Genomic DNA, 114608 nt, shown 5'->3' on the forward strand with positions numbered 1-114608 from the left:
GCGTCGCGCAGGGGCCGACGCTGCCCGCCGGTCGGCGTCATTGCGCCGCAACATGCCGCCCTCCGCCCAAGCCGTCCTGCTGCGGACGGCGCGGACAGTCTCTCGCGAAGTCGCTCCGCCTCCCGGAAGATGTGATGCGCGCAGTCCCAAGATCTGATCGAGACCGCGCAAGCATTCTTTGTGACGCACTTCTCTGCCGCCACGGTCTTCGGCGTCGGCTTGTACGACTATAGGTTTTGGGATACGCCCGCTGCCTGCGGGTTTTCTCCGCGCAGCGTCGCCGCCGAACGGGCGGCGAGACTGTCCGGCCAGACGGCCCGAACCGGGTCGCCGACGAAGGAGCGAAGGTCGACGATGGAGTTCATCGAGCACGAGATCTCCGGCGTGTTGGAGATTCGCCCGAGGAAGTTCGAGGACTCCAGGGGTTATTTCGCAGAGACCTACAAGCGCTCCGCGCTCAAGGAACGCGGCGTCGACCTCGAATTCGTGCAGGACAACAAGTCGCTGTCGCGCGAGGCCGGCACCATCCGCGGCCTGCATTTCCAGCTCCCGCCCTTCGAGCAGGCCAAGCTCGTCAGCGTGCTGCGCGGCTCGATCCTCGACGTCGCGGTCGACATCCGCCGCGCCTCGCCGACCTTCGGGCGCCACGTCGCCGTGACGCTGACCGCGAGCGACGGCAACCAGCTGCTCATCCCGGCGGGCTTCGCCCACGGCTTCTGCACGCTCGAGCCGGACTGCGAGATCGCCTACAAGGTGAGCAACCCCTATGCGCCCGCGCAAGACCGCGCGGTGCTGTGGAGCGACCCGGCGCTCGCCATCGCCTGGCCGATCGCGCTCGCGGAGGCCAAGCTGTCCGACAAGGACATGCGCGCGCCGCTCCTCGCAGACGCCCCCGACCTGTTCTGACCCCGCCCAGCCCGCAGATCGCCTTCGAGGTCCCGATGTCTTCCCGCTTCAAGGACGCGCGCATCATCGTCACGGGCGGCGCCGGCTTCATCGGCTCCGCGGTCGTGCGCCATCTGGTGCGCGACACCGAAGCCACGGTGATCAATCTCGACGCGCTCACCTACGCCGCCAACCTCTCCTCGCTCGACAGCGTCTCGAACTCGCCGCGCTACGTGTTCGAGAAGGCCGACATCCGCGATCCGGCGGCGCTGCGCGCCGTGTTCGAGCGCCACCAGCCGACCGCGGTCATGAACCTTGCGGCCGAAAGCCATGTCGACCGCTCGATCGACGCGCCGGGCGTCTTCGTCGAGACCAACGTGCTCGGCACGTTCAACGTGCTGCAGGAGGCGCTGCGCCATTGGCGCACGCTCGCCGGCGAGGCCAGGGACGCCTTCCGCATGCACCACATCTCGACCGACGAGGTGTTCGGCACGCTCGGCGACGAGGGCTTCTTCACCGAAGAGACCGCCTATCAGCCGAACTCGCCCTATTCGGCCTCCAAGGCCGGCTCCGACCATCTGGTCCGGGCCTGGCACGAGACCTTCGGGCTGCCGACGGTGCTGACCAACTGCTCGAACAATTACGGGCCGTTCCATTTCCCCGAGAAACTCATCCCGCTGATGATCCTGCGCGGCCTGTCGGGCGAGGATCTGCCGGTCTACGGCCAAGGCTCCAACATCCGCGACTGGCTCTATGTCGAGGACCACGCGCGCGCGCTCACGGTCGTGCTGGAGCGCGGCGTTCCGGGGCAGACCTACGCGATCGGCGGCAACAACGAGCGCAAGAACCTCGACGTGGTCGAGACCGTCTGCGAGCTGCTCGACAAGCTCGCGCCGGGCCCGACCAAGCGGCGCGACCAGATCCGCTTCGTGACGGACCGCCCGGGCCACGACCAGCGCTACGCGATCGACGCCTCGAAGATCAAGCGCGAGCTCGGCTGGGAGCCCCAGGAGACCTTCGAGAGCGGCATCGAGAAGACGGTGCGCTGGTATCTCGACAATCGCGCGTGGTGGGAGCCGCTCGTCGACGCCAAGTCCGGCGGCGGCGCGCTCCAGCGTCGGGGCCACGGATGAGGCGCATCCTCGTCACCGGCGGCGAAGGCCAGGTCGGCGGAGAGCTGGTCCGGCGCGCATGGCCGGACGACGTCGAGATCACTGCGCCCAAGCGCGCCGAGCTCGACCTGACCGACGCCTCCGCGATCGGAGCCTATGTGGCCGCCGGGGGCTTCGCGGCGATCGTCAATCCCGCCGCCTACACCGCGGTCGACAAGGCCGAGAGCGAGGTCGCGCAGGCCTTCGCGGTCAACGCGCTCGCCCCTGCGGCGCTCGCGGACGCGGCGCGCGCGGCCGACATCCCGCTGGTCCATGTCTCGACCGACTACGTGTTCCGCGGCGACGCGAGCGCGCCTTACGAGACCGACGCCGAGATCGACCCGATCGGGATCTACGGCGCGAGCAAGGCCGCGGGCGAGTTCGCCGTGCGGCTCGGGCACAAGCGCTCCGTCATCGTGCGCACCGCCTGGGTGGTGAGCGCGCGGCGCGCCAACTTCGTCAAGACGATGCTGCGCTACGGCGCCGAGCGCGACCTGATGCGCGTCGTCGCCGACCAGCACGGCGCCCCGACGTTTGCGGCCGATCTCGCCGAGGCGCTCGCGACGATCACGCTCAGGATGATCGACGACGCCCAAGCGCCCGCCGGCGTGTTCCACTTCTCGAACGCCGGGGCCACCACCTGGCACGGCTTCGCGCAGGCGATCTTCGAGGCCGCCGCCGCGCGCGGCGCGAAGACGCCGGCGACCCTCGAGGCGATCGCGACCGCGGATTTCCCCACGCCGGCGCGCCGTCCGGCCTATTCGGTGCTGTCGACCCGGCGGCTCGAGGACGCCTACGGGATCGCGCCGCGCCCCTGGCGCGACGGCCTTCCGGCGCTCGTCGCAGACATCATGGAGCAAGCGCAGTGAAGGGCATCATCCTCGCCGGCGGATCCGGCACGCGCCTGCATCCCGCGACGCTCGCGGTGAACAAGCAGCTGCTGCCGGTCTACGACAAGCCGATGATCTACTATCCGCTGTCGGTGCTGATGCTGGCCGGCATCCGCGAGATCCTGCTGATCTCCTCGCCCGAATATCTCGACAGCTACAAGCGCCTGCTGGGCGACGGCTCCGACTACGGGATCGAGCTCTCCTACGCGGTGCAGCCCAAGCCCGAAGGACTCGCGCAGGCCTTCATCATCGGGCGCGACTTCGTCGGAGACGACCAGGTGTCGCTCGTGCTCGGCGACAACATCTTCTTCAGCGCCAACCTCTCCGAGCAGCTCCGCGAGGTGGCGGCCCGCCGCGACGGCGCGACGGTGTTCGCCTATTACGTCGAGGACCCCGAGCGCTACGGCGTGGTCGAGATCGACGCCAGCGGACAGGCGATCGACATCGAGGAGAAGCCGACGCAGCCGCGCTCCAACTGGGCGGTGACGGGCCTCTATTTCTACGACAACGACGTGCTGGACATCGCCGCGGACCTCAAGCCCTCGGCGCGCGGCGAGCTCGAGATCACGGACGTCAACCGCGCCTATCTCGCCCGCGGAAAACTGTCGGTCGAGAAGCTCAGCCGCGGCGCAGCCTGGCTCGACACCGGCACCCATGACAGCCTGCTCGAAGCATCCGAGTTCGTGCGCACGCTCCAGCACCGGCAGGGCCTCGCGATCGCGTGCCTTGAAGAGATCGCCTATCAGAACGGCTTCATCACCTTGGAAGCGCTCAAAGTTCGCGGCGAGATGTTCAAGAAGACCTCGTATGGACGCCACCTGCTTCGCCTTGCCGAAACCGATGGCGTTATTTGACGCAACTGCCGCGCGGGCTGTTTCCGTAGGGTTGCGGATGGCGTAGGGTTCGGCTTCAAACGCCTGAACACATTCTCGGGCGCTGGTCGGCGGGCGGCGAGACCAGCGCGTCATCTGCGTCCAGGGGACGCGATTTGTTGGAGGCTCGTTGGCGATATGGACACCGCGAACAAGATTTTCGTCGGCTACGACAGCCGTGAGGACATCGCCTGGCAGGTGTGCCGCGGCTCGATCGAGCGCCACGCTTCGCAGGAGATCCCGGTCTATCCGCTCAAGCAGACCACGCTGCGCGAGCTCGGCCTCTACACCCGCCCCGCGGACAAGGGCGCCTCGACCGAATTCTCGCTGACGCGCTTCCTGACCCCCTATCTGGCCAACACCAGCGGCTGGTCGATCTTCGTCGACTGCGACTTCCTCTTCACGCGCGACGTCAACGAAGTCTTCCAGAACCTCGACCCGTCGAAGGCCGTCTACGTCGTCCAGCACGAATACACGCCCGCGATGGCGATCAAGATGGACGGCAAGTCGCAGTCGGTCTATCCGCGCAAGAACTGGTCGTCCTTCATCATCTTCAACGGCGCGAACGAGTACGTGAAGACGCTGACGCCCGACGTCGTCAACGCTTCCGGCCCGGCCCATCTCCACCGCTTCTCGTGGCTGCCGAGCGACGACCTGATCGGCTCGCTGCCGCTCGAGTGGAACTTCCTCGTCGGCGAATACGACAAGCCCGCGGCGACGCCGGCCGCGATCCACTACACCAATGGCGGCCCGTGGTTCGAGAACTGCGTCGACGTCGACTACGGCGACCTCTGGATCGCCGAGCGCGACAGCCTGCCGGCCCGCGCCGCGGCCGAGTAAGCGGCTCGACGCGCCACGAGCTGAAGAGCCGGACCCGTCAGCCGAGCGCGAGCAGGCGGGTCCACACGGCGGTCGCGTCGTCGAGACTGCGCGCCCGCGCGGCGGCCCCGCCCGCGGCCGCCAGCCGCCGCAGCCGCTTCGGCTGATCGGCGAGCGCGACGAGCGCCTTGCGCCAGGCGGGCGGGTCGTTCTCGAGCAGCAGGCCGTCGACGTCATGGCGGATCGCCTCGGCATAGGGCTCGACGCGCGAATAGACGCCTGCCGCCCCGAGCGAGGCGGCGTCCAGCATCTTGACCACGGACTTCGCGGCGTTGAACGGCGTCGCGAGCATCGGCGCGAGGCTGACATGGGCCGGCCGCGCCGCGGCGTAGGCCTTGTACTGCGCCCATTCCATCGGCTTGATCCGCTCGAAATTCGAAAGCTTCGCCAGCCGTCCCGGCGCCGGCAGGCCGCTGACGAGTTCGAGCCGGACCTGCGGGCGATCCTTCAAGAGCCGCTCGAGCGCCGGGACCAGGAAATCGAAGTCGTCCCGATGCACGTCGGTCGCATGATAGACGACGCGGATCTCCGACAGGTCGTCGAAATGCGCGAGCGACGGCGCGGGCCGGATGAAAGGCGGCTCCAGCAGCACGGTCTTGCGCGACGCGAAGGTCTCGGCGAGGCGTTTCGACGACGCCATCAGACGGTCGCAGCGGCGCAGGAGCGGCGCGAAGTCCGTCGCCGTGAGCTCGATCATCCGGCGCCGGTAGCGGTGCGGCACGCCTTCGGCGTCGATCGCGGCGAGCGGATCGTCGTCCATGAGGTAGACGACGAAGGGGCGCGGATCGGCGGCGAGACGCGCGACCCATCCGGCCCCCGCCCGTCGTGACACGACCACGACGGTCCTCTCGTCGAGCCTGGTCTCGCGCAGGGCCTCGGCCGCGCCCTCCGCCTCAAGCGAGACGATCTCGAGCGGGATCCCGCGCGCGGCGAGCTCGGGCGCGAGCGGCGCGAGAACATAGAGCTCGTCGGTCGCGAACGGCCCCGGCCGCACCAGCACCACGCGGTCGATCACGGCCGGCGGCGGCCTCAGCCGAAACGCCGGCAGAGCGACGCCGAAGGGCGCGAGATCGTCGCTCGCAAGCGTCTGGGCAGGCTCGGGGAAGCCCTGGAGATGGGTCTTCAGCGTCTCCCGGCCGGCTGCGTCCAGCGGTTCGAGCGGACTCCCGGACGCGCCGAACGTTTCGACGCCCGCGAGCGGCTCGGTGCGGAACCCGCCATTGTCCCGGATCGTCAGGCCCCAGTCGGCTCCGGCGGGCGTCAGCCGGTAGGCGGCCGCCTCCTCCCGGCTCCCGTCACGGCGCAGCAGCGACAGACGGCGCCCCGCCTCGAGCGCCGCGGTGAAGGTCTCGAGCGGCGCGAAGGACGGGTCGGCGCCGGGCGTCAGGTCCCGGCCGTCCTCGTCCAGCACGCCGAGCAGCGTCGGCGCGCGAGCCGGATCGGCGTGATGCGCCCAGAGCTCGACGGGGCCGACTGCGACCGCCTCGGCCTCGAAGACGCCGCCCTCGTCGAGCTCGACTTCGACGACGCGATCGCCGGATCGAAGCTCGATGCGCGTCAGCCCCTCGTCGGACCGCGCGACGCCGGAGACCGTCGCCCCCGTCCGCGCCGCCTCGACGCTCACCGGCGCGGCGCGTCGGACCGGCGGCCGCCACCCCGGCCGCCACGCCGCCGCCTCGCGAAGCGCCACCTCGCCGCCCTCGCGCACGGACGCGCGGATCACGATGCGAAGCCGGCAAGCAAGATGCGAAACGTTGATTTCCGCGCGGTAGCGCACGAGCGCGCCGTCGCGTTCGAGGGCCGCGTCGAGGCTCGCCTGCGCCACCGAAACGCGAACCGCCTCCGCCACCGCGCCGGCGTCGCGGAAAACGCCCTCGACGACCAGGATCGGGCCGTCGATCATCGCGCCCGGCCGCGGGGTAATCAGCTCATGATCGACGAACAGCATCGCACGCACACGGCACGGGACCTTGATTCTGTCAATGCGACCGCAAGGCTTCGCCGTCGCCAGACCGCGTCACAGACAATCGAATCAAGGATAAACGAACGCCGGGGGATCGGGAACGACACGAAAAAAGCGCCCGATTACAAAGCCTGTTCTGGCGCGACAACGTGGCTCACGCCTGCGTCATCTGTGACGCGCACGCTCGGCCATGCGCGCAAGACCGCTTGACGCCGACTTCCGTCGGATGGGATGACCTCATCTGACATTGCGTGACCCGGACCGTCGATGCCGTTCGCCTACCGACTCGCCGGACTGGACGATGAGCAGCCTCAGGCGCCTGACCGCCGCGCCACGCTCGTGATCTGCAATCTCGGCGAGAAACTGGCGGCCCAACGGGCGCTCAAGATCGCGTCCGAGCTCGGAACGACGAGCGGCCGCGACGTCGTCCTGCTGAGCGAGACCCGCGCCCAGAAGGGCGACGGGCTGCTGTCGACCATCGAGGCCGCGACGCTTGACCGCCTCGCCGCCTACGACGTTCTCATCGCCATCGACCGCAACGAGCGCGCGAGCCTTTCGGGCCGCATGATCAGCGTGATCTGCAGCCTCAAGGTCGTGAACATCCGGCGGATCAATCCGCGGGGCAAGACGCGGCAATATGTTCGCCCCCCGCGCGAAGGCGCCAAGCGGGCGCTGTTCGTGTTTCCGGGCGTTTTCGCGCCGCCGCGCATCGGTTCGCACCAGCGCGCCTTCTCGACCTGCCTCGACCTGATCGAGGCCGGCTTCGACGTCGACGTCGTGGTGAAGCGCCAGGGACTGAAGCGCATCGACCGGGTGCGGCACTATTTCCTGCTCTTCGCCAATCGGCTCGAGACCTACCAGGCGGAGGAGAGCGAGGCGGCGGCTGAGGCGGCAGGCGACGAGGAGGCCGCCGCGCCGGCGAAGCTCTCGGTCGCCACCTCGGCCTATTCGTTCGAGCGGCGCAGGGCCAACGACGTCAACGATCGCGCCAAGTCGCTGCTCGCCGCGATGGCGGCGGAGACCCGCTACGACGTGGTGGTGGTGTCGTTCCCCTGGATGCTGAGCGCCGTCGAGGACGTCGACCTCAACGGCGCGAAGCTCGTCTGCGACACCCATGACGTCATCTCGAACCGCCAGCGCCAGCTCGCCGACGCCGCCGAGGCGGCGCCCGAGGCCGAAGCCGCGCTCGAGCGCGACCTGCTCGCCCGCTGCGCCGCCGTGCTCGCGATCTCGCGCAGCGACGCCAAGATGTTCCGCGCCAAGCTCGGCCTCGACAACGTCGTGGTGCATCCGCTCAGCTACTATCCCACTGAGACGATCGCCCAGTGGCGCAGCATGGGCCGGCCGCTGGTGTTCGGCTTCATCGGCTCAGACATGGAGCCGAACCGCCGGGCGCTCCAGCATGTGATGTCGAATTGGTGGCCGGCCATCGAGGCGTTTTCGCCCGAAAGCCGCATCGTGATCGGCGGCGCGATCGCGCTGTCGCCGAGCCTGTCGCCCTACGTCCTCTTGCGCGAGAACGTCACTGTGGCGGGGCCCGTCGAGGAGGTCGGCCAGTTCTTCGACCAGATCGACGTCCTACTGTCGCCGACCGTCGTGCAGGGCGGCGTCAACGTGAAGAACGTCGAGGCGCTGCTGCGGCGCCGGCCCGTCATCGTCAACACGCTCGGCGCCCGGATGCTGCTGCCGCTGGTCGCGCCGACGCGCTGCGAGACCACCGACGGGCTGGTCGCCCTGCTGAAGAAGATCGATCGCGGCGATCCGGCCATGCTCGCGGCCATCGACCAGTTGTTCGAAGAGGCCGCAGCCTATCACGGCAAGCCGGGCCTGCTCGAATGGGCGTGAGCGCCGAAACCGGCGCAGGCGGACGCGCGCGCCCCGTCGTCGTGATCCAGTGCGGCGACGCGTTCGAGAACAGAACCCGGGTGCTGCCGCTCGCCGTCGCCTGCCGCGCGCAGGGCTGGGATCCGATCGTGATGGTGAACGACCGGGGCGCGGCTGCGCTGTTCGCGCTAGCAGGGCTCGCCTGCGTCGCCGTGAGCGAGGTCGCGCCCGCGCCGCGCTCGGAGGCGGACGTCGATCTCGACCTCGACCCCGACGACGTCTGCCCGCTGGAGCTGCGCATCCGCGCCCTTCAGGGTCGCGCTTTGTCGAGCACCGAATGGAGCGACATCCAGCGACGCACCCAGACGCTCTGGAGGCTGCTCGACACGCTCGCCCCCCAGGCCGTGTTCGTCTGGAACGGCTTCACGGGCCTCTGGGCGAACGCGCTGCGCGCCTACAAGGCCGAGCGCGAGCTGCCGGGCGGCTTCATGGAGCGCGGCCCGGCGCCCGGCGAATTGTTCGTCGACCCGTTCGGCGTCAACGGCGACGCCTCGCTCGCCCGTGAGAGCGCGGCGCTCGCCTATTCGGCTTCGCCGGTCGCCGCCGCGGCGCCGCCGCGCGAAAAGATCGTGTTCGTGCCGCTCCAGGTCCACACGGATTCGAACATCCTCCTGCACAGCCCTCGCGTGACGCGCATGCGCGACCTCGCGAATTTCGCGATCCGGTTCTGCGAGATCATCGGCGACGACTGGCGCGTCGTGGCGCGGCCGCATCCCGAGGAGGTTCCAGGCGCGCGTCTCAATCTTCCGATCGATCCGCGTTTCTCCGTCGACGCCGAGACGCCGCTCGAAACATGGCTCGACCGGGCCTCGATCTGCCTGACGGTCAACAGCAATGTCGGCCTGCTGGCGGCGCTGAAGGGGCTTGCGGTCGTCTGCCTCGGCGAAGGCCTCTATTGCCGCCGGGGGTTCGTCGTGGCGGGCCAGCGCTGCGAGCCGTCCAAGCTCGCCTCGACGGCGCTGGAGCGGCTCGGGCGCCGCGCCGAGATCGCGGCGGAGGCCGCGGCGTTCCGCGGCGAGCTCTACGCCCGGTCGCTGTTCTGGCCCGAGCAGCCGGCCGATCTTGCGGCCGCGAAGCTCTCGCGCCTCGGCCTGGCGCGCCTGGACGCGGGCGCGGACGCCGACACCGGCGGCGCGCCGGTCTACCGGCCCGGCGCCGCCTATCGCGCGATGCTGGAGCGGCTGAAGGCGCTGCGCGACGGCGACGGCCGCCTCGTCGCGAGCTTCGACTTCACCGTCGGCGACACACAGTTCCTGACCTATCGCCGCAACCGCGCGCCGCTGACGCGCGATCGCCTCGGGCTCGACCTCGAACGAACCTTCGGGCGCGGCGTGACGCTGAGCCCGGTCCATCGCGCGCTGGACGGGATCGGAGACGTCCTGCTCAGCCATTCCAAACGCGAGGCCGCGGACCCCGCTTCCTACGCGCTGGTGCTCGACGAGTTCGCGCTGCCGCACGCGCGGACCTATCTGCCCGCGCGCTGAGGTCTTCCGCCGCTACGACCGCGAAACGGCCGGCCCGGTCAGGCCGGCTTCAGCTCCGCGCCGCCCGGCTGCGGCGGCGTCCCGCCGCCCGCGGGGGACGCCCCCGCGGCCTCCCCGGCCTTGGCCGGAGTCTGGGCCGGCTCCTTGGCCGGCGCATGCGTAGCGCCGCCGCCTGAACCGCCATGAGGCGTGGTCGGACCCTTCGGGCCGTCCGGACCTTTCTTCTTGCCCGCCCGAAGAACGAGCTGGCGGATCGCCACATAGAACACCGGCGTCAGGAAAATGCCGAGGATCGTGACGCCCACCATGCCGGCGAGCACGGCGGTGCCGATCGCCTGCCGCAGTTCCGCCGCCGCGCCGGACGCGAAGGCGAGCGGAACCACGCCGAGCGAGAAGGCGAGGGACGTCATGATGATCGGACGCAGGCGGTCCCGACATGCGTCGATCGCGGCCTGGATCGGATCCTCGCCCTCGTCCTCGCGTTGGCGTGCGAATTCGACGATCAGGATCGCGTTCTTTGCCGCTAGGCCGATCAGCACGATGAAGCCGATCTGGGTCAGGATGTTGTTGTCCTGCCCCCTCGCCGCGACGCCGAGCAGCGCCGCGAGCACCGACAGCGGCGTGATCAGGATGATGGCGAGCGGCAGCGCCCAGCTTTCGTACTGCGCCGCGAGGAACAGGAACACGAACAGGATCGCAAGCGCGAACACGAAGATCGCCGTGTTGCCCGCGAGCTTCTCCTGATAGGCGAGATCGACCCATTCGAACTGGACGCCGGGAGGCGCGATCTCCTTGAACAGGTTCTCCATGTAGGCGATGGCCTGTCCGGTGGAGACGCCCGGCGCGGCGTTCCCCTGAAGCGCGATCGCGTTGTAGATGTTCAGGCGCTCGACCGTGTAGGGGCCGGTCTGGTTGCGGTCGGTGATCAGCGTCCCAAGCGGCACCAGCGCACCGGTCGTCGACCTGACCTTGAACTGGTAGACGTCCGACATCTTGTTGCGGAATTGCGCATCGGCTTGAGCGTTCACCTGAAACGTTCGCCCGAGCGCCGTGAAGTCGTTGACGTATGCCTGGCCGAGCAACGTCTGCAGCGCCGAGAAGACGCTCTCGATCGGAACGTTCAGCTGCTGCGCCTTGACCCGGTCGATGTCGAGAAAGACCTGCGGCGCGCGGGTGTTGAAGGCGGTGAAGGCGCCGGTCACCTGTCCACTGGCGTTGGCCTTGCCGATCATCTCGTTCACCGCGCTTTCAAGCGTGGGGAACCCGATGTTTGTGCGGTCCTGAATGTACATCTTGAAGCCGCCGCCCTGGCCAATGCCGCGCACGGTCGGCGGCAGGATGGCGAGCACGAAGGCTTCCTGGATGGCGAACAGGCGTTTCTGGGCTTCAGCAAGGATCGCCGGCGCCCGCTGCGACGCGCCGAACTCGTTCCGCTTCTCAAACGGATCGAAGATGATGAAGCTCGTGGCCGCGTTCGCCGCGGCCGAGAAGGTCGCGCCCGAGAAGCCCGCAATCGTCACTGCGTTCTTCACCCCCGGGACCGAGCGCGCAATCTCGCTCGCGCGCTTCGCCACCTCGTCGGTGCGCTGAAGGCTCGCGCCTTCTGGCAACTGCACGACGAGGATGGCGTAGCCCTGGTCGGCCTGCGGAATGAAGCCGCGCGGCACCGAGGTGAACATGTAGCCCGCGGCGCCGATCAGCACGGCGTAGATGATCAAGAAGATCGCCTTATGGCGCACCATCCAGCCGACCGAGCGGCTGTAGCCGTGCGCGCCGCGGTCGAAGTTGCGGTTGAACAGGTCAGCGGCGCGCTGGCCGAGGCCCCTCTTCTTGCCGTGGGCGTGCGCCTTCAGAAGGATCGCGCAAAGCGCCGGCGACAGCGTCAGCGACACAATCGCCGACAGGATCGTTGAGGCCGCGATGGTAAGCGCGAACTGTTGGTAGAAAATGCCCGAGATGCCCGGAATGAACGCGGTCGGTACGAACACCGCGCAGAGCACGAGCGCGATCGCGACGACCGCCGTGCCAACTTCGTCCATCGTGGCGTGGGCGGCTTCCTTCGGCGTCTTCCCGAGCGCGATGTTTCGCTCGACGTTCTCCACCACCACGATGGCGTCGTCGACCACGATGCCGATCGCGAGGATAAGGCCGAAGAGCGTCAGCATGTTCAGCGAGAAGCCGAAGGCCGACATGACCGCGAAGGTCGCGATCAGCGATACCGGGATCGCCGCTACCGGGATGATGGCCGCGCGCCACGACTGCAGGAAGATGAACACCACGAGAACGACGAGCGCGACCGCCTCGTAGATCGTGTGCTCGACCGCCACGATCGACTCGTTGATGAACTCGGTCGGGTTGTACTCGATGCGGTATTCAAGGTCCTGAGGGAACGCCGCCTTCAGCGTCTCCATCGTGGCCTTGATCTGCTCGGCGGCGTCGGTCGCGTTGGTGCCCGGGCGCTGGAACACGCCCATACCCACCGTCGGATCGGCACCAAGATAAGAGTTCGAAGAATACTGTCGCGCCGCGAGCTCAACGCGCGCGACGTCGCCGACGCGCAGCAGGCGCCCGTCCGAGGTCGCACGAACGATGATCTGCTTGAATTGCTCAGGGCTCTGGAAGCGCCCCTGCGTCGTCACGGTGATCTGGCTTACGGTTCCGGGCGGGGACGGCGGCGCACCGAGCGATCCGCCCGAGACCTGCACGTTCTGGGCCGAGATCGCGGACACGACGTCGCCTGACGCGAGCCCGTAGGCGGCGAGCCGATTGGGGTCGAGCCAGACGCGCAAGCTGAGCTCGCGCTCGCCGAAGATGCGGATGTCGCCGACGCCCTCGAGTCGCTTCAGCGCGTCGACGACGTTCACCGACGCGTAGTTCGACATGTAGACGGTGTCGAGCGTCTTCTTGGGCGAGATCAGGTTCACGACCATCAGGAAGTCCGACGACCGTTTGTTGACCTGCACGCCGTTGCGGCGCACCGCCTCGGGCAGGCGCGGCTCGGCCTGTCCGACGCGGTTCTGGACCTGGACCTGCGCGATGTCCTGATTGGTGCCCGGCGCGAAGGTCACGGTCAGCTGCAGCTGGCCGTCGCCGGTCGCCAGCGAGTTCATGTAGATCATGCCCTCGACGCCGTTGATCTGCTGCTCCAGGGGAGCGGCGACCGTTTCGGCGATCGTCTCGGCGTTGGCGCCGGGATATTGCGCCGTGACCGAAATGGTCGGCGGCGCGATCTCAGGATATTGAGCGATCGGCAGGTTCAGCAGCGCGACGCCGCCGATGATCATCAATACGATCGAGATGACCGACGCGAAAATCGGCCGGTCGACGAAGAAATGCCCGAAACCCATACTCGCGGCCCCTTACTTCTGAGGCGCGGCCGAAGCCTGCTTGTCGGCGGGTTTCAGGGGATCGACCATCTGGGGCTTCACCTGCGCGCCCGGGCGCGCGCGCATCAGGCCGTTGACGATCACCTTGTCTTCCGCCGTGAGGCCCGACTTGATGATGCGCAGCTGGCCCGTGGGGCCCTGGGCCTGGCCGAGCTCGACCACCTTCGGGATAACCTTGTCGTCCGGGCCAACCGTCATGACGACCTTACGGGTCTGGTCAGACATGACGGCCTCGTCCGGGATCAGCAGCGCCTCGAATTCCGGGCTTGACTGGATCCTCAAACGACCGAACACGCCCGACGTCAGGAAGCCGTCGTCGTTCGGGATGGTGGCGCGCAGGCGCAGCGTGCCGGTCTGCTGGTCAAGCTGGTTGTCGGCGAAGTCGATCCGCCCCTTGACCGAAAACTCTTTGGAGTTCGGCAGAGCGATCTCAACAGGTGCGCCGTTGTCCTCCTGCTTAAACTTGCCCTCGCGGACATAGCCCATGTAGCGGAGGTAGCTCTGCTCATCGACGTCGAAATAGAAGTAGATCGGCTTCACCTTCACGATGGTGGTGAGCACGTTCGAGGACGCGCCGGCGGCGATGAGGTTGCCTTCCGTCACCATCTTGCGGCCGATGCGGCCGTCGATCGGCGCGCGCACGTCGGTCCACTCCAGATTGAGCTTGGCGGTCAGAACCTGCGCCTCGGCCGACTTCAGCGTGGCGAGCGCCTCACCGTAAGCCTGCTGCCGCTGCTGGGCGACCTGGTCGGTGATGTTGCCGGTGCGCTGGAGGTCCTTTGCGCGGTCGACGTCAGACTTGGTGAGCGACACGCGGGTCTGCGCGGTGATGACCGAAGACTCGGCCTGCGTCAGCGCCGCCTCATAGGACCGAGGATCGATCTTGAAGAGCAGGTCGCCTTTCTTGACGTCGGCGCCGTCCTTGAAGGCGACCTGCACCAGCTGGCCGCTGACCTGAGCGCGGACCTCGACCAACTCGCTCGCCTCGAACCGCCCGGTGAACTCGGCGGTCTCCGTCACGTTGCGCTTGATCGGATTGGCGACCGAAACGGGAAGCGGCCCGGGAGCCGCGCCCTGCGCCGCGACCTCGCCGACGAGCGCAGCGCTCGCGAACACCGCCGCAGCGCCCGTCCGGAGCCACAGGGAGCGGCCAAACGCGACGTGTCCAAACATTCGAAATCACCTACACGGGAAAAGGCGCCCGCCGGACGCCGGCGCGCGCTGATCCAAAAGTCGATGTCCCCATCCGGGTGATAGGGTGCGATGCGGCATAGGGCAACCGGCGAAGGGGCGCGCCTGTCCGTTCAGTTAATCATCATCGCGTGTGCTTCCGCCACTCGCGGTTGCCGCCAGATCGGACAGCGCCCCCCGCCACCGAACGCGGCGCAGCCGGGCGGGCGCAGACAACCTACTGAAATATCGCTATAATCATTCCAGATCGCGCGTTCGAAGACAGTCTCTTCGCCTTCGTTTCGCGGCGCGTCCCCGGGGTCCGGCGCCGTTCTTGCGGGGCCGCAATGACGCGGCGCAAGCGACGCAACCGGGCGGGTCAGGGCTGAAGCCAGCATAACCGCCGGCGAATGCCCCCCTGGATCGGCATTAACACACGAGAACTTTGTAATACAATGAACTCTTGCATTTTGGGATGTGGAATATCATTGTCCCGGCAGATTGGAGCCCCTCCAGAATGGCCCGACTGACAGCATTTCCGGCCTTCTTCCGCGTGTCGCATAGGACCGTCGCCGTCGTCGGCGCGGGTCCGGCCGCGGCCGCGAAGCTGCGCCTGCTCGGCGAGACCGACGCGTCCTTGCGCGTGATCGCTTGTGAGCCGTCGGCCGAACTGCTCGCCGACGCCGCGCGTCTGAACGCCGAGATCGTGCGCGAGACGTTCGAGCCCCGCCACGTCGCCGGCGCGGCGCTCGTCTTCGCCGCGACTGAGATCGAGGCGCAGGACCGCGCCGTGGCCGAGGCCGCCCGCGCGGCTGGCGTTCCGGTCAACGTCGTCGACCGTCCCGAGCTTTGCGACTTCATCACCCCCGCCATCGTCAACCGCGCGCCGCTCGCCGTCGCGATCGGCACGGAGGGCGCGGCGCCCGTGCTCGCGCGACATGTGCGCGCCCGGATCGAGGCGATGCTCGCGCCCGAGACCGGGCGCCTCGCCTCGCTCGCCGAAAGCCTGCGCGGGGTCGTGGCGGACCTGCTGCCGGCCGCGGAATCCCGCCGCCGCTTCTGGGCCAAGCTGTTCGACGGCCCCGTGGCCGCCCGCGCGCTCGCCGGCGACGAGCCCGTCGCACGCGCGGAAGCCATGCGCATGATGGCGGCCGAGCCCGACGTCGCGGGCTTCGTCTGGCTCGTGGGAGCCGGCCCCGGCGCGACCGACCTCCTGACGCTGCGGGCCCAGCGCCTGCTCCAGGAAGCCGACGTCATCGTCCATGACGCGCTGGTGCCGCAGGAGGTCATCTCCATGGGCCGCCGCGACGCCGAGCGCGTCTCGGTCGGCAAGCGCAAGGGCGCGCATGAGGTGAGCCAGGCCGAGATCGGCGACATCCTCGTCCGCGAGGCGCGCGCCGGCCGCCGCGTCGTGCGGCTGAAGAGCGGCGACCCGCTGGTGTTCGGCCGCGCGGGCGAGGAAATGGCCGCGCTCGACGCCGCCGGCGTCTCCTACGAGATCGTCCCGGGCGTCACCGCCGCGTTCGCGTCGGCGGCCTCCGCCAAGGCCCCGCTGACGCTGCGCGGCGTCTCCTCGAGCCTCGTCTTCGCCACCGGCCACGACCTCGACGGCCGCACGCTTCCCGATTGGGCGGGCCTCGCGCTCGGCGGCGCGACGGTCGCGGTCTATATGGGCCGCTCGGTCGCGGGCGCGGTCGCCGAGCGCCTCGTCGAGGCCGGCCTCTCGCCTGACACGCCCGCCGCCGCGATCGAGAACGCCTCGCGCGCCGACGAGACCATCTTCATGGGCCGTCTTCGCGATCTGCCGGCGCTCGCCGAACGCGGCGACGTCACCGGCCCCGTCCTCATTCTCATCGGCCGCGCCCTTGGCGAGGCGGCCGAGCACGCCGGCGCCGAGCCGCTCGCCCCGCAAGACGGGCGCGCCATCGTCGCTGCCTGAAGGTTCGATCCATGACAGCCCCCATCCAGAAGTCGGCGGCCAAGACCAAGGCCGCCCAACAGGTCGTCACCGGCAACCGCCTGATCGACGGCGTCGTGGTGTATCTCGACGCCGCCGGCGGCTGGACCGAAAAGATTCAGGACGCCCGCGTGGCCGAGGGCGCGGACGACCTCGAGGACGCGGTCGCGACCGGCAAGGAAGGCGAGAAGAACCGGATCGTGGTCGAGGCCTATCCGATCGACGTGACGCGCGGCCCCGACGGCCTGCGCCCGGTCCGCATCCGCGAAAAGATCCGCGCCGAGGGTCCGACGGTCCGCATGGACCTCGCCCGCCCCGTCGGCGCGTGAAGGAGCCATCGATGTATCGTTACGACGAGTTCGACCATGACTTCGTCCAGGCCCGGACGGCGCAGTTCGCCGACCAGGTCGAGCGGCGCCTGTCGGGCGAACTGACCGAGGAGCAGTTCCGGCCCCTGCGGCTGATGAACGGCCTCTATCTCCAGCTTCACGCCTACATGCTTCGGATCGCGGTGCCCTACGGCACGCTGTCGTCCAAGCAGATGCGCATGCTCGCGCATGTCGGGCGCACCTACGACCGCAATTACGGCCACTTCACCACGCGCCAGAACCTGCAGTTCAACTGGCCGACGCTGAAAGACGTGCCGGCGATCCTGCGCGACCTCGCCTCGGTCGAGATGCACGCGCTGCAGACGTCCGGAAACTGCATCCGCAACGTCACCACCGATCATTTCGCCGGCGCCGCAGCCGACGAGGTGGCCGATCCCCGCCCCTATTGCGAGATCCTGCGGCAGTGGTCGTCGATCCACCCCGAGTTCTCGTATCTGCCGCGCAAGTTCAAGATCGCGGTGATCGCGTCTCCGAAGGACCGGGCCGCGATGCAGTTCCACGACATCGGCCTCGAGCTGAAGCGGAACGATGCGGGCGAGACCGGCTTCGCCGTCTTCGTCGGCGGCGGCCTCGGCCGCACCCCGATGATCGGTCATCGCGTGCGCGACTTCCTGCCGGAAGAGGATCTGCTCGCCTATGTCGAGGCGATCATGCGCGTCTACAATCTGCACGGACGGCGCGACAACAAGTACAAGGCGCGCATCAAGATCCTCGTGCACGAGACCGGCGCGGAGGAGATCGCCCGCCAGATCGAGGCAGAGTTCGCGGAGGTGCGGAAGACCGACCTCCTGCGGCTGCCCGAGGACGAGATCGCGCGCATCCAGGCCTATTTCCAGCCGCCGGCGCTGCCGGAGAAGCCGGCGCGGTCCTCCGCCTTCGAGGCCGCCAAGGCCGACAGCCGCGCCTTCGCGGCCTTCGCGCAGAACAACGTCTCGGCCCACAAGGCGGCGGGCTACGGCATCGTCACGGTCTCGCTGAAGCCCATCGGCGGCATTCCGGGCGACGCCACCGACGCGCAGATGGACGTCGTGGCCGACCTCGCGGACCGCTTCTCGCAGTCCGAGATCCGGGTGAGCCACGAGCAGAACCTCGTGCTGCCGCACGTGGCGCTCGACGACGTCCCGGCGCTCTACGCGGAGCTGAAGGCTCACGGCCTCGAAACCGGCAACGCCGGGCTCGTGACCGACATCATCGCCTGCCCCGGCCTCGATTATTGCGCGCTCGCCAACGCCCGCTCGATCAACATCGCGCAGGATCTTTCCAACCGCTTCGGCTCGGCCGAGAAACAGGCCGAGATCGGCGAGCTCAAGATCAAGATCTCGGGCTGCATCAACGCCTGCGGCCATCACCACGCCGGCCATATCGGCATTCTCGGCGTCGATAAGCGCGGCGAGGAGGTCTACCAGGTGACGCTCGGCGGCTCGGGCGACGAGACCGCCGCCGTCGGCGCGCTGGTCGGCCCGGGTTTCACCGGCGAGGAGATCGGCGGCGCGATCGAGACCGTGGTCGACACCTATCTGAAGCTGCGCGAGCGCCCGGACGAGACCTTCCTCGCCGCCGTCCGCCGCCTCGGCCAGAAACCATTCAAGGAGGCCCTCTATGGAGCGGCCTGATCTTCCGCTGCCGGAAGTCTCGAAGGCGCGCGCCGCAGAGCGCGCGACCTCGCTCGCGGCCCATCTTGACCGCCGCTTCCGCGGCGCAGGCGCCCATGAGGTGATCGAGGCCGCGGTCGAGACGCTGTTCCGCGGACGCGTGACCATGGTGTCGAGCTTCGGCGCCGACTCCGCCGTGCTGCTGCATCTCCTCTCCGAGGTCGACGCGTCGGTCCCCGTGACCTTCATCGACACCGGCCAGCTCTTCCAGGAGACGCTCGACTATCGCGACGCGCTCGTGGAGCGGCTGAAGCTTGCCGACGTGCGCACCGTGACGCCGGACGCCGAGCGCCTGAAGCGGCTCGATCCGGAGAACTTCCTCTGGCAGTCCGAGCCCAACCTTTGCTGCCGGATCCGCAAGGTCGCGCCGCTCGCCGAGGCGCTCGCCGACTTCCCGGCCTGGATCTCGGGCCGCAAGCGCTTCCAGAACGCGACGCGCGCCGAACTTCCGGTGTTCGAGGCCGACGGCGCGCGCATCAAGATCAATCCGCTGGCGGAGTGGTCCGCCAAGGACGTCAAGGACTACGCCACGGTCCACGGCCTGCCCGAGCATCCGCTCGTGCGCCACGGCTTCCTGTCGATCGGCTGCATGCCCTGCACCTCGCGGGTGAAGCCGGGCGAGGACGCCAGGGCCGGCCGCTGGCGCGGCCTTGAGAAGACCGAGTGCGGCATCCACACCGCCGCGCTCGAAAACGAGGGAAGCGGAATATGACCCCCCCGACCGCCGCCGCGCGCGTCGCGCGCACCGATGAGACCGCCGGCGAGATCCGGGTTCCGGAGGCCGCCCAGGTGACTTCTTCTCAGGCGAAGCCCGCCCAGGCGCCGCATCTGCGCGCCGTGCCCGAGGCCGACGCAGGCCCCGCGCTCTGGCGCGACGGCGCCTTCCAGGACGACGAGTGGACGCGCACCGGCGAGGACGAGGCCGTCGGCGAAGGCCCGGCGATCCTGCCGCTGAAGCGCTTCCTCGCCGAACGCGAGGCGCTCAGCCAGCGCAACTCCCCGCTCGGCGTGATCGTGGAGCCGGGCGAGAAGCTCGACGAGCTCGTGCCGCATCTGACGCGGGTGACGCTCGTCGTGCTGCCGTTCCCGAAATTCGCCGACGGCCGCTCGTCCTCGACCGCGCGTCTCCTGCGCGAGCGGCACGGCTTCGAGGGCGAGGTGCGCGCCGCCGGCGACGTGCTCATCGACCAGATGCCGCTGATGCGCCGCTGCGGCTTCGACGCGTTCGAGATCTCGGACCCGGTCACCCGCAAGCAGCTCGCGAACGGCCTGTGGCCCGACGTGCCGTTCTACATGCAGCCCGTCGGCTCCTCGCGGCAGCAGGAGGTTCCGGCCGGAACCCGCCCCTGGGCGCGCCGGCCGGCGTAACGGCTCACCCGCCCCAGACGCGCTCGAGCGCGCTGAGCCAGTTTCGCCAGGCGATCTTTTCGAGGATCGCCTGGTCGTAGCCGCGCTCGCTCAGGAACGCCAGAAGCCGCGGCATGCCGGCGACGTCGCCGATCCCGGCCGGCACGATCGCCCCGTCGAAATCCGAGCCGAAGCCGACGCGGTCCTCGCCCAGCCGGGCGATCAGCCGGTCGAGATGATGCGCGACCGCGTCGAGATCGGTGTCCGAGCGCATCCGGCCGTCCTCGCGCAAGAAACAGGTCGCGAGATTGAGCCCGACGAGGCCATCCCGCTCGGCGATCGCGTCGAGCTGGGCGTCGGTGAGATTGCGGGCGTGAGGCGTGATCGCGTGGACGTTGGAGTGCGTCGCGATCAGCGGCGCGCGGCTCGTCTTCGCCACGTCCCAGAAACCGGCCTCGTTGAGGTGGCTGAGATCGACCGCGATCCTCAGCGCGTCGCATTCGCGCACGAGCGCCTTGCCGGCCTCGGTGAGGCCGGGGCCGGTGTCGGGGCTTGCGGGAAAGCGGAACGGCGCGCCGTGGCCAAAGACGTTGGGACGGCTCCAGACCGGCCCGAGCGAGCGCAGCCCTGCGGCGTGAAGCGCGTGCAAGGCGTCGAGGTCCGGGCCGATCGCCTCCGCGCCCTCGATGTGGAGGACGCAGGCGAGCGCCCCACGGTCCTTCGCGGCGCGGATTTCGGCGACGCTTCGGCAGACCCCGACCGCCCCCGCCGAGGCGCGCTCGATGCGGAACAGCGTCGCGGCCATGCCGAGCGTCGCGGCCATCGCCTCGGAGACCGGCGGCGGCTCGGGGCACGGCACGTCGTAGGACGCCTCGCGCATCATCTTCATGTAGTCGACGCCAAGCTGGCGCGACGGCACGAAGATCGCGAACAGGCCGCCCATCATGGCGCCGGCGCGCGCCTTCGGCAGGTCGATGTGCCCCCCGACCCCGCCTTCGAGAAAGGCTTTCGCTCCGCCGTCCGCGTCGCGCCGCTGCCAGATGCGCAGCAGCGTGTCGTTGTGGCCGTCGAAGACGGGAATGGGCGTCATCAGGCGAAACCAGCGAAGACTGACATTGCGTTCTCGTCCCGGCTCAAGGCCGGGACACGAAAGGTTACGCCAGCCCCTTCTGCGCGACGAGATCCTTCAGGACCACCTGCGGGCGCGCGCCGACATGGGAGATGACTTCCGCGGCGCAGAGCGCGCCGATCTGGCCGGAGCGCTTGAGCTCGAAGCCGCGGGCGTGGCCGTAGAGGAAACCGGCGGCGAAGAGGTCGCCGGCGCCGGTCATATCGGTGAGCTTGCCCTCGATCGGCGCCGCCGGAACCTCGACCCGCTCCGATCCGCGCACGATCGCCGAGCCCCGGGCGCCGAGCGTCACCGCTGCGAGCTTGGCGTCGGCGGAGACCGCCTTCAGCGCCGCCTCGACGTCCGAGGTCTCGTAGAGCGACTTCAGCTCGCCTTCGTTGGCGAACAGGATGTCGACCTGGCCGGTGCGCACGAGCTCGAGGAACTCGGCGCGATAGCGGTCGACGCAGAAGGAGTCCGACAGCGACAGCGCGACCTGCCGGCCCGCGGCGTGCGCGATCTCGGCGGCTTTGCGGAACGCCTCCTTGGCGGCCGGCGGATCCCAGAGATAGCCCTCGAGATAGGTGACGCTCGCAGCTTTCACCGCGGCCTCGTCGACATCGGCGGGGGCGAGGCCCTGGCAGGCGCCGAGATAGGTCGACATCGTGCGCTCGCCGTCCGGCGTCACCAGGATGAAGCAGCGCGCGGTCGCGACGCCGTCGGTCGCGCCCGGAGTCGGGAAATCGACGCCGATCGCCGTGATGTCGTGGCGGAAGACGTCGCCCAGCAGATCCGCCTTGACCTTGCCGATGAAGGCCGCGCGGCCGCCGAGCGAGGCCAGGCCCGCGAGCGTGTTGGCGGCCGAGCCGCCCGAGGCCTCCACCGCCGGCCCCATCTTGCCGTAGAGCTCCTCGGCCCGCGCTTCGTCGATCAGCGCCATCGATCCCTTGGCGAGGCCTTCGCGGACGAGGAAGTCGTCGTCGGCGCTCGCGATCACGTCGACGATCGCATTGCCGATGCCGAGGACGTCGTACTTGGCTTCGCTCATCAGGGGCTGGCTCCGAAAGGCTGGTGGGGCGAGAGGCTCCGGACCCTTGCGCCGGCCCGACACGGACGCCATAACGCGCCGTCCTTCAGGGAGCAAACGGGTCCGATGGCGAACGCGCATGAGCGGGTGTTTTCCGGCGTCCAGCCGACCGGAAACCTGCATCTCGGCAATTATCTGGGCGCCATCAAGCGCTTCGTGGAGCTGCAGGACCGCTTCGAGTGCCTCTATTGCGTGGTCGACCTCCACGCCATCACCGTCTGGCAGGACCCGGCCGAGCTGAAGAAGTCGATCCGCGAGGTCGCGGCCGCGTTTCTTGCGGCCGGCGTCGACGGGACGAAGCACATCGTCTTCAACCAGTCCCAGGTCTCGGCCCACGCCGAGCTCGCCTGGATCTTCAACTGCGTGGCGCGGCTCGGCTGGCTGAACCGCATGACGCAGTTCAAGGAGAAGGCCGGCAAGGACCGCGAGAACGCGTCCGTCGGCCTCTACGCCTATCCGAACCTGATGGCGGCGGACATTCTCGCTTACCGCGCGACCCATGTGCCGGTCGGCGAGGACCAGAAGCAGCATCTCGAGCTCGCCCGCGACATCGCGCAGAAGTTCAACAACGACTTTTCGAAGTCGATCGCCGACCTCGGCCTCGCCGAGAAGTTCTTCCCGCAGCCCGAGCCCCTGATCGCGGGGCCGGCGACGCGCGTGATGAGCTTGCGGGACGGGGCGCGAAAGATGTCGAAGTCCGAGCCCTCGGACGCGAGCCGCATCAACCTGACCGACGACGCCGACCAGATCGCGGCCAAGATCCGCAAGGCCAAGACCGACCCGCTGCCGCTGCCCGAGACCGTCGAGGAGATGAAGACGCGGCCCGAGGCCGACAACCTCATCGGCATCTACGCAGCGCTCGCCGACAGCGACGCGGCCGCGGTGATCGCCCAGTTCGGCGGCCAGCAATTCTCGCAGTTCAAGCAGGCGCTCGTGGACCTCACCGTCTCGAAGCTCGCGCCGATCACCGCCGAGATGAAGCGGCTGGTGGCCGACCCGGGCCACATCGACCAGGTGCTGGGCTCGGGCGCCGAGCGCGCCGAGGCGATCGCCGGCGAGACGATGAACCACGTGAAGGACATCGTGGGGTTCGTGCGGCGCTGAGAGGAGCTGCGTGCTTCGAGACGCTTGGCTTTCGCCAAGCTCCTCAGCATGAGGGGCGGCTGAGTCTCTGCGACGCTCCTCATGCTGGGGAGCCCGCGGTCAGCGGGCGTCTCGAAGCGCGCAGTTCGTGTCCGCCACGATTGACCCCCGCTTCCAAAACCACCATCTCTCGGTGACTAGAGAGGTTTCCCGATGTTCATTCAGACCGAAGCGACCCCGAACCCCGCGACGCTGAAGTTCCTGCCCGGCCGCGACGTGCTGCCCGGCGGCGCGCTGGAGCTGAAATCGGCCGACGACGCAGCCCGCTCGCCGCTCGCCCAGAAACTGTTCGAGATCGACGGCGTCGCCGGCGTGTTTTACGGGGCCGACTTCGTCACCGTCACCAAGGCCGGCGGCGAGTGGCAGCACCTCAAGCCCGCCATCCTCGGCGCGATCATGGAGCACTACCTCTCGGGCGAGCCGCTGCTCACCGAGGCCGGCGCGCCGAAGCCGAACGACGACGGCGAGGAGTTCTTCGAGGAGAGCGACGCCGAGACCGTCGACACCATCAAGGAGCTGCTCGCGACGCGCGTTCGCCCCGCGGTCGCTATGGACGGCGGCGACATCACGTTCCGCGGCTTTCGCGAGGGCGTGGTCTATCTCAACATGAAGGGCTCGTGCGCGGGCTGCCCCTCCTCCACCGCGACGCTGAAGCAGGGCATCGAGAACCTGCTCCGCCACTTCGTGCCGGAGGTCGAGGAAGTCAGGCCGGTGGCCTGACTTCCGAGGTTTGGTCGAAACGCAGTCCTCATCCCCCGGCTTGTCCGGGGGATCCACGGTTCATCGTCGAACGCCGCGCCGCCGAAAGGTGGATGCCCCGGACAAGCCGGGGCATGACGAGGCGCTTCAGCCGCCCCTTACGCCCCCGCCATCTTCGACGTCAGCTCCACCATCGCGCCAACCAGCCGGTCGATGTCCTCGGTCGAGTGGAAGAGATGCGTGGAGATGCGCATCGGATGATGCGGCGCGGGCGAGCCGATCACCGGCACCGCCGTGTTGCGGATGACGATGCCGTACTCCTCCCGCATGCGCGTCACGAAGGTGGTCGACTGCGCCGTCTCGGCCTCGGACTGGCCGAGCCCCACCCGCGCGTTCGCCTTGTGGAACGGGCTGAAGGAGGTGAGCGCCGACAGGAGCTCCGGATCGTCCTTGGGCGAGTAGAGATACCCTGCGCCCCAGCGGTCGGCGATCTTGTTCTTGAGGTCGAGCGAGAGCGCCAGATCGTGCTTCTCGATGGCCCCGCGGCCGATCTCGTCCCAGAACGCGCAGGTGTCGGCGAAGGCCTTCAGCATCGGATAGTTCGGATTGCCGATGCTCTGCATCGCGGTGCCGACATTGTAGGTCGCGGCGTTGTCGTTGGTGCGCGGCCCGGTCAGCAGCGTGTTGTTGGTGTTGGTCGGCCAGAAGTTGAACAGCGGCAGCGGGTTGTGCTTGCTCACCCGGTTGCGGACGTAGATCACGCCGGTGCCGCCGGGGCCGCACTGCCACTTGTGGCCCGAGCAGCCCCAGAAATCGATGCCGGTTTTGTGGAAGTCGAGGTCGAACATGCCGGTCGCGTGCGCGCCGTCCACGATCGTCATGATCCCGTTCTTCTGGGCGAGCTTGGCGAGGCGCTTGTACGGCAGCATCACGCCGGTGAGGTAGGTCGGCGCCGAGAACACGAAGGCCTTCGTCTTCTTCGTCATGGCCTTGCGGAACAGGTCGACGTAGTCGCCCGCCTTCTGGTCGTTGCCGACCGGCAGCGCGACGCGAGTGATCTTCACGCCGTAGCGCTGGGCCAGGATGTTCATCGGGCCGTTGCCGCCCGGATGCTCATGATTGGTGGTGACGATCTCGTCGCCCTCGCGCAGCTCGACGCCGGCGAGGATTTTGTTCATGCCGTCTGTGGTGTTGTAGGAGATCACGAACTCTTCGAGCTCGGCCCCGAAGCCCGGCGCGATCGCCTCGCGGAACGGCGTGACGCCGCCGAAGGTCTCGAGCGGGTTGCGCGCCACCTCGCGATTGTCCTGGTTGAAGGACTTCAGCACGTGATTGGGCGTCGAGCCCGTGGTGCCGATGTTCATGTAGAGGACGTCGGGATCGAGGATAAAGCCGGGCTTCGGCTCGCCCAGCGTGAACTTCGGATCGGCCGCGAAGGCGCTCATCGGAACCAGCGGCAGCGTGGCCGCCGCCGCGGCGCCTGCGCCCGCAAGCTTGAACAGGTCTCGCCGGTTCGAACGGAACTCGAAATCGCTCATGAAACGTCTCCCCCGCCGGGTCGCTTGCGCGCGCGGCGGCCCGTTCGCCGCCGGGGGTCCGGCGGCGTCTCAAGCGCGCCGGAAACCGCCGGCGCCCGGAACGCCGGTCACTTGACCGCGATGGCGGAAATCTCGACGGCCACGTCGCGCGGCAGGCGGGCGACCTCGACGGTGGCGCGCGCCGGCGGCTTGTCCTTGAAATAGGTGGCGTAGACCTCGTTCATCTTCTTGAACTCGTTGAGGTCCTTCATGAACACGCTCGTCGAGACGACGTTGTCCATGGTCATGCCGGCGGCCGCCAGAACCGCCTTCAAGTTCTCGAGCACGAGCTTGGTCTGCTCCTCGATCGCGCCTTTGCTCAGTTCCTTGGTCTTCGGATCGATCGGGATCTGGCCCGCGAGATAGAGCGTGTCGCCGTGGCGGATCGCCTGGCTGTAGGGCCCGATCGCCTCGGGCGCGTCGGGGCTCGACACCACCTCCTTGCCGCTCTGGGCGAGCGTGGGCGTCGCGGCGGCGAAGCAGGTCGCGAGACAGAAGGCGAGCGTGGTCGCGAGTCGGCGGGCCATGGGACCTCGGCGGCTTCAGGGCGGCCGGAGGATCCGCCGCCACGATGTTTCAGGAAAAAGACAGACGCAACACGGCAGTTTCGGCCGAAATACATTCGGCCAAGCGGAAAACGCTTGGAACGCGGCGAAAGGTCGACGTCAGATCTGCGTCAGAATTTTAGATATTCTAGGCTTGGGGCCGGATTGATCACTGGCGTGTCACATGGATATCAGGCGGTCGTTTGATCAACAAGTCGCAAAACCGCCACAGAATACCGCTGTACACGGACTTGTGATTAAACGCTGTGCAGACCGCTTGTGATCCGCCAAATCGATCGCAAATGTCGACAGATGGCTGGCAAGCTTATTCATGGAACGCGGACATGCGCCAGCGTTCCATAAACAGTGTGATGGAAGTCTAGCGAACAGGCCGAAGTCGGCGCGTCAGCGGGGGAGCGCGATCATGCCCGGAGCGCCGAGGCGGAACGGCGGGATCTGCGATGCGATCCGCGCGCCGCTCGGCGGATCGGCCTGCGTCGCGCCCGGCGCAGGGGCCGCGACCTCGACCGGCGCCGCCGCGGGATTGGCGTAGGCGATCGGCCGCGGGTCGTTCGGGTCGGCCAGCACCATCGCCCAAAACACTTCGAAGCGCGATCCGGGCGCGTGCACGGCCGCGATGCCCATGCGCGAAGCGCCCGGCTGCATCATGTTCTTCATGTGCGGCGGCGAGGAGCGCCAGCCCGTGAAGGCGTCCGCCAGCGTGTCGTGGCCCGCGCCGACGTTCTCCCACACCCCGCCGTTGCGCGGATAGGAGCGTGCGATCCGGACCTTCAGCGGACCAGCGAGGCTGTCGTGGCTGATCTTGCCGACGCGCGACATCGCGAGCGCCTGCTCTTCGGCCATGCGGTTGAGCGCAGGATCGAGCATCACCGGCCCGAGTCCCCTGCCGCGGCGGAGCTCCGAGACCATCGAGGCCGCCGTCGCCTTGTCGAGGCTCGCGCCAGGCTTGCTCTGGCTCTGGTAGATGCCGCTTTCGACCGGCCGGGTCGGACGCTCGGCGGAGCAGCCTGCGAGAGCGAGCGCGGCGAGCGCCGCAAGGCCTGCGAATCGGCGGATCGGGAACGACATGGCGGCCTGCAGTCTAGCGTCTTGCGGATGGCGGGCGAAGGCCATTTCAGGCCCGCGCGCGGTTAAGGCCGGGTTTAGGGCCTGCGCACGTCAGGCGGGCTTCGGCGTCGCGGCGGCGCCCGGAGGCGCGTCGGAGGCGTCGTGCGGCTTCGGCGCGATCGCGGCCACGGCCCGGCCGCCGCCGCCCGACAGCGCTTCTGCGACCTGCGCGATTGCGACCGTGACGTCGGGGCCTGCGGGCCCCGCGAGCGCGACGCCTGCGTCCCCGAACGCCTTCACCAGCGCGAAATGCAGGTCGCTCTTGACGCTTGCGGCCTGCCGCGGGCTCGGCACGTTGCAGAACAGCGAAAAGCCGTAGTCGGCCTTGCCGAGCGAGGTGAAGAGCAGCTGCGGCTCCGGGAAGGCGAGCACGGAGCCGTGCGCCTTCGCGGTGTCGATCGCGATCCGCTTCACCTCCTGCGGATCGAGCGCGGAGGAGACCACGAGCTCGATCGCCACGCGCCCGTTCGGCGCGCCGTGCGTGACGTTCTTGACGCTCTTGGTGATGAAGTCCGAGTTCGGGACGATGAGCGTCGAGCGGTCGAACAGCTCGATCTCGGTGGAGCGCACGGAGATGCGCCGAACGTTGCCCTGGTCGGAGCCGATCACCACCCAGTCGCCGATCTTGATCGGGCGCTCGGCCAGCAGGATGACGCCCGAGACGAAGTTCGAGATCACCGCCTGCAGGCCGAAGCCGATGCCGACCGACAGCGCGCCGGCCACGATCGCGAGCCGGTCGAGGCTGAAGCCGAGATAGGCCAGCGCCAGCATGATCACCACGATCGAGCCGAGATAGCCGACGCCGGTGTTGATCGAGGCCTTGAGGCCGTCGTCCATGCGCGTCTTGGGAAGGAGATCGCGGTCGAGCCAGCGCTGCGCGCCGTGGGTCAGCGTGAAGCCGACGGCGACGAGCAGCACGGCGCTCAGAATGCCGGTGATCGAGATCGTGATGCCGCCGAGCTGGAAGCCCGTCACCGGCATCCGGAGCCAGCCGAACAGGTCGGTGGAGCCGACGCCCCAGGGGGCGGCGATCAAAAGCGCCGCGATCGCCAGGATGAACAGCCGCATGACGCCGGAAAGCAGCACGCCGACCTGCTCGAGCGTCGTGGTCCGGACGCCGAGCCCCTCGCTCAGATTGCGGCCGAAGCGGGTTTCGGCTGAGAGCGAGGAGGTGAAGAGGTCGTCGACCACCACGAGCAGGAGATAGGCCAGCCAGAGCACCGCGGTGATCCAGATGACCTGGTTGGCGAGGAACTGCGCCAGCGGCACGTAGCCGATCACCACCGAGACCACGACGACGGCGATCGCCGCAAGGCCGCAGAGACGCACCACGAACAGGATCGGGTTGCCTTCCTTCTCCGCGCCCGGCTCGTCGTTCGTCGCCTCGAGCTGCTGGGCGGTCCGCAGGCGCCGGACCGACAGCGCGAAGGTCGCCGCGTTGAGCGCCGCGAAAGTTCCCGAGGTCGCGATCGAGGCCGAGAGGCTCGCTCCGATCGTGGAGTTGAACACGTCGAGGATGCGGCCCAGCACGAACACCGAGGCGACGATCATCGGCTGGTTCTTGATCTGGGCGACGGCGGCGTCCGAGAGCTCGACGAGGCGCCAGGTCGGCCGTCCGGGCGCGAGCAGCGCCTTCATCATGCCGTGGGCGAAGCCAAGGAAGCCGGCCGAGCGCACCAGCACGAGCGCGAGCGGCTCCGCGCGCGCCGGCAGCCAGCCCACGGATTTCACCGCCAGAAAGACGCAGAGCGCCGCCAGCAAAGGCGCAAGCGTCGTGGCGACCAGCCGGAACAGCGCGGTGGCCGAACGCCGGAGGCGAGAACGCGGCGACTGATGGACGACCAGCCGCTCGCCGAAATTCGCAGTCCAGATCCGGATGGGGAAGAGCAAGAGGAGCGCCGCGGCCACCGCCGCCGCGACCGTCGCGATCGCGCCGGGCGTCAGGTTCCGCGACACCTGGCTGGCGATTTCGCCGCCGAGCGCGGCGACGCCCCCGACGTCCCGCGGCGCCTCTTCGGCGACGTCGAGCCACAGCGTCGGGTCGAGCAGCGAACGGGCGCGCTCGAACAGGCGGCTCGCAAGCAGGGAGCGGCGCAGCTCCGTGATCTGGTCGGCGACCTGGCTCGCCTCGACCTGAAGCAGCCGGCCGCGCTTGATCGCTTCGTCCACCTCCTGGCGCGCGGCGGTCTGGCTGTCGCGCTCCTTGGTGACGTCGGGGCTTTCGGCCGGCTCGCCGTCCGCGGGCTTGGCGCCGATCTGGGCGAGCCGCGCGTCGGCGGCCGCCAGCTTGGGCGCGAGCTGCGCGATCGCGGCCTCAAGCGAGGCCGACATCGGGTCGATCCGATCGCGCAGCCCCGCGAGCTCGTCGTCGCTGAGGTTGAGGTTCCGATCGCCGAGGCGGTTCTCGATGCGATCGAGCTCGGAGCGCGCAGAGTCGATGGCGGCGGTCGGATCCGGGGCCGGCGCCGCCTGCTGCGCCTGCGCCGCGGCCAGCGCGACGCCGAACACGATCGCCGTCATCAGGGCCTTCAGGAACAGGATCGCAGGTCGCATGAGGTTCAGCCGCATCGCTCAGTGGGTCGGGTCCCGATCGACGCCGGGCCGCCCCTCCTCATAGCGAGGAATGCGGCCATGCGCAGGCGAAGACGAAACTTCCTTCCGGTCGCGGTACCCAGATGGGCTTCTGCGCAGGACAAGGCGCAAAAGCGGTTGATTGATCGCCTCCCGCCCCTGTCGAAGCGCCCTCGCCGCCATAAACCGTCGCGGCGGAGACCGTGACGTGGCGCGAGCAGGCGCGGGACATTCGAGGATCGAAGCGCTGTTCAGAGGCGACGGGGAAATGGCTGCGCGCCTGCGCGCGTTCGACTGGCGGGGGCATGCGCTCGGCGAGCCCACGGCCTGGCCGGTCGAATTGCGGGTGGCGATCAGCCTCTGCATGCATTCGAGCCTGCCGACCGCGATCTATTGGGGACCGCAGCTCCGCCTGATCTACAACGACTCCTGGGCTCCAATCCCCGCCGAACGCCACCCCTGGGCGATCGGGCGTCCGGGCAAGGAGGTCTGGAGCGACATCTGGAACGTCGTCGGCCCCCAGTTCGAGGGCGTGGTCCGCATGGGCCGCGGCTTCTCGACGTTTCGCCAGCGCCTTCCCATGCGGCGCAACGGCGAGGTGATCGAAAGCTACTGGGACTACAGCTTCACGCCGATCTTCGGGGCCGAGGGCGAGGTCCTCGGCGTCATGAACCAGGGCCGCGAGGTCACCGACGAGGTTCTGGCGACCGAAGACCAGCGCTTTTTCCTCGAGATCGGAGATCGACTGCGCGATCTCGCGATCGAGAGCGCCGACGCCAGCAAGATCCTGAAAAGCGTGATGGAGCCGCTCGTCGCCCATCTCGGCCTTTCGCGGGCGGGCTACGCAGTGATCGAACCCGGCGAGGAGTTCTGCACGGCGCTCGGCGACTGGAGCATACCGGGCGAAATCTCGCTCGCGGGCGGCAGATACCGGCTGCCGGACTTCGGCGAGGACGTGCACCGCGCGGTGCGCGCCGGCCTCATGGTCTCGGTCGGATCGATCTCGCCGGACGACGGCCGGCACTCGGCGAAAGCCGCGGAAAGCTTCGCCGAGATTGGGGTGAAGTCCTACCTGCTCGCGCCGGTCGTGCGCGACGGCCGGGCGACCGCGGTCGTCTATCTCCACGACAACCGGCTGCGCCAATGGACCTCCCGGCAGGCCGAATTCGCCCGCGAGATCGCCGGCCGCGTCTGGCTGGCGCTGCGCAACGCGGACGCCTCGGTGCGGCTGAACGCCAGCGAACGGCGGTTCGCGGCGATCTTCGACAAGGCGGCGGTCGGCCTTTCGGAATCGGATTCCGCCGGCCGCTTCATCCGCTTCAACCCGACGATGGGGCGCCTGCTCGGCCGCCCGACCGAAAGCGCCCGCGAGCTGACGGTCGCGAGCGTCACCCATCCCGACGACATCGAGGAGACGCGCGCCCGCCTCGCGCAGGCGGCCGAGGCCGGCGGCTCGTTCGAAATCGAAAAACGCTATGTCCGTCCGGGCGGCGAGACGGTCTGGGCGGTGAGCAACGTCACGCGGCTGGTCGACGCCGACGGCGTGCCGAGCTTCTTCACGGTCACGGTCGACGTCACCGAACGCAAGGAGCAGGACCGCATCCGCGCCTGGCTGCTGGCGGAGCTGAACCATCGGGTGAAGAACAATCTTTCGACCGTCCAGGCGCTCGCGCACCAGTCGCTTGCTTCGACGTCGTCGCCGGAGGAGTTCCAGAAGACGTTCGACGCGCGGCTGATGGCGCTGTCGCGCGCTCACGACCTTCTGATGCGCGAGACCTGGACGTCGGCCGGCCTTGGCCAGCTGGTCGCCGAGACGCTCGCGCCCTTCAGCCTCGACGTGGACGGACGCATCGTGATAGGCGGGCCGGAGGTAAGATTGTCTCCGACCGCCGCCGTCACCATGACGCTGGCGTTTCACGAGCTCGCCACCAACGCCGCCCGCTTCGGCGCGCTGTCGCAGGCCGGCGGGCGCGTGACGGTGGAGTGGTCGGTGGACCAAAAGGGCGACGGCGACGTATTGGAACTGAGCTGGCGTGAAACCGGCGGGCCGGACGTGTCTCCGCCGGCGCGCCGCGGCTTCGGCTCGCGGCTGATCGAGCGCGGGGCGGCGCGCGAGCTTGGCGGCCGCGTGCGGCTGGACTTCGAACCGGAGGGCGTCGCCTGCGTCTTCCGCCTGCCCCTCTCGCAGAAAATCACCACCCCATGACGAATGAGAGCCTGAAGGGCCTGCGCATCCTCCTCGTCGAGGACGAAGCGATGATCGCCATGCTGGTCGAGGATATGCTGCTCGACGGCGGCGCCGAGGTCGTGGGTCCAGCGGGCGGCGTCAAGGCGGCTCTGGCGGTGATCGCCGAGACCGACGCCATCGACGGCGCGCTGCTCGACGTCAATCTCGGCGGCGAGCAGAGCTTCGAGGTCGCCGACGCGCTCGCCGCGCGCAACATCCCGTTCGTGTTCGTCACCGGCTATGGCGGCGCGGGCGTGCGCGACCGCTACCCGAACGCCCCCACGTTGCAGAAACCCTTCGTCACGAGCGACCTCGAACGCGCCATCGGGGCGCTCGCCGGGTCCGCCGGGCGGACCGGCGCGGCGACGAGCTGACCTCGCGCCGATGAGCGGCGCCGACGTTTCTCCGCCGCTCTCTCAGGCGTCTCTTCAATCTGCGGGGCCTAACGCCGACCACCGGGTCGGCGAGCGCGGACGCGCGCCCTATTTTTGGCGTCGGACGCTTGCGGCGCCGGTCGTCCGCAGCGATAGTGCATACACACAATAAGAACCGGGGGTGGATATGCCGAGCTACAAGGCGCCCGTCGCGGACACGCTTTTCCTGCTCTACGACGTGCTGGGCTTCGATCGGCACTCCAACCTTCCGGGCTTCGCCGACGCCGGCCGCGACACCGTCGAGACGATCCTCGAGGAAGGCGCCAAGCTCTGCGAAAAGAGCTTCCAGCCGCTCAATCGATCGGGCGACCTTCAGGGCTGCGTGCGGCTCGCCAACGGCGACGTGACGACGCCGAACGGCTTCAAGGAGGCGTTCAAGGCCTTCGCCGAGGGCGGCTGGATCGGTCTTGCGGCCGGTCCCGAATATGGCGGCCAGGGCCTTCCGCACACGGTCGCCGCCGCCATCAACGAGTACGCCTCAGCCGCCAACATGGCGCTCGCGATGTACGCCGGCCTGACGCAGGGCGCGATCGCGGCGCTCGTTCTGCACGGCTCGGACGAGCAGAAGAAGCTCTATCTGCCGAAGATGATCGAGGGCTCGTGGACCGGCACCATGAACCTCACCGAGCCGCATTGCGGCACGGATCTCGGCCTCATCAAGACCAAGGCCGTCCCGCAGGGCGACGGCTCCTACAAGATCACCGGCCAGAAGATCTTCATCTCGGCCGGCGAGCACGACATGACGGAGAACATCGTGCACCTCGTGCTCGCCCGCATCGAGGGCGCGCCGGAGGGAACGAAGGGCATCTCCCTGTTCGTCGCGCCGAAGGTTCTGCCGGGCGCCGACGGGTCGCTCGGGGAGCGCAACGCCGTCTCGTGCGGCGCGCTCGAGCACAAGATGGGCATCCACGGCAACTCGACCTGCGTCATGAATTATGACGGGGCGACCGCCTGGCTCGTGGGCGAGGAGAACCGCGGGCTCGCCGCCATGTTCACGATGATGAACGAGGCGCGGCTCGGCGTCGGCGTGCAGGGGCTCGCCCAATCCGACGTCGCCTACCAGAACGCCGCGGCCTACGCCAAGGACCGCCTGCAGGGCCGCTCGCTGACCGGCGCCAAGGAGGCGGCGAAGCCCGCCGACCCGATCATCGTGCATCCGGACGTCCGCCGCACGCTGCTCTCGATCAAGGCCTTCAACGAGGCCGCCCGCGCGCTCGTGCTCTGGACCGCGATCCGGGGCGACGTCGCGCATGTGTCGGAGGATCCGAAGGAACGCCAGGCCGGCGAGGACCACATGGGCCTCATGACGCCGATCATCAAAGGCGTCATCACCGACGTCGGCTTCGACAACGCCGTGAAGGCGCAGCAGATGTTCGGCGGCCACGGCTACATCGCCGAATGGGGCATGGAGCAGTTCGTCCGCGACGCCCGCATCGCCATGATCTACGAGGGCGCGAACGGGGTTCAGGCGATGGACCTCGTCGGCCGCAAGCTCCCGCGCGACGGCGGCCGCGCCATCATGGCGTTCTTCAAGGAGGTGGACGGCTTCCTAAAAGACAACGCCGAGACGCAAGGCCTCGAACCGTTCCTCAAGCCGCTGAAGAAGGCGCGCGAGGAGCTGCAGCAGGCGACGATGTGGTTCATGGCCAACGCCATGGGCAAGCCCGACAACGCCGGCGCCGGCGCGACCGATTACATGCACCTCTTCGGCCTCGTCGCGCTCGGCTACATGTGGGCGCGGATCGCCAAGACGGCGCTCGAGAAGCAGGCCGAGGGCGACGAGACGATGGCGACGAAGCTCGTCGCCGGACGCTTCTTCATGGAGCGGATGATCCCCGAGACCGCGACGCGCCTCGCCGCGATCACAGCCGGGGCCGAAGCCGTCATGGCGCTGCCGGCCGACGCGTTCTGAGCCGATGGCCGGCGACGCCCTCTCCTGCGGTCACGCCACGACGGGCGCGCGCCCTGATCGCTCCGCCTTCACGAAAAACGCCGCGCCCCCGAGGGACGCGGCGTTTCGAAAGGCGCGATCGGGCCGGGCTGCGCCGACGCTTAGCCGATCACTTCAGGACGACGTTCTGAAGCTCGTCCTTGTGGACGTCGAAGTAGTTGCCGTCGAGCGCGTCCCACCACAGGCCGTTGTCGTTGAGGCGCTTCTTCTCGGCCTCGTTCAGCGGCGTGTAGCCCTGCTTCAGCAGCGTGCGGTAGCTGTGGAAGCGGTGCGCGTGCGGGTTCCGCTCGGCGAACACGTAGGACAGCGTCAGCTTGTTCGAAGCGCGCTTGGAGAACTGCTCGGCGTTGAGGCCCTGGCCGCGATGGGTGGTGCGCAGGTCGAACATGACCGCGTCGCCCGGCTTGGGAATGAACTGCACCGGCTTCTCGATCTTGGAGAAGTCGGTCTTGGCGGCGTCCTCGACCGAGACGGTGAAGTAGTCGTCGAGGTCGTTGGCGAGCTTCTTGTGGTTGGTGCGCGGCTTGACGCAGAACGAGTAGTCGTCGCACTCGAGATAGATCATCAGCTTGTAGTTGCGGTACTTGTGCGCGGACTCATCCCAATCCTCGCCCTTGTTCAGGCCCTTGTTGGCGCAGTCGCGGTGCCAGTTGCCCTGAACGAACCCGTTGTGGATGTCGCAGGCCTGCAGGAACACGGGCTGCTTGTCGAACACGCGCTGATAGGCCTGGGTGACCGCGTCGTGATAGACGAAGTCGCGCACCGCCTGGATCTTGTTGAAGGCGTCGCCGAGACCGACCGCCTCGGGATTGTCGGTGACGGCGAGATCGGCCTTGATCTTTTCGGCCACGTCTTTGGCCACCGACGCGAATGCGCCCGGCAGCGGGTAGAAGCCTTGGGTCTCGAGCATTTGTGCTGGCGTCATCGCCGCAGCTCCTTTGAACTCTTCGAAGTTCCGAACTTCTTTGCGACACTCACTAGCATGAACGCCATGGTGAGAAAAAGGCGTTCGCGACCCCAGATTGTCGCCATCCCGACACAGCGCGGCGCCGCCGCAACGCCCGCCCGATTCCGCCGCCGCGACCTGAAAACGCCAAGGAGAGCCGTCAATGGCCGACGCCTATATCTATGACGCGGTCCGCACCCCTCGCGGGCGCGGAAAGCCGGACGGCGCGCTGCATGAGGTCTCGACGCTCCAGCTCGCCGTCACCGCGCTGAAGGCGCTGAGCGAGCGCAACGGCCTCGACCGGGCGACCGTCGACGACGTCGTGCTCGGCTGCGTCGATCCCGTGGGCGAGGCCGGCGGCGACGTCGCCCGCGCCGCGGCGCTTGCGGCCGACTACGGCGTCAAGGTCCCGGGCGTGCAGATCAACAGGTTCTGCGCCTCCGGGCTCGACGCGGTGAATTTCGCCGCCGCGCAGGTGATGTCCGGCCAGCACGACCTGGTGGTCGGCGGCGGCGTCGAATCGATGAGCCGCGTCGGGCTCGGCGCCTCGGGCGGCGCCTGGCCGATGGACCCGGCGATCGCGATCAAGTCCTACTTCATGCCCCAGGGCGTCTCTGCCGACCTTATCGCGACGAAATACGGTTTCACCCGCGACGACTGCGACGCCTATGCGGTGCAGAGCCAGCAGCGGGCCGGGGCCGCCTGGACCGAAGGCCGCTTCGGCAAGTCGGTCGTGCCGGTGCGCGACGTCAACGACATCATCCTGCTCGACCGTGACGAGCACATGCGCCCCGACGCCTCGATGCAGTCGCTCGGGAGCCTGAAGGCCTCGTTCGCCGAGATGGGCGAGATGGGCGGCTTCGACGCGGTGGCGACCTACGCTCATCCCGAGATCGAGCGCGTGAACCACGTGCACCACGCCGGCAACTCGTCCGGCATCGTGGACGGCGCGGCGGCCGTGCTCGTCGGCTCGAAGGAGGCCGGCGAGGCCTCGGGCCTCAAGCCCCGCGCGCGCATCAAGGCCTTCGCCAACATCGGCTCCGAGCCCGCGCTGATGCTGACCGGCCCGGTCGACGTGACCCGCAAGGTGCTGAAGCGCGCCGGGATGGAGATCGGCGACATCGACCTGTTCGAGGTCAACGAGGCCTTCGCCGCGGTCGTGCTGCGCTATCTGCAGGCCTTCGGGCTCGACGACGCGCGCGTCAACGTCAATGGCGGCGCGATCGCGCTCGGCCATCCGCTCGGCGCGACCGGCGCGATGATTCTCGGAGCCGCGATCGACGAGCTGGAGCGCTCCGGCAAGGAGACGGCGCTCGTGACGCTCTGCATCGGCGCCGGAATGGGCACCGCGACCATCATCGAGCGGGTGTGAGTTGAAGCAAGCCGCACCGAACCGCCTGCGTGCTTCGAGACGGCCCTCTGGGCCTCCTCAGCATGAGGGACGTTTGTTCGCTGCACCCACGTTCCTCATGCTGAGGAGCCTCGGCGTCAGCCGAGGCGTCTCGAAGCACGCACTCCCGGCGACCGGGGATGAAGGCTGAGACGACCATGACCGAGACCAACTTCAGGACCGACCTCGACGCCGACGGCGTGCTTTCGATCGTCTGGGACATGCCCGGCCGCTCGATGAACGTCCTCACCGAGGACGCCATCCGCGAACTCGCGAGCCTCGTCGAACGCGTCGCGAGCGACGAGGCTGTGAAGGGCGCAGTGATCTCGTCCGGCAAGCCCGGCTCGTTTTCGGGCGGCGCCGACCTCACCATGCTCGAAGGGCTGGCGCGCCTCTACGCGACCGAGATGGCGAAGAACGGCGAGGCCGCGGCCGCCAAGGCGCTGTTCGACGGCAGCCGCCAGCTCTCGCTGCTCTACCGCCGCATCGAGACCTGCGGGAAGCCCTGGGTCGCGGCGATCAACGGGGTCTGCCTCGGCGGCGCCTTCGAGCTCGCGCTCGCCTGCCACTGGCGCATCGCTTCGAACGATCCTTCGACCCGGGTCGGCTTGCCCGAGGTGAAGGTCGGCCTCTTCCCCGGCGCCGGCGGGACCCAGCGGGTCGCGCGGCTGCTGCCGCCCGGCGACGCGCTCCAGATGCTGATGAAGGGCGAGCAGATCCGCCCCGACAAGGCGCGCGGCATGCGGCTCGTCGACGAGGTCGCGCCCAAGGACGAGATGCTCGCCAAGGCCAAGGCCTGGATCGTCAACGGCGGCAAGGCCGTGAAGCCATGGGACGAGAAGGGCTTCAAGCTTCCTGGCGGCCCGGTCTGGTCGAAGCCCGGCTTCATGACCTTCCCGCCGGCCAACGCAATCTACCGCCGCGAGACGCAGGACAATTACCCGGCGATCCGCGCCATGCTGCAGAGCGTGTTCGACGGGCTGCAGCTGCCGATGGATCTCGCGCTCACCGTCGAGAGCCGGCAATTCGCCAAGGTGCTGCGCTCGCCCGAAGCCGCAGCGATGATCCGCACGCTGTTTGTTTCGATGCAGGAGCTCAACAAGGGCGCGCGGCGGCCGAAGTCGGTTCCGGAGACCAAGCTCACAAAGGTCGGCGTCGTCGGCGCAGGCTTCATGGGCGCGGGCGTGGCCTACGTCACCGCGCAGGCCGGGATCGAAGTCATTCTGGTCGATCGCGACCAGGACGCCGCCGACAAGGGCAAGGCCTTCGCCGAGAAGCTCATCTCGGGGCAGGTCGTGAAGGGCCGCGCGACCGGCGCCCAGCGCGACGCGCTTCTGTCCAAGATCACGCCGACGGCCGACTACGGCGCGCTCGCCGGCTGCGATCTCGTGGTCGAGGCGGTGTTCGAAGACCCGAAGGTCAAGGCCGAGGTGATCGCGAAGGTCGAGGCCGCCATCGGGCCCGACGCCATCTTCGCCTCCAACACCTCGACGCTGCCGATCTCGGGCCTCGCCAAGGCGAGCTCCAGGCCGGACCAGTTCGTCGGCATCCATTTCTTCTCGCCCGTCGAGAAGATGTTGCTGGTCGAGGTGATCGTTGGGGAAAAGACCGGCGACAAGGCGCTGGCGGTCGCGCTGGACTATGTCCGCGCCATCAAGAAGACGCCGATCGTGGTGCGGGATTCCCGCGGCTTCTACGCCAACCGCTGCGTCATCGCCTACATGCTGGAGGGCCACCTGATGCTCTCCGAGGGCGTGCCCGTGGCGATGATCGAGAACGTCGCCAAGCAGGCCGGCATGCCCGTCGGCCCGCTCTCGCTCAACGACGAGGTCGCGCTCGACCTCGGCCTCAAGATCATCGACGCCACGCGCGCGCAGCTCGGCGACGAGGCCGTCAATCCCGCGCAGGAGAAGCTTCTGCGCGCGCTCGTGGAGACCCACGGCCGGCTCGGGCGCAAGAACCGCAAGGGTTTTTACGATTATCCCGAGACCGGCAAGAAGAGCCTCTGGCCGGGCCTCGCTGACCTTCAGGACAAGAAACTTGATCCCGAGACGCTCGACGTGACGGAGCTGCGGCATCGTCTGCTCGTCGCGCAGGCGCTGGAGGCGGCGCGCACCGTCGAAGAGGGCGTCGTCACCGACATGCGCGAGGCCGACGTCGGCGCGATCCTGGGCTTCGGCTTCGCGCCCTATACCGGCGGCCCGCTAAGCTGGATCGACGGCATGGGCGCGAAGCGCTTCGTGAAGCTCGCGGCGGCGCTCGCCGAGATCCACGGACCGCGGTTCCGGCCCAACAAGCTGCTGCTCGACCTCGCGGAGAAAGGCGAGACGTTCTACGGCCGCTTCGGCGCGGGGGCGGAGGCGAAGGCGGCCTGACGCCACGGTCATCGCGCTCCTCATCCACATGCGGGAGAGGGGGCGACGGCGTCCGGCTCCGATGAAAGCCCTCTCGTCGCGCCTTCGTCACCCGGCGCCCGTTTGCGCCCGCCCCCATCCGCGGTAATCGTCTGACGCTTCTCATGTTCGTCGGACGATGACGCCGCTGCGGCTCACCAAGGCCCAACTGATCTCCGCCGCGCTCGCCGCCGTCCTTCTGGTCGCGGGCGTCGCGGCGACCGTGGCCGTGCGGCCCGACTGGCTCGCAGGATCCAAAGGGCTTCTCGCGAAGATGCGCGGCGCCGGGCTGAAACCGCTGCCCAAGCCCGGCCCTCCGCCCGCGCCAGACCCGCTCCATTTCCTGTCAGACAATCTCGTCGCCTGGCTCGTGGCGCCGCGTCCCGACGCGCCCTCGCCTTTCGTGCGGCTCACCCACGTCGAGCCGGAGCGCTTCTGCACCGCCTTGGCGAAGTCGGGCCTGCGCAACGCCGAGTTCCGGATGAGCGAGCCGCCCCTGCGCGGCTGGACCTGCGTCACCGATCTCGTGAAGCCGATCGAGGGCGACGAGTATGTCGTATCGAGCCTGTTCGTGGCCGCCCGCGGCCTCGAATCCGACCGCATCGACAACATCCGCATGAAGCTCAATCTGCTCGACGAGGCCACCTCCCCGGTCGCGCGGGCGATCGCGCGCGACACGCTGTTCCAGATCTGCCGGAGCCTCGGCTTCGAGCCGCCGCGCGAGGTCGTGGCCCAGCTCGACGAGTTGAAGGAGGGCCGGATCTTCGAGGGCGGCGTCTCCTGGGACCTGCGGCGGGAGTTCGGCCCGCAGGCCCGCTACAATCTCATCGCGATCTTCCCACGAACCCTCACGGCCGGAGGCGAAGATCGCTTCGTCACCGACATCCGCAGAAAGCCTGTGGCCCGCTAGCGAGCGGACTTCCAACCCGCTGACGCTCGACGCTGACCCGAAGCGGCTACGCCCAAAGGCGAGCCAAAAATGCATACATAATTATTGATCTTTGATCTTTGATGACGCAGTCTCGGCCTCAAGAACGGCGAAACGCCGGCTTGCTGGGGAGGCAAAACCGCATGAAGCTCCAAGGGACGATCGCGCTCGCCGCGATGTTTGCGACTGTCGCGCCGGTGTGGGCGCAGGAATTCAAACCGATCCGTCCGGTCGAGTTCGTCGTGGCGGCGGGCCCCGGCGGAGGCAGCGACACCTTCGCGCGCGTCGTCCAGGCGTCGCTCTCGAAGTCGGGCCTGCTCACGACCCCGATCATCGTGACCAACAAGGCCGGCGGCTCCGGCGCCGAGACCTTCATCTCCGCCAAGACGAGCCCCGGCGACCCCTACAAGCTCTATTTCGGCACCCAGGACGCCTACGTCCTGCCGCTCGCCAACAAGCTCTCCTACAGCCTCAACGACCTCACCCCGGTCGCCGCGATGGTGTTCGACCCCTTCCTGCTCTGGGTGAACCCGAAGGCGTCCGGCATCGAGGACGTGAAGGGCTTCATCGCCAAGGCCAAGGAGCAGCCGGGCGCGCTCAAGCTCGGCGGCGCCAAGGCCAAGGAGGCCGACGAGACGCTGATGACGCTGATCGAGCAGAAGGCCGGCGTCGACCTCACCTACGTGCCGTTCAAGAGCGGCAGCGAAGCCGCGATCCAGGTCGCCGGCGGCCACATCGCGGCCAACGTCAACAATCCGAGCGAAAGCGTCGAACAGTGGAAGGCGGGGCAGCAGAAGCCGCTCTGCGTGTTCGAGGAGACGCGGCTCGAGGACAAGACGGTGATCGCCGACGGCATGTCGTGGAACTCGATCCCGACCTGCGCCGAGGCCGGCATCGACGTGAAGAGCTTCGCCCAGCCGCGCACGGTGTGGATGTCGGCCAAGGCCCCGGCCGAGGCCGTCGCCTACTACACGCAGCTGCTGACGAAGGCCGCCGAAACCCCGGAGTTCACGGGCTACGTTCAGCGCGGCGCGCAGATCCCGCGCGTGCTGACCGGCGAGGCCCTGAAGGAGTTCGTCGACAAGCACAAGGCGACCTACACCGAGATGTACCGCACGAACGGCTGGCTCCGCGCCGAGAACTGACGCGCGCGCCGAGGGGCGTGGTCCGCCCGCGCCCCTCGCCTGTCCCTTCGGAGGCTTGTCCATGATCGTCTCGCGCAACGCCGCGGAGCTCGTCACCGCGTCCGCGACCGCCGCCGCCGGCGCCCTCGTCTGCTACGGCTCGCTCGAAAACGGCGTCTCCTGGGGCGCGTCGGGCCCAGAGCCTGGCTACTTCCCGTTCTATGTCGGCTGCCTGATCATCCTCGGCAGCGCCGGCGCCGCGGTTCAGGCGCTCTGGCGCGGCGGAACCGGCGAGATCTTCGCCGACGGCGAGAACATCCGCACCGTCGCGGCCTTTCTGCTGCCGCTCATCGCGCTCGCGGCGCTGTCGCAGTGGCTCGGCCTCTACATCGCGATGGCGCTCTACCTGTTCTTCGCCGTCTGGCTCGGCGCGAAGCGCACGGCGCTCAGCGCCTTCCTGATCGCCGCGATCACCACCGGCGTGAACTTCGTGATCTTCGAGATCCTCTTCACCGTGCCCCTGCTCAAGGGACCGGTGCTCGAATATTTCGGCATCTACTGAAGCGGCCGGGAGACAAGCCAAGATGGGCAATTTCGGCCAGTTGATGGACGGGTTCGCGGTCGCGCTGTCGACCCACCACGTCCTCATCATGATCATCGGCGTGCTGCTCGGCCTCGTGGTCGGCGTGCTGCCGGGCCTCGGCGCGCCGAACGGCGTGTCGCTGCTGCTGCCGCTGACCTTCGGGATGGATCCGATCTCGGCCATCATCCTGCTGACGTCGATGTATTGGGGCGCTCTGTTCGGCGGGTCGACGACCTCGATCCTGTTCAACATTCCGGGCGAACCATCTTCGGTGGCGACCACGTTCGACGGCTATCCGATGGCCCGGCAGGGCGAGGCGCTGCGCGCGCTCACCCTCGCCTTCGGCTCGGCCGGCATCGGCGCCATGACCGGCGTCGTGGTGATCACCCTGCTTTCCGGCTGGGTCGCCCAGTTCGCGCTCCGCTTCGGCGCGGCCGAATATTTCGCCGTCTACTTCATGGCGTTCGCGAGCTTCATCGGCATGTCGGGCGGCTCGCCCTTCAAGACGCTGGTCTCGATGATGCTGGGCTTCGCCTGCGCCACGATCGGCATGGACACGATCTCGGGCGAGAGCCGGCTGACCTTCGAGTGGGACGCCCTCATCGGCGGCGTCAGCTTCCTCATCGCGGTGATCGGCCTGTTCGGCCTCGGCGAGCTGCTGATCACCATGGAGGAAGGCGTCAAGTTCCAGGGCGTGAAGGCCAAGCTCAGCCTGTCGACGATCTTCCGCACCATCGCGGAGCTCCCGCGCTACTGGGCGACGCTGATCCGCAGCGCCCTGATCGGCTGCTGGATGGGCATCACGCCGGGCGGACCGACCGCCGCCTCCTTCATGAGCTACGCGCTCGGCCGCCGGTTCTCCAAGCGCGGCGCGAACTTCGGCAAGGGCGAGCCCGAGGGCGTCGTCGCGCCTGAGACCGCCGACCATTCGGCCGGCTCCTGCGCCCTGCTGCCGATGCTCGCGCTCGGCATCCCGGGCTCGGCGACCGCAGCCGTCATGATGGGCGGCCTGATGATCTGGGGCCTCTCGCCCGGACCGATGCTGTTCACGACGCGCCCGGACTTCGTCTGGGGTCTGATCGCCAGCATGTATCTCGGCAACGTCATCGCCGTGGTGCTGGTGCTCGCGACCGTGCCGCTGTTCGCCTATGTGCTGCGGGCGCCGTTCAAGGTCATCGGCCCGATCATCGCGGTGGTGTGCGTCATCGGCGCCTATACGGTGGCGAGCCACATGTTCGACGTCTGGCTCGCTCTCGCCTTCGGCGTCGTCGGCTACATGTTCAAGAAGCTCGGCTACCCGCTCGCGCCTTTCGTGCTCGCCATGGTGCTGGGCGACAAGGCCGAGGACGCCTTCCGGCAGGCGCTGCTGCTTTCGGACGGCTCGGCCTCGATCTTCTTCGCCAACGGCCTCGTGACCACGATGATGTGCCTCGGCCTGCTGCTGCTCTCGCTGCCGGCGATCTCTTTCGTCTACGGCAAGGTCACGGCCGGGAAGTCGAAGGGCGGGGCCGTTTCGGACGGCGCGTCCTCGCGCTACGATGGTCCTGACGCGCCCGCCGCCACCACAGGTCAGTGATGAAGCCCGAGAACCGGATCGTCCGCCACTCGCTCCACCAGTCGCTGGTCGCCCCGCTGCGTGAGATGATCATGCAGGGCGAGCTGCGGCCGGGCGAGAAGGTGCCCGAAGAGCAGCTCTGCGAACGCTTCGGCGTATCCCGCACGCCGATCCGCGAGGCGCTCAAAGTGCTGGCGGCCGAGGGCGCGCTCGAGATCCTGCCGCATCGCGGAGCGATCGTGGCGCGCATCACCGAGGAGCAGATCGCCGAGCTGTTCCCGATCATGGCCTCGCTCGAACGGCTCGCCGGCGCGCTCGCCTGCCGGCGCGCGGACGAGGCCGACGTCGCCCGCATCAAGGGCCTGCACGAGCAGATGATGGCGTGCTACCGGGCTGAAGACGAGCGCGGCTACCTGCGGTTCAACCGCCTGATTCACGAGACGTTTTTCGACATCGCAGGCAACGCCACGCTCGCGACGCTCTACCAGCAGATCCTCACCCGCATCAACGCGTGCCGCTTCGTGGTGCGCAAGAAGCCCGAGCACTGGCGCACCGCCGTCGCCGAGCACGAGGAGATGGTGCGCCTGCTCGAGGCGCGCGACGCGGACGCCCTGGCGGCGCTGCTCGAGCGCCACGTCACCGGAACCACTGTCGGGATCGCCCGGGATTTCGTCGCAGGAACGACGATCGGCTCCGACGCGCCGACAGAACCGAGAGCCGCCGCAGTGGCGTGACGACGGCCCCGACATGACGTCGGGGCATGCGCCGCCCGATCCGTAATTATTAATTTTCCGACGCCGCAGGCCAAGAAGGCGGCTCAGAGAAAAGGGAGACGACCCATATGAGCGACGTTCTGGAACAGGATCGCCCCGCCCCGGCGACCGAGCGCAAGTCCGAGACCGGCGCGGCCGCCCGCCCTCTTCCGCTCGCAGGCGTGCGCGTCCTCGACGTCAGCCAGGTCATGGCCGGTCCTTACGCCTGCATGCTGCTCGGCGATCTCGGCGCCGACGTCATCAAGATCGAACCCCCGGCCGGCGGAGACCAGACCCGCGGCGCCATGGGCTTCAAGATGAAGGGGCCCGACAGCATGGGCTTCCTGAACATGAACCGGAACAAGCGCAGCGTCGCCATCAACCTCAAGACCGACGCCGGCCGCGAAGTGCTCTACAAGCTCGTCGAGACCGCCGACATCCTGGTCGAGAACTACCGTCCGGGCGTCATGACCAAGCTCAAATGCGGCTACGACGTGCTGAGCAAGATCAACCCTAAGCTGGTCTACGCCTCGATTTCGGGCTTCGGCCAGACCGGCCCGTGGGCCGGCCGCCCCGGCTTCGACCTCATCGCGCAGGCGATGTCGGGCGTGATGAGCGTCACCGGCCATCCGGGCGGCGCGCCGGTGAAGGCGGGCGTTCCCGTCGCCGACATCGGCTGCGGCCTCTTCGCCACCTATGCGGCGCTCGCGGCCTATATCGGCGCCAAGCAGACCGGCCAGGGCCAGTACATCGACGCCTCGCTGTTCGAGGCCGCGCTCGCCTTCTCGATCTGGGACACCTCCGAATACTGGGGCACGGGCGTCGACCCGGTGCCGCTCGGCACCTCGAACCGCATGAGCGCGCCCTATCAGGCGGTCCGCTCCAGCGACGGCTATTTCGTGATGGGCGCCACCAACCAGAAGCTCTGGGCCAAGCTCTGCGAGACGCTTGACCGCAAGGAGCTGATGAGCGACGAGCGCTTCATCGACAATCCGGCGCGCCTCAGGAACCGTCTCGTGCTGATCGAAGAGCTTGAAAAGAGCTTCGTGGCGAAGACTTCGGAAGAGTGGGTCGAGGCGCTGCTCGCGGTCGGCATCCCGGCTGGTCCCATGCACACCTATCCGGAAGCCTTCGACAGCGAGCACAGCAAGCACCGGCAGATGCGGATGGAGATCGACCACCCGATCGAGGGGAAGGTGCCGAACATCGGTTTCCCCGTGAAGCTCTCGGGCACGCCGCAGCAGGTGCGGCTGCATCCGCCGCTGCTCGGCGAGCACACCGAGACGATCCTGAACGAGATCGGCCTCGACGCCGAAGCCCGCGGCGCGCTGGCCGAGCGGGGAGCATTCGCAGGATGAGCGTCGCCGAGGCTCCCGCCGCCGAGACCGCGCCGCCCCAGGGCGCGGTGCGGCTCACGGTCGACGGCGCGGTGGCGCGCGTCGTGTTCGACCGCCCCCATGCGCGCAACGCGATGACGTTCGCGATGTATGAGGAGCTTGCGGAGGCCTGCGGGCGGATCGCGGCGGACAGAAACGTGCGCGTCGCGGTCTTCCGCGGCGCCGGCGGCAAGGCGTTCGTCGCCGGCACCGACATCGAGCAGTTCCGCGCCTTCGCATCCGGAAAGGACGGCGTGGCCTACGAACACAAGGTCGACGGTTATGTCGGCGCGCTCGAGGCGCTTCCCGTTCCCTCGATAGCGGTGGTGGAGGGGTGGGCGGTGGGCGGCGGCATGGCGCTCGCCAACGCCTGCGACTTCCGGGTCGCCTCGCCTGGCGCGCGGTTCGGCGTGCCGATCGCCCGCACGCTCGGCAACTGCCTGTCGGTGGCGAGCCTTCGCCGCCTTTCCGACACGCTCGGGCCGGCGCTCGTGAAGCGGATGCTGCTGCTCGCCGAAATGCCGATCGCCGAAGACATGCCCGCCGGCTACGTGACGGTGGCCGAAGACGTCGACGCCGTGGTGGAGGCCATGACCGGCCGCCTCGTCGGCCACGCTCCGGTCACCATGCGGGCCACCAAGGAGCTGCTGCGCCGCCTCAGCCTCGACCCGAAGGCCGACGACGTCGACATCGTGTCCGAGGTCTACGGCAGCAACGACTTCCGCGAGGGCGTCGACGCGTTCCTGTCCAAGCGCCCGCCGCAGTGGTCCGGAAGCTGACCTGAAGAAAAGACGGCGGCCGGGCCGGTCTCGACCCGGCCGCCCTCGCCTTACTTCGCGAACAGCTTGCTCATGTCGGCGAAGGCCTTGAGCTCGATCGCGTTCTGGCTCGGATCGAGGAAGAACATGGTGGCCTGCTCGCCCGGCTGCCCGGCGAAGCGCACATAGGGCTCGATCACGAAGCCGACGCCCGCCGCCTTGAGCTTCTCGGCCATCGCCTTCCACTCCTCCATCGGCAGCACCGCGCCGAAATGACGGGTCGGCACGCCATGGCCGTCGACCTTGCTGGTCGCAGCGGAGCCGGTCTCCTCTGGCGAGAGATGCGCGACGATCTGGTGGCCGTAAAAGTTGAAGTCGATCCACTGGTCCGAGCTGCGGCCCTCCGGGCAGCCGAGCAGCTCGCCGTAGAACGCGCGGGCGAGCGCGAGGTCATGGACCGGAAAAGCGAGGTGGAAGGGCGGGATCGCGGCCTGCGGCTGGGACATCGTGGGTCTCCTTTGACGTCTCTCACCTATCAATCACGATCTGCGATGTTAAACTGAGATTGACGATGCTGAGCATCGCATTTCATTATTGATGTCATGATCGCAGAGCTGAGGACGCTTGTCGCCGTCGCACGCCATGGCACGTTCACCGGCGCGGGCGAGCGGATCGGCCTCACCCAGGCGGCGGTCAGCGGACACGTCAAGCGCCTCGAGGAGCGCCTCGGCTTCGAGCTCTTCGAGCGCACCGGCCGCTCGGCGCGCCTCAACGCCGCCGGGCTTCGAACGGTCGATCGCGCCCGCAGGATCATCGAGCTGGTGGACGGGCTTGGCGCGCCCGAAGGTTCGGAAGCCGAGGCCCGCCTGAGGGTGGGAGCGATCGCCTCCGTTCAGGCGACGCTGCTCGCGGCCGCGCTCGGCCGGTTTCGCGCGCTGCGGCCAAAAACCCATGTGCGCGTGGTGCCCGGGGTCTCGCTGCATCTGCTCGACCAGCTCGACGCAGGCGACCTCGACATGGCCGTGATCGTCCGACCGCCGTTTGATCTGCCGCCGCGCTTCGCCTGGCGCACGGCCGTGCGCGAACCCATCGCGCTGCTGGTCCCGCAAGCGGTGGAAGGGGATGACTGGCGCGCGCTGGTCCGGTCTCAGCCCTTCGTGCGCTACGATCGGACCTCCTTTGGCGGCCGTCAGGTCGACGCACTGCTCCGGGTCGAGGGGCTCGAACCGTCCGAAGCCGCGGAGCTCGACGAGCTGCCGGCCATCGCCGCCATGGTGGCGGTCGGCGTCGGGGTCGCGCTGGCGCCTGTCTCGCCCTTCGGTCCGCCGCCCCCGCCGGGCGTGCGCGTCGTCGCCGTCGGCCCTTCGCCCCGCCATCGCGAGCTCGGCGTCGTCTGCGACGCGCTGACGGACGGCGGGCCCGCCTCGACGCTCATCGAGCTGGTGGTCGAGGCGGCGGCGGACCGGGCGAGCGCGCCCGGCTAACGTCTCGCGCCGCCGCCTGGCGGCGCCGTCCCAGATCCGTTGCCCAGGACGGGCAGGGCTTTCAGGGCCGCGTCTTTCCCCGTCTGAGGGACGGGCGCCCGGGACCCGCTTTCGCGCCCGTCGACGAACTCAAGAAAGCGCAACGCCTCAGCGTGCCGCTCACTGGCGCGAAGCCCGGCGGTTTCGTCGTCGCGATCCTAAGCGACAAGCAGGTCCAGGCGGTCAACCTGCCGGACGGGTCGTCCGACGCCGGCCGATAGGGTCGGCGCGGCGCACGGCTGGGTCCCCGAAGCGCCAGCGCTCGCCGAAATTGTATCAAACTGTCGCGCCCGGCCCGCCTGATACAACTCGCGACGTTCGGGACGCTCTCCCGGGAGAGTCCTGCGACAGGCTTCGGCTAGACCAAGGACGTAGGCGCGCCGACGAGGGGCCGCTCCGCCGTCGATCGACGCCCGGCCCTCAGGCGTCGACGACATTGTGAGCGGCGCGGGCGGCGCAGCGCACTACCATGCTGCAATGCGGCAAAAACCGACGCCGCACGATGTAAGCCACGGTCGACGGGAGAAGCGCGACATGCGAGCCAGAGGCCCGATCGGCGTCTTCACAGCGGTCGCGCTCGTCGCGGGCGCCGGCGCGTTCTTCTACAGCCGCAACGTCGTCCCCTCCACCGCGCAGACGCCCGCCGCGCCGCCTCCGGCGGTGACGGTCGCGGCCCCGCTCGTGCAGAAGCTCGTCGACTACGACGAGTTCACCGGCCGGTTCGAGCCGACCGCGACCGTCGAGATCCGCCCGCGCGTCTCCGGCTACATCACCGAGATCAACTTCACCGACGGACAGGTGGTCGAGGCCGGCCAAACGCTGTTCGTCATCGACCAGCGGCCTTACGAGACGGCGCTCGCCCAGGCCGAGGCGACGCTCGCCGGCGCGCGGGCGCAGCTCACCTTCGCCGAAGCCGACGCCAAGCGCAGCCAGGAGCTCGTGCGCTCCTCCAACATCGCGGTCGCGACCCACGAACAGCGCGTGCAGCAGCGCCAGGCGGCGGACGCGAACCTGCGCGCCGCAGAGGCCGCGCTGAAGCGCGCCCGGCTCGACCTCGACTTCACCGAGGTGCGCTCGCCGCTGCGCGGGCGCGTCTCGAACCGCCGCATCGACCTCGGCAACCTCGTGACCGGCGACGGCGCCTCGACGGTGCTCACCAACGTCGTGGCGCAGGACAATCTCTACTTCACCTTCGACATCTCCGAGGGCGACCTCCGGGCGCGCCGCCGCGCGCCGGGCTCGGCGGCCCGCGACGGCCATGGCATGAAGGTCGACGCCCGCCAGGACGGCGAGGCCAGCTGGACGCAATCCGGCGTGCTCGACTTCCTCGACAACCGCCTGCGGCCCGGCTCCGGCACCATCCGGGCGCGCGCCACCTTCCCGAACCCCGACGGCGCGCTGACGCCCGGTCAGTTCGGCCGCATCCGCCTGCCGCGCGGCGACGCCTACGAGGCGGTGCTGATCCCCGAAAGCGCGGTGATGAACGACCAGTACAACAAGGTCGCGCTCGTGGTGGACGACGGCAACGTCGTGCGTCAGCGCCAGATCAAGCTCGGCCCCGCGCAGCGCGGCGGGCTGATCATCGTGCGCGAGGGCCTGAAGGCCAACGAGCGCGTCGTGATCAACGGGCTGATGCAGGCCAAGCCCAATCAGCCGGTCCGCCCGCAACCGGGATCGATCGAGCAAAACGACGTTCCGGCGAGCTGACGGGAGACATCCATGCGGCTCGCCCATTTCTGCATCGACCGGCCGATCTTCGCCGCGGTCATCTCGATCCTCATCACGCTGCTCGGAGCCGCGAGCTTCTTCTCGCTGCCGGTCGCGCAATATCCCGAGATCGTCCCGCCCACGGTGGTGATCCGCGCCAACTATCCCGGCGCTTCGGCGCAGGTGGTCAGCGACACGGTCGCGACGCCGATCGAACAGCAGATCAACGGCGTCGAGGACATGCTCTACATGTCCTCCCAGTCGACCGGCGACGGCCAGCTCACCACCACGGTCACGTTCCAGCTCGGGACCGACCTCGACAAGGCGCAGGTGCTGGTCCAGAACCGGCTCTCGCTCGCCCTGCCGCGGTTGCCGGAGAGCGTCTCCCGCCAGGGCGTGACGGTCCGCAAATCCTCGCCGGACCTGCTGCTCGCGGTGCATATGCGCTCGCCCGACAACAGCCGGGACCAGCTCTACATCTCGAACTACGTGAACCTCGCGATCCGCGACGTGCTCGCCCGCATCAACGGCGTCGGCGACGTGCGCATGCTCGGCGCGCAGGACCTTTCCATGGTGGTCTGGCTCGACCCCGACAAGGCGGCCGAGCGCAACCTCACGGCCGGCGAAATCGTCTCCGCGCTCAGGGCCCAGAACGTCCAGATCTCGGCCGGCGTCGTGAATCAGCCGCCGGTCGCCTCGAGCCGCGCCTTCCAGCTCAACGTCGAGGCGCTCGGACGTCTGACCGAGCCGCGTCAGTTCGAGGAGATCGTGCTCAAGACCGAAGAGGGCCGGGTGACGCGCGTGCGCGACATCGGCCGCGTCGAGGTCGCGAGCCAGACGGTCACCGACAAGACCTTCATCAACGAGTTCGCAGGCGTCGGCGTCGGCGTGTTCCAGCTGCCGGGCGGCAACGCGCTCGCCACCGCCGACGAGGTGCGCTCGACCATGGCGGAGCTCGCAAAGAGCTTCCCGCCGGGCGTCGAGCACCAGATCAACTTCGACCCGACCCGCTTCGTCGCCGCCTCGGTCAACGCGGTCTACACGACGATCATCGAGGCCGTGATCCTGGTCGCGCTGGTCGTCATCCTGTTCCTGCAGCGCTGGCGCGCCGCCATCGTGCCGATCGCCGCGATCCCGGTGTCGCTGGTCGGCACCTTCGCCGTGATGGCGATGCTCGGCTATTCGCTCAACACGCTGTCGCTGCTCGGCCTGGTGCTCGCGATCGGCATCGTGGTCGACGACGCCATCATCGTCGTGGAGAACGTCGAGCGGAACCTCGCCGAAGGCATGACGCCGCGCGAGGCCGCCCACGTCACCATGGACGAGGTCGGCGTCGCGCTGATCGCGATCGCGCTGGTGCTGATGGCGGTGTTCGTGCCGGCCGCGTTCCTGCCCGGCATTCCAGGGCGGTTCTTCGAGCAGTTCGCCGTGACGATCTCGGTCGCGACGCTGATCTCGGCCTTCGTGTCGCTGACGCTCAGTCCTGCGCTTTGCGCCATCCTGCTCAAGGCGCATGACCACCACGAAAAGCCCGCCCGGTTCTGGCCGATGCGCGCGCTCAACTGGTTCTTCGGCCTGTTCAACCGCGCCTTCGACCGGATGTCGGCGGCTTACGGCCGGATGACCGCCCGGATCCTGCGCGTCACGGGCCTCGCTTTGCTGGTCTATGTCGGGCTCGTGGGCCTTGCGGGCTTCCAGATCGCGCGCTCGCCCACCGGCTTCATCCCCGAGCAGGACCAGGCGCAGCTCGTCACGATCTTCCGCCTGCCGCCCGGCGCCTCGCTCGACCGCGCCGACGCCGTGGTGGCGCAGATCACCGAGAAGCTCAAAGGGGTCGAGGGCATCCAGGTGCTCGTCTCGTCGAGCGGCATCGACGGCGCGACCGGCACCAACGCCTCGAATGTCGGCCGCGTCTTCACCATCCTGAAGCCGCACGACCAGCGCGCCGGAAAGCCCGAGCAGTCGCTTCGGGCGATGGTCGAGACCGTGAACCAGCGCCTGTCGGAGATCCAGGACGCCCAGATCGTGACGGTGCTGCCGCCCTCGGTGCGCGGCATCGGCAACACCGGCGGCTTCAAGATGATGCTGACCAACCAGACGGGCGCGACTCCGGAAGAAATCGGCCGGGTCGCCAACCAGCTGGTCGCTGCGGCGAACCGCCAGCCCGAGCTTTCCCGCGTGTTCTCGCCCTTCAACACCGGCACGCCGAAGGTCTTCGCCGACATCGACCGCGTGAAGTCGGAGATGATCGGGGTGCCGGCCGACCGGGTGTTCGAGGCGCTCGAGGTCTATCTCGGTTCGGCCTACATCAACGACTTCAACATGCTCGGCCGCACCTACCGCGTCGCCGCGCAGGCCGACGGCCCCTACCGCCAGGACCTCGAGGCGATCGGCCGCTTCAAGACGCGCAGCGACTCCGGTGAAATGGTGCCGCTGTCCTCCGTCGCCTCGTTCCGCGAGATCACCGGCGCCTATCGCGTGCCGCGCTACAACCTCTTCCCCGCCGCCGAGATCCAGGGATCGGCCGCGGCCGGCGTCTCCTCCGGCCAGGCGATGGCGGCGATGGAGCGGGTCGCGGCCGAGACGCTTCCGCCCGGCTACGGCTTCCAGTGGACCGAGCTCAGCCTCCAGGAGAAGCTCGCGGGCAACGCCGGCATGCTGGTGTTCGGCGCCGCGGTTCTGCTCGTCTTCCTGCTGCTCGCCGGCCAGTATGAAAGCTGGACGCTGCCGCTCGCCATCATCCTGATCGTGCCGATGTGTCTGCTCGCGGCCGCCACAGGCCTGCAGATCCGCGGCATGCCGGTCGACATCCTGGCGCAGGCCGGCTTCGTGGCGCTGATCGGCCTTGCGGCCAAGAACGCGATCCTGATCGTCGAGTTCGCCAAGCAGAACGAGGAGCGCGGCCAGCCGCGCGCGCGGGCCGCCATCATGGCGGCCAAGCAGCGCCTTCGCCCGATCCTGATGACCTCGCTCGCCTTCATCCTCGGCGTGCTGCCGCTCGCCATCGCGACGGGCGCAGGCGCGGAGATGCGTCAGGCGCTCGGCACCTCGGTGTTCTACGGGATGATCGGGGTGACGTTCTTCGGCCTGATCTTCACGCCGGTGTTCTACGTCGTCTGCCGCCGGATGGCGGCGGGCAAGGAAGCGTCGAAGCCGGCCCCCGCGACCGGCGCGCTCGCCCCGGCGGAATGAGCCTTCGCGCGCGCCGGGACGGTCAGCGTCCCGCGCGCGCGATCGCGTCGCGATAGACCTCGTCGTAGCGTTCCGCGACGGCCGCCCAGGCGTAGCCCTGAGCCTCGGCCTGGAGCCTCGTCCTTAGAGCCTCATCGGCTTCGAGCGCGGCGTGGGCGGCCTCGATCGCGTCGGCGGCGGCTTCCGGATCGGCGAAATCGGCGAGGCGGATGTCGCGGTGGCGGCGGGCGAGCCCGGCGAAGGCGGCGTTCGGCTGGACGACCGGGGCGAGCCCCGCGCTCATCGCCTCCACGAGCGCGACGCCGAACCCCTCGAATTCCGAGGCGGATGCGAAGATCGAGGCGCCGCGCATCACCTCGGCGACCTGAACGTTCTCCAGGCCGACATGAATCGTGGCCGCCTCGCCAAGACCCGCGGCCTGCGCCATCCGGCGCACCTCTTCCTCCGACCAGTCGGAGGGCTGGCCGACGATGTCGAGCCGCCATCCGGCGTGGCGTTTTGCGAGGAGGCCCACCGCCGCCGCCAGCCGGTCGATTCGCTTGTTTTTCGAGAACCTTCCGAGCGTCACCACGCGGCGGACCGGCGCGGCGCTCGAGGCGGCGGCGAATTTCGCGACGTTCGCCCCGTTCTCCACCACGCTCGTCCGCGACGGCGCGATCGTGCGGAACGCCGCCGCGTCGCTTTCGCTGCAGGCCGCGATCGCGTCGTAGAGGTTCGCGGTCGCGCGCGTCGGCCCGTTGAACCACAGGCGCTTCAGCCCCGAAAAATCCGCCGTGTGGAAGAAGCCGCCATGGGTGGTGGCGACGAGCGGCAGCCGGTGGAGGGGCTTGGCCAACGCCAGCGCGTCGAAGAAGAAGTCGACGGCGTGGACATGGACGAGATCGGCGCCCGCGAGGTGGCGGAAGACGGCTGGCGCGAGCGGATAGCGCTTCGAGCCCCGCCAGGGAATGCGGCGGATCGGAATCCCGTCGAGCGCGTCGGTCTCGGGCAGCCGCGCGGCCGGATCGGAGAACAGCCGGTCGAGCGTCACGACCCGCGGGGCGTCTCCGCGGCGGATCTGCTCGCGGGCGAGGTTCGCCACGACGTCCTCGAGGCCGCCGCGGTTCGGGTGGAACTGCCGCACCACATGGACGATCGACAGCCGTTTCGCGCGCGCGTCCGCTTCGAAGCCGCCGGGACGGGGCGCGGCGTTCACGGCCGCCCCGCGAGGTCGCAGGCCGCGCCGTCGGCCAGCAGAGGTTTGAGCGCGGCCCATTGCGGCGCGTCGCCGGCGGCCGTCGGCTCGAGGTTGAACATGTAGTCGCGCGGCCACCAGGCGCCGGCGCTCCACGCGGTCCAGCCGATCCAGAGATCGGGCGCGTCGTTGAGCTTCTTGATCATGGTCTTGAACGCCGCGACGCATTGGGGCTGGGACGAAGCCGCGACCTCGCCCAGGAAGCCGCGCTTGCCGTTCGCCTTCAGCCAGGCGGAGACGTCGTCGATGGCGCGGATCGCGCGGTCGGCCGCGGGACAGTCGGGCGAGCGGCCGGAGAAGTCGGCGTCGAGATACTGGTGGAAATCGAAGGCGAAGCGGTCGAGCGGGTCGGAGACCGCCAGCATCTCGCGGTCGTTGCGGCCGGTCGCGAGGTCGCTCGCCCAGCTGTGGGCGCCGGTGTAGGCCGTGCCCGGCACGATCAGGAAATTGAGCGCGCCCGTCTTGCGGATCGCCTCGATGGCGGCGTTGGAGGCCTTGGCCCAGTCAGCCGCCGAAATGTCGTAGGGCTCGTTCATCAGCGAGAACACGACGGTCGGGCGCGTCTTGAAGCGGGCCGCGAGCCGCGCCCAGAAGTCGGCGAAGCCGGACACGCTCGCGCCCGACGTCCCGATCCGCGCCTTGTTGTAATAGGCGTAGTTGTGCGGATCGAGGATGACGATCAGGCCGACGCGACCGGCTGCGTCCACCGTTGCGGAAAGCCGCGCGAGCTCCGCCGTGTCGAAGGCGCGTCCGAGCTTCGGCTGCAGCCGCTCCCAGCGGAACGGCAGGCGGATCGCGGTCGCGCCGTCGGCGGCGATGCGCTTCAGCGCCTCTTCGGACGGATAGGCGTAGTCCTTGTCGGCCTTGCCCGGCAGATCCCCGAACTCGGCGCCCGCGACATTGACGCCGCGCAGGCACGGCTCGGCCGAAGCGACGCCGGCGGCGAGGCTCAGCGCCGCCGCCGCCGCGAGCGCCGAGAGCTTCGGGATCCTCACCTGACGAAGACGTCCGACAGCGTCTTGAACAGGCGCGCCCGCGCGCCCTTGTGGGTGAAGTTGTGGTCGGCGTCCTCGACCATCGCGCGCCGCACGTTCGGATAGCCGGCGAGCCGCCGGCCGCCGCGCCCGAAATGGGTGTCGAGCTCGATCAGGCCGAGATCGCCGACCGAATAGACGATCCAGACATTGGTCTTGCGGTCGGCGAGCGCCTGGAAGCGGCGATGCACCTCGCGATAGATCTTGGCCTCCGGCGTCAGCCCCCCGAGCACCGGGGCGAGCCGCACCGAGGCTTTGCGGATCATGCGCTGGATCACGTATTTGGCCGCCGGCACGACGCGGAGCTGGCCCTTCAGGAGCCGCGAGAGGCCGTTGCGCCGCCACAGCGTCGCGCCGAAGTCGCCGATCGAGCGGTGGGCGTAGCGCAGCGCCTCATGGATGTTCTCGCGCGGATCCCACACGAAGCGCTCGGTGTTGATCATCACTAGGTCAGTGACGCGCGCGTCGCGGCAGGCGGCGTGGAACACCGCATAGGCGCCGCTGCAGCGGCCGACGAGGCCGACCCGGTCGTAGCCCTGCCGCGCAAGCTCCTCGACGGCCGCCACCGTGTCGGTGACCTGCTCGTCGGAATAGAGGATCTCGTCGGAAAAGCCCGGCGTCGCCGGGCTGTCGCCGACGCCCGCGGTGTCGATGCGAAGCGAGGCGAGACCCATCCGCGCGAAGGCGCGGGCCTGGTCGATGGTCGTGCGCGCCCAGCCGACATGATAGTCGCGGCCGGCGTTGGCGAAGACGATCGCGGGTCCGGCGCGCGGCGTCTCGGGCTCGCACAGCACGCCGAACAACCGTCCGTCCGGGCCGAAGCGCAGCGGGCGTTCGCGGAAGCCGTCGCCCACAAGGGCGGTCGGAAGGAAGGCCACGGGCTCGGGCGTCGGCTCAGCCCCTGCGGCCGGCGCGAGCGAGGCGAGCCAGCCGGCGACCTTGGCCACGAGTTCGGGATGCGGACGCGCCTGGGTCGGATCGCTCGCGATGACCTCGTAGCCCTCATAGACCGTGCGCTCGACCGCGCAGCCGAGCGCTTCGAGGCGCTCCGCGAAGCGCTCGTCGCCGCCGTGGTTGGCGCGGCCGACCATCAGCGCGCGGGGCGCGGGCGCGGTTTCGAGCTTCTGGAGATCGACCGCCTTGAGGGCCGCAAGCCGGCCGGGCTCGATGGCGATCCCGCCGACCACGCAGCCGCCGGCATGGTCCGGGTCGGGGCCGATGCCGATCCGGTCGGTGAGCATCGCGCCCCAGAGCGAGAGCTCGCGCACGTAGATCTTGCCGCTCGTCACCGGCGCCATGAAGGCGACGCCCTCGACAGCCCCGAGATCGCGCGCGACGAGCGCCGCCAGCGCGCCGCCCATGCCCTGCCCCACCACCGCGATGCGCTCGCGGCCGGTAGCCGCGCGCAGGAACCGGGCCGCCTCGACGACCGCCGCCCGCCAGTCGTCCAGCCCTTGCGGATCGGCCGGTTCGAGCGCGTCGCCGACGCCCGGCAGGTCGAAGCGCAGGCACGGCGCGCCGGCGGCCGAGATCCCCTCCGCGAGCGCCCGCCAAGTGGTGCGCACGCACATCTCCTCATAGCCGACGGCGCCGACCATCAGCACCGCGACCGGAGCGCGCCCCGGATAGAGGAAGCCCATGGTGGAGCCGAACACGACCGGCTGGCCGTGGGCGGAGGCGTGCACGCCCGCCGCTTCATGGCCGACGCGCGCAAGCGCTGCGATCCGGGCGCGGGCCGAAGCCGCGGTGTCGGGCGGCGAAAGATCTGCGACTGCTGCTGCGGCGATCATCGTGAAGTCTCGCGTGAGGCGGCGGAAAAGCGGGTCATTCCGCAGGTTCCAGACGCGCGCGGAGCGTCGTCTGCCCGCCCGGACGGCCGCCGAGCAGGAAGGGGCGAAGGAAGGCGGTGGCCATGTTGTCGATGCCCCAGACCGAGGCGATCCAGCGGGCGGCGGCGTAGTTGGAGGCGATCGAGAAGATGAGCCCGGCGCCCGCGATCCCGATCAGCCCGAAGGCCTGGCCCATCACGTAGAGCAGCCCGAGATAGAGGACGAAGAGGACCAGCCGCGCGATCAGGAAGAAGCGTTCGCCGCCGCCGATCATCAGAAGCCAGGAGCCCGGGCCGAAGAACGCCTGGCTGACCGCGAGCGCGCACAGCACCGCGAGCACGTCGGCGTGGCGCGCGAACTCGGCGTTGAACAGCGTCAGCACGAAGGGCGCGAGCACCGCGAGGCAGAGCGCGCCGAACATCGAGATGCAGAAGGCGCCGAACGAGAGCTTGCCGATGAGCCGCTGCGCGCCGCTCTTGTCCTCGCGCTGGAAGCGCTCGGCGATGAGCGGGATGCCGACCGTGTCGATGGCGGTGACCGGCAGAGTGAGCAGCATCGCGATGCGCACGGCGACGAAATAGAACGCCGCCTTGTCGAGCCCCATCAGCGCGCCGATCACGATGGTCTCGAGATAGGCCTGCGCGGAGTTCAGCACGTTGTTGGCGATGAAATAGCCGGTCTCGGCGCGCCATTCGGCCGGCGCGGGCGACGGCTTGCGGAGCCAGTCGAGGCCTTCGTCGCGCAGGAAGTGGACCGCCTGATAGGCGGTCGCGGCGCCGAGCAGCACGGTCACGATCGCCATGGCGGCGACGCCGCCGGTCGGGACGCCGAGCAGGGCCGCGCCCGCAAGCCCCGCGGCCGAGGCGATCCGCCAGGCGATCTCGCGCGGAATGAGCGACAGGTTGATGCTGCCGTGGATGCGGAAGTAGCTCTGGAGATATTCGCTCACCGCGAAGGCGGCGCCGAACAGCAGCGCGACCCAGAGATAATCGTAAGGGTGCGGCAGCTCTGCGCGGAGGAGGAACAGCGCGAGCGCGGCGGTGAGGAGCGCGCCGCAGCCGAGCACGAGCCAGCGAGCGTTGAACAGCAGCATCGCGTCGTTCAGCGGATCGCCGGAGGCGGCGGCGCGGCGATAGTGCTTCACCACGAGGATCTGCTGGCCGAGCACGGCGATGAGCCCGAGCGCGCTGCCGATCGAGAACAGGAAGACGTAAAGGCCGTATTCCTCGATCGCGAGCAGGCGGCTCGCCACCAGCAGCACGAGGAAGCTGAGGAAGGTCGAGCCGAAGCGCGAGGTGAACGCCGAGGCGAAGCGGCGCAGCTCGAGAAAGCGGGGCGAGCGGAGAAGCGCGATCATGCCCGCGCCTCCGCGGCGTCGATGCGGCGCGCGGATGTCGGGGCGGGCCTCAGCGATGCGAAGACCGCGTCGAAGCGCGCCGCGATCGCCTCGGGACGATAGCGGGCGGCCGCGCGCAGGGCGCCGGCGGAGAGCCGCGCGATCTCGTCCCTGTCGTCGGCGAGGGCCGCGATCGCGCCCGCGAGGCCTTCGTCGTCGCCGGGCTCGACGATGGCGCCGCTGACGCCCTCCTCGATGCTTTCCGGAATGCCGCCCGAGCGCGCGCCGATCACCGGCGTCCCTTGCGCGAAGGCCTCCACCACGACGCGCCCGAAGGGCTCGCGGAACAGCGAGGGCACGACGAGGACGTCGATCTCGGGGAAGAAGTCCTCAGGACGCGTCCAGCCGAGGAAGCGCGTCCTGGCCGGGAAGGCGTCGCGCAGGCGCGCGGCGTAGTCCTGCGGGCCGGAGCCCGCGATCACGAACTCGACGTCGTCGCGCGCCTCGAGCCTGCGGGCGGCGGCAGCGAGCGTGTCCAGCCCCTTCACCGGATCATGCACGCCGATGAAGCCGAAGCGCACGGGCCGGCCCCGGGGCGCGGGCCGTGGCGCGGCGCCGTCGACCGGCCGCACCGCGCCGGGGACCACATGGGTCGAGGCGTTCGGAAAATAGCCGTGCTCGAGATGGCGGCCGACGATGAACGCGGTCTCGCCCACCACCGCGTCGACGAAGCGCGACGACAGCTTCTTGCCGACCGAGGACGCCTGGCAGGAGCCGCAGGCGCGCCCGCAATTGGCGTCGCCCTTGCGCATGCTCGCCTTCCAGCAGAGCAGGAATGCCGAGCGCAGGATGTGGACGGTCGGCAGCCCGCAGGACTTCGCCGCGGCCCATGTGGCGACGTTCACGTTCTCGATCGAATCCGTCAGCACCACGTCGGGCCGGAACCGCCGGATCTCGCGGCGCATGACGAGGAAGGCGCGCGGATTGAAGTTCTCGAGCGCGTGCCACAGCGCCTTCTTCCAGGCCGGCCGCGGCAGGCGGTAGTTCCAGTCGACGTTGAGGCTCTTGAGACGCCGCACCGGCACGCCGTCGAAGACCTCGCGCCTGTCCTCGCCCGAGACGTTGACGACCTCGACCTCGTGGCCGGCCGCGATCAGCAGCTTGGCCACGATCATGGCCGAGATCGGCCCGCCGCCGTCGATGAAAGGCGGAAACGCCGCGCAGGCCATCAGGATGCGCAGTCGTCCGTCTCGTATCGTCGAAGCGTCGGTCATGGTCGGGTCGGTGATCTCCGGTGGGGCCCCTTTCGGGGGGCGTCGACGTCAAGAAACGCGCAGGCGCCGCAGGTTCAGTTCTCGGGGCGCAGGCGCCGCTTGATCGACGACGGACGACGCCGCCTTGAGGTCTTCATCCAGAGCAGGCGCGCCAGGAACCGCACCACGTCGAGCGTGTAGCGGCGTCCGAGGCGACGCGGCTCCTGCAGCAGGCGGAACATCCATTCGGCGCGCGCGGCCCGAACGAACCGCGGCGCGCGGATGACGCGGCCGGCGACGAAATCGAACAGCGCCCCGACCATCAGGATGACCGGCGCCTCGATGTCGCGCGCATGGGTCGCGACGAACTGCTCCTGGCGCGGGTTGCCAAGCGCGACGAGCACCAGATCGGCCTTCGAGGCGTTGATCCGCGCGATCACGTCCGGCGCGTCGGCGTCCTCGAAATAGCCGTTGTGGACGCCCACGACCTTGTGCCGCGGATGGGCCTCGGCGAATTTCGAGGCGGCGTCCTCGGCGACGCCGGGCTTGCCGCCGAGCAGAAAGATCCGGAAGTCGTGCCGGCTCTCGCGCAGCAGCGCCGGCGTGAAGTCGGTGCCGTTGAGGTTTTCATCGAACCGGCGGCCGTTGAAGAGCCGCGAGCAGATGTCGATCCCGACGCCGTCGTTGAGGACCAGGAACGAGTTGAACGCGCGGGCGTACTCGGTCGAGGTCATCGCCTGCAGCATGGTGTTGGCGTTCGCGAACGCCACGCGGATCTGGCCCGCTCCTTCGAGCGACCGGTCGATCGCCGCGACCGCCCGGGCTCGGGAGACGTAAGGTATCTCAAGGCCCCCGACGCACAGGAACTGCTGCGTCACGCGCCGTTCGGGTCCGTCATAGGGGGGAGTTTGCGAAGCCACGTTCCAGCACCGCCCGAATGAGCCGTCCGCGGAGCGAACCGCGGCCAAGCGTTTGTCGTTTCAGCCCAAAATTTCCTGTACTTGTCTCAATATCGCTTACATGACCCATCTAAAATAAACTCTGAAACATATCGAAGAATTCGATCTTCCACCGACAATATTCGGTTAAGGTTAAACCTTACCCTCCGTTTATTGAAAATTAACCGTAACCAGAGACGTTGGCCCGGTCTCTCTGGCGCGTCCGGGCCTCGCGGGTGTTCGTCGACGGGAGCGTGACGGAGATCCGAGTGTCGCAGCCCCCGGCCAGCATGCGCGGCGTCGCGCCGCCGAGCGCGGAAGAAGCGATCGCAAGCGGCGTGGCCGATTTCGCGGGCCTTGCGCGCCGCGGCGTCGTGCTGATCGCCGCCTGCGCGATCGGCTGCGGCCTGCTCGCCGGCGCCTATCTCTCGATGCAGACGCCGCTTTTCCGCGCGACCGCCGAGATTCTCGTCGACCCGGCGGCCCTTCAGGTCGTCGGCAAGGACATCGTGCGCAGCGACACCGCGGCCTCGATCGACTTCGCCAACATCGACAGCCAGGCGCTGGTCATCGTGTCGAACTCGATCCTCGACCAGTTGGTCGACGAGCTGAAGCTCGACCAGGACCCGGTGTTCCGCGGCGGTCCCGGCCTGCTCGCGCGCCTGACCGGCGCGGACACAGGCGGCGGGCCGGTTCGCGCCACGATCCTCGAGAATCTGAGGCGTTCGATCGTGGTGCGGCGCGTCGACGCCTCGCTGGTGTTCGACGTCACGGTGTCGCATCCCAACGCCGAGAAGGCCGCCGCGATCGCGAACCGCCTCGTCTCGATCTATCTGCGGCAGGGCTCCGAAGGTCGCGGCTCGGCCGCGCGGCGGGCCAACGACACGCTGCTCGGGCAGCTCTCCAACCTCCGCCGGCAGCTCAGCGACGCCGAGACCGCGGTCGAAAAGTTCCGCAGCGACAACGGCTTGATCTCGACCGGCGAAGCCGGGCTGATCGTCAACCAGCAGCTCAAAGACCTCTACAGCGAGATCTCGACGGCCGAGACCGAGCTCGCCCGGGTCTCCGCCCGCAAGGACCAGCTCGCCAAGCTCGGCCCCGACGCGCTGCTGTCCGACCGCATCCCCGAGGCGATCAACTCCCCGTCGATCGTCGCGCTGCGGACGCAATACGCCGTCGCCGCCCGCGAGGCGGCGCGCATGGCCGAAACCCTGCTTCCGCGCCATCCGAGGCTGATGGAGGCGCGCGGCGAACTTTCGGCCGCCCGCAAGCTGCTCGCAGACGAACTCGACCGCGTCCGCGGCTCGGTGACACAGGAATTTGATCAGGCCAAAGCCAATCTCGGCAAGCTGCGGGAGCGCGCCGGCTCCCTCACCCGCTCGCAGGTCACGAGCAGCGAGGCCGAAATCCGGCTGCGCCAGCTCGAAAGCGAAGCCGCGGCGGTGCGCTCGGTCTATGAAGCCTCGCTCGGCCGCGCCAAGGAGCTCGAGCAGCAGGCCGCGATCGACACCAGCAATTCCCGGCTGATCTCGGCCGCGGCCGTCCCGGTGCGGCCGTCGCGCGCGCCGGCGCTCATCGTGCTGCCCGCGGCCCTCATCTTCGGCGCGTGTCTCGGGCTCGCGCTCGTCTTCCTCAAGGATCTCATCCGCGGCGCGGCTCCCAACGCCAAGGCGGTCGCCGACATGTTCGGCGTCGCGGGCTTCGCGGATCTGCGGCTCGGCCCGAACGGCCGCCTCGACGAGCGCGACCGCTCGCGGATGGCCGCGGTCGCGCGCCGCCTGCAGCGTCTGGCCGCTTCCAACGAGCCCGCCATCGTGATGGTGGCGGCGACGCCCGGCCTCGATCCGGTCGCCACGCGCGCCGTGACGACGGCGCTCGGCCGTGCGCTCGCCGATCTCGGCGACGGCGGCTGGATCTGCCGTCAGCAGGGGCCCGGCGCGCCGATGCATGTCGAGCGCATCGCCGCGCCGCTGGTCGAGCCGCAGCCGCGCCAGCAGGGCGCGGTGCTGGAGCGCGAGGCCGCGGGCGTTCTGCGCAGCCGCGAGGGCGGCGCGTCCGAGCGCTCGAACTACCTGATCTATTGCGACGACGACCCCGCCAACCTCGCGGTCTCGGCGCCTTCGGCAGACGCGATCCTGCTCGTCTTCGCCGCCGGCGCGACGCCCCGGCGGGCGCTGCGCGAGACCGTCGCGACGCTCGATCCGACGGCCGAGCGGATCATCGCCGCGCTCTCGATCCAGTCCCCCTCCGCCGCCTCCCGCTTCGCGCCGGGACGCGGACTTTTCGGGCGGAGCAAGGCTCGGACCGAGAAGGCCTGGGCGTGACCTTCGGGGCGGCCGGCTACGCGCCGCCGTCGCTGCGCGACCGCGCGCATCCGGCCGTCACGCTTTTCGTCCTGCTCGCGGCGCTGCTCTTCAACGCCGCGCTCTGCTTCGCCAACACCAACGTGTTCGCGGTCAACGAGACCCTGGTGATGGGCGCCGAGGGCGTGATCCTCGTCGTCGCGTTCTCGTTCGCGCTCGGCCGCTCGCTCGGCCTCTACGTGCTGCTCGCGGCATTCCTCTCCTACGCCGCGTTCCTGATGGCGCTGCGGCCGATGATCGACCCCAAGGCCGTGCGCGACATCATGATCCCGATCGCGTTCTACGCGCTTGGCCGGCGCATGCCCGATCCCCGCCTCGCCGACCGCGCGGCGTTGTGGTCGGGCGCGTTAGTGGTCGCCTTCGGGCTGTTCGAATTCCTCGCGCTCGACGCCTACACCTCGGTGTTCAACATCATCCGCTACTACGTCGCGCGCGGCACCGTCGCGCCGAGCGACGTGGGCGCCGACGCCGGCGCGCTGTTCCAGAGCGGCATGCGGCCGGACGCGCGCGCGCTGCTGCCGTTTCTCGGGCCGCACCGGGCCTCGTCGGTGTTTCTCGAGCCGGTCTCGACCGGCAATTTCGGCGCGATCCTGATCCTCTGGGCGCTCTACCGGAAGACCATGCGGTTCCGCCTGACGCTCGCGCTGATGGGCGCGACCGCGATCGTGCTCGCCGACGCCCGCTTCGGCGCCTCGGTGTCGGTCGCCGCGGCGATCGCCTTCCTGTTCTCGGGGCGGCTGCCCAAGGCCGTGTTCGTCGCGATGCCCCTGCTGATCCTGTCGGCGCTCGCGGTCTACGGGCTGACGACGGCGGAAAAGACGTGGTCAAACGATTTCGGCGGCCGCATCCTCTGGACCGCGATGCTGGTCACCTCGCTCAGCCCCGAGGCCGTGTTCGGCCTCTCGCCCGACAAGCCGTTCCTGTCGGATTCCGGCTACGCCTATTCGCTGAACCAGATCGGGCTCATCGGCTTCGCGGCGCTCTGGGCGCTGTTCGTGCTGCTGCCGGACGGATCCCGCCGCGCCTGGCGCTTCAAGGCGGCGGCGGCCACCTATGTGTGCCTGCTGCTGCTGATCTCGGACTCGGTCTACACCATCAAGACCGCGGCGCTGCTCTGGTTCATGCTGGGCGTGGCCGGCGGCGCGGCCGACCCCGAGCCGAGCGCGGCCGGCGCCCGCCCCTACCGGACCGCGACAGCCGCCGGCTGGGCCTGAAGCGCCCGCGCCTCGGCCGTCGGGGCCGTCTCCGGTCCCGCATGGATTTGCGCCGCCACCGACCAGCGCCGCCGCAGCCTCAGGATCGGCTTCTCGATCACGTTCCAGGAGAAGGCCGCCATCGCGAGGCTCGCCGCGACCGAGGCCGCGAAGAAGGTCGCCACGCTCCAGACGCCGGGGAACAGCTGGATCAGCGCCTGCTGCAGCGGGTAGCCGTAGAGATAGACCCCGTAGGAGTAGTCGCGGCCCTTAAGGATCCTGAACTCGAGCCGCCGCGACAGGCCGAGATAGACCACGACGTAGCCGAGCAGCGGCGCGGTCGCGGCGGAGAACAGCGGATTGGCGAGCCATTCGGGCGAGCCGAACTGCGACAGCGCCACATAGGCGAGCGCCGCAAGCGCCGCGATCTCGCCCTTGCACGGGATCTCGCGGCGGAAGCGGTAGATCAGCAGCCCGACCAGGAAGAGCGGAACCAGCCGCGCCGCGCCGCGGGTGACGAAGAGATAGGTCAGCGCGTCCTGGCCCGGCAAGCGAAGGCCGAGATGCGGCGCGAGATAAACGGCGATCGAGACCGCGAACAGCGCCACGGTCGCGGCGAGCAGCAGCCAGCGCCGACGATAGACCCCGCACAGCACGAGCGCGGTCAGCAGCGCGTAGCAGGTGAGCTCGTGCGGCACCGTCCACAGCGCGCCGTTCACGATGCCTGCCTGCGGGTTCGACAGGAACACGCCCGGCAGCTGGTAGTGGATCAGCCCGAGGATGTTGAGGAAGTACTTCAGGAAAGCCGGGTCGGAGAAATAGGCCCCGAGCGCGAAGCTCGTCAGCAGCGGCCCGAGGATCAGCGCCGACAGCGCGATCTCGACGCCGAGCGCGGGAAAGATGCGCAGCGCGCGGTTCGTGAGGAACTGGTTGAGCGGCAACCGCTCGACGCTGCCTGCGACCAGAAACCCCGACAGCGCGAAGAACAGCGGCAGCACGGCGAAGTCCAACGCCCATCTGGCGATCGGGGCGTAGGGGAAGAGCGGCAGCGCCTCGCGGGCGGGGTCCGGATCAAGCAGCGCGCAGTGGATGTAGAGGATCAGGAACGCGAGGCCGATCCGCACCGCGTCGAAGCCTGGCCCGACGCCGCCATGTTCTTCAAGCCGCTCACCAATGCTGCGCAAGTTGGAGCTCCTGGTCGGCGGAGCGGACGCGAAGCCGCGCTCACGGACAGATTATCTCGCCTTTTACTTGAATTGAACGAGCCCGGCGCGCCTCTGATCAGGCGCTTTTGGCGTCAAGGTAAACGGCGCCTTGCGCAGCGCACGGAAAAGAACGCCTGCCTGCGCTTTCCTGAGATGCGATAAAATACTGATTTTGATACATAATTTTGAGATTCGAGGGCGCACGATCGAGTTTGACGCCCCGAAATTCGCGCATCGGCGTTCACTGAAATTATACTATAAAGACACCCGCAAATTCTAATTAAAACTCAGTTGGAGCAACTCGGCGTTAAGTCTCCCCGCCTATGGTCGCCTCTCAGACAAGCGAGGCCGCGCGCCGCTGGAGGCTCTAGCTCTCCAACGGCGTCGCTGTCCGACGACGGGAGACCGAACCGATGAAAGACGCCATCCGCGACATCCTCGCAAAGCACGGCCGCCTTCCGGTCGCCGCCGACACCCTCGCCGACGACGCCGACCTCCACGCCGCGGGCCTCACCTCCTTCGGCTCGGTCGAGGTCATGATGGCGCTCGAGGAAGAGTTCGGCATCGAGTTCCCGGACCGCATGCTGAACCGGCGCAACTTCGCCTCGATCTCGGCGATCGCCGCCGCGGTCCAGATGGTCCAGACCGAGGCCGCCGCGTGACAACCGCCGCCGCCCGACGCGACGACCTCGCCGACGCGCTCTCGCTCGTCATTCCCGGCGCGGCCGCCCGAGCGGCGGAGAGCGAGCGCGCGCTCGTCAAGAAGGCGCGCGAGATCGCCAAGATCGCGGCCGCCCACGCCGAAGAGGTGGACGCCGACGCCCGCTTCCCGCGCGAGGCTTTCGACGCGCTCAAGCGCGAGCGGCTGCTCGGGATCATGATCCCGCGCGAACTCGGCGGCGAAGGCGCGAGCGTCGCCTGCGTGTCGGAGATCTGTTCGGTGCTGGCGCAGGGCTGCGCCTCGACCGGCATGATCTACTCCATGCACCAGATCAAGACGTCGAGCCTCACCGAGCATTGCCTCGACGACGAGTGGATGCGCGGCTTCATGCGCGCCTGCGCCGACGAGCAGCTCTTGCTCGCCTCCGCCACCACCGAGGGCGGCGGCGTCGGCGGCGACATGCGCCAGTCGATCTGCGGCGTCGAGCGCGACGGCGACGACTTCGCCCTCGTCAAGGAAGGCTGCCTGATCTCCTATGGCGCGCAGGCCGACGCGATCCTCATCACGTCCCGCCGCACGCCCGACGCCCCGGCTTCCGACCAGGTGATGGCCGTGATGCGCGCCGACCAGTACCGGCTCGAAAAGACCGGCGCCTGGAACACGATGGGCATGCGCGGCACCTGCTCGGACAACTTCACCTTCGAGGGCCGCGCGCCCGCCAGGCAGATCATCGCCACGCCCTTCGCCGAGATCTCGGCGCAGTCGATGTTGCCTTACGCGCATCTGCTCTGGGCTTCGGTCTGGCACGGCGTCGCCTCCGACGCGGTCGCGCGGTCGGAAGCCTTCGTGCGCGCCGAGGCCCGCAAGCGCCCGGGCGCCACGCCGCCGAGCGCGCTGCGCCTCGCCGAGCTTCTGACCAAGCAGCAGCAGATGAAGGCGCTCGTCGTCGCCGGCATCGACCGCTACGAGCGCGCCCGCTCGGACGCCGACGAGCTGACCTCGATCGGCTTCGGCGTCGCGATGAACGCGATCAAGCTGTCGGCCAGCCAAGGCGTCTGCGAGATCGTGCAGGCCGCCTTCCTGATCTGCGGCATCCTCGGATACCGCAACGACAGCCCCTACAGCCTCGCCCGCGCGATGCGCGACGCGCTGTCGTCGCCGATCATGATCAACAACGACCGCATCCTCGGAAACGTCTCCAACCTACTGGCCGTGTACAAGCACGACGCCAGCCTGCTGAGGTAACGCCCATGTGCGTCGTCTGCGCTGACGTCGAACCGACCACGCTGCTCGAGCAGCTCATCTCCCACGGCATCCTGATCGACACCGGGATCGACGGCATCTACGGCCGGTCGGGCGTCTTCGAGGACGTCATCGCCCGCTTCGAGGATCTGGTGACCCGCACCGGGGCCGAGGGCGCGAACCCGATGGCGCCGGAAGTCATGCGCTTCCCGCCGGCCATGAACCGCTTCCACTTCGAGCGGTCTGGCTACATGAAGTCGTTCCCGCAGCTCGCCGGCACGATCCACTCGTTCATGGGCGACGACCGCGGTCATTTCGACCTGCTGGAGAAGCTCCAGAACAACGAGGACTGGACCGGCCAGCAGAAGACCACCGGCGTCGTGCTGACGCCGGCCGCCTGCTACACGCTCTACCCGATCGTGGCCAAGCGCGGACCGCTGAAGTCCGACGGCGCGCTGTTCGACCTCCAGTCCTACTGCTTCCGCCACGAGCCCTCGAAGGATCCGGCGCGCATGCAGATGTTCCGGATGCGCGAGTTCGTGCGCTTCGGGAAGCCCAAGCAGGTGCAGACCTTCCGCGCCGCCTGGCTCGAGAAGGGCGAGGTCATGATGAAGAAGCTCGGCGTGCCGGTGCATGTCGACCTCGCCAACGACCCGTTCTTCGGGCGTTCGGGCCGCATGCTGAAGAACAACCAGCGCGACCAGGGCCTGAAGTTCGAGATGCTGATCCCGATCGAGAGCGAGGAGAAGCCGACCGCCTGCCTCTCGTTCAACTACCACCAGGATCATTTCGGCACGACCTGGGGCCTGATCGACGCCGACGGCGAGACCGCCCACACGGCCTGCGTCGGCTTCGGCCTCGAGCGCGTGGCGCTCGCGCTCTTCAAGCATCACGGCCTCGACGTCGACGCCTGGCCGAAGAGCGTGCGGAAGGCGCTCTGGGGATGATGGACTACGAAGGCATCGTGCGCTTCGCCGACCGGCGCGCGGCTCCGCGCGCCCACGGCGCCGGCGCGCTCAGCGTCGTCTCCGCGACGCCGTCGGCGGGCGGCGTCCAGCAGCAGCAACAACAGCAGCAGCAGGCCCAGCGGCCGGCGGCCGCGCCCGCGCCCGCGCAGCAGTTCGGCGGCGGCGCCTCCTATCCCGTCTCGATGGGCATGCAATGAGCGCCCGCGCCCTCCTTCGCGAGACGCCCGGAGCGGCCGCGCCGCGCGTGCTGCCGATCGACCCGATCGTCTGGACGAGCCATGCGATGCATGCGCCCGAACGCAACTGGCCGCAGACCAACTGCTACGCCGATCTCTGGATCGAGGTTCTGGGCGCGCTCGGGCTGGAGCCCGCGGCGGCCTTCGGCTTCGCGATCTCCCAGGACTTCGAGGGCGACCAGTTCACCTTCTTCAAGCCGCCGCTCGAGGATCTCGAGGCGCTCTACGGCCTGCGCGCCACCGAGCTTGCGCTCTACGACGACCTCGTCGGACATCTCGAGCTGCAGGCCGCGCGCGGCCGCCTCGTGCTGATCGAGCTCGACAGCCACTACCTGCCCGACACCCGCGGCGTCACCTATCGCGAGGCCCACGGCAAGACGACGGTCGCGATCAACCGGATCGACGCCCAAGCGCGCGAGCTCGACTACTTCCACAACGAGGGCTTCTTCCGCGCGAGCGGAGAGGATTTCGACGGTCTGTTTCGGCTGCTTCCGGGCCTTGCGCGCGAGGACCGGCAGTATCCTTACGCCGAGATGGTCGGCTTCCCGAAGCGCCTGCCGACGCGCGAGGAGACGGCGGCCGCGGCGCTGCCGATCTTCATCCGCCATGTTCGCCGGCGCCCCGAGCAGAATCCGGTCGCGGCGTTCCGCAAGGTGGTCGCGGCCCAGGCCGGCGCGCTCGCGGCCCGCGAGATCGAGGCCTTTCACCACTACGCCTTCAACACGCTGCGCCAGCTCGGCGCCAATTTCGAGCTCTACGCCGACCATCTCGGCTGGCTGCCGCTCGACGGGCTGTGCGAGGCGAGAGCCGCGAGCCTCGAGATCGCGGAGGGCGCGAAGGTCGCGCAGCTCCATCTCGCGCGCTCGGTGCGCCAGATGTCCTTCGCGAGGCTCGACGCCTCGCTCGCGGGCGTCGAGGCCGCGCATGACCGGCTGATCGCGGCGCTCGTGGCCCGGTTTCCGGACTGAGACGAACTGCGTGCTTCGAGACGCCGGCTGCGCCGGCTCCTCAGCATGAGGAACGGTGGCGTGTTGAGTTCTGTGTTCCACCTCCTGAAGCTTCCTCATGCTGAGGAGCCTCGCGCCAGCGAGGCGTCTCGAAGCACGCACTCGCTTTCCGCCGCGGCCCATTGACCTATGGCCTCGTTCCGCACCTCGCACCGCGCGCCTATCGACGGATGGAGCGTTCTCGCGACGGCCGCGGACGCGCACGCCTCGCCCGCCGACCTGCCTGACGCGGGCTGGGCGCCGTTCGAGGTCCCCGGAACGATCGCCGGCGCGCTGCGGGCGCAGAAGGCGCTGACCGACGCCTCGGCGCACGCGATCGACGCGAAAGACCACTGGCTCCGCACGCGACTCTCCGAGCCGCTTTCCGGCTCGCTCGTCTTCGACGGGCTCGCGATCGTCTCCGAGATCTGGATTGACGGAGAGAAGCGCGCCGAGAGCCGCTCGATGTTCGAGCCGGTGACCCTCGACGTCGACCTCGCGGCCGGGGCCGAGGTCGCGATCTGCTTCCGGGCGCTCGGGCCCAGACTCGCCGCCGCGCCAAAACGCTCGCGCTGGCGGCCGCAGATGATCCAGCCGAACGGGCTGCGCTTCTTCCGCACCACCGCGCTCGGCTCGACGCCCGGCTGGAGTCCTGCGGGCCGGCCGACCGGCCCGTGGCGCCCGATCTGGCGCGTCGAGGGCGCGATGCCGAAGATCGACGTGCGGACGGCTTACGAGGACGGCGTCGGTCGTCTCAAGGTCACGCTAAAACCTCGACCGTCATGCCCGGCGGCGGCCGGGCATCCACGACTTTCTGGGAGCGTCGAGCGCGACGACCAAGTCGTGGATACCCGAGCAAAGCTCGGGCATGACGGTGTGGTTCGGTGCGCCGGCCTCACCGCCCCCCTCGTTCAAGAGGAAAACGGCCGCCTCGTCGCCGACCTCGCCCTCCCCGGCGTCGCGCCGTGGTTCCCGCACACCCATGGCGAACCGGCGCTGCATGATCTCTCCGTCACCCTCGACGGCGAGACCTTCGACCTCGGCCGCGTCGGCTTCCGCTCGATCGCGGTCGACCGCGACGCGGACGGCGACGGTTTTGGGCTCGTGATCAACGGCGTCCCCGTCTTCGCCCGCGGCGCCTGCTGGTCGAGCGCGGACGCGGTCTCGCTTGCGGGCTCCCGCGAGGCTTACAAGCCGTGGCTCCGCCTCGCGCGCGAGGCCGGCATGAACATGATCCGCGTCCCCGGCGTCATGGCCTACGAGACCGACGACTTCTTCGCGCTCTGCGACGAGCTCGGGATCATGGTCTGGCAGGAGGCGATGCTCGCGAATTTCGACTACCCGCAGGCCGACGAGGCGTTTCGGGAGTCGGTCCGGCGCGAGGCCGAAAGCTTCCTCGACCGCACGCAGACCAACGCCTGCCTCGCCGTGTTCTGCGGCGGCTCGGAGGTGTTCCAGCAGGCCGCCATGCTCGGCGCGCCCGCCGACGCCTGGGGCGGGCCGGTGTTCGACGAGGCGCTGCCCGAAGCGCTGAAGGAGCTGCGGCCGGATGTTCCCTATGTCCCGAACTCGCCGTCCGGCGGCCACCTGCCCTTCATCGCCGACCAGGGCGTAACGCATTACTACGGCGTCGGGGCCTATCGCCGCCCGCTGGAGGACGCCCGCCGCGCGCGGGTGCGCTTCGCCTCCGAGAGCCTCGCCTTCTCCAACGTGCCGGAAGACGTCTCGCTCGCCCGCGCGAAGATTTCGCCCGTCACCCACACGCCCGACTGGAAGCGCGGCGTGCCGCGCGACATGGGCGCGGCTTGGGACTTCGAGGACGTGCGCGACCACTATGTCGAGCGCCTCTACGGCGTCTCGACGCTGGAGCTGAAGCGCGAGGATCCGGAGCGCTATTTCGCGCTGTCGCGCGCGGTCGTTCCGGACGTTCTGGAGGAGGCCTACGCCGAGTTCCGCCGCCCCGGCTCAGCCACCCGCGGCGCGCTGGTCTGGCTGCTGCAGGATCTCATGCCCGGCGCCGGCTGGGGCGTGATCGCCTCCGACGGCGAGCCGAAATCGGCCTGGCACGGGCTCAAGCGCGCGTTCCGGCCCGTCCAGCTCTCGATCACCGACGAGGGCGTCAACGGGATCGCGCTCCACGTGATCAACGAGCGCCCCGAACCGCTGGAGGCCGAGCTCTCGCTCACCTGCTGGCGCGACGGCGCGGCCCCGGTAGTCGCCGCCTCTCGCGCCGTCGCAGTCGCGAGCCGCGAGGCCCAGACGCTGTCGGCCTTCGAGCTGATCGGCCGGTTCTTCGACATCTCCTATGCGTACAAGTTCGGGCCTCCGAGCCACGACGTCACGAGCGCGGCGCTGACCTGCGCCAGGACCGGGGCAGTGCTCGCCGAGGCGTTCCACTTCCCGCTCGGCCGCGCGCGGCCGCGCGCCGCGCTCGGGCTTTCCGCGCGCGTCGAGGGCGAGCCGGACGCGCCGGAGCTCGTGCTGAAGAGCGAGCGTTTCGCGCAGTCGGTCCACATCTCCGACGAGGCGTGGCGGCCGGCGGAGAACTGGCTGCACCTCGCCCCGGGCCGGGAGAAGCGCATCGCGCTCGTGGCGCGGAAAGAAGGCACCGGCGCGCCGGGCGGCGTGGTTCGCGCGCTCAACAGCCTCGACGAAGCGACGTACTGACTTTCTTGTCCCGGACTTGATCCGGGACCCAGAACCGAGACGCTTCTCGATCAATGCGCGGACGCCGATCGCCTCGCCTTGAATCCGCATCGGTTCTGGGTCCCGGATCAAGTCCGGGACAAGGGGGGCGCACTCGACATCTCCTCCCGCGACCCGCTAAGTCGGTCGGACCCTCCCGAACCGGATCGCCCCCATGACCGCCTATTCCGACCTCGCGGCCCATTACGGCAAGATCTCCGCGCTTTCGAACGCGATGGGGATCCTGCACTGGGACAACGCCGCCATGATGCCCAAGGGCGCGGCGGACACGCGCGCGGAGAGCATGGCGGTGCTCGCGGTGCTCCAGCACGAGATGGCGACCGACGCGCGCCTCGGCGAGATGCTGCTGGCGGCTGAGGCCGAAGACGGGCTCGGCGACTGGGAGCGCGCCAACATCCGCGAGATCCGTCGGCTCTGGACGGTCGAGACCGCGCTGCCGCCGGAGCTCGTCGCGGCGTCGAGCAAGGCGGTCTCGGCCTGCGAGATGCGCTGGCGCACGGCGCGGCAGGAGTCGGACTTCGTCGGCCTGCTGCCGTTCCTCGCCGAAGTGCTGCGCCTCCAGCGCGAGGTCGGCGCGGCCAAGGGCCAGAAGCTCGGCCTCGGCGCCTACGACGCGCTGCTGAACGACTACGAGCCCGGCGGCCGCGCCGAAAAGATCGACGTGCTGTTCGACGATCTCGCGGGCTTCCTGCCGGGCTTCCTCGAGGAGGCGCTGGCCGCGCAAGGCAAGCGCCCCGCAGATCCCGCGCTCGAAGGACCGTTCGCCGTCGAGACGCAGCGCTCGCTCGGCCTGCGCTTCATGGCGGCGCTCGGCTACGATTTCGAGCGCGGCCGCCTCGACGTCTCCACCCATCCGTTCTGCGGCGGCGCCGACAACGACGTGCGCATCACCACGCGCTACGACGAGGCCGACTTCACCTCCTCGCTCATGGGCGTGCTGCACGAGACCGGCCATGCGCTCTACGAGCAGGGCCGCCCCGCCGGCTACATGAACCAGCCGGTCGGCCACGCCCGTGGCATGAGCGTGCATGAGAGCCAGTCGCTGCTGATCGAGATGCAGGCCTGCCGCTCCAAGGAGTTCATCGCCTTCGCCGGCCCGATCATGAAGGAGGCGTTCGGCGGAGAGGGGCCGGCGTGGACGAGCGACGCGCTGTGGCGGCGCTACACCCGGGTCGAGCGCGGCTTCATCCGGGTCGACGCCGACGAGGTCACCTATCCGGCCCACGTCATCCTGCGCTACCGGCTCGAACGCGCGATGATCGCCGGCGACCTCGCGCTCGCCGACCTTCCGGGGGCCTGGAACGACGGCATGAAGGAGCTCCTGGGCGTCACGCCGCCGAACGACCGCCTCGGCTGCCTGCAGGACATCCACTGGCCGAGCGGCGGCTGGGGCTATTTCCCGACCTATACGCTCGGCGCCATGACGGCCGCGCAGCTGTTCGACGCAGCCACGAAGGCCGATCCCGACATCCTGCCGGCGATCGGCCGCGGAGACTTCTCGCCGCTCGTCGCGTGGCTGCGCGCGAACGTCCACGGGCAGGGCTCGCTCTACGAGACCGACGAGCTGCTGACCCGCGCGACCGGAAGGCCGCTCGACGCCGGCGTGTTCAAGGCGCATCTGAAGCGCCGGTATCTCGGGGCGTGAGGGTTCGGCGCGTCTCGCGGCCGCCGCCCCTCTTGTCCCGGACTTGATCCGGGACCCAGAACCGATGTGGGTCCCCGACGAAGACGGCGCGGGATCGGCGTCATCCCGGGCCTGACCCGGGATCCAGAACCGACATGGGTTCCCGGAGAAGGCGGCGCGGTTCGGAGATCGCTTGAACAGCGGCGTCGGTTCTGGGTCCCGGATCAAGTCCGGGACAAGGACGGTCGCGTTTCCGCAGGACATGCTTCGGGCGCCGCGCTCGAGGTCGACGGCGGATGATGGTCCGGTCAAACTGGACCATGACGACGAGGCTGCTCGCAACGCCTCCATTGAGTGCGCTAGGCGTTCAGCGCGCCTTCTGAACGGGCGGCGTCTCGGGGCGTGAGGCGGCGCGTCTCGCGGCCGCCGCCCCCTCTTGTCCCGGGCCTGACCCGGGACCCAGAACCGATGCGGGTTCCCGACGAAGACGGCGCGGGATCGGCGTCATCCCGGGCCTGACCCGGGATCCAGAACCGACCTGGGTCCCGAGGAAGGCGGCTCGGTTCGGAGATCGCTTGAACAGCGGCGTCGGTTCTGGGTCCCGGATCAAGTCCGGGACAAGGACGGTCGCGGTTCCGCAGCACATGCTTCGGGCGCGGCGCTCGACGCCGACGGCGGATGATGGTCCGGTCAAGCCGGACCCATGACGACGAGGCTGCTCGCAACACCTCCACCGGCTGCGCCGGGCGTTCAGGGCGCCTTCTGGACGGGCGGCGTCTCGGGGCGTGAGGGTTCGGCGCGTCTTCCGGCCGCCGCCCCCTCTTGTCCCGGACTTGATCCGGGACCCAGAACCGATGCGGGCTCCGACGAAGGCGGCGCGGGATCGGCGTCATCCCGGGCCTGACCCGGGATCCAGAACCGACCTGGGTTCCCGAAGAAGGCGGCGCGGTTCGGAGATCGCTTGAACAGCGGCGTCGGTTCTGGGTCCCGGATCAAGTCCGGGACAAGGACGCAGCGCTCACCACACCTTCGTGACCGTGTAGCCCGCCCCGCGGAACAGCTCGACGAGCCCGTTCTTGCCCGGCAGGTGCAGCGCGCCGACGGCGATCAGCGTCGGGCCGGCGTCGACCAGCGGACGGCTCCGCTCCAGCATCAGCCGGTTGCGGCGGTCGACGATGTCCTCGAGGAAATCGGCGTGCGCCGAGACGTCAAACGCCACCCCGAAGGTGTCGCGCTTCATCTCGAAATACCAGCCGACATGGCGGGCGCGGTAGAGCGCGAGCGTCGTGGTCTGGAGGTCGTCGCCCGCCGAAACGTTGGCGACGGCGTCGCGGATCATGCGCTTGGCGCTCTCCTCCGACACGGCCGAAACGGCCTCGAGCTGCTCCGACACGGTCTCCAGCCCGACGACCTTCAGCCCCGCCGCCTTGGCCTCCTTCTCGACCACGGCGTCGATCGTCGGCTTGCCGTCGTTCATCTTCTTGAGCTCGCAGGACGAGACCTGCAGCGTCATGGCCAGGAACCAGGGTTTCAGCATCGGCGCGATCGAGGACGGCATGCCGGCCTGCTCGAGCCGTCGCTTGATCTCGGCGACCTGGGCGTCGTCGAGCCCCTCGAGGCCCTTGCCGGAAAAGTCGACGCCCTTCTTGGTGACGAAGGCGATCATCGCGGCCTGCGCGGCCGAGCCTTGCGCGTCGGCGAGCTCCACCGCGACCGAGCCGACCTCCTTCATCGCGGCGCGCAGCGGATCACTCAGCGCCACGAGATCGTCCTCGGTCGTGTGCATGGTGCCGAAGAGGAAGGAGGGCTTCGCCCCGTCCTTGCCCTCGATCCGCCAGAGCAGCCCCTCGGCGTTCGGGATCTTCTTCGCCGCCTCCTCGAAGGCGGCGTAGGCCTCCGGGCGCTCGGCCTTCGCCTTGGCGACGAGATCCTGCCCCTGGCATGTCGGCGAAGGCGACTGCGCGAAGGCGGGCGTCGCCAGCAGCGCGAAGGCCAAAGTCGCAAGGCGCACAGCGGGGCGTATCATGGGAGGCCGCTCCTGATGAGATCCGTCCCGATGATGGCCCCCGCGCCCAGACCAAACCGTTAAGCCGAAGCTCAACACGCGATCGTCGCGAGATGTCCTAATTCGCCGTAGGAGAGCAGCAGCCTGTCGCGAGTCATCAGCCGCGCGCCGAGATCGCGGGCGGTCGCCGCGATGATGCGATCGGCGGGATCGGACGGAGGATCGCCGGGGAGGTAGGACGACGCGATCAGCACGTTGGCGGACAGCGGCGCCAACTCGACCCCCGGCGAGGAAACAAATCTGGAAAACCAACGCTCGGGCGTAAGAGACAGGATCAGCCGGCCACGAGCGGCCAGCAGTCCGATCTCCCACGCCGTCATCGCCGACACCATGACGGGAACGCCGTCGTCAAGCGCCGCATCGAGCTCAGCGCGCGCTGTCTTGGCGATGGCGGCGTCCTCCGCGATCCAGATGACCGCGCAGGTGTCGAGCAGGATGGGCTGGCTCACTGCGCGGCTTGGCCCCAGTCGGCGTCAGCGGGCGTGGCGACGTCGACGCCGGCGGCGACCGTCGTTGTTCCCTTCAGGCAGCCGAAAAGCGGATGCGGCCGACCGGCCGCCGGAGAGGGCGGGGTGGGCGCATCGCTGATCTGCCGCCGGAAAACGAGCTTTTCGCCCGCCATGTCCACCTGCTCGGAGCGAAACCCCGCGGCGGTCCAAACCTTCGTCATGACATTGTTCGACGGATTGTTGCTCCACCAAGCGCGGGCGCTTTTGGCCACCGCCGGCAGAGAAAAGCCGATGATCTGCTCGATGTCCGAGAATGTCATCGGCACATGGGACGCCGGCTGCATCCGGAGAAACGAGCCAAGGGGATCATACTTCGACATCGCGCCCTCCACCAAAGAACACACGATATAAACACTGTGTAAGTTCAGTGTCAAACACAAGGCTTTGCCAGCGCCGCATGGGCGTCGTATGGCTGCGGCCATGGCGCTCTCATCCGAAGAAGTCGAACGCTACGCCCGGCACATCGTCCTGCGGGAGATCGGGGGGCCGGGCCAGCAGCGGCTTGCGAAGGCCCGCGTGCTCGTCGTCGGGGCCGGAGGGCTCGGCTCGCCGCTCGCGCTCTACCTCGCGGCCGCGGGCGTCGGGACGATCGGCATCGTGGACGACGACGTCGTCTCGCTCTCCAACCTGCAGCGCCAGGTGCTGCACGCGACGGACGACGTCGGCGTCAAGAAGACCGCCTCGGCGGTCTCGGCGCTCGCGAGGGTCAACCCGCATGTGGCGGTGGAGGCCCACGACACGCGGCTCGACGCCTCGAACGCCATGGACCTGATCTCGTCCTACGACATCGTGGCCGACGGCTCGGATTCCTTCGCGACCCGCTATCTCGTCGCCGACGCCTGCGTGCTGGCCAGGCGCCCGCTCGTCACCGCCTCGCTCGGAACCTTCGACGCGACGCTGACCACCATCCGCGCGCACGAAGCCCGCCCCGACGGGACGCCCAACCCGACCTGGCGCTGCCTCTTCCCGGAGCCGCCGCCGCCCGGGACCGTGCCGTCCTGCGCTGAGGCAGGCGTCCTCGGCGCGCTCGCCGGCATGATGGGTTCGATGATGGCGATCGAGGTCGTGCGCGAGATCGTCGGCTTCGGGCAGGGTCTGGTCGGCCGCCTGCTCGTGGTCGACGCGCTCGACATGCGCTTCGAGACGCTGACCTATGAGTGGGACCCGGAGAACCCGGTCACGGGAGCCGCGCCGACCATCACCGACCTATCGGCGCACGCGAAGTCCTAAGCGGCCAGCCGTCGCAGTCAGCGCGACACGGTCTCGGGGGTCGGAGAAGCGGCCGGCTCCTCGAACTGCGCGGACGCCGTCTTGGGAAGCTTCTGCGCGATGCCGTAGAGCCGCTCGCGCCTGTCCATCTCGGCGTAGACGTCCTCCGGCCTCACGTCGGAGGCCGACCACAGAACGACGAGATTGTAGATCAGGTCGGCGCTTTCGCGGATCAGCGCCTCGCGCGCGCCGGTCACCGCCTCGATCGCGACCTCGGCGGCCTCTTCGGCCACCTTCTTCGCCATCTTGTTGACGCCCTCGCGCCTCAACCGGGCCGTCCGCGACAGAGCGGGCCGCTCCTCGGCGGCCTCGCACACGGCGCGATAAAGACGATCGATCGAATCAACCATCGGGTGAGACTAGCCCTGCGATCTGTCCGGTTCATGACAGTCGGATTTACGAATCAACAACATAAGCGGACGGCGGCGTCCGCGGCATACGCAGTCCACCGTATACCAACAGAATTTAAAGGTATTTCGTTCCCTTGTCCGCAATTCGCCCGCGCGCCAACGCCGCGGACGCGGCGATGACGCTGCGCGATCAAGGCGCTATAGTGATCGCTTCCCGCGGGCCCCAGCCCCCGACCCCTTCGCGGACCATTCATGCCGATCGTCGACATCGCCGTTCTCCTGGGCCTCGTGGTCCTGAACGGTTTCTTCGCGCTGTCGGAGCTCGCGATCGTCTCGGCCCGCAGACCCCGCCTCAAGATGATGGCGGACGCGGGCGACCCTGGCGCGGCCCGCGCCATCAAGCTCGCCGACGATCCGTCGAGCTTCCTGTCCTCGGTCCAGATCGGCATCACGCTCATCGCGATCCTGACCGGCGTCGTCGGCGAATCCTCGCTCGCCGATCCCTTCGCCGAATTCCTGCGCGAGACCACGAGCCTCGGCGGCTACGCCGGCCCGGTGGCGAGCGCGGTCGTGGTGTTCGGCATCGGCTACATGTCGCTGATCCTCGGCGAGCTCGTGCCCAAGCGCGTGGCGCTCTCGAACCCCGAGCCGATCGCCGCATTCGTGTCCGGCCCCTTGCGCATCGTGGCGCTGATCGGCACCCCGATGGTGATCGTGCTGAACGCCTCGACCGCCGTGATGCTCCGGCTCCTCGGCGTGAAGGAGCAGGACGGCTCCAACGTCACGGAAGAAGAGGTGCGCTCGGTCATCGCCGAGGGCGTCGCCGCCGGATCGATCGAGCCGGTGGAGAAGCGCATGATCGAGGGCGTGCTGGGCCTCGCGGACCGGCCGGTGCGCTCCATCATGACGCCGCGCCGCGAGGTGTTCTGGATCGACACCTCCGACGATCTCGAAACGATCAAGACGGAGCTCGCCGAAAGCCCGTTCTCGCGCATCGTCGTCGGCAAGAACGGCTCGGTCGACGATCCGGTCGGCATCCTGCACAAGAAGGACGTGCTGGCGAAGCTGCTCGCGGGCCAGGACTTCGAGCTCGCCAGCCAGGTCAAGGACCCGCTCTACGTGCCCGAAGGCGCCTCGGCGCTGTCGCTGCTCGAGCTGTTCAAGTCGCAGCCGTCATCGACCGCCTTCGTGGTCGACGAGTTCGGCGGGTTCGAGGGCATCGTCACCTCGCACGACGTGCTGGGCGCGATCGCCGGCGTCCTTCCCGAGGAGCACGAGACCGCCGAGGACCAGGACATCCGCCGCCGCGAGGACGGCTCCTACATGGTGGACGGCCGCGCCGCGCTCGACACCGTCACCGAGGCCTTCGCGTTCAACATCCCGCAGTCCGCGCAGGGCGAATTCCACACCGCAGCCGGCCTCGTGATCGCCTCGCTCGGCCGCATCCCGAACGAGGGCGACACGCTCGACGTCGGCGGCTGGATCGTCGAGGTGATCGACATGGACGGCCCGCGCGTCGACAAGCTGATGTTCCGCCAGCGCGGAACCGAGGCGACCGCGCCGAAGGCCGACGCGGACGCCTGATCAGGGCGATGGGCGACGGTTCGGGGACGCCGTTCGAGAAAGGCTCGGCCTCGCCGCCCCCTGCCCCTCCCCGCACGGGAGAGGGGGTCGGATCGGCGGCTCCCACCGACGATGGCGATCTCGCCGCGGCCTTGGCGCGCCTGACCTCCCACGCGCTCGGCCATGCGGCGCGCGGCCCCGACGCCCCCGCCTTCTCGCGCGCCGAAACGCTCGACCTCGGCCCCGCCCTTCCCGACCGAGGCCGCCCGCTCGGCGAAGCGCTCGACGCGCTGCTCGCAGGCGCCCTGCCCTATGGCATGGACACCGGCCACCGGCGCTTCTTCGCCTTCATCCCGGCGCCGGCCTCGCCGGTCTCCTGGCTCGGCGAGCTTGCGGCGCAGATCCACAATCCGCATCTCGGCTCGGCGCTGCAGAGCGAGGGCGCGACCGCGATCGAGCGCGGACTGATCCGGCTGCTCTGCGACGCGGCGGGCTTTCCGGACGCCTCCGGCGGCCTGTTCGTCTCGGGCGGCTCCATGGCGAACCTCACCGCGCTCGTCGCCGCGCGCGACAGCCGGCTCACGGACGAAGAGCGCGGCCGCGCCGTGGCCTACGTCACCTCCGAAACCCATTCGTCGGTCGCGAAGTCGCTTCGGATAGCCGGCTTTCTATCGCGGCAGATTCGGGTCGTTCCGACCGACGCCGGGCGGCGCCTCGACGTCGCGGCTCTTGCCGGGGCCGTCGCGGACGACCGCGCCGCCGGCCAAAAACCCTTCGCGGTGGTCGCAAGCGCCGGCACGACCAACACCGGGGCGATCGATCCCCTTGCGGAGATCGCAGCTCTCTGCGCGCGCGAGGCGCTCTGGATGCATGTCGACGGCGCCTTCGGGGCCTCGGCGCTGTTGTCGCCCGCCCATCGCGGACTGCTGGCCGGGATCGAGCGCGCCGACAGCATCGCCTGGGACGCGCACAAATGGCTGTTCCAGACCTATGGCTGCGGCATGACGCTGGTGCGGGACGCGGCCGTGCTCGCGCCGAGTTTCGCGCTCGCCTCCGACTATCTGCGCGACGGCGCGGCCGAAGGGGCCGAGCCGAATTATTGGGACCTCGGCCCCGAGCTCACCCGCCCGGCGCGCGCGGTTCGCCTGTGGCTCACATTTCAGGCGATGGGGCGGGAGGGGCTCGGCGCCGCGATCGCGCACGGCTTCGCGCTGGCGGAGACGGCCGAGCGGCTGGTTCGGGCCATGGACGGCTGGCGCTTGGTTTCGCCCGCCCAGATGGCGATCACCGCCTTCCGTTACGCGCCCGAGGGGCTTGCGCCTGAAGCCGCCGACGCGGTGAACGCTTCCGCGGCGCGGCGGCTGATGGACGAAGGGTTCGCGGTCGTCGGCACCACGCGGCTCGACGGCCGGCTGACGATCCGCATGTGCACGATCAACCCCGCGACGAGCGAGGATGATCTCAAGGCGACGCTGGAGAGGCTCGACGGAGTGGCGCAGGAGATCGCGGCGTCCGGCTAAACAGCCGCTTGCGGCGCGGCGGCCTCGCCATAGTTTGGCGCCATGGACTATCCCGCGCTGTCGCCCGAACTGCGTGAGAAGCTGAGACGCCTGGCGTTCAGAGTGCGCGGGCGCGGCTACGCGACTGTCGCGGAGCTCAACTGGGTGCTTGGACCCCTTCAGCCGACGTCAGACGTTCTGGGAGACGCCCTCGCCTATCTCGGCACCGAGCACAGCGTCACCATCGAGGACGACGGCGGAATCTTCGTGGCGAAGCGATAGGGACGCCGACGACGCTACGCAGTTGCGCTGGATATGCCCGCCCCGTGTCCGACCTTGAGCCGGGACACAGAACCGATGCGTCTCGTGCTGAAGCTGAGCGCTTTTCGGATCCTCCCCTGCGCAGCGGGGGAGGGGGACCGCCGAAGGCGGTGGAGGGGGCCGGCGCTGCGGCTTCTCGCTGGTGAACGTCTGCGCCGCGCCTCCTCAACCATCGCGTTCGCGATGGTCCCCCTCCTCCGCTTTGCGGAGGAGGATCAAGAAGGCGTCAGCGTCTCGATTACGCGACGACCGCGCGGAATTCCTTGAGCTGGTCGACCTTCTCGCGGGCGCGGCGCTTGGACTCTTCGCCCTCGGCGTCGGCCAGATCCTCTTCGGCGTCCTTGATCGCGGCGTCGAGCTTGGCGACGTCGAACTCGGACATCGGCATCGCCTCGTCGGCGAGGATGGTCAGGCCCTTCGGGTTGACGTCGGCGAAGCCGCCCTTGACGAACAGGCGCTCGGGCTCGCCGCCCTCGGCCTTGAACACCTGGACGACGCCCGGGCGCAGCACCGAGAGCAGCGGCGCGTGATGGGCCAGCACGCCGAATTCGCCCTCGACGCCCGGCACGACCACGTGCTGGACCTCTTCGGAGATCAGCAGCTTTTCAGGCGACACGAGCTCGAACTGGAAGCTGTCCATCGTCTCTTCGTTTCCTAAACCGTTACCGGCGCCGGTCGGCCACGAAGCCGATCCCGAAGCCGAGAAGCGCGCCGACCGCCGCGAAGATCGCGACATGCTGGGTCTGGCCGGTGGTGAGCGAACCGCCGCTCGCCCCCGCCGCCTGGTCGCCCTGCACCTCGACCTTGAGGCCGAGCACATTGACCTCCGCGGCCTGCGGCCGGGTCAGCCAGCCGGCGAGGCCGCCGACCACGAGCCCGATGACGAGGAGAAGGATCTTCGCGTTCATCGGACCTCACGCCATGCCATTTCGGGCGGACCGCGACGGCTCGCGGCCCGCGTGACCAGTCAAGAAGCTCAGGCGCCTTCGGCGAGCTTCTTGCCCTTCTCGATCGCCTCTTCGATGGTGCCGACCATGTAGAAGGCGGCCTCCGGAAGCGCGTCGTGCTTGCCTTCCACCAGCTCCTTGAAGCCCTTGATGGTGTCGGCGAGGTCGACGAACTTGCCCGGCGAGCCGGTGAAGATTTCGGCGACGTGGAACGGCTGGCTGAGGAAGCGCTCGACCTTGCGGGCGCGCGACACCGTCAGCTTGTCCTCTTCGGAAAGCTCGTCCATGCCCAGGATCGCGATGATGTCCTGCAGCGACTTGTAGCGCTGCAGCGTCTCCTGCACGCGGCGGGCGGTCGCGTAGTGCTCCTCGCCGATGATCGCGGCGGAGAGAATGCGCGAGGTCGAGTCGAGCGGGTCGACCGCCGGGTAGATGCCCTTTTCCGCGATCGAGCGGTTGAGCACGGTCGTGGCGTCAAGATGGGCGAAGGAGGCGGCCGGGGCCGGGTCGGTCAGGTCGTCGGCCGGCACGTAGATCGCCTGCACGGACGTGATCGAGCCTTTGTTGGTGGTGGTGATGCGCTCCTGCAGCGCGCCCATGTCGGTCGCGAGCGTCGGCTGATAGCCCACCGCCGACGGGATGCGGCCGAGCAGCGCCGACACTTCCGAACCCGCCTGGGTGAAGCGGAAGATGTTGTCGACGAAGAACAGCACGTCCTGGCCCTTGTCGCGGAAGTGCTCGGCGATGGTGAGGCCGGTCAGCGCAACGCGGGCGCGGGCCCCGGGGGGCTCGTTCATCTGGCCGAACACGAGGGCGCATTTGGAGCCTTCGCCGCCGCCCTTCTGGTTGACGCCGGACTCGATGAACTCGTGATAGAGGTCGTTGCCCTCGCGGGTGCGCTCGCCGACGCCGGCGAACACCGAATAGCCGCCATGGGCCTTCGCGACGTTGTTGATGAGCTCCTGGATGAGCACCGTCTTGCCGACGCCCGCGCCGCCGAACAGGCCGACCTTGCCGCCCTTGGCGTAAGGCGCGAGCAGGTCGACGACCTTGATGCCGGTGACGAGGATCTCGGTCTCGGTGGCCTGCTCGGCGTAGGACGGGGCCGGGGCGTGGATCGGGCGCTTGCCCTCGCCCTGGACCGGCTGACCTTCGTCGATCGGCTCGCCGATGACGTTCAGGATGCGCCCGAGCGTGGCGTCGCCGACCGGAACCAGGATCGGTTCGCCGGTGTCGGAGACCTGCTGGCCGCGGGTGAGGCCTTCGGTGGAGTCCATCGCGATCGCGCGGACCGTCGACTCGCCGAGGTGCTGGGCGACTTCCAGCACCAGGCGCGAGTTGTTGTTGTTGGTCTCGAGCGCGTTCAGGATCTCGGGCAGATGGCCGTCGAACTGGACGTCGACGACGGCGCCGATGACCTGGGTGATGCGGCCGACATGTGCGGTCATTGGGTTGGTCCTCGTCGGAATGACGTCAGAGCGCCTCGGCGCCGGAGATGATCTCGATCAGCTCCTTGGTGATCTGCGCCTGGCGGGTTCGGTTATATTCGAGCGAAAGCCGCTTGATCATGTCGCCGGCGTTGCGGGTCGCGTTGTCCATCGCGGACATGCGCGCGCCCTGCTCCGAAGCGGCGTTCTCGAGCAGCGCCTTGAGGATCTGGATCGCGACGTTGCGCGGCAGCAGCTCCTCCAGGATCTCCTCTTCGGACGGCTCGTATTCGTAGACCGCGCCCTTCAGGAGGTCCGTGGTCTCGTCCTCTTCGGGAAGCTCCGCCGGGACGATCTGCTGGGCGGTCGGGATCTGGCTGACCACCGACTTGAACTTCGAATAGAACAGCGTCGCGACGTCGAACTTGTCCTCTTCGAACATCGAGAGGACGCGCTCGCCGATCATCGTGGCGGTGTCGAAGCCGACGCTCTTCACCTCGCGCAGCGAGATGACGTCGTCGATCTTGCCCGGGAACTGGCGCTTCAGGATGTCCGCGCCCTTGCGGCCGACGCACAGGAACTCGACCTGCTTGCCTTCCGCCAGAAGCCGGCGGGCGTGATCGCGCGCCAGACGCGAGATCGAGGAGTTGAAGCCGCCGCAGAGGCCGCGGTCGGCGGTGACGACGACGAGCAGGTGGCGCTTGTCGTCGCCCGTGCCGGCCATCAGCCTCGGCGCGAGCGGCGAGCCCTTCATGCCGGCCGCGAGGTTCGAGAGCACCCGCTCCATGCGCTCGGCGTAGGGACGCGCGGCCGCGGCCGCGGTCTCGGCGCGGCGCAGCTTCGCCGCGGCCACCATCTGCATGGCCTTGGTGATCTTCTGCGTCGCCTTGACCGAGGCGATACGGTTCCTGAGGTCCTTTAGGCTCGCCATGCGCGCGCTCGAACTCCGCTTGAGTGGCTAAAGGCTCAGTCGAACGACTTCGAGAAGGTGTCGAGAACCGACTTCACCTTCGCGATGGTCTCGTCCTTGAGCGCCTTGTCCTTGCGGATGGTCTCAAGCAGATCCTTCTCGCTCGAGTTCAGGTGCTCGAGGAGCTCGGCCTCGTACTTGCGGACCTTGTTGACGGGCAGCTTGTCCAGGTAGCCGTTGGTGCCGGCGTAGATCACCACGACCTGCTCCTCGACGCGCAGCGGCGAGAAGGCCGGCTGCTTAAGGAGCTCGGTGAGGCGCGCGCCGCGGTTCAGCAGGCGCTGGGTCGAGGCGTCGAGGTCGGAGCCGAACTGGGCGAAGGCCGCCATCTCGCGGTACTGCGCGAGCTCGCCCTTAATCTTGCCGGCCACCTGCTTCATGGCCTTGATCTGGGCCGAGGAGCCGACGCGCGACACCGAGAGGCCGACGTTCACCGCCGGACGGACGCCCTGGTAGAACAGGTCGGATTCGAGGAAGATCTGGCCGTCGGTGATCGAGATCACGTTGGTCGGGATGTAGGCCGACACGTCGTTGGCCTGCGTCTCGATGACCGGAAGCGCGGTCAGCGAACCGGCGCCCTGCTCGTCGTTGAGCTTGGCGGCGCGCTCCAGCAGACGCGAGTGGAGATAGAACACGTCGCCCGGATAGGCCTCGCGGCCGGGCGGACGGCGCAGCAGCAGCGACATCTGGCGATAGGCCACCGCCTGCTTGGACAGGTCGTCATAGACCATCAGCGCGTGCATGCCGTTGTCGCGGAAGTACTCGCCCATGGCGCAGCCGGAGAAGGGCGCCAGGAACTGCATCGGGGCGGGGTCGGACGCCGTCGCCGCGATGATGATCGAATATTCGAGCGCGCCGTTCTCTTCCAGCACCTTCACGAACTGCGCGACGGTGGAGCGCTTCTGGCCGACCGCGACGTAGACGCAATAGAGCTTGGCGCTCTCGTCGTCGCCCGCGTTGATCGACTTCTGGTTGAGGATGGTGTCGAGCGCGATCGTGGTCTTGCCGGTCTGGCGGTCGCCGATGATCAGCTCGCGCTGGCCGCGGCCGATCGGGATCAGCGCGTCGATCGACTTGATGCCCGTCTGCATCGGCTCGTGGACGGACTTGCGCGGGATGATGCCCGGCGCCTTCACGTCGACGCGGCGACGCTCGGTCGCCTCGATCGGGCCCTTGCCGTCGATCGGGTTGCCGAGCGCGTCGACCACGCGGCCGAGAAGGCCGCGGCCGACGGGAACGTCCACGATCGAGCCGGTGCGCTTGACGGTGTCGCCTTCCGACACGCCGCGGTCGGAGCCGAACACCACGACGCCGACATTGTCGGTCTCGAGGTTGAGCGCCATCCCGCGGATGCCGTCCTTGAACTCGACCATCTCGCCGTACTGGACGTTGTCGAGGCCGTAGACGCGCGCGATGCCGTCGCCGATCGACAGCACCTGACCGACCTCGGAGACCTCAGCCTCCTGGCCGAAGTTCTTGATCTGATCCTTGAGGATCGAGGTGATCTCGGCGGCGCGAATGTCCATCAGCCGACCTCTTTCATAGCGAGTTTGATCGAATTGAGCTTGGTCTTGAGCGAGGCGTCGACCATGCGGCTGCCGAGCCGCACGATGAGCCCGCCGAGAATCTTGGGATCGACCTTCACGTCGAAGTCGACCGTCTTGCCGGTGATCTCCTTCAGCGCGGACGCAAGTTCGTCGCGACGCTGGGAGGAGAGCTCTTCGGCGACCGTCACTTCGGCGGTGGTCGCGCCGCGGTCGGCGGCGGCGAGCGCGCGGAAGCCGCGGATCATGCTCTCGAGCGCGAAGAGGCGGCGGTTGGAGGCCACCAGCTTCACGAAATTGGCGGTGAGGCCCGAGACGCCGAGCTTGTCCAGCACCGCGCCCATGGCGCGGGCCTGCTCCTCGGCGGAGAACACCGGGCTCTTGATGAGGCGGCGCAGATCCTCGCTCTCGGCGAGGGCCGCCGTCACGACGTCGAGATCTTTGGAGACCGCGTCGAGCGCGCTCTGTTCCTTGGCCAGATCGAAAAGCGCGGACGCGTAGCGACCCGCCATTCCGGACACGATGGTGTCTTTACCTGCCACCCGAGCGTCTCTCGCTGGTTGGAGCCTGGGGCTGAAACCGGAGCGACAGCTCCGAACCTCCCGAACCCGTTGATTTTGGAAGCGGCGCGCGCCCCCGCCGCGGGGTTCTCCCCGCAAGCGCAGCGGTCACTATCATGCTGAGAAGCGGCGCGCAACATCATGGCGTAGCTGTGACGAAGACCGAAAAGCTTGAAATTAATCAATGCGTTGCGTGATCGCGCCCCCGGCCTTTCGGCTTCCTCGGACGAAGGGCCATGGCGATCGGGCGATGCGACCCGTGCGCGCGGGGGGCCTGGGGCGGCGCGCGGTCCCGCCGCCGCCGTTCCGGCGTTCGGTAAGTAGTAACACGAGGTTGGGCCTGAAACGACGCAATCCGATTGCCCGGACTCCGGAAATCGCAGAGCCTACCGCGGGTTGAATCGAGAGTTTTCGGGGAAAAGCGAATGTTTGGTCGGATTCGCGAGGTCGCGGTCGCGGCGGCGATCTTCTGCGCGGCCGCGCCCTGCGCGGCGCAGGCCCAGGCCCAGGCCCAGGCCCAGGCCGTGGACCTGCTGGCTCCGATCGCGCCCCATCAGGCGATCGCCGACGCCCGGCCCGTCCCGGGCGCGACGCGCGAGGCGCTCGTCTCGCTCGACCCCAACGCGCTGAGCTCGGGCAAGCCGGTGCGCATCAGGCTCTTCCCCGGCGCCGAGGCGACCTTCGCGCCATCCGGAACGGAGCCTGCGGTCGGCGGCGGGACGGTGTGGACGGGCACGTCGGGAGCAGACGCCGCGACCCTCGTGCTCGCCGACGGCGGCGTGGTCGGGGTGGTGCGGCTCGGAACCAAGACGTTCAGGATCGAGCAGGTGAAGGGCGCGGCCCACAAGGTCGCGGAGATCTCCGGCGCCAAGCTTCCGCCCGAGGGGCCGCTCACGCCCGCGCCGGGCGGCGTCGGGGCGAAGCCCGCCAAGAAGTCCGGAATCGAGCCTCAGGCCAAGGGCGACGTGAAGATCACGCTGCTGATGGCCTACACCGACCGGGCCGCGGCCGCCTCGAGCAACATCGTCTCGGATATCAACCTCGCGGTCAGCCTCGCCAACGAGGCCTACAAGGCGGGCGGCGTCGGCATCAAGCTGAAGCTCGTCGGGACCACGCGGGTCAGCGGCTACGACGAGCTGACCGGCGGCTTCGCGCAAGTGCTCTACGACGTCACCAACGACACGGCGCCGTTCCAGCCCGTCAATCAGCTGCGCAACCAGCTGAAGGCGGATCTCGTCGCGGTGATCCAGGAGGGGACGCAATATTGCGGCATCGCCTGGTACATCGACGAGCCTAGCGCCTCGACGGCGGGTTACGGCTACTCCACCACCGCCCGCGGCTGCATCACCGGCTACACCGTGACCCACGAGCTCGGCCACAATATGGGCCTGCGGCACGACCGCTACGTTTCGGAGCCGGCGCCGGACACCGAATACAACTTCGGTTACTCCAACCTCGCCAAGCAGAAGCGCAGCATCATGGCCTACTCGAACGAGTGCACGGATGCGGGCCTCTACTGCGAGCGTGTCAACTCCTTCTCGGATCCCGACAAGAAGGTCGCGGGCAAGAAGTTCGGGATCAAGCAGGGCAAGCCCGGCGCCGCCGACAACGCCCGCCGCCTGAACGAGACCCGGAAGGGTATCGCGGCCTATCGCTGAACCGCCCGGCTCGCCGTTTCCCGCTGAGGGCCGTCGTTCCCGACTCGAGCAGGGCACCGGCGCCTCACCCACTTGTGAAGTCGGCGCGGCCGGCGGGCCGTCGCCGCGCGCGCCGGCGGGCTGCGTCAGCGGCGGCTTTGGCCGTCTTTCGGGGCTTCGCCCAAGACGACGATCGATTACAGCGCGCGTTCGGAGCGCCGCGTCGGAACGGTCCCCCGGCGGCCAGGCAGGCGATCGCGAACCGCGAGCCCGCTCGCCCCATCAGAAAAAGCCTGCGCGGCGCGCTTCGTTAACCCTAACGGTTAAGCACTCTCGCGCGCTTGTCATTCCGCAAAAGCCCAAGCGTGCTAACGACTTCCGGCGACTTTGGCGCCAGCGCCGATCCGGGAGATGTTAACGATGTCGATCCTGTCGTCTCGCGGCGCCCGCCGCCTGACCCTGGCGGCGCTCGCCGCGCTTTGGGCCCCGGCCGCCTTCGGCGCCGACCTGTTCGCGACGCCGAAAGAGGCCGATTTCGCCGCCGCGGCCGCCGCCCGTCCCAAATCCACGGTCGTTCCGGCGGGCGTGTCGCGCATCCGCGCCGTCGCGGTCAACGCCGACGCGGTCGCCGAAGGCAAGGTCGCGAGCACGCTGACCATCGGCCTGTTCCCGGGCGTGTCGGCCGACTTCAAGGTGTCGGACGTCGAGCCGGCCGCGAACGGCGGTTCGGTGATCAACGCAAAGGTCGGCAAGGACGGCGACGAGGGCGACGCGACGCTCGTCGTCTCGAAGGGCAAGGTCACGGGCCGCGTCCGCTACAAGGGCCGGATCTACGCGATCCGCCCGCTCGGCGGCGTCCTCCACTCGGTCTCGGAAGCCGACCGCTCCAAGACCCCGTCCGCCGGGCCCGAGATCGTCGCGCCGCTCTCGGGCGGCGTGTCGCTCGACAAGGCGAAGAAGGGCAAGAAGTCCAAGAAGGACGTGCCCTACGACTGGACCGTCGCCAAGGTCGACGTGATGTTCGTCTACACCGCCAAGGCGGCGGCGGCTTCCGCCGACATCGGCGCCGAGATCGACCTCGCGGTCGCGATCACCAACGAGGCCTACCGGGCGAGCGGCGTGCGCATGACCATGCGCCTCGTCAAGACGACGCAGGCCGGCGATTACGACGAGGACGCGCGCGAGGACTACAACGCCCCGCTCTACGACATCACCGGCAACGGCGCGGACTCCGCCTCCTTCGCCGACGCCCGGCGGGTGCGCGACGAGGTCGGCGCCGACTTCGTGGTGCTGCTGCGCGAGGGCGGCGGCTATTGCGGCGTCGCCTGGGTCATCACCCAGGCCGAAGGCGCCGGCGACTGGACCTTCGCCCAGGTCTCGCGCGGCGCCTGCGTCGACGCCGACACGGTCGCCCACGAGGTCGGGCACAATATGGGCCTGCGCCACGACCGCTACGTCACCAAGGACGAGAACGGCGCCGAGTTCCCGAGCTGGCAGTACAATTTCGGCTATGTCAGCCTGCCGGCCCGCGCCATGGACCTGATGGCCTACGAGAACCAGTGCTGGGACGCCGGCGTCGCCTGCGAGTACAAGCGGGTGTTCTCCTCGCCCAGGCTCTGGGTGAACGGCCGCAAGTTCGGCGTTCCGGCCGGCCGCCCGGGCGCGGCCGACGCCGCGCGGTGGCTCGACGAGATCCGCTGGATCGCACAGGACGTGCGCCCGCGCGGCGGCACGCTCGGCGCCAAGAAGAAGCTCAAAAAGACCTCGAAGACGGCGTCCGCTTCGGCGGCGGACGAATAAGCTCGGCCCGCTCTCCGGTCTCAGCCGTCGCGCCTGAGAGGCGCGGCGGCCTCAGACGAAGCTCTGCGGGTCGACGTCCACGGCGACCCGCGCCCCGTTGCGGGGCGGCGGCGCGGCCGCCATCCAGTCGCGCATGAAGGCCGAGAGGTCGATCCCGCGCGGCGCCTGCGCCAGCAGGCGCATCCGGTGCCGGCCCCGCACCATGGCGAGCGGGGCTTCGGCCGGCCCCAGCACCCTCACCTCATCGGTCTTCGGCGCGGCGCGCGCGAGCGCCCGGGCGTGGCCCTCGGCGCCCTCACGGGTCGGCGCGGAGACGATGACCGCCGCGAGCCGGCCGAAGGGCGGCATCAGCGCGGCCTCGCGCGCCGCGGTCTCGACGGCGTAAAACCCTTCCCGGTCGTTCGACACCAGCGCGCGGATCGCCGGGTGGTCGGGCGCGAAGCTCTGCAGCAGCGCCCTGCCCGGCCGTTCGGCGCGGCCGGCGCGGCCCGTCACCTGCTGGAGCGTCTGGAACGTCCGCTCGGCCGCGCGCGGATCGGCGGCCCCGAGCGCGAAGTCGGAATCGACCGCCCCGACCAGCGTGAGCTTCGGAAAATGGTGGCCCTTGGTCGCCATCTGCGTGCCGATCACGATGTCGACCTCGCCCCGCTCGATGGCGTCGAGCTCGGCCGCGAGCTTTTCGCCGCCGCCCATCAGGTCGCTCGACAGGATCGAGACGCGCGCCTGCGGAAACCGCGCCGCCGCCTCGTCGCGGATGCGCTCCACTCCGGGGCCGAGCGCCACCAGCGCGTCCTCGGCCGCGCAGGCCGGGCAGTTTCTCGGCGTCGGGCCCGAATGGCCGCAATGATGGCAGACGAGGCAGCCGCGGAACCGGTGCTCGACGAGCCAGGCGGCGCAGTTCGGGCATTTCATGCGATGCCCGCAGCGCCGGCAGAGCGTCAGCGGCGCATAGCCCCGGCGATTGAGGAACAGCAGCGTCTGCTCGCCTGCGGCGAAGGTCTCGGCCATCGCCGAAACCAGCCGCGGCGCGAGCCATTGCCCCCGCTCCGGCCCGGCCTTGCGCATGTCGATCGCGGCGATCTCGGGAAGCGCCCTCCCCGAGAAGCGCGCTGGCAAGACGAGACGGGCGTAGCGGCCACGCTCGGCGTTGAGACGGGTCTCGAGCGAGGGCGTGGCGGATGCAAGGATGACGGCCGCGCGCTCGATCCGGCCGCGCACCACCGCCATGTCGCGGGCGTTGTAGGAGACGCCGTCCTCCTGCTTGTAGGCGCCGTCGTGCTCCTCGTCGACGACGATGACGCCGAGATCCTTGAAGGGCAGGAACAGCCCCGAGCGCGCCGCCACCACGGCCTTGACCGAGCCGTCGGCGACGCCGCGGCGCACCGCCTCGCGGCCTTTCTCGCCGACGCTCGCGTGCCAGACCGCGGGCCGCGCGCCGAAGCGCTTGGCGAAACGGTCGAGGAACGGGACGGTGAGCGCGATCTCGGGCGCGAGCACCAGCGCCTGGCGGCCGCGCCTCAGCGCCTCCGCCACCGCCTCGCAATAGACCTCGGTCTTGCCCGAGCCGGTGACGCCGTCGAGCAGCACCGCCCGGAACTGGCCGTCCGCCACCGCCCGGCGCAGCGCCTCGGCGGCGTGGGCCTGATGGGGCGACAGCGCCGGCCCCGGCCGGAACGGATCGGGCGCGGCCGGCCGCGGGGGCGGCGGCAAAGGCGCAAGCTCGAGCGCGCCGTCCGCCACCAGCCCGTCGATCACCGAGGACGAGACGCCCGCGGCCTCGGCGAGGCGGGGTTTTGCGAAGACCTCCCCGCCGCCTGCGGCGGCGAGCGCCTTTTCGCGCGCCGCCGTCGGGCGGGACGGCGCGGAGCCGGTGGCGCGCACGCCCATCTTCGGCTCGCGCGGCCCGTCTTCGGCCGCAAGGCCCCGGAGCGCCATGCGCAGCACCTGGCCCTTCGGGGCGAGCGTGTAGTCCGCCACCCAGTCGATGAAGCGGCGCATGGCCTCGGGCAGCGGCGCGACCTCGACCCGTCCCTTGAGCGCCTTCAGCCGGATGTCGGCGGAAACTTCGGACGCGCCGTCCCACACGACCCCGACCTCGGAGCGGTTTCCGAGCGGCGCGACCACGACGTCGCCGGGCTGAAGCTCGAGGCCGTCCGGCACCGCATAGGAGAGCGCCCGGTCGAGCCCGACCGGCAGCAGCACTTCGACGGACCGTGGGGCGGAGCTTGGAATCGGATCGGCCTTTCGCGCAGGCGAGAGCGCAGGGTGATCGGCGCATCGATGTGCGGGCGTCAAGCCGCCGCGAGACGGCGCCGCCCGCGCGGTGCTACTTGGCGACCGCCTGCCCGATTGCGCATCCCGCGGAGACGCCTCCATGAAAAGCCGACTCGCGTCGCTCAGGACCCTGATCGGGATCTGCCTGTTCTTCGGCCTCGTGGGCCTCGGCTTCATGTCCTGGATCTCGACATGGGCGCGCGACGGCGCGAATTTCGTCACGCCGCTGCTGCCCGGAGCCCGCTTCAAGCCAGAGATTTTGCCGCTGCTCGGCCAACTCGGCGGCGGCGCGATGGGGCTTGGCCTCGCGCTCCTGATCATCGAGCGCATCGGCGCGGCCCGCGAGAAGCGCATCGCCGCCATGCCCGAGGCCGAACGTCCCAGGCCGCCGCAGCAGACGCCGCTTCAAATGGGCGTCTCGGTCGGCCTCGCGCTGCTGATCGGCGGCGTCGGGTTCCTCGGCTACAAATGGTGGGCCTATGTCACCAACACGAAGAGCCCCTATGACGAGATCGGCATCGAGCTGAACTCGCGGGCGCCCGGCCCCGTCAACGAGTGGGGCTGCGCGCAGCTCAAGCTGCGTTTCGAGCGCATGATCCCGCCCTATGGCTGCGCCCGGCCCGAAGGCGGCTGGAAATAGGCTCAAACGAGCCGCTTTCGCCTTGCGGCCGCCGGGTCGCTGCGCCACTTGGTGGCGCGAGACCCCATCGAAAGTTTCACACGAGGCCCTTTCGCCATGAAGTTTTTCGTCGACACCGCCGACGTCAAGGAAATCCGGGAGCTCGCCGCGCTCGGCGTCCTCGACGGCGTCACCACCAATCCCTCGCTGGTGCTGAAGGCCAACCGGCCCTTCAAGGAGATCATCAAGGAGATCTGCGAGGTGGTCGAAGGCCCGGTCTCGGCCGAGGTCGCGGCGACCGACTACGAAGGCATGATGAAGCAGGCCGAAATCCTGCGGAAGATCGCCGACAACGTCACGGTCAAGGTGCCGCTCACCTGGGACGGGCTGAAGGCCTGCAAGGCGCTGACCGACGACGGCACGATGGTCAACGTCACGCTCTGCTTCTCGGCCCCTCAGGCGCTGCTCGCCGCCAAGGCCGGCGCGACCTTCGTGTCGCCCTTCATCGGCCGCCTCGACGACGCCGGGGTCGACGGCATGGAGCTCATCCAGGACATCCGCACGATCTACGATAACTATCCGGACTTCGCGACCGAGATCCTGGCGGCCTCGATCCGCACCGTGAACCACGTCAAGGACGCCGCGAAGGCCGGCGCCGACGTCTCGACCGTGCCGCCCGCGACGCTCAAGGGCCTGGTGAAGCACCCGCTGACCGACAAGGGCCTCGAGCAGTTCGTCGCCGACTGGGCCAAGACCGGCCAGACCATCGAGTGATTTTGGGGCCGCGCTCCGCGCGACTTTGTTTGAGCACGGCCCTCTCCACCGCGCCATACCCGCGCCTTCGCGGGGGTATGCACGACTTCGGCGTAGCGCTCGACGATCCCAGTAAGTCGTGGATGCCCGGCCGCCGCCGGTCATCACGGCGGTGGGTTGACGACGGGCCGCCCCCTCACGCCGGAACGTAGGTCAGCCGGATAGCCTCTCCGCCGACGCGCTCATGCGCGACGAGGCGCAGCCTCGGCCGCGGGCCGGCGAAGTAGGGCTTTCCGCTCCCCAGCACGACGGGGTGGACGTAGAGCCGGTACTCGTCCACGAGGCCGAGATCGGCGAGGCTCGCGGCGAGCTCCGGCCCGGACACCTCGATCACCCCGTCGATCCTGGCCTTCAGCGCCCGCGCCGCAGCCTCGAGGTCGCCCTCGAGCAGCGTCGCGTTCGGGCCGACCGAGGCGAGCGACCTCGACACGACCCATTTCGGCTGCGCCCGCCAGGCCGCCGCGTACTTCCGCTCCGCCTCGCCCCATTCGGCGCGCTCCTCGTCCCAGTAGCGCATCACCTCGTACATGCGCCGGCCATAGAGGCTGCCCGCAACGCTCCCGACGTCCTCGATGAAGTGGCGAAACAGCTCGGCATCGGGCGCAAACGCGTCGTGGTCCACATAGCCGTCGAGCGACTGGTTCAAAGCATAGACAAGTTTCGCCATGCGGGCCGTTCCCCTTGAGAGTCGAGAGGCTACGCGCAAGCGGGCCTGCTCGCCACGGGTCGGCTCGACTGCGGCCGCGAGCGCAAGAGCGGTTTCTTCAGTGCAGCGGCGCGCGTCCGAAGACCACTTCGATTTCCGCCGCGACGTCGCGCGGGCGATCGTCTTGGGAACTCTTGGTCCCGACCGGCGTTTGTCCGCGGGCGGCACAGGAGAACAGAGACGATGCGGGTCAGCTCTATTGCGCTTGCGGTCGCGCTCGGCGTTTCGGCGCCGGCGATGGCCATCGCTCAGGAAGGAACCGTGACGGGCGCCGCCGGCGGCGCCGTGACGGGAGCCGTGGTGGGAGGTCCGATCGGGGCCGCGGTCGGCGGCGTCGCCGGCGCGGTGATCGGCACGGCGGTGGCTCCGCCGAAGGAAGTCCGCACCTATGTGGTGCAGGAGCAGCGGCCCTCGATCCGCTACGAGGGCGACCTCGCGGTCGGCTCGGACGTGCCGGAAGGCGTCGAGGTCTACGCGGTTCCCGACAGCGACTACAGCTACACGATCGTCAACGAGAAGCGCTACATCGTGAGCCCCAAGCGCAAGGTCGTCGAAGTCGTTCAGTAACGCTGACGGATCTTCAAACGATTGGAAAAACCCCTTGCTTGCGCGAGGGGTTTTTTGTTGAGGAACCGCTGCAGGCGTCAGTACGGCACGAAGGTGACGGACATGGCGCCGCCGTTGATATTGCAGAAATTGTTGGCGTCGTCGTCGAATTTTCGCCAGTCGCGGATCGCGACGACACGGTGGGCGACTTCCGTCGCTTTTTTGATCTCGTAAGTCTTGACCAGAGTGACGGGCGTCGAAGACGTCCGGTTGAGGACCATCCCTGGCGGCGGCTCGTTTGCGAACAGCGAGAGATGAAATCTCTCGCCGACCGAGGCGCTGCCCGGCTCGTTGACCGAAAACGTGGTCGCTCCGGTCGTCAGGGCGAGATGAGCGTAATACTCGTAGTCGATGAACGTTTCTGCGAGTGGCGACGAGCTTAGAACTCCGCGCATGTCGCAGAAGACGCTTCCCTGCCACGTCACCGTGGCGACCCCCTTGCCGGGATATTTCACCGATTTCGCAGGGAGGAGCGTCGTGGCGTCTCCGGATGCGGTGACATTGGCGCAAATGTAGAGATCCGCCGCCGAGCCGCACGGCTTCAACGCCTTGATGAAGGGTTTCGCCTGCCCCGCCTTGTCGGCGGCCGCTTCCGAGCCTCGGATTTCAACCACGGCTGCTTCGTCCGGGGCGGCGTGGCTTTGACTGACGAGACATAAGAGCCCGACGGCGACGGCGACGATGCGGCAGGTCATGTCTCGAGATCTCCGCGGCGCCGGTCATCGGCCCATTTCGGTCCGAGAGTTCCACCTCAAGATGTCATCCGCCACCAGATTCATTCGCTTAACGGGCATTCTGCTGCGTCCGCCGGGCGACCGCCGGTGACGCCCGGTTAAGCGCCGGGGCGTTAGGATCGGCTCCATGACCGCAGGCCTCGCCGACGCTCTCCTTCCCGCAGCGGACGACGTCCGCGCGGCTTACGCCGACTGGCTGCAGCGGCTCGGCGCCGAGCGCAGGCTCTCGCCGAACACCGTCGAGGCCTATGGCCGCGACGTGCGCATTCTGCTCGGCTTCCTCACCAATCATCTCGGCGCGCCGCCCTCGCTCGCCGACGTCACGAGCCTCGCGCCGCGCGACGTGCGCGCCTTCATGGCGGCGCGGCGCGCGAACGACATCTCGAGCCGCTCGCTGATGCGCGGGCTCGCGGCCGCCCGCTCCTTCGCGCGCCATCTTGCGCGCACGGGACGCGGCGAGGTCTCGGCCTTTTCCGCCGTGCGCAGCCCCAAGATCGCGCGCAGCCTGCCCAAGCCCCTGCCGGTCGCCGCCGCCTGCCGCATCGTCGACGCCGACGAGCGCGCCGGCGAGGAGCGCCCGCAATGGGTGCTGGCGCGCGACGCCGCGGTGCTGTCGCTGCTCTATGGTTGCGGGCTTCGCATCTCCGAGGCGCTGTCGCTCACCCGCGCCAAGGCCCCGACCACGGGCGTCGACCGCATCGAGGTGACGGGCAAGGGCGGCAAGCGCCGGCAGCTTCCGGTGATCGCGACCGTGCAGGCGGCGGTGGCGGACTATCTCGCGCAATGCCCGCTGCATCTGCCGCCGAACGGTCCGCTGTTCGTCGGCGTGAAGGGCGGCCCGCTCAACGCGCGCATCGTGCAGGCGGCGGTCGCGCGGATGCGCGGCGGGCTCGGCCTGCCCGACAGCGCGACGCCGCATGCGCTGCGGCACTCCTTCGCCACCCATCTCCTGGGCCGAGGGGGCGATCTGAGGACCATCCAGGAGCTGCTCGGCCACGCCAGCCTCTCCACGACCCAGATCTACACCGAGGTCGACGCCGCCCGCCTCACCGCGATCCACGCCACCTTCCACCCCCGCGCGCGGGCGGGCGGCTGACGCCGGCGCCCAATCGCGCGGCGCCCGACGCTGCGCGGCGCGGCGCATCGGCGGACTTTCGACGCGTTTTTGAGGGCTTTGGCGTCGCGGGCATCTGGACCGCGGCTTGCTTCACGGTATTGAGAGTCTGCGCGCTGCGGACGGGAGAGACCGGGCATGCCCCTGAAGGCTGATCTTGGCGGCGAACGCCATGTGTTCGACGATCTGAAGCAGGCGCTGGCCTGCGCCTCGCCGCGCCGCTCGGGCGACGAGCTCGCGGGGCTTGCGGCCGAGACCGACGCCCGCCGCGTCGCCGCCCGCTACGCGCTCGCGGACCTGCCGCTCAAGCATTTCCTCGACGAGGCCGTGATCCCCTACGAGGACGACGAGGTCACCCGCCTCATCGTCGACACCCACGACGCGGAGGCCTTCGCGCCGGTCTCCCACCTCACCGTCGGGGGCTTCCGGGACTGGCTGCTGAGCCACGAGGCGGACTCCGCGGCGCTCGCCGCGCTCGCCCCAGGGCTGACGCCCGAGATGGTGGCGGCCGTCTCGAAGCTCATGCGCAACCAGGACCTCATCGCGGTCGCGCGCAAATGCCGGGTCGTCACCGCCTTCCGCACCACGCTCGGCCTCGAGGGGCGGCTCGCGACGCGCCTCCAGCCCAACCACCCGACCGACGATCCGCGCGGCGTCGCGGTCTCGGTGCTGGACGGCCTGCTCTACGGCGTCGGCGACGCCGTGATCGGCATCAACCCGGCGACCGACAACGTGCCGAACGCCATCGCGCTGATGCGGATGCTCGACGAACTCCGCCTGCACTACGACATCCCGGCGCAGACCTGCGTGCTGACCCATGTCACCAACGCCATCGAGATCATGCAGCGCGGCGCGCCGGTCGATCTCGTGTTCCAGTCGGTGGCGGGCTCGGAAGGCGCCAATCGCTCGTTCGGCGTCGACCTTGGCGTCCTCAAGGAGGCGCATCAGGCCGGTCTTGCGCTCAAGCGCGGCACGGTCGGCCAGAACGTCATGTATTTCGAGACCGGCCAGGGCTCCGCGCTTTCGGCCGACGCCCATCACGGCGTCGATCAGCAGACCATGGAGGTCCGCGCCTATGCGGTGGCGCGCGCCTACGATCCGCTCATCGTCAACACGGTCGTGGGCTTCATCGGTCCGGAATATCTCTATGACGGCAAGCAGATCGTGCGCGCCGGCCTCGAGGACCACTTCTGCGGCAAGCTGCTCGGCCTGCCGATGGGCTGCGACGTCTGCTACACCAACCACGCCGAGGCCGACCAGGACGACATGGACAACCTGATGACCCTCCTGACGGTCGCAGGCTGCACCTTCCTGATCGCGGTGCCGGGCTCCGACGACATCATGCTCAACTATCAGAGCCTGTCGTTCCACGACGTGCTGCACCTGCGCTCGACGCTCGGCGTGCGCCCCGCGCCGGAGTTCGAGGCGTGGCTCGCGCGGATGGACATGACGACGCCGGACGGCCGCATCCGCGAGCTCGGCCTCAAGGATCCGCGGGTCTCGCGGCTGCTCGACCATCCGAGCCTGGTGGCCTGACGCCGATGGACGATCTCCCCAACTCCCGCCCGACCGATCCTCGTCCCCAGGATCCCTGGAAAGCGCTGCGCGCGGCGACCGCGGCCCGCGTCGGGCTCGGGCGCAGCGGCGACGCGATGCCGCTTTCGGCCGTGCTCGAGTTTCAGCAGGCCCACGCCATGGCGCGCGACGCGGTGCACGCGCCGCTCGACATCGACGCGCTGGAGGCCGCGCTGAAGCCGCTCGAGTGCCTCCGCGTCACGAGCGAGGCCGCCGGCCGCGCCGAATATCTGCGCCGCCCGGATCTCGGCCGGAAACTCGACCGCGAGAGCGCCTCCGCGCTCGACGCCGCCGAAACCGGCGCCGACGTCGCCTTCGTGATCGCCGACGGCCTGTCGGCGACCGCGGTCCAGATGCACGCCGCGAACCTCGTCCACGCCTGCATGGAGCGGATCTCGGGCCTGAAAGTCGCGCCCGTGGTTCTGGCGAGCCAGGCACGCGTCGCGCTCGGCGACGACGTCGGCGAGCGGCTGGGGGCGAAGCTGGTGGCGGTGCTGATCGGCGAGCGGCCGGGGCTTTCGGTCGCCGAGAGCCTCGGCGTCTATCTCACCTTCGGCCCGAAGCGCGGGCGGCGCGACCACGAGCGCAACTGCATCTCGAACGTCCACGGCAAGGGCGGCCTCACCTATGCGCAGGCCGCCGACAAGCTGGCGTGGCTCGCGACCTCGGCGCTGAGGCTCGGCCTGACAGGCGTGAAGCTCAAGGACGACGTCGACGCGCTCGCCGCCCCGCCCAAAGAGGCGCTGCCGGGCGGCGGATAAAACTCAAATCAGCGCCGCCGTCATGCCCGGCGGCGGCCGGGCGTCCGCGACTTTCCGGGATCGTGGAGCGCGACGCCGAAGTCGTGGATACCCGGGCAAAGCTCGGGCATGACGGCTGCGGTTCCGGCGCCTCTCACGACGCCGGGATGGTCGAGGTTTCGGCGCCTCCAAACACGCTCCACGGCTAGGGTTCAGCCGCCCCTAACGACGCTCTCACTCGTCCTCGCGGCCGACGCCCCAGCGGTCGAGGCCGTAGAAGCCGCCATAGAGCGCGAAGGGACGGCGCAGGGCCGGCTCGTCGTCACGGAAATAGACCCGTTCCTCGACGCGGCGCGGCGGGTTCGACATCACGAAGGAGCGCGACATCGGCATGCCGTCGCCGTCTGTCACGCGCAGCTTCTGCCCGGCGCGCTTCTCGACGATCACGCCGCGCGGCGGCAGCGCGCGCTCGACCGTGACCTCGCCGGTCGCGTAATGCGCCTGGCCGAGCCGGCGCGGCGCGTCGGCCGCGAAGGCCGCAGCCGGAAGAAGGGTCATCAGAACGACGAGCGGAATGCGCATGCGTGGCCTCGTGAGGACGTGAGCCTAAAGTTCGCGCTGTCGAGCGCCGGGTCAAGGGCGGCTCACGCCGTCTCGAACACGATGAGCGCGACCGCCGCCAGCGACGAGACGAGGCCCGCGAGAAACACGCGGTCGGCCCAGCGCTCGAGCCCGTGCGCCGCGCCGTCGCGCCGGATCGCCGCGTAGGACAGCAGGCAGCTCGCGCCGAAGCAGAGCGCCGACACGCAGGCGATCTCGTCGGAGAACGTCTCCTTGCCGTGGCCCGAGACCCTCAGCCCCGTGACGATCACCAGCGAGATGCCGAGGAGGTTCGAGGCGGCGTTGAGGATGTGGTGGTGTCTGTCCATGGGCGCCGCTTTCACGAGAGGGAGGCGAGGGCCTCCCGCTCAGGACGCCGCCGGCCCTTCGCGCGTCGGGGCCGCGGGCGTCTCGGCGAAACCATATCCCGGCAGAGGCCGCCTCGCCCAGCGGCCGAGCGCCGCCGGGTCGCGCGCCATGACCAGCGTCGCCTTGGCGAAGTCCTCGCCGGGCTCGGCCCCGTCGTCCTCGATGACGAAGGACGAGCCTTCGCCCGCCGCTTCGACGGCGCGCGCGACCTCCGCGGCCGAAAGCGCCCAGGCGTTCGGGCCGATGCGCCGCGTCGCCGCCATGCGCTTGAAGTTGGCGCAGACCACGCCGCTTTCGCCCGCGATCCGCGCGAGATTGCCGACATAGACGCTCAGCTCCGCCGGGGGCACGTGCTGCATGACGGCGGTGGAGTAGACGAGGTCCGGCCGCAGGGCCTCGGCCTTGGCGAGCCCCTCGGGGCCGATGGTCGCGAAGCCCGGGCGCTTTTCGGCGATCGTCTCGGGCTCGATCAGGGTCAGGCCGTCCTTCCAGAACCGGTCGACGACGTCGAGGCCGAACCAGTTCCCGGCCGCAAGCCGCCGGATGAAGTGCTGGCCGACCCGCAGGCTCCCGCAGCCGTAGTCGACGCAGACCATGCTGGGCTCGACGCCGCGGGCGAAGAACCAGTCGCGATGCGACAGCCCCCGGCCGGCGAACTCCTCGGCCGCCCAGCGGCGCGCGTCCTCGCCCGCCTCGACGGGACGGGCCACGGCGCCGAGCGTGCGATGACGGCCGCCGCGGGCGAGCCGGGCCGAAAGCCGCGCGCCATAGTAGTCGCCGTAGTTTTTGCCGGGATTGGCCCGCGCCCAGGCCTTGTAGCGCATGTCCGCGATCACGCCCGCGACATGCGCGCCGACCCCATGCTCGCGCGAGAAGCCGAGGCGCTCGGCGAGCGAGCCCACGGGCCGCGAGGCCAGATGCAGGAAGCCGAGCTGGAGGGCGGCGGCCGAAAGGGCGGTCGACAACAGATAGGTCCAGGACAGCGCGGCGAGGCTCGGCGCCTCGGCGAACGAGCCTTCGTCGGCGATGTCGGCTCCAATGGCCGCGAGCTTCGAGACCGCGGCGACCGCAAGCAGCAGCGCCGCGGCGCGGGAGAGGCGTCGCCGACGCGACACGAACACGAGGGCGAGCGAGGCCGCGACCCACAGGCCGAGCGCGCTCCAGTCCTCGAGCGCCGTCTCGACGCGCCAGTAGATGATTTCATGCGCGACGATCGCGGCGAACACCGCGCCGACGGCGAGCAGCGGCGCGCGCGTCTCGAACGAGCCCCGGCCCGCAATGCCGACGCCGAGCGCGAACAGCGCGACGAAGATCTGGCTCGCGACCTCGTAGAGCCCGGCCGGCGAACTCTGGTCGTCGGCGGCGTAAACGAAATAGGCCTGCGCTGCGACCACCACCGCGGCCAATGCGAGCTGCGCGAGACCGAGGACGATCAGCAGCCGGCGATGGGAAGGGTCTTGGGCGAAAGCGGCAGGCGTCACGCGGGTCTCCATGTCCTTTGACATCTCGGGACATAGCCGAGTGAGCGGACGATGAGGAGAACGAATAGCCGAGATCCGTCAATGATTTGCGCCCACTGACGGCGGCCTGACAGGCTGGGGCCGGCGGGAAAAACTCAACCGACACGCGCAGCCGCGTCTTCGACGTTCGCAGCCTCGTCACCGAGCGCTGTTTGCACACCGCCGTCATGCCCGGCGGCAGCCGGGCATCCACGACTTGCTGAGATCGTCGAGCGCTACGCCGAAGTCGTGGATGCCCGCAAGGAACTCGGCTGTCGTCGAGTTCCTCACCAAAAATGGTTCAGATCGGCGACAGCCGACCTGAACGGGCGCGGGCATGACGGCTGCGGCTCGATTTGAACCGTCGCGCTTTAGTGCGCCTCCTCCCAGCTCGCCTCGGCCTTGGCCTCGACGAGCAGCGGCACGCGAAGCGCCTTGGCGGGCATGGGCGCCTCCGCCATCACCTTGGTGATGACCGGCAGCGTCTTCTCGACCTCGCCGTCCTCGACCTCGAAGATCAGCTCGTCATGGACCTGCAGCAGCATGCGGGCCGAAAGGCCTGCGGCTTCGAGCGCGCCGTCCATCCGGATCATCGCGCGGCGGATCACGTCGGCGGCGGACCCTTGAATCGGCGCGTTGATGGCGGCGCGCTCGTTGAAGGCGCGCTCGGCCGGGTTCGAGGCCTTGATCGACGGGTAGTGGCACTTGCGGCCGAAGATCGTGGTGACGTAGCCGTCGCGGCGGCAGGCCTCCTTGGTCTCCTCCATGTAGTCGCGGATGCCGGGGAAGCGCTCGAAGTAGGTCTTGATGTACTGCCCGGCCTCTTCGCGCCCGATGCCCAATTGGTTGGCGAGCCCGAAGGCCGAAATGCCGTAGATGATGCCGAAGTTGATCGCCTTGGCGCGGCGCCGCGTCTGCGGGTCCATGCCCTCGACCGGCACGCCGAACATTTCGGACGCCGTCATCGCGTGAATGTCCATGCCGTCCTCGAAGGCCTGGGCCAGCTGCGGGATGTCGGCCATGTGCGCCAGGATCCGGAGCTCGATCTGGCTGTAGTCGGCCGAGACGATCTTCTTGCCCTGCGGCGCCACGAAGGCCGCGCGGATCTTGCGGCCCTCTTCGGTGCGCACCGGAATGTTCTGCAGGTTGGGCTCGGTCGACGAGAGCCGTCCCGTCGTGGTGGCGGCGAGCTGGTAGGTGGTGTGGACGCGGCCGGTCTCCTTGTGGAGATAGGTCGGCAGCGCGTCGGCGTAGGTCGACTTCAACTTCGAGAGCTGGCGCCAGTCGAGAATGCGCGCCGGCAGCTCGTGGCCCTGCGCGGCGAGATCTTCCAGCACGCCCGCGGCCGTGCCCCAGGCGCCGGTCTTGGTCTTCTTCGCGCCCGGAAGCTGCATCTTGCCGAACAGGATGTCGCCGAGCTGCTTCGGGCTCCCGAGATTGAACGGCTCGCCGGCGAGTTCGTGGATCTCGCTTTCGAGCGCCCCCATGCGCTGGGCGAGCTCGCCCGAAAGCCGCGACAGCATCGAGCGCTCGATCGAGACGCCGCGCTGCTCCATGGCCGAGAGCACGGCCGGCAGCGGGCGCTCCAGCGTTTCGTAGACGCTCGTCATGCGCTCGGCGACGAGCCGCGCCTTGAACAGGCGCCAGAGCCGGATGGCGAGATCGGCGTCTTCGGCCGCGTAAGCCGTCGCCTTCTCGATCGAGACCTGCGCGAACCCGACCCGCGCACGCCCCGTGCCTGTCACCTCGTCATAGGTGATCGGCGCATGGCCGAGATGGCGGCGGGAGAGCTCGTCGAGCCCCTGCGCGCCGAGGCCGCTGTCGAGCGCATAGGACATCAGCATCGTGTCGTCATAGGGCGCGACCGAGATCCCGAGCCGGCTCATGATCGTGAGATCGAACTTGATCCCCTGCCCCACCTTGAGCACGGAGGCGTCCTCGAGCAGCTCCTTCAGCAGCGTCAGCGCTTCGGCCGCGGGGATCTGGCCCTCGACCAGCCCGCCGAGCCCCTGGCCCGGCTCCGACAGCAGGTCGCCAGCGGCCGAAAGATGGCCGAGCGGCACATAGGCCGCGAGCCCCGGCTCGATCGCGAGCGACACGCCGACGAGGTCGGCGGTCATCGGATCGATCCCGCTGGTCTCGGTGTCGAACGCCACCAGCCCATGGTCGCGCGCGGCCTCGATCCACTGCGCGAGGCGGCCGACGTCGGTGATGGTCTCGTAAGAGCTACGGTCGATCGCGGCCGAGGAGGCCTCGGCGCGGCGGGCCGCCGCGAGATCCTGCGGGGTCGCGCCTTCGATGCTCGCCCCGGCGCCGCCCTCGTGGGCGGTCGGGGCGACGTAATCCATGCCCTTGCGGGCGCGGCCCTCGGCGGGGCGATATTCGCGCGACTCCGCGGTCGCGGCCTTGGGCGCGCCTTCGCCTTCAGGCTCGGCGGCCGCCTGCCGCTTGCCCGACATCATCTCGGCGTCCGGCGTCACCGACGAGATCTCGACCCCGGTCGCCTCGGCGACGCGGCGGGTCAGCGTCGAAAACTCCATGGCCTTGAGGAAGGCGATGAGCCGCGACGGGTTCGGCTCGTCGACGCCGAGATCTTCGAGCGGCACGTCGAGCGGCACGTTTTGCTCGAGCGTGACGAGCCGCTTCGACACCCGCGCGAGATCGGCGTTGGCGATCAGGTTCTCGCGGCGTTTCGGCTGCTTGATCTCGGCGGCGCGCTCCAGCAGCGTCTCGAGGTCTCCGTATTCCTCCAGCAGCTGCGCCGCGGTCTTGGCGCCGATGCCCGGAACCCCCGGCACGTTGTCGACGCTGTCGCCGGCGAGCGCCTGCAGGTCGATCATCTTTTCCGGCCCGACGCCGAATTTCTCGAACACCTCGTCGGGGCCGATGCGCTTGTCCTTCACCGGATCGAGCATCGTCACGAGGCCGCCGACGAGCTGGAACAGATCCTTGTCAGAGCCGACGATCGTCACCTCCGCGCCGGCTTCGCTCGCCAGCCGCGCATAGGTCGCGATCAGGTCGTCGGCCTCGTAGCCGCCCTGTTCGAGGGCTGCGATCGAGAAGGCGCGCGTCGCGTGCCGGATCAGCGGGAACTGCGGGACGAGGTCTTCGGGCGGGTCCGAGCGGTTGGACTTGTACTCGGCGTAGAAGTCCTTGCGGAACGTGACCTCGGACTTGTCGAAGATCACGGCGAGATGCGTCGGGTCCACCCAGCCGGCGTCGCGCAGCAACTTCCACAGCATGTTGCAGAAGCCCGAGACCGCGCCGACGGGCAGCCCGTCGGAGGGGCGCGTCAGGGGCGGAAGCGCGTGAAACGCCCGGAAAATGTAGGACGAGCCGTCCACGAGGACGACGTGGTCGCCTTTGGCGACAGGGCGGCTTGGCATGCGGACGGGTCCCGGCGGGTCGGGCCGGGACTATAAGCGGCGGGGCCGCGAAGGGAAGGCTGCGCGTCGATCGCGCGTCTCCCCGCAGGGACGGGTCCGGCGCGGGCGCCTGCGCCCGTCGATCACCGGGCGACGATCGGGGGCGCCTCGGCCGCGACCGGGCCCTTGCCCGAGATCCAGAGGCTCGCCTGATCGGGCTCGTCGGCCGGATCGGCGACGCAGATCTCGCCTCGCATGGCGGCTGCGAACTCGTCGGCCTCCGGCAGGCGGGCGGCGCTCCGGGCGCGCTCGGGCCACCACGGCGGCGGCGCGTCCGAGCCGAGCATCCGGCCGAACATCCGCCAGGCGTCCTCCGCGGCGGTGCGGCGGGGCAGCACGCGGATGATCTGCATCATGCCGGCGTCCTCGTGGCCGACGATGTGGCAGTGGTAGACGAACTTGCCGACCATCACCGGATTGGTGAAGGGGATGATGACCGTCACCTCGCCCGGAACACCGTCCCTGGCGTAGGGGATGTTGATCACGTCCCGGAGGCCCGCGACGTCCTCCTGCTTGCCCACCGCCTTGTCGAGCACCAGGAACGCCGTCTGGTGCAGGTGGAAAACGTGCAGCTCGCCGGAGGTGTTGCGCAGCGTCCATTTCTCGACGTCGCCGACGCGCACGGTGGTGTCCACCACGTTCTCGTCGAACTGCTTGCCGTTGATGAAGAAGCTGTTTCCGTCCGCGGTCTCCGAGAAGGTGAAGACGCGCTCGCGCGTGATCGGAAGCTCGCGGATGTCCTTGGCCCGCGGGACGATCGTCTTCTTCGAGGCCGCGGGTTCGTCGCGAAGCCGCTCGCCGAGGCCGCGCGTCGGCTTCGGATCGCCCGCGACCATGAGCGTCCCGATCGTGACCTCGGGATTCGGATCGCCCTGCGGGCCAGTGTCGAGCGCGAGCGACCTCAGCGTGTAGGCGCCTGCGTCTCCGGCCTTCACCGCGACCGTCGTCCGCGCGCCGGGCGAAAGAAACAGCACCTTCTGCTTTTCGGCCCGCGGGAGCACGTTGCCGTCGCGTTCGATCGTCCAGAACTCGTGGCCGTGGAGCGCGACCTTGAAGAACCCGTCGGCCCCGAGATTGCCGATCTGCCAGACCTGCCACTCGCCCGGCCGCGCCTTGATGGGCGGGTTCGAGTAGCCGTTCAGCGTCTTGGTGATCGCGGAGCTCGGATCCTGCTCCGGCAGGTAGATGTCCTTGAACACCATCACGCGCCGCCGCAGCGGGGCGAGCTCCGGGTAATGGGCTTCGAGATAGCCGTCGACGATCAGCATGCCGGACATGCCCGACAGGATCTGCGGCTCGACCACCCCGTGGGCGTGCGGGTGATACCAGTGCAGCCCCTCGGGGTGGTCGGCCGGGAACGGCACCACGTAGTTGAAGCTCGTTCCGGACTTCACCTTCAGCAGCACGTCGTCGCCCGGCGCCTTCGGGCTCACGTCCGTGCCGTGGTAATGGACGTTGGTCCGCATCGTCTTCTTGATCGCGACGTCCGCGGGCCCGATCTCGTTGTTGATCTTGAGCCGCAGCGTGTCGCCGCGCCCGAGCACGAGCGTCGGCGGGATGTAGAGACCGTTATAGACATTGCTGCGGAACCGCTTGCCCGCGACGCGGATCCGGCTCGGCCGCGCGGTCAGCGTCGCCTCGAGCACGCCGTCGCTGGAGCGCAGCTCAGGCGGGTTCGGCAGGTCGTCGATCGCGTCGGGGTCCGCCGCCGTCCCCCGGATGTCGCCGAGGTCCACGACGGCTGCGGTCGGCGGCGTCTCGTCGGCGAGGACCGAGCCGCCAGACCCCAGCAGAAGAAGCAGCGTGACGACAAGTGGTCTCATGATAACCCCCGATCGCGCGAGGCCGATCGAAGTCTATCCCGAGTCGAGCGACCCGCAACAGCTTTGACATGCTTCGGCGGAGCGCCGGACGGAGTGCGCGGGATCCGCTGTCCTCAATGGCTCTCGCACCAGGCGACGACGCGGGAGAAGTCGCCGCGCGCGGCGTCGGCCTTCGGCGCGAGATAGATCATCGTCCCGAAGTCGCCGAAGTCGAAGCCGGCCTCGCCGCCTGAGGCGAGCTCCATCAGCGTGAACCAGGCGTCCGGCTCGGCGAGGTCGCTCCAGCCCGCCGTCTCCGCCTTCCCCGCCGCGAACCTCGCCGCGTCGGCGAAGCCGCCGGGCCAGTCGACGAGCCCGAACATGCGATGGCGCGGGCTAGGCGCCGCCGCCATGGCCTCGCGGACAGCGTCCTGGACAGCGTAGGGCTCCTCGTCGAGACCCGCCTCGGCATAGGCCTCCTCCTCGACCTGAAGGCCAAGCGAGGCGACCGGCCGCAGGCGGCGGATCGCGCGGGAAAAGTCGTCGGTGGAGGCGGCCACGACCACGGGCTCGCCGTTCCGCAGGAAGCCGATCCGGCCGTCCGGCTCGGTCACGGCTTCCAGCTCCTCGTCGCGCGGGGCGGCGACCACGAAACGCGGCGAGCGCCATTCGATCATGGCGTGGGCGCGGCTCGACAGGTCCTCAGCGTCTTGCGGAGAAGGCCTGCGCGTAAGCGGCGCGTCCGCGGGCGAAAAGACCACCGCCCCGTCGCCGAGATCGACGCCGACGAAGAAGGAAAGCAGCCCCGCCTCCGGAACCGGGCCGTGACGTTCGGAAAGGGCGGCGAGGTCGATCTGGGCGAGGAAGTTGAGATGCAGCCCGGAGGAATCGCGCGGCCAGTCGATCCCTTCGCCGAGATCGGGATCGCCGCTGATGCGGCTTTCGCCGATCGCGCCCGGCTCAGGCGCGCCGGCCTCGAACAGATCGACGCAAGGGCGCGCGAGCGCCCGCAGGGCGTCGCGGCGGGGCTCCTGCCGGCACGCCGCGATCGCCGCCGCGAACCGCGCCTCGACGTCCGGAACCTCGGCCCATGCGGCCTCTGCGGCGAGCCGCGCGGCCTCCTCGGCGGCTTTGTCCATCGCGGCGCCGGCCTTTCCCGCAAGGGCTGACAGAGCCGCGTCGCCCTCTGCGAGAGCCTGCGCCGCGCCGGGGGCCTCGACCGTGAACTCCAGGCTCCCGAGCATCGCGAGCAGCGCCGCCTCGACCCATGGCCCGTCGGCCTTGGCGTAGGAGGCTGTCGCGCCGAGGAAGACGTCCGGCTCCGGCGCGTGGAAGAGCGCCTGCCGACGGACCCAGCGCACCGGCTTGCGGGTTTCAGGGTCCTCGAGCCGGTCCTCCATCGCGACCGTGACGCCCGCCCGGCCGCCGGCCGCGATGGGGCCTCTCTCAAACGGCTTCTCGCCGTTGGTCAGCCGCGCGAGGCGGCGCTCGACGATCGCGACGCCCTTCTTGTCCCGGTCGCCGCGTCCGATCTCGAGAACGGACACGGCGAGACCGGGCGGAAAGCTCGCGTCGGATACGACGCGCGCGCTGAGATCGGTCCCGATCGTGACGACGCGCCCGAAGCGCTCGTCGATCTCGACCGAAAACGCCGTCGTCTCGACACGCGCCATTCTCTTACCCCCATCGCTCGACGGGCACGAGATAGGGCGGAGGCTCAAAAGAAAATCCCGGCCGCGCGGGATGCGCCGGCCGGGATCGAAGGCACGCGTGAGGCGCGGAAGACCCTTACTTCGGGAATTCGGCCTGGGCGTCCTTGGTGTAGGCGGTCTGGCCCGGCGTGAAGCCGTTGAGCGAGAGCACGAACGACATGATGGAGTCGAGCTGCTCGTCGGTCAGCGACTTCGGGGCCGTCTGCGGCATGTATTCGTAGGTGTAGCCGCGCAGCTCCGAAACCTGCTTGCCGCCCCACTTCGCCTTGAACTTGTCGCCCGCAAGCGCCGGTCCGAGCGCGCCCTTGCCGTTGGCGGCGTGGCAGGTGCGGCAGTGCGTGTTGTATTCCGATTTGCCCTTGTCGAGCTGCGCCTGGTTGAACGGCCCCTCGGCCGCAACCGCAGGCGCGACGCAGCCCAAGGCTCCGACCGCAAGGCCGGCAAGCATCGCCTGAATGCGCATTGTGCGTTTTCCTCCGTTGGATTTTTCGCAACGGGGGCAAGGCTTAGCGCGCCGGCCGCGGAGACGGAGGCTCCGGACGGCGCGACTTTGTGTCTAGTCTAATAAAAAAGGCCCGCCGACGTGATCGGCAGGCCTTGATTCATTTGAACAATTCCAGGAGCCGCTCACAGCCGACTCCCGTTCATGTGATCACTTCTCGATGTTGATCGCCTTGCCGCTGTCGGCGGTCAGCTCGGCCTGGCCGGGCGTGAAGCCGTTGAGCGAGAGAATGTAGGCCACGATCGGGTAGAGCTGCTCGTCCTTGAGCGAGCCCGGCGCCGTCTGCGGCATGTTCTGGTGGATCCAGGTCGCGACGTCCGTCACGGACTGACCGCCGAACCGACCCTTGAAAACGTCGCCCATCAGCGCGGGGCCGAGAGCGCCCTTGCCCTTGGCGGCGTGGCAGGTGCGGCAATGGGTGTTGTACTCCGACGAGCCCTTGTCGAGCTGCGCCTGAGTGAAGGGGCCTTCCGCGGCCAGCGCCGGCGAGGCGGCGAGGCCGGCGACCAGCAGGCCAGCGAAAGTCTTGTTCAGTTTCATTCGGCGTTCTCCCTTCATGGCTCGTGAGCCATCACGCAAACGTAACTAGCGCGCTCGCGGCGGTAACGAACCAGAGAGGAGCTGTTTTTTCTAATTAAAAGGGCGGATTGCGCCAACAGGTCGCGGGAAGAATGCCCAGGCCCCTATACTTATGGCTAAGTCATTCTGCCGGTTGAAGCTTTGGGCCGGCCGCGCGCGCGCCGTCGATCCGGAAAGCGGCCGGCCGCTCGAACAGGAAGCGTCCCTTTCCGGTGCGCGTCACAAGCCAGTGAAGCGCCAGCGGAACCGTGACGCCGGCGATCGTGACGATGAGCGACACCCAGCCCACATCCGGGATGACGCCGGTCTTCACGAGGATGACGCGGGTCGCGGCCATCGGCAGGAAGAAGGCGAGATAGACCGCGAGCGAGCGTTCGCCGGCGTAGCGCAGCGGCTCGCCGAGCGTCGTCCCGGCGACGAGCGCCGAGGCCGCGACGATCGCAAGCGCGCCCGCCGATCCGAGCAGCAGGCTCACGCCCGGTCGCTCAGAGTAGCCGAAGGCCACCGCCGCGCCGTTGGCGAGCGCCCACGCAGCGAGCGCGGCGACCGCAAGCGCGCGGTGGTCACGCGCAAGATCGGCGGCCGCGAACACGTAGCGGGCGGAGTACCAGCCGAGCATCACGTAGAACAGGCGCGCGCAGAACTCGTCGGGAACCATCCAGCCGGTCTGGACCCGGAGCGTCTCCAGAACGGCCGCGAAGGCGAGCACCAGCAGCGGGTGAACGGACTTCACCAGCTTTGCGAAGACGAAGAAGATCGGCAGCAGGTAGATGAACCAGAGCGTGCCGAAAGGATCGATCAGCGAGATCAGGAACGCGTGCGCGACCGCGCCGATCCCGTCCTCGAGCGCGAGGCCCGGCCATTTGAACGCGCCCTGGATCAGCAGCCAGAGCAGGTAGAAGTAGAGGAAGTGCACGACCTTTCGGTCGAGGTAGCGCCGCCAGGGCCGGTCGACGACCAGCGCGAGGAAGAGGCCCGAGATCAGGAAGAAGTCCGGCATCCGGAACGGCTTCGAGAAGGCGACGACGTGGTGCATGAAGCCCTCGCCGTTCATCGCGATGCCGACGCCGAGCGTCGAATGCATCATGACGACGAGCACGATGCAGACGCCCTTCGCCACGTCGACCCAGTCGACGCGGGGTTCTGCGGAAGCCGGTATTGCGCCTGCGTCAGTCATGGCCGCGCGCTCGTCATGGCGAAATGGAAGATCTGCAGGAACATCCTGCCAGATATTCATCGACTATTCGTCAACGAGCGCGTGACCGCGCGACCTTTCAACTCCTTCGGTTAATCGAAAGAATTCGTTCACTCTACGCAGTCGCCCCGACCGCGCGCCGGATCGCGCCCGCGATCACGGGCGCATGGGCGGAGGGCGGCGCGGCGAGCCGCCCGTAGATCCGGAAGATCGCGGGCTGCACCATCAGGCCGAGCGCCATGGCGGTCGTGAGCGCGAGGTCGGCGCGCGGGATTTCGCCCGCCGCCATCGCCTCGGCGAACACCCGGCCGATCGCCTCGACGGCGTTGTCGGGCGCGTCCGCGGCGAGCTCGCGCAGATGCTCGTGCTGGGAGACGAGCACATAGGCGAAGCCGTCCGGATCGGCGTCGAAGCTCTGCGCGAAGAACGCCACGATCTCGTCGAGCCGCCCGGAGAAATCCGTACGGCCCGCGCGGATCGCCTCCACGCCCTCGGCGAGCGCGCCGTAGCGCGACCGGAACAGCGCGCGGGCGAGCGCCTCCTTGGACGGGAAATGGCGGTAGAGCGCGCCCTCAGTGACCCCGACTTCGGCTGCGATGTCGCGCATTGCAGCGCCGTCGACGCCGCGATGCGCGAACAGCTTGAGCGCCGCCGCCTCGATCCGCGCGCGGGTGTCGCGGGGCGCGGGAGCGAGGGTCATCTGGGCCTCCTGGAGCGCGCACGTTCCGGGAGGCGAAGAGCCTCTTCTCCCCTCCCCCCTGCGGGGAGGGGCCGGGGGTGGGGGTGGCTCCGGACGAGGCTCAGAGGGCGACGACGCTCTACGCCGAACCACCGCCATCGGTCCTGAGCCGCCCCCACCCTCACCCTCCCCGCAAGGGGGAGGGAGGCGGACGCGTCGCGCCCGTCATCAGTCAGGCGGCCGCTCACTCCGCCGCCTCCGGCTCTTCCGGCTGAGGCTCGTCGACCTTCGACCCGCCGGCCGTTTTCGCCGCGAGCTCCTTCAGCCCGACATAGTCGGTCTTGCCCGAGCCCAGCAGCGGGATCTTCTCCACCACGACGATCTCGGCCGGGACCGAGAGGTCCGGCATGCCGGCCGCGCGGAACGCCGCCCGCAGGCCCGGCCGGTCGATCGAGCCGTCGGTCGTCACCAGCACGACGCGTTCGCCCTTGCGCGGGTCGGGCGCGGTGGTGGCGGCGCTCGCGGCTTCCGGCCAGCGCTTCTGGACGACGCCTTCGACCGCGCCGAGCGACACCATCTCGCCCGCGATCTTGGCGAAGCGCTTGGCCCGGCCCTTGATCGCCACGAAGCCCTGCTCGTCGATCGCCACGATGTCGCCGGTGTCGTGCCAGCCCTCGGCCGGCGGCTGGAGCACGCCCGGCTGATCGGCCTTGAGGTAGCCCGCCATGATGTTGGGCCCGCGGATGTGCAGCCGGCCGCCTTCCGTGACGCCGTCCACCGCCTCGAGACGGCTCTCGATCGCAGGCAGCAGGCGCCCGACGGTCCCGGAGCGGTTGAACGTCGGCGTGTTGACCGCGACCACTGGCGAGGCCTCGGTGATGCCGTAGCCTTCCAGGATCCGCAGCCCGAACTTCTCCGAATAGGTCTTCCGGGTCTCGGGCTTCACGGCCTCCGCGCCCGCCACCACGAAGCGCAGCGAGCGGAAGTCGTACGGATGCGCCGTGCGGGCGTAGCCCTGCAGGAAGGTGTCGGTGCCGAACAGCACGGTGGCGTTCGTGCCGTAAACGAGTTCCGGCACGATGCGGTAGTGCAGCGGCGACGGATACATGAAGGTCTTCACCGCCGAGACGAGCGGCAGCAACAGGCCGCCCGTGAGCCCGAAGGCGTGGAACACCGGCAGCACGTTGAACACGACGTCGGACGGGCCGAAGTCGATGCGGGCCGCCACCTGCGCGACGTTCGACAGCAGGTTGCGGTGGGTCAGCACGACGCCCTTGGGGGCGCCTTCCGAGCCCGAGGTGAACAGCACCGCGGCCGGCGCCTCCGGATCGCCCTTCGAGCGCGTTCCGCTCGCCATCAACGCCTTGATCCGGTCGAGCCCGCCGATCTGCTCGCGCACGTCCTCGAGATAGACGAGCCGGCAAGCCTGTCCGAGCGCCGTCTCCTCCTTCTGGAGACGGCCCTTCTCGATGAAGGCGCGCGAGGTCAACACGGTCTTCACTTCCGCCGCCTTGCAGGCGGAGACGAGGTTCGCGGCGCCGGCCGTGTAGTTCAGCATTGCAGGCACGCGGCCCGAGCGGTGGAGCGCGAGGATCGCCAGCACGACGCCGGCGGTGTTGGGCAGCAGCACCGCGACCTTCTCGCCGGGCGCGGTGAAGCCGTCGATCCGGGCGCCGAGCGCCGCGGCGCCCGCCAGCAGCCGGCGATAGGTGAGCTTCACGCCAAGCGCGTCCTCGACCGCGACCCGGTCGAAGCCTTCGGCGCGGGCGGCGTCCACCACCGCCTGATGCACGGTCTTGGCGGTGTCCGTCGTCTGGAAGTGCATGTCGGACATGACGTCCGTCAGCGCCATGCCGGCCGCCTGCCTCCGCTTGCGGCCCACGAGGCTCTGGTCGACCTCGAGCCGTCGCGCGGGCAGGATCGTGACCGTGACCTTCGGGAACAGATGCTTCCGGATCTGTCCGGCCTTCAGATACGAGAACGGCGAGCGGTCGAGCCCCTCGATCCTGACCGGCACCACCGGCGCCTCGGACTTGTCGGCGATCAGCCCCGCGCCGTCATAGACCTTCATCAGCGAGCCCGTGACGCTGATGCGCCCCTCGGGGAAGATCACCAGCCGGTTTCCTTCCTTCACGAGCTTGATCAGCGCGCGGGTCGCGAGCGGCTTGGTGGGGTCCATCGGGAAGGCGCGCACGAGCTTCAGGAACGGCTTCACCCACCAGCGCTCGGCGATCTGGGAATTGACCGCGAACACCGGCTCGTCGGCGAGCAGCGACATCACCAGCGGCGCGTCGAGCAGGCTCGTGTGGTTGACCGCGACGACCGCCTTCGGGCCGGCGTCGGTGAGGTTCTCCATGCCGCGCACCTCGACGCGGTAGACGAGCGACAGGATGAGGCTCGCCGAGTCCCGCAGCATCGAGCCCGGCAGCGCGAGGCCGAGCAGCGGCGCGCCGACGATCGACAGGACGCCGACGAGCAGGAATAGCGTCTGGGTCGATAGGCCCGCGGCCTGCAGCGCGAGCAGCAGCACCGAGCCGCCCACCATGAAGGCGGCGTTGAGCACGTTGTTGGCCGCGATCACGCGGGCGCGGCGGTCCTCGCCGGCCTCGGCCTGAAGGAAGGCGAAGATCGGCACCACGAACAGGCCGCCGGCGGCCGCCAGACCCACCATGTCGAGCGCGACGCGAACGTCCGTCCAGGACCGCAGGAAGTCCCGCCAGCCGACCAGCGGCTCGGCGGGCGTCATGTGCCAGGTCGCGATCGCGAGGTCGATGGCGAAGAGGCCCGTGATGATCCCGGCGATCGGGGTGAGCGCGAGGAGGATGCGCTGCTTGGAGAGCTTGGCGGCCAGCAGCGAGCCGGCCGCGATGCCGACCGTAAACGCCGCGAGGAACAGCGTGACGACGCTTTCCGAGCCGCCGATCACCTGCTTGACCAGCGTCGGCAGCAGCGCGAGCACGATCGCGCCCGTGAGCCAGAAGGCCGAGACCGCGATGGCGGCGATCCAGAGGCGGGGCTGGCGCTTCAGGTCCTTCAGCAGCGCCCAGGTCGAGCGCGCGACGTTCCTGTCGACATGCAAGTCGGGCGCGCGTTCGCCGGTCGGCGGGATCAGGGCCGCGAAGGCCCAGGCGATCACCGAGACCGCGATGGTGGTGGCGGCCACGACCCACGGGCTCGCCTCCGCCACCAT

At 69.1% G+C, this 114608-nt stretch carries 92 protein-coding genes (1 of these 92 running past the window's edge); 50 read left to right on the forward strand and 42 right to left on the reverse strand.

All coding sequences use genetic code 11. From position 1 onward, the window contains the following. The first annotated feature begins 354 nt into the window (after positions 1–354). The 5 genes from rfbC (at position 355) to ACFOWB_RS23515 (ending at position 4638) form a co-directional block, all read left to right on the forward strand. The gene (gene rfbC / locus ACFOWB_RS23495) at positions 355–906 is read left to right on the forward strand and encodes a dTDP-4-dehydrorhamnose 3,5-epimerase (protein ID WP_261404740.1); all 552 of its coding nucleotides are present in this window, start codon (positions 355–357) and stop codon (positions 904–906) included. 35 nt (positions 907–941) lie between these two features. After that, positions 942–2018 (forward strand): dTDP-glucose 4,6-dehydratase, encoded by a 1077-nt coding sequence (gene rfbB, locus ACFOWB_RS23500; protein WP_261404741.1) that lies wholly within the window; start codon positions 942–944, stop codon positions 2016–2018. Beyond that, positions 2015–2905 carry a dTDP-4-dehydrorhamnose reductase gene (rfbD, locus tag ACFOWB_RS23505; protein WP_378149706.1) on the forward strand — a complete coding sequence of 297 codons (891 nt, stop codon included), beginning with the start codon at positions 2015–2017 and terminating at the stop codon, positions 2903–2905. The genes rfbB and rfbD overlap by 4 nt, the downstream gene beginning before the upstream one ends. Continuing rightward, on the forward strand, positions 2902–3780 hold the full coding sequence (gene rfbA, locus ACFOWB_RS23510) for a glucose-1-phosphate thymidylyltransferase RfbA (protein ID WP_261404742.1): 879 nt from the start codon (positions 2902–2904) through the stop codon (positions 3778–3780). The genes rfbD and rfbA overlap by 4 nt, the downstream gene beginning before the upstream one ends. Positions 3781–3936: 156 nt before the next feature. Further along, complete coding sequence (locus ACFOWB_RS23515) at positions 3937–4638, forward strand: glycosyltransferase (RefSeq protein ID WP_261404743.1); 702 nt, start codon at positions 3937–3939, stop codon at positions 4636–4638. Positions 4639–4675: 37 nt separating this feature from the next. Here ACFOWB_RS23515 and ACFOWB_RS23520 read toward each other — a convergent pair whose 3' ends face one another. After that, positions 4676–6625 (reverse strand): glycosyltransferase, encoded by a 1950-nt coding sequence (locus ACFOWB_RS23520; protein ID WP_378149709.1) that lies wholly within the window; start codon positions 6623–6625, stop codon positions 4676–4678. A gap of 282 nt (positions 6626–6907) precedes the next feature. Here ACFOWB_RS23520 and ACFOWB_RS23525 point away from each other — a divergent pair, with 282 nt between their 5' ends. Next, on the forward strand, positions 6908–8485 hold the full coding sequence (locus tag ACFOWB_RS23525; protein ID WP_378149711.1) for a glycosyltransferase: 1578 nt from the start codon (positions 6908–6910) through the stop codon (positions 8483–8485). Next, entirely contained in the window at positions 8482–10008 is a 1527-nt protein-coding gene (locus ACFOWB_RS23530) for a capsular polysaccharide export protein, LipB/KpsS family (protein WP_378149713.1), read from the forward strand. The genes ACFOWB_RS23525 and ACFOWB_RS23530 overlap by 4 nt, the downstream gene beginning before the upstream one ends. Before the next feature lie 38 nt (positions 10009–10046). Here the strand turns inward: ACFOWB_RS23530 and ACFOWB_RS23535 are convergent, their stop codons facing one another. Both ACFOWB_RS23535 and ACFOWB_RS23540 read right to left on the reverse strand, forming a co-directional pair. Then, positions 10047–13355: an efflux RND transporter permease subunit gene (locus ACFOWB_RS23535; RefSeq protein ID WP_378149715.1), complete on the reverse strand. Its 3309-nt coding sequence runs from the start codon at positions 13353–13355 to the stop codon at positions 10047–10049. Positions 13356–13367: 12 nt separating this feature from the next. After that, on the reverse strand, positions 13368–14567 hold the full coding sequence (locus tag ACFOWB_RS23540; protein ID WP_378149717.1) for an efflux RND transporter periplasmic adaptor subunit: 1200 nt from the start codon (positions 14565–14567) through the stop codon (positions 13368–13370). Positions 14568–15081: 514 nt separating this feature from the next. Here ACFOWB_RS23540 and cysG point away from each other — a divergent pair. From cysG to ACFOWB_RS23565, 5 genes are read left to right on the forward strand one after another with little or no spacing between them, the layout of a single operon-like run. Then, positions 15082–16503: a siroheme synthase CysG gene (gene cysG / locus ACFOWB_RS23545; protein WP_378149719.1), complete on the forward strand. Its 1422-nt coding sequence runs from the start codon at positions 15082–15084 to the stop codon at positions 16501–16503. An 11-nt stretch (positions 16504–16514) separates the two neighbouring features. Further along, positions 16515–16850 carry a DUF2849 domain-containing protein gene (locus ACFOWB_RS23550; RefSeq protein WP_261404752.1) on the forward strand — a complete coding sequence of 112 codons (336 nt, stop codon included), beginning with the start codon at positions 16515–16517 and terminating at the stop codon, positions 16848–16850. Positions 16851–16861: 11 nt separating this feature from the next. Continuing rightward, positions 16862–18523, forward strand: coding sequence for a nitrite/sulfite reductase (locus ACFOWB_RS23555; RefSeq protein ID WP_261404753.1), 1662 nt, complete (start codon positions 16862–16864; stop codon positions 18521–18523). After that, on the forward strand, positions 18510–19274 hold the full coding sequence (locus ACFOWB_RS23560; protein WP_261404754.1) for a phosphoadenylyl-sulfate reductase: 765 nt from the start codon (positions 18510–18512) through the stop codon (positions 19272–19274). The genes ACFOWB_RS23555 and ACFOWB_RS23560 overlap by 14 nt, the downstream gene beginning before the upstream one ends. Then, entirely contained in the window at positions 19271–19930 is a 660-nt protein-coding gene (locus ACFOWB_RS23565) for a DUF934 domain-containing protein (protein WP_261404755.1), read from the forward strand. Before ACFOWB_RS23560 ends, ACFOWB_RS23565 begins: the two co-directional genes overlap by 4 nt. 4 nt (positions 19931–19934) lie before the next feature. Here the strand turns inward: ACFOWB_RS23565 and ACFOWB_RS23570 are convergent, their stop codons facing one another. Both ACFOWB_RS23570 and ACFOWB_RS23575 read right to left on the reverse strand, forming a co-directional pair. Beyond that, complete coding sequence (locus ACFOWB_RS23570) at positions 19935–20999, reverse strand: dipeptidase (RefSeq protein WP_261404756.1); 1065 nt, start codon at positions 20997–20999, stop codon at positions 19935–19937. Between the two features lie 64 nt (positions 21000–21063). Then, positions 21064–22065 (reverse strand): adenosine kinase, encoded by a 1002-nt coding sequence (locus ACFOWB_RS23575; RefSeq protein ID WP_261404757.1) that lies wholly within the window; start codon positions 22063–22065, stop codon positions 21064–21066. Between the two features lie 105 nt (positions 22066–22170). Here ACFOWB_RS23575 and trpS point away from each other — a divergent pair, with 105 nt between their 5' ends. Both trpS and ACFOWB_RS23585 read left to right on the forward strand, forming a co-directional pair. Then, positions 22171–23208 carry a tryptophan--tRNA ligase gene (trpS, locus tag ACFOWB_RS23580; protein WP_261404758.1) on the forward strand — a complete coding sequence of 346 codons (1038 nt, stop codon included), beginning with the start codon at positions 22171–22173 and terminating at the stop codon, positions 23206–23208. Between the two features lie 192 nt (positions 23209–23400). After that, complete coding sequence (locus ACFOWB_RS23585; protein WP_261404759.1) at positions 23401–23967, forward strand: NifU family protein; 567 nt, start codon at positions 23401–23403, stop codon at positions 23965–23967. A gap of 137 nt (positions 23968–24104) precedes the next feature. Here ACFOWB_RS23585 and ACFOWB_RS23590 read toward each other — a convergent pair whose 3' ends face one another. From ACFOWB_RS23590 to ACFOWB_RS23605, 4 genes are all read right to left on the reverse strand, one after another. Beyond that, entirely contained in the window at positions 24105–25484 is a 1380-nt protein-coding gene (locus ACFOWB_RS23590; RefSeq protein WP_378149725.1) for an aminotransferase class V-fold PLP-dependent enzyme, read from the reverse strand. Between the two features lie 107 nt (positions 25485–25591). Next, positions 25592–26050 carry a RidA family protein gene (locus tag ACFOWB_RS23595; protein ID WP_261404761.1) on the reverse strand — a complete coding sequence of 153 codons (459 nt, stop codon included), beginning with the start codon at positions 26048–26050 and terminating at the stop codon, positions 25592–25594. A gap of 423 nt (positions 26051–26473) precedes the next feature. After that, the gene (locus tag ACFOWB_RS23600) at positions 26474–27157 is read right to left on the reverse strand and encodes a CAP domain-containing protein (protein WP_261404762.1); all 684 of its coding nucleotides are present in this window, start codon (positions 27155–27157) and stop codon (positions 26474–26476) included. Positions 27158–27247: 90 nt separating this feature from the next. Continuing rightward, positions 27248–29749: a DUF3772 domain-containing protein gene (locus tag ACFOWB_RS23605; protein ID WP_378149728.1), complete on the reverse strand. Its 2502-nt coding sequence runs from the start codon at positions 29747–29749 to the stop codon at positions 27248–27250. A 286-nt stretch (positions 29750–30035) separates the two neighbouring features. Here ACFOWB_RS23605 and ACFOWB_RS23610 point away from each other — a divergent pair, with 286 nt between their 5' ends. The 3 genes from ACFOWB_RS23610 to ACFOWB_RS23620 all read left to right on the forward strand — a co-directional run bounded on the left by ACFOWB_RS23610 (position 30036) and on the right by ACFOWB_RS23620 (position 34340). Further along, entirely contained in the window at positions 30036–31973 is a 1938-nt protein-coding gene (locus tag ACFOWB_RS23610) for a sensor histidine kinase (protein ID WP_378149730.1), read from the forward strand. Next, entirely contained in the window at positions 31970–32368 is a 399-nt protein-coding gene (locus tag ACFOWB_RS23615) for a response regulator (protein WP_378149732.1), read from the forward strand. Before ACFOWB_RS23610 ends, ACFOWB_RS23615 begins: the two co-directional genes overlap by 4 nt. Positions 32369–32555: 187 nt before the next feature. Continuing rightward, complete coding sequence (locus ACFOWB_RS23620; RefSeq protein WP_378149734.1) at positions 32556–34340, forward strand: acyl-CoA dehydrogenase C-terminal domain-containing protein; 1785 nt, start codon at positions 32556–32558, stop codon at positions 34338–34340. A 148-nt stretch (positions 34341–34488) separates the two neighbouring features. On the opposite strand, the gene ACFOWB_RS23625 is transcribed toward ACFOWB_RS23620, so the two are convergent. Then, entirely contained in the window at positions 34489–35304 is an 816-nt protein-coding gene (locus ACFOWB_RS23625; RefSeq protein WP_378149736.1) for a hypothetical protein, read from the reverse strand. 184 nt (positions 35305–35488) lie between these two features. On the opposite strand from ACFOWB_RS23625, the gene ACFOWB_RS23630 reads away from it, so the two are divergent. The 9 genes from ACFOWB_RS23630 (at position 35489) to ACFOWB_RS23670 (ending at position 46205) form a co-directional block, all read left to right on the forward strand. Continuing rightward, a complete protein-coding gene (locus ACFOWB_RS23630; protein WP_378149738.1) occupies positions 35489–36697 on the forward strand; it encodes an acetyl-CoA C-acetyltransferase in 1209 nt (402 codons plus the stop codon). 176 nt (positions 36698–36873) lie between these two features. Beyond that, positions 36874–39090, forward strand: a complete 2217-nt coding sequence (locus ACFOWB_RS23635) for a 3-hydroxyacyl-CoA dehydrogenase NAD-binding domain-containing protein (RefSeq protein ID WP_378149846.1) — start codon at positions 36874–36876, stop codon at positions 39088–39090. Between the two features lie 157 nt (positions 39091–39247). Further along, positions 39248–40018, forward strand: coding sequence for a DUF6030 family protein (locus tag ACFOWB_RS23640; protein ID WP_261404768.1), 771 nt, complete (start codon positions 39248–39250; stop codon positions 40016–40018). Between the two features lie 161 nt (positions 40019–40179). After that, positions 40180–41181, forward strand: a complete 1002-nt coding sequence (locus ACFOWB_RS23645; protein ID WP_261404769.1) for a Bug family tripartite tricarboxylate transporter substrate binding protein — start codon at positions 40180–40182, stop codon at positions 41179–41181. A 61-nt stretch (positions 41182–41242) separates the two neighbouring features. After that, positions 41243–41722, forward strand: coding sequence for a tripartite tricarboxylate transporter TctB family protein (locus tag ACFOWB_RS23650; protein ID WP_261404770.1), 480 nt, complete (start codon positions 41243–41245; stop codon positions 41720–41722). A 22-nt stretch (positions 41723–41744) separates the two neighbouring features. Next, complete coding sequence (locus ACFOWB_RS23655) at positions 41745–43319, forward strand: tripartite tricarboxylate transporter permease (protein ID WP_378149741.1); 1575 nt, start codon at positions 41745–41747, stop codon at positions 43317–43319. Then, positions 43319–44032 (forward strand): GntR family transcriptional regulator, encoded by a 714-nt coding sequence (locus ACFOWB_RS23660; protein ID WP_261404771.1) that lies wholly within the window; start codon positions 43319–43321, stop codon positions 44030–44032. The genes ACFOWB_RS23655 and ACFOWB_RS23660 overlap by 1 nt, the downstream gene beginning before the upstream one ends. A gap of 107 nt (positions 44033–44139) precedes the next feature. Then, a complete protein-coding gene (locus ACFOWB_RS23665; protein ID WP_261404772.1) occupies positions 44140–45408 on the forward strand; it encodes a CaiB/BaiF CoA transferase family protein in 1269 nt (422 codons plus the stop codon). Then, positions 45405–46205 (forward strand): enoyl-CoA hydratase/isomerase family protein, encoded by an 801-nt coding sequence (locus ACFOWB_RS23670; RefSeq protein WP_261404773.1) that lies wholly within the window; start codon positions 45405–45407, stop codon positions 46203–46205. The genes ACFOWB_RS23665 and ACFOWB_RS23670 overlap by 4 nt, the downstream gene beginning before the upstream one ends. 50 nt (positions 46206–46255) lie before the next feature. Here the strand turns inward: ACFOWB_RS23670 and ACFOWB_RS23675 are convergent, their stop codons facing one another. Next, complete coding sequence (locus ACFOWB_RS23675; RefSeq protein WP_261404774.1) at positions 46256–46690, reverse strand: VOC family protein; 435 nt, start codon at positions 46688–46690, stop codon at positions 46256–46258. Between the two features lie 96 nt (positions 46691–46786). On the opposite strand from ACFOWB_RS23675, the gene ACFOWB_RS23680 reads away from it, so the two are divergent. The 3 genes from ACFOWB_RS23680 (at position 46787) to ACFOWB_RS23690 (ending at position 52606) form a co-directional block, all read left to right on the forward strand. Then, positions 46787–47668 carry a LysR family transcriptional regulator gene (locus ACFOWB_RS23680; protein ID WP_261404775.1) on the forward strand — a complete coding sequence of 294 codons (882 nt, stop codon included), beginning with the start codon at positions 46787–46789 and terminating at the stop codon, positions 47666–47668. 573 nt (positions 47669–48241) lie between these two features. After that, complete coding sequence (locus ACFOWB_RS23685; protein ID WP_261404776.1) at positions 48242–49414, forward strand: efflux RND transporter periplasmic adaptor subunit; 1173 nt, start codon at positions 48242–48244, stop codon at positions 49412–49414. Between the two features lie 12 nt (positions 49415–49426). Beyond that, positions 49427–52606 carry an efflux RND transporter permease subunit gene (locus ACFOWB_RS23690; RefSeq protein ID WP_378149745.1) on the forward strand — a complete coding sequence of 1060 codons (3180 nt, stop codon included), beginning with the start codon at positions 49427–49429 and terminating at the stop codon, positions 52604–52606. Between the two features lie 22 nt (positions 52607–52628). Here ACFOWB_RS23690 and ACFOWB_RS23695 read toward each other — a convergent pair whose 3' ends face one another. The 6 genes from ACFOWB_RS23695 to ACFOWB_RS23720 all read right to left on the reverse strand — a co-directional run bounded on the left by ACFOWB_RS23695 (position 52629) and on the right by ACFOWB_RS23720 (position 60170). Then, positions 52629–53801, reverse strand: a complete 1173-nt coding sequence (locus ACFOWB_RS23695; protein ID WP_378149747.1) for a glycosyltransferase family 4 protein — start codon at positions 53799–53801, stop codon at positions 52629–52631. Beyond that, a complete protein-coding gene (locus tag ACFOWB_RS23700; protein ID WP_261404777.1) occupies positions 53798–54835 on the reverse strand; it encodes a glycoside hydrolase family 5 protein in 1038 nt (345 codons plus the stop codon). Before ACFOWB_RS23700 ends, ACFOWB_RS23695 begins: the two co-directional genes overlap by 4 nt. Further along, entirely contained in the window at positions 54832–56664 is a 1833-nt protein-coding gene (locus tag ACFOWB_RS23705; RefSeq protein ID WP_261404778.1) for an alpha/beta hydrolase family protein, read from the reverse strand. The genes ACFOWB_RS23700 and ACFOWB_RS23705 overlap by 4 nt, the downstream gene beginning before the upstream one ends. Before the next feature lie 34 nt (positions 56665–56698). After that, positions 56699–58060, reverse strand: a complete 1362-nt coding sequence (locus ACFOWB_RS23710) for a lipopolysaccharide biosynthesis protein (RefSeq protein WP_261404779.1) — start codon at positions 58058–58060, stop codon at positions 56699–56701. Beyond that, positions 58057–59313, reverse strand: coding sequence for a glycosyltransferase (locus ACFOWB_RS23715; RefSeq protein ID WP_378149750.1), 1257 nt, complete (start codon positions 59311–59313; stop codon positions 58057–58059). The genes ACFOWB_RS23710 and ACFOWB_RS23715 overlap by 4 nt, the downstream gene beginning before the upstream one ends. A 74-nt stretch (positions 59314–59387) precedes the next feature. Continuing rightward, complete coding sequence (locus ACFOWB_RS23720; RefSeq protein WP_378149752.1) at positions 59388–60170, reverse strand: WecB/TagA/CpsF family glycosyltransferase; 783 nt, start codon at positions 60168–60170, stop codon at positions 59388–59390. 329 nt (positions 60171–60499) lie between these two features. On the opposite strand from ACFOWB_RS23720, the gene ACFOWB_RS23725 reads away from it, so the two are divergent. Both ACFOWB_RS23725 and ACFOWB_RS23730 read left to right on the forward strand, forming a co-directional pair. After that, positions 60500–62554 carry a GumC family protein gene (locus ACFOWB_RS23725; RefSeq protein ID WP_378149754.1) on the forward strand — a complete coding sequence of 685 codons (2055 nt, stop codon included), beginning with the start codon at positions 60500–60502 and terminating at the stop codon, positions 62552–62554. Beyond that, entirely contained in the window at positions 62551–63807 is a 1257-nt protein-coding gene (locus tag ACFOWB_RS23730; RefSeq protein ID WP_261404785.1) for a hypothetical protein, read from the forward strand. The genes ACFOWB_RS23725 and ACFOWB_RS23730 overlap by 4 nt, the downstream gene beginning before the upstream one ends. Here ACFOWB_RS23730 and ACFOWB_RS23735 read toward each other — a convergent pair. After that, entirely contained in the window at positions 63774–64970 is a 1197-nt protein-coding gene (locus tag ACFOWB_RS23735; protein WP_378149757.1) for an acyltransferase family protein, read from the reverse strand. The genes ACFOWB_RS23730 and ACFOWB_RS23735 overlap by 34 nt on opposite strands. Positions 64971–65404: 434 nt before the next feature. Between ACFOWB_RS23735 and ACFOWB_RS23740 the strand changes: the two genes are divergently transcribed. From ACFOWB_RS23740 to ACFOWB_RS23770, 7 genes are all read left to right on the forward strand, one after another. Further along, positions 65405–65653, forward strand: coding sequence for an acyl carrier protein (locus ACFOWB_RS23740; protein ID WP_261404788.1), 249 nt, complete (start codon positions 65405–65407; stop codon positions 65651–65653). 50 nt (positions 65654–65703) lie between these two features. Beyond that, positions 65704–66897: an acyl-CoA dehydrogenase family protein gene (locus ACFOWB_RS23745; RefSeq protein WP_378149848.1), complete on the forward strand. Its 1194-nt coding sequence runs from the start codon at positions 65704–65706 to the stop codon at positions 66895–66897. A gap of 5 nt (positions 66898–66902) precedes the next feature. Further along, positions 66903–67841, forward strand: coding sequence for an amino acid--[acyl-carrier-protein] ligase (locus tag ACFOWB_RS23750; protein WP_261404789.1), 939 nt, complete (start codon positions 66903–66905; stop codon positions 67839–67841). Beyond that, the gene (locus tag ACFOWB_RS23755; protein ID WP_378149760.1) at positions 67838–68059 is read left to right on the forward strand and encodes a hypothetical protein; all 222 of its coding nucleotides are present in this window, start codon (positions 67838–67840) and stop codon (positions 68057–68059) included. Before ACFOWB_RS23750 ends, ACFOWB_RS23755 begins: the two co-directional genes overlap by 4 nt. After that, entirely contained in the window at positions 68056–69066 is a 1011-nt protein-coding gene (locus tag ACFOWB_RS23760) for a DUF1839 family protein (protein ID WP_378149762.1), read from the forward strand. Before ACFOWB_RS23755 ends, ACFOWB_RS23760 begins: the two co-directional genes overlap by 4 nt. A gap of 168 nt (positions 69067–69234) precedes the next feature. After that, positions 69235–71751: a glycoside hydrolase family 2 protein gene (locus tag ACFOWB_RS23765; RefSeq protein ID WP_261404790.1), complete on the forward strand. Its 2517-nt coding sequence runs from the start codon at positions 69235–69237 to the stop codon at positions 71749–71751. A gap of 193 nt (positions 71752–71944) precedes the next feature. Then, positions 71945–73435 (forward strand): carboxypeptidase M32, encoded by a 1491-nt coding sequence (locus ACFOWB_RS23770; RefSeq protein WP_378149764.1) that lies wholly within the window; start codon positions 71945–71947, stop codon positions 73433–73435. A gap of 997 nt (positions 73436–74432) precedes the next feature. Here ACFOWB_RS23770 and ACFOWB_RS23775 read toward each other — a convergent pair. The 3 genes from ACFOWB_RS23775 to ACFOWB_RS23785 all read right to left on the reverse strand — a co-directional run bounded on the left by ACFOWB_RS23775 (position 74433) and on the right by ACFOWB_RS23785 (position 76410). Beyond that, positions 74433–75440, reverse strand: coding sequence for a TraB/GumN family protein (locus ACFOWB_RS23775; RefSeq protein ID WP_261404791.1), 1008 nt, complete (start codon positions 75438–75440; stop codon positions 74433–74435). Between the two features lie 71 nt (positions 75441–75511). Further along, positions 75512–75928 (reverse strand): type II toxin-antitoxin system VapC family toxin, encoded by a 417-nt coding sequence (locus ACFOWB_RS23780; RefSeq protein ID WP_261404792.1) that lies wholly within the window; start codon positions 75926–75928, stop codon positions 75512–75514. Further along, a complete protein-coding gene (locus tag ACFOWB_RS23785; protein ID WP_261404793.1) occupies positions 75925–76410 on the reverse strand; it encodes a DUF7662 domain-containing protein in 486 nt (161 codons plus the stop codon). The genes ACFOWB_RS23780 and ACFOWB_RS23785 overlap by 4 nt, the downstream gene beginning before the upstream one ends. Between ACFOWB_RS23785 and ACFOWB_RS23790 the strand changes: the two genes are divergently transcribed. Beyond that, a complete protein-coding gene (locus ACFOWB_RS23790; protein WP_261404794.1) occupies positions 76409–77218 on the forward strand; it encodes a HesA/MoeB/ThiF family protein in 810 nt (269 codons plus the stop codon). The genes ACFOWB_RS23785 and ACFOWB_RS23790 overlap by 2 nt on opposite strands. Before the next feature lie 17 nt (positions 77219–77235). Here the strand turns inward: ACFOWB_RS23790 and hisE are convergent, their stop codons facing one another. Beyond that, on the reverse strand, positions 77236–77607 hold the full coding sequence (gene hisE, locus ACFOWB_RS23795) for a phosphoribosyl-ATP diphosphatase (protein ID WP_261404795.1): 372 nt from the start codon (positions 77605–77607) through the stop codon (positions 77236–77238). Between the two features lie 252 nt (positions 77608–77859). On the opposite strand from hisE, the gene ACFOWB_RS23800 reads away from it, so the two are divergent. The 3 genes from ACFOWB_RS23800 to ACFOWB_RS23810 are packed head-to-tail and all read left to right on the forward strand — an operon-like array spanning position 77860 to position 80951. After that, positions 77860–79191, forward strand: a complete 1332-nt coding sequence (locus ACFOWB_RS23800) for a hemolysin family protein (RefSeq protein WP_261404796.1) — start codon at positions 77860–77862, stop codon at positions 79189–79191. An 8-nt stretch (positions 79192–79199) separates the two neighbouring features. Next, on the forward strand, positions 79200–80690 hold the full coding sequence (locus ACFOWB_RS23805; protein WP_378149769.1) for a pyridoxal phosphate-dependent decarboxylase family protein: 1491 nt from the start codon (positions 79200–79202) through the stop codon (positions 80688–80690). Between the two features lie 42 nt (positions 80691–80732). After that, positions 80733–80951, forward strand: a complete 219-nt coding sequence (locus tag ACFOWB_RS23810; protein WP_261404798.1) for a hypothetical protein — start codon at positions 80733–80735, stop codon at positions 80949–80951. 277 nt (positions 80952–81228) lie between these two features. Here ACFOWB_RS23810 and ACFOWB_RS23815 read toward each other — a convergent pair whose 3' ends face one another. The 6 genes from ACFOWB_RS23815 to ACFOWB_RS23840 form a co-directional block, all read right to left on the reverse strand. Further along, the gene (locus ACFOWB_RS23815; protein ID WP_261404799.1) at positions 81229–81630 is read right to left on the reverse strand and encodes a F0F1 ATP synthase subunit epsilon; all 402 of its coding nucleotides are present in this window, start codon (positions 81628–81630) and stop codon (positions 81229–81231) included. A 22-nt stretch (positions 81631–81652) separates the two neighbouring features. Next, complete coding sequence (locus ACFOWB_RS23820) at positions 81653–81898, reverse strand: hypothetical protein (protein ID WP_261404800.1); 246 nt, start codon at positions 81896–81898, stop codon at positions 81653–81655. Between the two features lie 68 nt (positions 81899–81966). Then, positions 81967–83385, reverse strand: coding sequence for a F0F1 ATP synthase subunit beta (atpD, locus tag ACFOWB_RS23825; RefSeq protein WP_261404801.1), 1419 nt, complete (start codon positions 83383–83385; stop codon positions 81967–81969). A gap of 25 nt (positions 83386–83410) precedes the next feature. After that, entirely contained in the window at positions 83411–84295 is an 885-nt protein-coding gene (locus ACFOWB_RS23830; protein WP_378149772.1) for a F0F1 ATP synthase subunit gamma, read from the reverse strand. A gap of 35 nt (positions 84296–84330) precedes the next feature. Continuing rightward, complete coding sequence (gene atpA, locus ACFOWB_RS23835) at positions 84331–85860, reverse strand: F0F1 ATP synthase subunit alpha (RefSeq protein ID WP_261404802.1); 1530 nt, start codon at positions 85858–85860, stop codon at positions 84331–84333. Beyond that, complete coding sequence (locus tag ACFOWB_RS23840) at positions 85860–86390, reverse strand: F0F1 ATP synthase subunit delta (RefSeq protein ID WP_261404803.1); 531 nt, start codon at positions 86388–86390, stop codon at positions 85860–85862. The genes atpA and ACFOWB_RS23840 overlap by 1 nt, the downstream gene beginning before the upstream one ends. A gap of 473 nt (positions 86391–86863) precedes the next feature. Between ACFOWB_RS23840 and ACFOWB_RS23845 the strand changes: the two genes are divergently transcribed. After that, entirely contained in the window at positions 86864–88096 is a 1233-nt protein-coding gene (locus tag ACFOWB_RS23845; RefSeq protein ID WP_378149775.1) for a M12 family metallo-peptidase, read from the forward strand. Positions 88097–88495: 399 nt separating this feature from the next. After that, complete coding sequence (locus ACFOWB_RS23850) at positions 88496–89875, forward strand: zinc-dependent metalloprotease family protein (protein ID WP_261404805.1); 1380 nt, start codon at positions 88496–88498, stop codon at positions 89873–89875. Positions 89876–89926: 51 nt separating this feature from the next. On the opposite strand, the gene ACFOWB_RS23855 is transcribed toward ACFOWB_RS23850, so the two are convergent. Further along, entirely contained in the window at positions 89927–92107 is a 2181-nt protein-coding gene (locus tag ACFOWB_RS23855) for a primosomal protein N' (protein ID WP_378149850.1), read from the reverse strand. Positions 92108–92249: 142 nt separating this feature from the next. On the opposite strand from ACFOWB_RS23855, the gene ACFOWB_RS23860 reads away from it, so the two are divergent. Both ACFOWB_RS23860 and fsa read left to right on the forward strand, forming a co-directional pair. Further along, the gene (locus ACFOWB_RS23860; protein WP_261404806.1) at positions 92250–92789 is read left to right on the forward strand and encodes a hypothetical protein; all 540 of its coding nucleotides are present in this window, start codon (positions 92250–92252) and stop codon (positions 92787–92789) included. Positions 92790–92885: 96 nt separating this feature from the next. Further along, the gene (fsa, locus tag ACFOWB_RS23865) at positions 92886–93542 is read left to right on the forward strand and encodes a fructose-6-phosphate aldolase (RefSeq protein WP_261404807.1); all 657 of its coding nucleotides are present in this window, start codon (positions 92886–92888) and stop codon (positions 93540–93542) included. Between the two features lie 175 nt (positions 93543–93717). On the opposite strand, the gene ACFOWB_RS23870 is transcribed toward fsa, so the two are convergent. Further along, positions 93718–94248 (reverse strand): dihydrofolate reductase family protein, encoded by a 531-nt coding sequence (locus ACFOWB_RS23870; RefSeq protein WP_261404808.1) that lies wholly within the window; start codon positions 94246–94248, stop codon positions 93718–93720. A gap of 222 nt (positions 94249–94470) precedes the next feature. Between ACFOWB_RS23870 and ACFOWB_RS23875 the strand changes: the two genes are divergently transcribed. Next, on the forward strand, positions 94471–94854 hold the full coding sequence (locus ACFOWB_RS23875; protein ID WP_261404809.1) for a DUF1236 domain-containing protein: 384 nt from the start codon (positions 94471–94473) through the stop codon (positions 94852–94854). Positions 94855–94931: 77 nt separating this feature from the next. Here the strand turns inward: ACFOWB_RS23875 and ACFOWB_RS23880 are convergent, their stop codons facing one another. Then, entirely contained in the window at positions 94932–95588 is a 657-nt protein-coding gene (locus tag ACFOWB_RS23880; RefSeq protein WP_261404810.1) for a hypothetical protein, read from the reverse strand. A 166-nt stretch (positions 95589–95754) separates the two neighbouring features. Here ACFOWB_RS23880 and ACFOWB_RS23885 point away from each other — a divergent pair, with 166 nt between their 5' ends. The 3 genes from ACFOWB_RS23885 to eutC all read left to right on the forward strand — a co-directional run bounded on the left by ACFOWB_RS23885 (position 95755) and on the right by eutC (position 99077). Next, positions 95755–96723, forward strand: a complete 969-nt coding sequence (locus tag ACFOWB_RS23885) for a tyrosine recombinase XerC (protein WP_261404811.1) — start codon at positions 95755–95757, stop codon at positions 96721–96723. Between the two features lie 156 nt (positions 96724–96879). Beyond that, positions 96880–98277, forward strand: coding sequence for an ethanolamine ammonia-lyase subunit EutB (locus ACFOWB_RS23890; protein WP_261404812.1), 1398 nt, complete (start codon positions 96880–96882; stop codon positions 98275–98277). A 5-nt stretch (positions 98278–98282) separates the two neighbouring features. Beyond that, complete coding sequence (gene eutC / locus ACFOWB_RS23895; RefSeq protein WP_261404813.1) at positions 98283–99077, forward strand: ethanolamine ammonia-lyase subunit EutC; 795 nt, start codon at positions 98283–98285, stop codon at positions 99075–99077. Between the two features lie 213 nt (positions 99078–99290). Here eutC and ACFOWB_RS23900 read toward each other — a convergent pair whose 3' ends face one another. The 11 genes from ACFOWB_RS23900 to ACFOWB_RS23950 form a co-directional block, all read right to left on the reverse strand. Next, positions 99291–99638 carry a hypothetical protein gene (locus ACFOWB_RS23900; protein ID WP_261404814.1) on the reverse strand — a complete coding sequence of 116 codons (348 nt, stop codon included), beginning with the start codon at positions 99636–99638 and terminating at the stop codon, positions 99291–99293. 62 nt (positions 99639–99700) lie between these two features. Then, positions 99701–99985 carry a hypothetical protein gene (locus ACFOWB_RS23905; RefSeq protein ID WP_261404815.1) on the reverse strand — a complete coding sequence of 95 codons (285 nt, stop codon included), beginning with the start codon at positions 99983–99985 and terminating at the stop codon, positions 99701–99703. A 39-nt stretch (positions 99986–100024) separates the two neighbouring features. After that, complete coding sequence (locus ACFOWB_RS23910; RefSeq protein ID WP_378149782.1) at positions 100025–101506, reverse strand: hypothetical protein; 1482 nt, start codon at positions 101504–101506, stop codon at positions 100025–100027. A gap of 389 nt (positions 101507–101895) precedes the next feature. Next, on the reverse strand, positions 101896–104910 hold the full coding sequence (gene polA, locus ACFOWB_RS23915) for a DNA polymerase I (protein ID WP_378149784.1): 3015 nt from the start codon (positions 104908–104910) through the stop codon (positions 101896–101898). Between the two features lie 122 nt (positions 104911–105032). Then, on the reverse strand, positions 105033–106772 hold the full coding sequence (locus ACFOWB_RS23920) for a multicopper oxidase family protein (protein ID WP_378149787.1): 1740 nt from the start codon (positions 106770–106772) through the stop codon (positions 105033–105035). Positions 106773–106885: 113 nt separating this feature from the next. Continuing rightward, positions 106886–108424, reverse strand: coding sequence for a DUF1963 domain-containing protein (locus tag ACFOWB_RS23925; protein ID WP_378149789.1), 1539 nt, complete (start codon positions 108422–108424; stop codon positions 106886–106888). Positions 108425–108539: 115 nt separating this feature from the next. Then, on the reverse strand, positions 108540–108926 hold the full coding sequence (locus ACFOWB_RS23930; protein ID WP_261404821.1) for a c-type cytochrome: 387 nt from the start codon (positions 108924–108926) through the stop codon (positions 108540–108542). Positions 108927–109115: 189 nt separating this feature from the next. Next, positions 109116–109505, reverse strand: coding sequence for a c-type cytochrome (locus tag ACFOWB_RS23935; RefSeq protein WP_261404822.1), 390 nt, complete (start codon positions 109503–109505; stop codon positions 109116–109118). 160 nt (positions 109506–109665) lie between these two features. Further along, positions 109666–110721 (reverse strand): acyltransferase family protein, encoded by a 1056-nt coding sequence (locus ACFOWB_RS23940; RefSeq protein ID WP_261404823.1) that lies wholly within the window; start codon positions 110719–110721, stop codon positions 109666–109668. Between the two features lie 133 nt (positions 110722–110854). Beyond that, complete coding sequence (locus ACFOWB_RS23945) at positions 110855–111439, reverse strand: TetR/AcrR family transcriptional regulator (RefSeq protein ID WP_261404824.1); 585 nt, start codon at positions 111437–111439, stop codon at positions 110855–110857. A gap of 223 nt (positions 111440–111662) precedes the next feature. After that, positions 111663–114608 carry the 3' portion of an acyl-[ACP]--phospholipid O-acyltransferase gene (locus ACFOWB_RS23950; RefSeq protein ID WP_261404825.1) on the reverse strand. The gene runs 483 nt beyond the window's last position, so only the last 2946 of its 3429 coding nucleotides appear in the window; its start codon lies off the right edge, out of view; the stop codon is at positions 111663–111665.

The organism is Chenggangzhangella methanolivorans, from assembly GCF_042648545.1.
Taxonomy (GTDB): domain Bacteria; phylum Pseudomonadota; class Alphaproteobacteria; order Rhizobiales; family Methylopilaceae; genus Methylopila; species Methylopila methanolivorans.

Excerpts from the sequence above, each read along its gene's own strand:
- rfbC (WP_261404740.1), top strand. The coding sequence starts at position 355 with ATGGAGTTCATCGAGCACGAGATCTCCGGCGTGTTGGAGATTCGCCCG.
- rfbB (WP_261404741.1), top strand. The coding sequence starts at position 942 with ATGTCTTCCCGCTTCAAGGACGCGCGCATCATCGTCACGGGCGGCGCC.
- rfbD (WP_378149706.1), top strand. The coding sequence starts at position 2,015 with ATGAGGCGCATCCTCGTCACCGGCGGCGAAGGCCAGGTCGGCGGAGAG.
- ACFOWB_RS23515 (WP_261404743.1), top strand. The coding sequence starts at position 3,937 with ATGGACACCGCGAACAAGATTTTCGTCGGCTACGACAGCCGTGAGGAC.
- ACFOWB_RS23520 (WP_378149709.1), bottom strand. The coding sequence starts at position 6,625 with ATGCTGTTCGTCGATCATGAGCTGATTACCCCGCGGCCGGGCGCGATG.
- ACFOWB_RS23525 (WP_378149711.1), top strand. The coding sequence starts at position 6,908 with ATGCCGTTCGCCTACCGACTCGCCGGACTGGACGATGAGCAGCCTCAG.
- ACFOWB_RS23535 (WP_378149715.1), bottom strand. The coding sequence starts at position 13,355 with ATGGGTTTCGGGCATTTCTTCGTCGACCGGCCGATTTTCGCGTCGGTC.
- ACFOWB_RS23540 (WP_378149717.1), bottom strand. The coding sequence starts at position 14,567 with ATGTTTGGACACGTCGCGTTTGGCCGCTCCCTGTGGCTCCGGACGGGC.
- cysG (WP_378149719.1), top strand. The coding sequence starts at position 15,082 with ATGGCCCGACTGACAGCATTTCCGGCCTTCTTCCGCGTGTCGCATAGG.
- ACFOWB_RS23550 (WP_261404752.1), top strand. The coding sequence starts at position 16,515 with ATGACAGCCCCCATCCAGAAGTCGGCGGCCAAGACCAAGGCCGCCCAA.
- ACFOWB_RS23555 (WP_261404753.1), top strand. The coding sequence starts at position 16,862 with ATGTATCGTTACGACGAGTTCGACCATGACTTCGTCCAGGCCCGGACG.
- ACFOWB_RS23560 (WP_261404754.1), top strand. The coding sequence starts at position 18,510 with ATGGAGCGGCCTGATCTTCCGCTGCCGGAAGTCTCGAAGGCGCGCGCC.
- ACFOWB_RS23565 (WP_261404755.1), top strand. The coding sequence starts at position 19,271 with ATGACCCCCCCGACCGCCGCCGCGCGCGTCGCGCGCACCGATGAGACC.
- ACFOWB_RS23570 (WP_261404756.1), bottom strand. The coding sequence starts at position 20,999 with ATGACGCCCATTCCCGTCTTCGACGGCCACAACGACACGCTGCTGCGC.
- ACFOWB_RS23575 (WP_261404757.1), bottom strand. The coding sequence starts at position 22,065 with ATGAGCGAAGCCAAGTACGACGTCCTCGGCATCGGCAATGCGATCGTC.
- trpS (WP_261404758.1), top strand. The coding sequence starts at position 22,171 with ATGGCGAACGCGCATGAGCGGGTGTTTTCCGGCGTCCAGCCGACCGGA.
- ACFOWB_RS23585 (WP_261404759.1), top strand. The coding sequence starts at position 23,401 with ATGTTCATTCAGACCGAAGCGACCCCGAACCCCGCGACGCTGAAGTTC.
- ACFOWB_RS23590 (WP_378149725.1), bottom strand. The coding sequence starts at position 25,484 with ATGAGCGATTTCGAGTTCCGTTCGAACCGGCGAGACCTGTTCAAGCTT.
- ACFOWB_RS23595 (WP_261404761.1), bottom strand. The coding sequence starts at position 26,050 with ATGGCCCGCCGACTCGCGACCACGCTCGCCTTCTGTCTCGCGACCTGC.
- ACFOWB_RS23600 (WP_261404762.1), bottom strand. The coding sequence starts at position 27,157 with ATGTCGTTCCCGATCCGCCGATTCGCAGGCCTTGCGGCGCTCGCCGCG.
- ACFOWB_RS23605 (WP_378149728.1), bottom strand. The coding sequence starts at position 29,749 with ATGCGACCTGCGATCCTGTTCCTGAAGGCCCTGATGACGGCGATCGTG.
- ACFOWB_RS23610 (WP_378149730.1), top strand. The coding sequence starts at position 30,036 with ATGGCTGCGCGCCTGCGCGCGTTCGACTGGCGGGGGCATGCGCTCGGC.
- ACFOWB_RS23615 (WP_378149732.1), top strand. The coding sequence starts at position 31,970 with ATGACGAATGAGAGCCTGAAGGGCCTGCGCATCCTCCTCGTCGAGGAC.
- ACFOWB_RS23620 (WP_378149734.1), top strand. The coding sequence starts at position 32,556 with ATGCCGAGCTACAAGGCGCCCGTCGCGGACACGCTTTTCCTGCTCTAC.
- ACFOWB_RS23625 (WP_378149736.1), bottom strand. The coding sequence starts at position 35,304 with ATGACGCCAGCACAAATGCTCGAGACCCAAGGCTTCTACCCGCTGCCG.
- ACFOWB_RS23630 (WP_378149738.1), top strand. The coding sequence starts at position 35,489 with ATGGCCGACGCCTATATCTATGACGCGGTCCGCACCCCTCGCGGGCGC.
- ACFOWB_RS23635 (WP_378149846.1), top strand. The coding sequence starts at position 36,874 with ATGACCGAGACCAACTTCAGGACCGACCTCGACGCCGACGGCGTGCTT.
- ACFOWB_RS23640 (WP_261404768.1), top strand. The coding sequence starts at position 39,248 with ATGACGCCGCTGCGGCTCACCAAGGCCCAACTGATCTCCGCCGCGCTC.
- ACFOWB_RS23645 (WP_261404769.1), top strand. The coding sequence starts at position 40,180 with ATGAAGCTCCAAGGGACGATCGCGCTCGCCGCGATGTTTGCGACTGTC.
- ACFOWB_RS23650 (WP_261404770.1), top strand. The coding sequence starts at position 41,243 with ATGATCGTCTCGCGCAACGCCGCGGAGCTCGTCACCGCGTCCGCGACC.
- ACFOWB_RS23655 (WP_378149741.1), top strand. The coding sequence starts at position 41,745 with ATGGGCAATTTCGGCCAGTTGATGGACGGGTTCGCGGTCGCGCTGTCG.
- ACFOWB_RS23660 (WP_261404771.1), top strand. The coding sequence starts at position 43,319 with ATGAAGCCCGAGAACCGGATCGTCCGCCACTCGCTCCACCAGTCGCTG.
- ACFOWB_RS23665 (WP_261404772.1), top strand. The coding sequence starts at position 44,140 with ATGAGCGACGTTCTGGAACAGGATCGCCCCGCCCCGGCGACCGAGCGC.
- ACFOWB_RS23670 (WP_261404773.1), top strand. The coding sequence starts at position 45,405 with ATGAGCGTCGCCGAGGCTCCCGCCGCCGAGACCGCGCCGCCCCAGGGC.
- ACFOWB_RS23675 (WP_261404774.1), bottom strand. The coding sequence starts at position 46,690 with ATGTCCCAGCCGCAGGCCGCGATCCCGCCCTTCCACCTCGCTTTTCCG.
- ACFOWB_RS23680 (WP_261404775.1), top strand. The coding sequence starts at position 46,787 with ATGATCGCAGAGCTGAGGACGCTTGTCGCCGTCGCACGCCATGGCACG.
- ACFOWB_RS23685 (WP_261404776.1), top strand. The coding sequence starts at position 48,242 with ATGCGAGCCAGAGGCCCGATCGGCGTCTTCACAGCGGTCGCGCTCGTC.
- ACFOWB_RS23690 (WP_378149745.1), top strand. The coding sequence starts at position 49,427 with ATGCGGCTCGCCCATTTCTGCATCGACCGGCCGATCTTCGCCGCGGTC.
- ACFOWB_RS23705 (WP_261404778.1), bottom strand. The coding sequence starts at position 56,664 with ATGATCGCCGCAGCAGCAGTCGCAGATCTTTCGCCGCCCGACACCGCG.
- ACFOWB_RS23710 (WP_261404779.1), bottom strand. The coding sequence starts at position 58,060 with ATGATCGCGCTTCTCCGCTCGCCCCGCTTTCTCGAGCTGCGCCGCTTC.
- ACFOWB_RS23715 (WP_378149750.1), bottom strand. The coding sequence starts at position 59,313 with ATGACCGACGCTTCGACGATACGAGACGGACGACTGCGCATCCTGATG.
- ACFOWB_RS23740 (WP_261404788.1), top strand. The coding sequence starts at position 65,405 with ATGAAAGACGCCATCCGCGACATCCTCGCAAAGCACGGCCGCCTTCCG.
- ACFOWB_RS23750 (WP_261404789.1), top strand. The coding sequence starts at position 66,903 with ATGTGCGTCGTCTGCGCTGACGTCGAACCGACCACGCTGCTCGAGCAG.
- ACFOWB_RS23755 (WP_378149760.1), top strand. The coding sequence starts at position 67,838 with ATGATGGACTACGAAGGCATCGTGCGCTTCGCCGACCGGCGCGCGGCT.
- ACFOWB_RS23760 (WP_378149762.1), top strand. The coding sequence starts at position 68,056 with ATGAGCGCCCGCGCCCTCCTTCGCGAGACGCCCGGAGCGGCCGCGCCG.
- ACFOWB_RS23765 (WP_261404790.1), top strand. The coding sequence starts at position 69,235 with ATGGCCTCGTTCCGCACCTCGCACCGCGCGCCTATCGACGGATGGAGC.
- ACFOWB_RS23770 (WP_378149764.1), top strand. The coding sequence starts at position 71,945 with ATGACCGCCTATTCCGACCTCGCGGCCCATTACGGCAAGATCTCCGCG.
- ACFOWB_RS23775 (WP_261404791.1), bottom strand. The coding sequence starts at position 75,440 with ATGATACGCCCCGCTGTGCGCCTTGCGACTTTGGCCTTCGCGCTGCTG.
- ACFOWB_RS23790 (WP_261404794.1), top strand. The coding sequence starts at position 76,409 with ATGGCGCTCTCATCCGAAGAAGTCGAACGCTACGCCCGGCACATCGTC.
- ACFOWB_RS23785 (WP_261404793.1), bottom strand. The coding sequence starts at position 76,410 with ATGGCCGCAGCCATACGACGCCCATGCGGCGCTGGCAAAGCCTTGTGT.
- hisE (WP_261404795.1), bottom strand. The coding sequence starts at position 77,607 with ATGGTTGATTCGATCGATCGTCTTTATCGCGCCGTGTGCGAGGCCGCC.
- ACFOWB_RS23800 (WP_261404796.1), top strand. The coding sequence starts at position 77,860 with ATGCCGATCGTCGACATCGCCGTTCTCCTGGGCCTCGTGGTCCTGAAC.
- ACFOWB_RS23805 (WP_378149769.1), top strand. The coding sequence starts at position 79,200 with ATGGGCGACGGTTCGGGGACGCCGTTCGAGAAAGGCTCGGCCTCGCCG.
- ACFOWB_RS23810 (WP_261404798.1), top strand. The coding sequence starts at position 80,733 with ATGGACTATCCCGCGCTGTCGCCCGAACTGCGTGAGAAGCTGAGACGC.
- ACFOWB_RS23815 (WP_261404799.1), bottom strand. The coding sequence starts at position 81,630 with ATGGACAGCTTCCAGTTCGAGCTCGTGTCGCCTGAAAAGCTGCTGATC.
- ACFOWB_RS23820 (WP_261404800.1), bottom strand. The coding sequence starts at position 81,898 with ATGAACGCGAAGATCCTTCTCCTCGTCATCGGGCTCGTGGTCGGCGGC.
- atpD (WP_261404801.1), bottom strand. The coding sequence starts at position 83,385 with ATGACCGCACATGTCGGCCGCATCACCCAGGTCATCGGCGCCGTCGTC.
- ACFOWB_RS23830 (WP_378149772.1), bottom strand. The coding sequence starts at position 84,295 with ATGGCGAGCCTAAAGGACCTCAGGAACCGTATCGCCTCGGTCAAGGCG.
- atpA (WP_261404802.1), bottom strand. The coding sequence starts at position 85,860 with ATGGACATTCGCGCCGCCGAGATCACCTCGATCCTCAAGGATCAGATC.
- ACFOWB_RS23840 (WP_261404803.1), bottom strand. The coding sequence starts at position 86,390 with ATGGCGGGTCGCTACGCGTCCGCGCTTTTCGATCTGGCCAAGGAACAG.
- ACFOWB_RS23845 (WP_378149775.1), top strand. The coding sequence starts at position 86,864 with ATGTTTGGTCGGATTCGCGAGGTCGCGGTCGCGGCGGCGATCTTCTGC.
- ACFOWB_RS23850 (WP_261404805.1), top strand. The coding sequence starts at position 88,496 with ATGTCGATCCTGTCGTCTCGCGGCGCCCGCCGCCTGACCCTGGCGGCG.
- ACFOWB_RS23860 (WP_261404806.1), top strand. The coding sequence starts at position 92,250 with ATGAAAAGCCGACTCGCGTCGCTCAGGACCCTGATCGGGATCTGCCTG.
- fsa (WP_261404807.1), top strand. The coding sequence starts at position 92,886 with ATGAAGTTTTTCGTCGACACCGCCGACGTCAAGGAAATCCGGGAGCTC.
- ACFOWB_RS23870 (WP_261404808.1), bottom strand. The coding sequence starts at position 94,248 with ATGGCGAAACTTGTCTATGCTTTGAACCAGTCGCTCGACGGCTATGTG.
- ACFOWB_RS23875 (WP_261404809.1), top strand. The coding sequence starts at position 94,471 with ATGCGGGTCAGCTCTATTGCGCTTGCGGTCGCGCTCGGCGTTTCGGCG.
- ACFOWB_RS23880 (WP_261404810.1), bottom strand. The coding sequence starts at position 95,588 with ATGACCTGCCGCATCGTCGCCGTCGCCGTCGGGCTCTTATGTCTCGTC.
- ACFOWB_RS23885 (WP_261404811.1), top strand. The coding sequence starts at position 95,755 with ATGACCGCAGGCCTCGCCGACGCTCTCCTTCCCGCAGCGGACGACGTC.
- ACFOWB_RS23890 (WP_261404812.1), top strand. The coding sequence starts at position 96,880 with ATGCCCCTGAAGGCTGATCTTGGCGGCGAACGCCATGTGTTCGACGAT.
- eutC (WP_261404813.1), top strand. The coding sequence starts at position 98,283 with ATGGACGATCTCCCCAACTCCCGCCCGACCGATCCTCGTCCCCAGGAT.
- ACFOWB_RS23900 (WP_261404814.1), bottom strand. The coding sequence starts at position 99,638 with ATGCGCATTCCGCTCGTCGTTCTGATGACCCTTCTTCCGGCTGCGGCC.
- ACFOWB_RS23905 (WP_261404815.1), bottom strand. The coding sequence starts at position 99,985 with ATGGACAGACACCACCACATCCTCAACGCCGCCTCGAACCTCCTCGGC.
- polA (WP_378149784.1), bottom strand. The coding sequence starts at position 104,910 with ATGCCAAGCCGCCCTGTCGCCAAAGGCGACCACGTCGTCCTCGTGGAC.
- ACFOWB_RS23920 (WP_378149787.1), bottom strand. The coding sequence starts at position 106,772 with ATGAGACCACTTGTCGTCACGCTGCTTCTTCTGCTGGGGTCTGGCGGC.
- ACFOWB_RS23925 (WP_378149789.1), bottom strand. The coding sequence starts at position 108,424 with ATGGCGCGTGTCGAGACGACGGCGTTTTCGGTCGAGATCGACGAGCGC.
- ACFOWB_RS23930 (WP_261404821.1), bottom strand. The coding sequence starts at position 108,926 with ATGCGCATTCAGGCGATGCTTGCCGGCCTTGCGGTCGGAGCCTTGGGC.
- ACFOWB_RS23935 (WP_261404822.1), bottom strand. The coding sequence starts at position 109,505 with ATGAAACTGAACAAGACTTTCGCTGGCCTGCTGGTCGCCGGCCTCGCC.
- ACFOWB_RS23940 (WP_261404823.1), bottom strand. The coding sequence starts at position 110,721 with ATGACTGACGCAGGCGCAATACCGGCTTCCGCAGAACCCCGCGTCGAC.
- ACFOWB_RS23945 (WP_261404824.1), bottom strand. The coding sequence starts at position 111,439 with ATGACCCTCGCTCCCGCGCCCCGCGACACCCGCGCGCGGATCGAGGCG.